Here is a 97,781-nt window from a genome sequence, read left to right as displayed (position 1 = left end):
GGGACCTCCTATTTGTGATTGTTTTGTGGTGATTACAATCTTACATAAGTGAGGTTTCTTTTTCTAGGGAGTTTCGGAGCTTACACAAGAAATTTTACGCTATGTCCCTTCTTTTTAAGGTTAATAATATTATACACTTTTAAACATAAATGTTAACCGTTTTCACAAAAATTTATTCTTTCAATTTTTGCTTGAATTGTTAAACTAAGTTCAATTCAACTTAATTCAATAAGAAAATACTTTTAGAATTTTTAAATTGAGAAAGTATCCATAGTTTTTGGTCTAAAAAGTATATCATTCCAAATGAGCAAGTTTCTGAAATTTGTATATTAACCTATATTTACCTTATTGAGCACTCTAACTATCGCCATTATTTCTATAATTTTCAAATGATAGTTATAATGAAAAGAAAACAGATGGTTTCAATAATTTCAGTCAATGGCAGATAGTAAAACATTTGAAGCACGTAATCAGGTGTTCTTTCACTCACTAAACATTCTCGTTCCTGAGAATTATTTTCTGAGAAAAATTGATAGCCATATTGATTTTTCGTTCATATATTCTTTAGTTGATGATTACTATTGTTTGGATAATGCACGCCCAAGTATTGACCCGATTACGCTTATCAAAACCTCCATTCTTCAACACCTCTTTTATACTCCAAGTATGCGGCAAACCATTCAAGAAATTCAAATAAATGTTGCCTATCGCTCGTTCTTAGGTCTATCTCTCACTGAATAGTGACACATTTTTGAACTTTAGGAAAGAATTACAAGCAGCGTTTTGAAAGGACAAGTATCGTCAAAAGATCTTTAGCCAAATACTCGTACTGTGTTTGGAGGCAGGACTAATCGACAACAAATCTAGTTTATAGATGTTACACACGTCAAACCTTGTGCAAATCGCCAAAGTATACGAACGAAGAAATGCTGGTGCCAACCATATGATTGGCAGATGAAATGAAGGAAGCTGTTAAAAAAATCGAACGATTCATGTAGAAAGCTACTAAAAAACACAAAAAGTAGTCTCAATGATACGGATACAGGGTTGTTTCATACAGGGGACTATAAAGAAGTCTTTGGCTATAATATTCAAATGGTTTTTGATTGCAATGGGTGGGTTTTAGGTTATAGTTTACACTCAGGAAATACCCACCACACACAATTTTTCTGTTCAATATTTAATAAGATTATTCCTTTTAACTTGAAGTTTTAATTGCGGATAGAGATATAAAACGCCCACCATCGCTCAAATTCTTTAAAAGCAAGCAATCACACCAATGTTCCCCCTTTGCACTGCCAAGACTTAAACCCGAGAATAGAGATATTGTATATGATGAATACTATGACTGTTATTTAGACAAAAACAATGTGGCCTATCATTATACGATTACCTATCGAAAAGGATATCTTGACTACAAGACTTCTAGTCAAGATTAGAAGAAATATCAAAATGAATCAGTTATTACTTGACATATGTGGCAAGAAGCTCTTGAAAGGTGTAAGAATATCAGGTATTCAGAAAGTGCGCGTGCTCTTTATAGAGAATGAAATGAGTCCGTTGAAAGATTATTCGGCACTACTAAAAAACAACATGGTTTTCGATACACATTTAATTGAACGGCCCTTGATGGAATTTAAAGCTGGCCTTACTTTTACGTGTATGAACTAGAAAAAATTGACAAATATACTGGAGATGAGAAGTTTCACTTTTTATATTATATAGCGAACTTTTAATGTAAACTAAGACAAACTGTTCTTTAAGGGCTAGTCAAAGAACGGTTTGTCTTCAATTTGAAGAATCCTTCTGAATATCCAGAAGGATTTTTTTTGCTAGAACTTAAATTAATTCTAAAGCTCTCTCAACATAGTTGGTTATAATGCGATCCACACCCGCATCAATCATCATCTGGATATGATCAGCTTCATTGACTGTGTAAGTGTTAATTTCGACTCCCTGACGATGACATTCTTCAATATCTTCTAAGTCCAAAGTCACAAAAGCAGGATGATAATGACCGACACCATGTTCCTTACAATATTTACCAGGGTTTAATTGACCCGACGCCGTTAAAAAGCCGTATTCAATTTTACTATCCCCTGCTAGGCGCATAAAATCACGCACACTGTGGTGATTAAAAGATGAAATCAAAACACGATCTTCTAATTTAAATTCCCTGATTAATTCTAAAACTTTAGCATTAAGACCCTCATAGCGAAAAATGTTAGTTTTCAACTCGATATTAACTTTAATATCTAGAGGCTGCATCCATTCAAAAAATTCGCGCAAAGTCGGAATTTGAATGTCTCTTGCGGACTTAACTTGTGTTTCTTTGAAGTTAGCATAATAGTTATACTGACGTAATTCAATTAAGGTCATATCTTTTACATAGCCACTACCTGTTGAAGTGCGATCAATCGCTTCATCATGAATGATGACTACCTCTTGGTCTTTAGTTAAATGGACATCTAACTCAATGCCTTCAATCGGAAATTTTGCCGCTTCTTTGAAAGCTAACATGGTGTTTTCAGGATATATTCCAGAATAACCGCGATGTGCAATAATTTTTACCATTATTTATCAAAATCCTCTCCCACTATTCGATTGAGTATCGACGCTTCTGTTTTCTGATCAAACAACATGATTTTATTCAAGTCCAACTGAACTTGAACTTCTTCGCCAATTTTAACAGGACGTGCCGGTGAAAAACGAGCCACCAACTCCCGACTAGAAGTAGGTTGATCAAAATAAACAAAAGTGTCAGAGCCTACTTGCTCAACATTTTTAGCGATAACATTCAAACCTGAGGTGTTTAAACCCTCGGCCTTATGGTGCATGTCCTCCGGGCGAATGCCAATATAAACTTCCTGGTCTTCTACTTCAACAAGCAACTGATCTTTAACTTCTTCAGCGAGCTCAAACGATTGATCAGCAATTTTAAGGTTTACTTTCCCATCTTTAATGACTAATCTACCATTGAACATATTAATCATGGGTGACCCAATAAATTCAGCAACAAACTTATTACATGGATTATAATACAAATTGGCCGGTGTGTCATATTGTTCGATACTTCCAGCATTCATCACAGCTATTCGCGTTCCCATTGTCATGGCTTCTGTTTGGTCATGGGTAACATAAACAAAGGTCGTTCCTAATTCACGATGCAACTGGGTAATTTCAGACCGCATCGATACCCGTAATTTAGCGTCTAAGTTGGATAGAGGCTCATCTAATAGAAAAACCTTAGGATTTCGCACCATAGCTCGACCTAAAGCCACTCTTTGACGTTGTCCCCCTGATAAAGCGCCTGGTTTCTTGTCAAGTAGTTCCGTTAACTGAAGCGCTTTAGCAACTTGCTCTACGCGTAATTGACGATCCTTTTTACTGATTCCATTCATCTTCATTGAAAATCCCATATTATCACGAACATTCATATGTGGATAAAGCGCGTAAGATTGGAAAACCATGGCAATGTCACGATCTTTTGGCTGTAAGTTATTAACCCTTAAATCACCAATCCAGAGTTCTCCTTCTGAAATACTCTCTAAACCAGCAATCATACGTAAAGTTGTTGACTTGCCACAGCCAGAAGGACCTACTAATACGATGAACTCTTTATCTTCAATTTCCAAATCAATATTTTTGACTGCTTTAAAGCCATCATCATAGATTTTAGCAACTTTTCTTAAACTTAATTTCGCCATAAATATTCTCTCCTTATCCTTTCACTGCTCCGGCCGTAAGTCCCTTTACCATATTCCTTGATCCAACAATAAAAATAAGCAGACTTGGAACCATACAGATCATAACCCCTGCTACCATTAAAACCAGTGACTGTGAATCCACCGAATTCAGCATGCTAATACCTATCTGAACGGTACGATTCTGATCATTATTTGTCACTAGTAAAGGCCACATATACATATTCCATCCCGATAAGAATGATTGAACAGACATAGCTCCTAAGGTTGGTTTAATCAAAGGCATCAAAATGGTTAAAACAAATCTGAAATCTGTACAACCATCTACCTTAGCAGCTTCATACACTTCATAAGGAAAGCTCTGCAAGGCTTGAACGCATAAGAAGATATTAAAGGCTGAAATAATAAAGGGTATGATTAACACGTAGAGGGAATCATTCCAACCCCAAGATGAAATCATTAAGAATTGCGAAATAATAACGGCTTCGCCTGGAATCATCATTGTCGATAGGATCAATGCATATAACAGCCCTTTACCTTTGAAGTTCAAAAAGCGAAAGGCGAAAGCAGCTAAGACAGAAGTTATTAACTGACTAAGAGTGATGGCTACTGCAACAATCATTGAATTTCTTATATAAATTCCTATCGGTGCTATTTTAAAAACATCAAGAAAGTTAGTTAATGTAGGATTTTTAGGAAACCAAACACTTTCTGGATCGTATAACTCTCCAGAAGGTTTAACGGACATCATTAGCCCGTACAATAAAGGCGAAAGAACAATCAGTAACATAACTATATTTAAAAGCAATCGTACAATACTCCATACAGTGATTGATTCGCGTCTTTTTTTAATTTTATTGTCCTTATTTTCTTTAATAAGTTCTGCCATTATGCACTCTCCTTTCCACGGATTTTAAACATGATAATGGTCAAGATCATAACGATTAAAAATAAAACAACTGACTCGGCTGAAGCATAGCCATAGCGATAATTCATAAAGGCATTTCGATAAATATCATAAACAATCACATTCGTTGCTTGACCTGGACCACCCTTGGTTAAAATATTTATCTGTCCAAACCCTTGGAAAGCGTTAATAACGTTGGTTACAACCACGAAAAAAAGGGTTGGCTTCAATGATGGAATGGTTATATAAATAAATTTCTTAATCCCGTTTGCCCCATCAATCGAAGCTGATTCATAAAGAGAATCGTCAATGCTGGCTAAGCCAGATGAGAAATACAAAAAATTCATCCCTGAATTCAACCAGCCGGTCAAAATACCCACAACTAATAAGGCACTGCTTGGTTGAGAGAGATAATTAATATAAGTTCCCAAAATCCGGTTCACAATCCCAACCGTTGGATTTAACATCACTTGAAAAATCATGGCCATTCCAGCAGACGCAATTGCCATTGGCATAGCGTATGAAGTTGAAAAAATTTTAATTCCTGGGAATGTTTTTTGACATAAAAGTGCTGTAATAAAGCCTAATACAACGCCTACAAAAACAACTATAACAACAAATTTAAAAGATACTAAAACACTGTTCCAAAAGCTTTCACTTGCAAAAAGTTCTGTATAATTCCCCAAACCAAGATATTCTGCATTTTGTCCTAAATTATTGGTCAAAAATAAACTCCGATAAATGGTCTGAAAAAATGGCCAGAACATAAATATAGATAAGATTGTCATCGCTGGGAGTAAATAGCCATATCCTTTTACTTTTTCCCAAGTACTTCTCTTTGGCTCGATGATTACAATTTCTTCCATCTTTCCACCTCTTCCCATCAAAAACCTTCCACATAAAAAATCGAGAGAACACCAATAATGAAGCTCCCTCGATTATCTATACATTTAATTCATTAAATTATTGGTTGGCTTGATTGTAGTTTTCAATCGCTTTATTGATTTGATCTGCCATAGCTTGTGCAGCTGATTTAGGATCTGTTTCACCATTAATAACTTTTTCAAGTTCATTTTCAAAAACTTGACGTGCTTCTTGAGCAACACCTGCTAAAGCCCCTTGATCATCTGCGGTCGAATCATGCAGCTGATCAATCGCTGTTTGGAATTGCGGGAATGCTTCTAAATTGTCTTTAAAGTTTTGCTCCTCGTGGGCCGCTAGGTTAACTGGGAAATATCCTGTATCAACATTCCATTGTGCTTGTGAGGCAGGAGATACTAAGAATTGAATAAAGTCCCAAGCTGCATCTTTTTTAGCCTCATCATCTGATTCAATCATCCAAAGAGAAGCGCCTCCAATGGATACGCCACCCTTATCTTCTGAGTCGATACCAGGATAATAAGCCGTACCAATTTCAAAACGCCCATCTACTTCAGTTAACAATTGACGTAAACTTGCAGTGGAACCAAAAGTAATAGCTGATTGCCCTGCAATAAATTCTGGATGTCCACCCTCACGACCTACGTTAGGCATAACACCTGCATCCACACCTTTTTTCCACATGGTTAAAATCTTTTCCATACCTCCATTTTCAATAAAGGCCACTGATTCAGGTGCTCCATCGCGTCCGTTAGCATGGTCAAAGATTTCTTTTTCCATTTTGTTAAACCATTGATCAATCCACCAACCATAGATTCCGATAGATGCTGGCATAGCGGCACCAGCTTCTTGTAATTTGGGTCCAATTTCAATTAAGTCTTCTAAGGTTGTTGGAACTTCTACGCCAGCTTTATCAAAAATATCTTTATTATAGTACATTAAAGGGGTCGAATTATTAAAAGGCATCGAGTGTAATCGATCCTCAATAGTGAAATAAGCCAATAAATTAGGCTCCAATAAATCTAAATCAAAATCTGTCTTATCTACATAATCTTGAATTGGAACCGTTAAACCTGAATCAATCATAAAGGTTGTTCCAACTTCAAATACTTGAACCACATCTGCACCCACTTCTGATCCTGAAGCAGAAGAACGTAATTTGGTTAATGTTTCGTCATAAGACCCTTGATACTGTGCATCAACTTCCACCGCATCTTGAGATTCATTATATTGATCTACTAGTTTTTGTAAAGCTTCTCCAACAGAGCCACCCATTCCATGCCAGAATGATAATTTAACTGGCTCTGCAGCTTGAACAGTTTGACTTAAAGGTAATACACTCGCTACTGACATTGAAGCTGATAGTAATCCCACCATCAATTTCTTAATTACTTTTTTCATGGTGCTTCCTCCTTTGTTATCGATCCTTTTAAAGTGACCGTTGACAAAAATATAGCATGCTAGTATTAACTTTAAGTAAATTCATTGTAAATATTTTGTAAATTTACATGCAATTTTTTTCAGAAAATAAAAAAACACCTTTATAAGGTGGAAAATTACATTAAATCAAAAACGATTTTCAAGGCGCCTATAATACTAAATATACTAAAGGTAATTTCCCCCCATGCACCCTTGTAGGTATGTCGCTTAGTTTCTTATGCAAAATACCCCTACAAACATTCGATATATCTTTATATTGATTAGCAAATTAATAAGTATTAATTTATGTATACTTAATATCATCAACCTTTTCAACAAGTTTAAACTATATAATAATCTATTTTTTAATCAACATTAACTATATTATTAGCTTGTCTCTTAAAAGTAAAAAAACACTCACCATGGTATGTAATCTCAATTATATAATCTTCTAGGAGTACTCTCTTTTAGATATAGATCCCCTCAGAAGCTTATAAAATAGACGATCAAGACAAAAAGTCGCATGAGTCACTTTCACACATTTACAACAATGTGACAGCGCTTAGATTATGTGTTGTTATGATAGCTTTTGATGACCTCATAAAAATATTCAAGAATATAAGAAGTTATCTTTTTGCTACCCTTTAAGTTTGAAAAATACTGTAAAAGCCTATCTAATAAGGAAATTAGACAAAATAAAATAGGCACATGACTTCATCACTTATAGCTGCTACCTTCCGGTCCTGACTCGGTTCGTGAATCCATCATTGCCTTTTTATAGTATAGCATGAATGGCTCCTTTTGTAAAATTCATGTTTTAGAGCTAAGGTTCATCTCTTGCCTGTGTATAAAGTTGTGCATAAGTCGTCTTTTGCACAACTTTTCTGTGGATATCCTCCTATTTCGCCTTGTCTTTCTTCTTTGCTTTTTTCTTCTGTCGCAGTTGTCTAAAGAAATTAGACATCATCTGGCTACATTCTTCTTTTAAAACCCCCTCAATAACTTCCACTTGATGATTAAAGCGTTCCTCTTGTAATAAATTCATTAAGCTGCCACTGCAACCCCCTTTAGGATCTCTGGTAGCAAAAATTACTTGTTCAAGTCTCGCTAACACAGATGCTCCAGCACACATTGGACAAGGTTCTAAAGTTACATACAATTTAGCCCCTTGAAGCCGCCATGCTTGTAGCCTTTCATTAGCTTGATTTATCGCTAATATTTCAGCGTGACCTGTAGCTTGGTGCTGACTTTCTCTAACATTAAAGCCTCTTCCAATTATTTCATCATTGTATACAACGACAGCTCCAATCGGCACCTCACCAATTGCTTCAGCTTTTTTTGCTTCCTTAATTGCTTCAAGCATCCATTTTTTATGCTGGACCTGTTGATTTGAATCCAACTCTTTAAATAATAAATTCTCCATTCACTGACTCCTATTTAAATAAAAGTATTTCAAATTAAAAAGCAACCTCCATCTATAGGTTGCTTTTGACTATATATCTGTAATTATTAAAACAGATTATGCATTTTTTCACCAGCATCATCAGCTAGTTCTTTAGCACGGTTAATAATCTGAATAAAACCTTCACTCATTTGAGACTGAGTGGCCTTAGTCTTATTAGCAATACCTACTAAAGTATTTACTTCTTCATCAGAAAGGTCATTTACGATATTCACTAAATGATCGGAGCCTTTTAATTGATGCTTAACATAAGCTTTGACTTTCTCACGGTTAATCATGCCTCTTACACGTTCATTAGCATCATCATCTAAATATGCATAAAGAATAACGCCTGTAACGGCTGCAACAATTGCTGTACCAGCGATGATATTGGTCAATCTGTTCTTTTTATTCAACATAATATATTCCACCTCTTTATTAATTTCTTTTTACTTCATATAAACCTTATCACTAAACGTATAAAATAGATAGTAAAATGCTTTCAGCTTTTGATAGACTATCAATTATTATAATCAAAAAATAGTAGCTGAATAAGCTAGGCTTACTCGGCTACTATTCTAGATAAGATCATCGATTTTTCCAGCTATTTTGATCGGTTGTTAATCCGAATGGATCCTGAGCGACCACCAATTGTTATTTTATCTCCTAAAGCAATATCTCCATTCAAGAGCATCTCACTTAATTCATCTTCAATTTGTTTTTGAATAGCTCGGCGGATTGGACGCGCTCCATATTCTGGATCAAATCCTGCTTCCGCTATAATATCGATTGCTGTATCAGTTATACGCGCATTAATTTCTAATTCATCTAATCGTTTAACAATCTCATTGGTTTGAAGTTTAACAATTTCTTTAATATGTTCTTTATCCAATGAGTGAAAGACAATCGTTTCGTCGATACGGTTTAAAAATTCTGGACGGAAAGCACGTTTTAACTCTTCTAAGATACGCTTTTCCATCGCTTTAAAGTCATCAGCAAAGCTAACCGCACTGAAGCCAACTGACTTCTCGTCGCGAAGAGCAGTAGCACCGATATTAGATGTCATGATAATAATTGTATTTCTAAAGTCGACCCGACGACCCTTACCATCTGTTAAATGACCGTCATCAAAAACCTGTAATAAGATATTAAAGACATCTGGATGCGCCTTCTCAATTTCATCTAGTAGAATCACTGAATATGGTTTTTGGCGAACTTTTTCAGTTAATTGTCCAGACTCGTCATAACCGACATATCCTGGAGGAGAACCGACTAAACGAGAAACGGCGTGTTTTTCCATATACTCAGACATATCAACACGAATCATATTATCTTGTGAACCAAACATGGAGTTAGCTAAGGTTTTGGCTAATTCTGTTTTTCCAACACCAGTCGGTCCTAAGAATAAGAAGGAGCCAATTGGTCTTTGTGGACTCTTCAAGCCTGAACGAGCACGCCGAATAGCACGCGCTACTGAAGAAACGGCTGAATCTTGTCCTATTACGCGTTCATGCAACTCAGCTTCTAAATGAACTAAACGTTTAGCTTCCGCTACATCCATTTGATAGATTGGCACACCTGTTGCCAGTGCTGTTACTTCAGCTACATGTTCAGCGGTTACTTTTGGATAACTTAATTCTTTTTGTTCATTTTTTTTCTTGGCTTTTTTGTTAGCCTTCTCAATAACTTTTTCTAAATCTTGCTCTTCTTTTCGAATATCGGCAGCTAATTCAAAATTGCGGTCGAGAATGGCTTGTTCTTTACGATTCGCTAGGTTTTTTTGTTGCAATTCTAGCTCTGCTAAATTATCAGTTTGCTTGCCTTCTTCGATTCTTACTTTAGCCGATGCTTCATCGATTAAATCAACCGCCTTATCAGGTAACTTACGCTCATTCATATAGCGTGAGGACAATTTGACTGCCGCTTCAATCGCTTCATCACTTATCTCCACATGATGATGCTGTTCATATTTAGACCTTAGTCCAGTTATAATTTGAATAGACTCAGCTTGAGAAGGCTCTTCAATCACAATTTTAGAAAAACGACGTTCTAAGGCAGAGTCTTTTTCAATATGCTTTTGATATTCATCGAAGGTTGTAGCTCCCACTGTTTGAATTTCTCCCCTTGCTAAAGCCGGTTTAAGAATGTTGGCAGCATCAATTGCTCCTTCGGCTCCTCCAGCTCCAATAAGTGTGTGGAGTTCATCTATAAAAAGAATTACTTTACCATCTTGAGATATTTCTTCGATTATCTTCTTCATTCGTTCTTCAAATTCGCCTCGATATTTAGTCCCAGCAACTAAAGCAGCTGTATCTAACATCATTAGACGTTTCTCAGCAATTTCACTTGGTACTTTCCCTGTCACCATTGCTTGAGCCAACCCTTCAGCAATCGCTGTTTTTCCAACGCCCGGTTCTCCTACAAGAACAGGGTTGTTTTTCGTTCTGCGAGAAATAATTTGAATCATACGACGAATTTCTTTTTCGCGACCGATAACCGGATCTAATTTACCTTCGCGTGCCAATTGTGTTAGATCTCTTGAAACTCCATCCAAAGTAGCAGTATTAGATTGAGTATTCGTGTTTTGTTGACGTCGCCCTCTTTTACTTTGACTATCTGAACGCTTCTGCTGATTAATTCCAATTTCCTCGAATATTCCTTTACGTAATTCTGCCAGATTAATTCCTATATTTTTCAATAATACCGTAGCGAGTATTTCTTCTTTCAGTAAGCCTAAAAGTAAATGCTCTGTCCCTACTTTTGGAGCGCCAAGACGTTTAGCATCACTAGAGGCATTCATTATTACTTTTTTGGCGCGTGGGGAATAAGGAATGACCACTTCACCACGTCTACCTGCTTTTAAGCTTTTTCCATGAATCATTTCTAATTCATCTACAAGCACAGCATATTCTGCCCCATAATCTCTTAAGACTTTACCGGCAATTCCATTTTCTTCACGAGCTAATCCTAACAAAATATGTTCCGTACCAACTGCTTGATGGTGGAAAACATAGGCATGCTCGGCTGCAAACATCATAGCCTGGCGTGCACTTTCTGTAAATAATTCTTCAAACATTTATTTCACCTCTATTTAATAATCCTCGACTGAGAGCTAACTAGTTAATTCATAGCGTAATTGATGGAGAAAAGTTTTTAACAACATGGCTCGAGCCACTTGATCTTGATTTGAAATCGCATGAAGGACAGATTTTTCAATCACTGATAAAATAAGTCTTCCTTCCCTTTGTGTGATTATTTCTCTTTCAATCAACGTTTCAATAATATTCACACCATTTCGATATGAAATTTGATTGCCAATTAATTCTAACATTGAAGCAACTTCATCTGCATCCGAGGTCAATTGAGTTTTTAAAATACGGATATAACCGCCGCCCCCTCGTTTACTTTCAACCAGATAACCATGCTCTTGAGTAAATCGTGTATTAATAACATAGTTGATCTGTGAAGGGACACAGTCAAATTGATCAGCAATATCGCTGCGCTTTATCTCTACATGTTCTGCGTTTTGCAAGAAGGATTTAAGATAAGCTTCAATTATATCGGACATATTTTTTCTGGACAAATTCAACCCTCCTTCAAGCTAATTTTGTTTAACATTGACTTTCTTTGACCATTATACACAATCTTTTTATTTTTGAAAAGCTATTTGTTTGGACTTGTTTCTTAATCACGATTAAGTAGTCATAGGTATAATTTCATTCAATGTTTGTGTTTTTAAGATTGAAATTTTGTTTTTTAGCAAGTATACTAAACTACAGAACTTAATAAACACAATATATTGGGCTTTATTTTATCTTTATATCCTATATATTGTGTTTCTTGCTATGTTTGTTAGAATATTCAAAATGTATCGAAGATCTTAATAGAGAGGCTGAACTGATTATGGAAACGAATACTTTAATTCCAAAGACTGTCGAATGGAACCGTCAAGATCTTAATGAGGCTATCAAACATTTCCCTCAAGTAACTCCTGTTACATCGGAAATGAAAATCACTCACTCTGGTGTCTCACGAATGGTTATGTTAGACAGGTATTCTTTTAAAGACACCGCTAAGAAAACTCTAAAAGCTGGCGATTTAGTAGTCTTAACTGTAAAGCCTGATCCATCCTATCCTGCAAGAGGTATTGGTATTGTGCAAGAACTTGATTGGGAAAAAGGTCAAGCTCTTGTTTTATTAGAAGAAGAATACCGTGGTAATCTTGAAAACGAAAAAGAGCGCCTTAGTGGCTTAATCTTGCGAAGCATTGACAGTTTAGATAAGCCTTTAGAAATATATTATGAACAAATCGCCCACCGTAATGCAGTCGGTTTAGCTGAAATTGAAAGTACAAAAGAAAAACAAGAAAGCTCTTTTGAAGCTTTTTATAATCAGCTTTCTAATTTAAACTTTGTCCCGGCTGGTCGTGTCCTATATGGAGCAGGCTCACAAACGGATGTTACTTATTTTAATTGCTACGTTATGCCGTTTGTCCCTGATTCTCGCGAGGGAATCGCTGAACACCGCAAAGAAGTAATGGAAATCATGTCGCGCGGTGGCGGTGTAGGAACTAACGGCTCCACTCTAAGACCTCGAAATACTCTGGCAAGAGGAGTAAACGGTAAGTCCTCGGGTTCTGTTTCTTGGTTAAACGATATTGCTCAATTAACTCACCTTGTTGAGCAAGGTGGCTCGCGCCGGGGTGCACAAATGATTATGTTAGCAGATTGGCATCCAGATATTATTGAATTTATCATTTCTAAAATGCAAAACCCCCGCGTTCTACGTTATTTAATTGAACAAACAGAAGATGAATTAATTCAAAAGCTAGCACAGGAAAAACTTAAATTTGTTCCACTCACTCCTAATGACCAAGTAATGCATGAAACAATTGCTTCCTATCAAAATAAAGAGGATTTTGGTGGCTTTAATGTAGATATCATTGAGCATTCTAGAGCTGTTTTACGTGATAAGGGTGCTTATGAAGTCCACAATGAAGACTTTTTAACAGGAGCAAATATCTCAGTAACTATCACTTCGGAATTTATGGAAGCGGTAGAGCAAAACCTAGATTGGGACTTACGTTTCCCTGATGTCGAACATTATAATAAAGAAGAAATGCATGCTTATAATACTCAATGGCATCAAGTAGGAGATGTACGTGATTGGGAAGAGATGGGTTATGCAGTCAGAACATACCGAAGTATTCCCGCTCGTGAACTATGGAAATTGATTAATATTTGTGCCACCTATTCAGCAGAGCCTGGTATTTTCTTTATTGATAATGCTAATAAGGATACCAATGCTAAAGCCTATGGCCAAAAAGTCGTAGCCACTAACCCTTGTGGTGAGCAACCTTTAGCTCCATATTCTGTATGTAATTTAGCAGCTATAAACTTAGCAAATATGGCTAATAAAGATGAACACACGGTTAATTTTGAAAAATTGAAAGAAACGGTTCGTGTTGGTGTGCGTATGCAAGATAACGTTATCGATGCTACCCCTTATTTCTTAGCAGCCAATCGTCATCAAGCTTTAGGAGAGCGCCGAATCGGTTTAGGTGTTATGGGGCTAGCTGACTTATTGATCTATACTAATCAACGTTATGGTTCTGCTTCAGGTAATCAATTGATTGATAAAGTCTTCCAAACGATTGCGATCACTGCTTATGAAACTTCGATTGAATTAGCCAAAGAAAAGGGAAGTTTCCCCTTCCTAATAGGTTCAACCGATGAAGAAACGAAACAATTGCGTCAAAACTTTATTTCAACAGGTTATATGCAGAAATTACCTAAGCACATTCATCAGGGTATTTTAGAACATGGCATTAGAAACTCTCACTTACTAACAGTCGCTCCTACTGGATCAACCGGTACGATGGTTGGAGTAGCTACGGGTCTTGAGCCTTATTTTGCCTTTAAATATTATCGCTCTGGACGTTTAGGTAAGTTTATTGAAGTAAACGCTGGAATTGTTCAAGAATATTTAGAGCGTCATCCAGAAGCAGATGCTGATCACTTACCAGAAACTTTTGTTTCAGCCATGGAATTAAAGCCAGAAGAACACGTCGATGTTCAAACAACTATCCAGCGATGGGTAGACTCATCCATCTCTAAAACAGTGAATGCCCCCAAAGGTTATACTGTTCAACAAGTCGAAGAAATATATGAACGTTTATACAGTGGGGGAGCTAAAGGCGGAACCGTTTATGTTGATGGTTCAAGAGATTCTCAAGTTCTTACTCTCAAAGCAGAGGAAAATGAAAAAGATCAAAATATTGCTCTTTTTGAGGTTGAAGATCAAGAAATACGTGTTGTCGATGAAGTTGAAGAATTGCGTCAGTTAGTTGATTTAGCTGAGAAAGATCATTATACCCAAAGCGGTCATACTGATGATGTGGTCTACGGTTCAGAAGTAGGAGATACTTGTCCAATTTGTCGTAAAGGAATCGTTGAAGATATTGGGGGTTGTAACACTTGTACAAATTGTAATGCTCAGTTACGATGTGGTCTCTAAGTATTTAAATTTGCTTGCACAAATGTAATCTCTAATTGATAAACCTTATCTTAATCTTGAGATAAGGTTTATCAATTTCTCTTTTAATCGACCCCCCAATCTTATTTTGTGAGTTTTTCACTTATCTATGTTATATTAAAGAAAAATTAAAAAGGAGCGGCTTATGAAAAATAAACTATTCAAATTTATAACGATTTCTATCGCAGTTACTGGTCTTCTCATAGGAAATCTTGCGCCGATATCAGCTCAAGAAATAGATCCCAATGTCGAACAAAAATTATCTATTATGTCGATTGGAGAACTAGCAACTCTAGACGCTATGCTTTATAATGATACCCCATCTTCAGATATGATCGGACAAATTTTTGAAGGACTTTACCGTGTTTCAACTGGTAGTGAAGTCGAATTGGGGCAAGCTGAAAATGTCGATATCTCTGAAGACGGTTTAACCTATACTTTCACCTTAAGAGATGGTTTAACTTGGTCTAATGGTGACCCTGTTACAGCTAACGATTATGTCTTTACTTATCAAAGATTAGTCGATCCGAATAACGCCAATACCTCTTCTTCTGTTGAAGTGTTTAAAAACGCTAGCAAAGTTCGTAATGGTGAAGCTGAACTTTCTGATTTAGGAGTGACTGCTCCTGATGAGAAAACTTTGGTAATTGAGTTAGAATATCCAGCTCCATATCTACCAAAATTACTCACAGGTTCTCGTTTTATGCCAGTTAACCAAAAGGTTGTTGAAGAAAAAGGTCAAGCTTATGGAACAAGCGCAGACAGTATTGCTATGAATGGTCCTTTCCTCATTGAAGGATGGGAAGGAACCAGTTTAGAATGGAAATTGATTAAAAACCCAAATTACTGGGATGCTGAAAAGGTCTTTTTAGAAGAAGTCCTAGTGTCTGTTGTTAAGGAAACAGGAACCGGAGCTGACTTATTTGACGCCGGCGAACTAGACTATACTATCTTGAATGATCAATTTGTAGGACAATACAATGGCGCTGATTTCTTCAACCAGATTCCTAAAGCAACTGTCGGACACCTACAGTTCAATGCCACCAAAGAACCAACCAATAATATTGCTTTGCGTAGGGCCATTATTCAAGCGATTGATAAAGACACTTATACCCAGTCAGTCATTCAAGATGGGTCAACTTCTTTAAACGGTTTCGTTCCTTCAGGATTTGATGTAAATGATGAAGGCGTGGATTACCGTGAAGAAGCGGGTGAAATGCTTACATTCGATATTGAGGCAGCTCAAAAAGATTGGGAAACAGCTCAAAAAGAATTAGGACAAGATAATATTGAGTTACAATTACTAATTTCTGACTCAGATTTAGCTAGTCGTACAGCTGAGTATATTCAAGCTCAATTAATGCAAAATCTTCCCGGATTAACGATTACAATTCGTTCTGTCCCTCTACAAAATCGTTTAGAATTACAAAGATCACTTGATTTCGATATCTTCTATGGAACTTGGGCTCCAGACTATCAAGATGCGATCAACTTTGTAGAACAAATGGAATCAGACGGAGGCATCAACTTTGGTCAATACTCCAATGAGAAAGTGGATCAATTAATTGATCAAGCCAGAAACGAGTTTGCCAATGACCCAGAAAAACGTCGACAAGCTCTTATTGAAGCAGAAAAGATTGCCGTCGCTGATGAAGCTTCTCAGTCTTCATTCTATCAAGCATCTACTACCTACTTATTGGATACTAGCGTAAAAGGCTTCGAAGTTTTACCATTTGGTCGAACAATCAATTTAAGAACTGCTTATCGAACTGCAGAGTAAATCTATAATAAATGAAACTCTAAACTTTCTTTATTAAAATAATTAGGCTACCTAGCAGTGGAAGATCCACTACCAGGTAGCCTAATTTTCGGTATTTATCATCCTTTCAATAGATACCAACCTGCTCAACTTCCGTTAGGAATCTCTTTTTTAAGAATAGCTAATATTATCTAACATACCATGTGATTGAATCACAAGCATCTCTCTTGGCTCAAGTTTTACCACAAATAATGCCTGCTTCCCTTCAGTTTCAGCTTTAGGATATTCTCCTTCTTGCTAAAGTATTACGTTCAAAGTCGTCAAAGGTCACTAACTTATCCGATTGTTTAATAGCTTCTACTCAACGAATTCTAGCTATCGGATATCTGTTCTATCTAAATCTTTGAGACAAATCGCTTTCTTAATATCACCCATGTGTCACTCCCTTAAAATTAATCATTCTTTAATTATTTATGGTTCGAATAACAAATTTATTTAGTTTAAAAGCTTTAATTATTATTGGACTTTATCCATTTATCAAGTATTATACAAGCTAGATCATTAAACAGCCATGTAGTATTATTAGCTAGAACTATTAATAGTCTGCCAATATTCTACTAAAGCTTTAAATTTTAATGGCTTTCCATTATAAATTTTTGACTCTATCAGCTCATGAAGTGGATAATTCTTACTTAATTGTATTAAAATAAAAGATAATATAAGCAATAATGGCATGATTGACACAAAAGGGTTTATACTGTTTAACTTTAAAATACGAAAGGTGGATAACCATGAATTCCTACACAAAATTTATAATCCGGCGTGTTTTTTATATGTTAATTACGCTTTGGATTATTATTTCCGTTACCTTTTTCCTCTTACAGTTCTTACCTGGTTCCCCTTTTGCCAATCAAGATCTTTTAACCGAGACCCAACTTCAACTTTTAAATGAAAAATATGGTCTCAACCAACCTTTACTTGTTCGCTATTTTTCCTACTTAGCAAATATATTAAAAGGGGATTTAGGGGTGTCCTTTCAATATAATAACTTACCTGTTACTAAAATTATTTTAGATCGAGCCGGCCCCTCTATGATTTTAGGAGCTCAAGCCATGGGTTTTGGTGTGGTAATTGGAACTATCTTAGGAATGATTGCAGCTGTTAAACAAAACACTTGGATCGATACCTTCACCTCCGTTTTTGCTATTGGCGGAAGATCTGTTCCCAACTTTGTTTATGCTGTGGTCCTTCAATTTCTGTTTGCTGTTTGGCTAGATTGGCTACCAATTGCTTTCTGGCGTGACGGCTATGCCTCAACTATTCTTCCAAGTCTTGCTTTAGCCATTTCACCTATGGCAGAGTCTGCGCGTTTCGTTCGAACTGAGATGATTGAAGTGCTTCACTCTGACTATATTGAATTAGCAACCGCTAAAGGCTTTTCAAAATTTTATATAGTTACTAAGCATGCGCTGCGTAATGCGATCATACCTCTATTAACAATAGTAGGACCCATGACAGCAGCTGCCATGACCGGCTCACTGGTAATTGAACAAATTTTTTCAATTCCTGGAATTGGTGAGCAGTTTACCAAGTCAATTTTAGTGAATGACTACCCAACCATTATGGGAATTACAATTATGTATTCTGTCTTATTAGTTGTTATTATTTTAATCGTCGATATTCTATACGGCTTTATAGATCCTAGAATGCGACAAGTTGAAGGAGGTGGCTAGATGCCAATCGAAAATTCTTTAAATACGGCGAATAATGCTTCAACAAAACACACAGCGGATATAGATCCAAAGCTCTTTCAACCGAAAATTTCTATCCAAAGTGAAGACAACGAAAAAATTGAAGCCCCTTCACTGAACTTTCTACAAGATTCATGGCGGAGATTAAAAAAGAATAAAGGTGCTATGATTTCACTCTTTTTCGTTATTTTAATTCTACTTCTTGCTATTTTAGCCCCATGGATTGCACCCGCTTCACCGTTCCAACAAAATCCAGCTCAAGCAAACCTCCCTCCTAAAATACCAGGTTTAGAAGATTTTTCATGGTTTAGTGGTAAAAGTGTCAACCGAGGTGGTGCTTTGACTGATGCCTATCAAAATGCCAATGTGGCTGAGGGAACCTACTACTATCTTGGAACAGATGGTTTAGGTCGTGACCTCCTCTCACGTATTTTATATGGAACTCGAATTTCACTTTTAGTCGCATTTATTGCTGTTCTAATCAATGTCATTATCGGTGTAACCTATGGCATGATATCTGGTTGGCTAGGCGGTAAGGTAGATACACTGATGCAAAGAATACTGGAAATTATTTCAGGTGTTCCCAATTTAGTAATCGTTGTTCTGATGCTTTTAGTATTGCAGCCCGGTTTACTATCTATTATTATTACGATTGCTCTCACCTCTTGGATATCAATGTCCCGGGTGGTAAGAGCGCAAACACTTCGTTTAAAACAACAAGAATATGTCTTAGCTGCTAAGGTATTAGGCCAATCGACTGGCAAGATTCTATTAAAACATATCCTTCCCAATATGTTAGGAATTATTATTGTCCAAATGATGTTTGCTATACCATCTGCCATCTTCTTTGAAGCTTTTTTAAGTTTCATCGGGATTGGAATCCCTGCACCCAACGCTTCCTTAGGAACTTTATTGAGTGAAGGTTACAAGACTTTTCGCTTTTTACCCCATTTAATGTGGTATCCAGCAGCTGTTATCTCATTAATCATGTTGTCCTTTAACTTATTAGCAGATGGACTGCGTGATGCTTTTGATCCCAAAATGAAAGAGTAGGTGACTTCATGAATAAGGCTATCATTCAAATTAAAGACTTAAATATTTCCTTCAAAACCTTTGCTGGCCAATTAAAAGCTATTCGTGGAATCAACTTATCCTTGTATGCCGGTGAAACATTAGCAATTGTTGGCGAATCAGGCTCAGGTAAATCAGTAACCACACGTGCATTGATGGGGCTTCTAGCTAAAAATGCGACCATTGAAGCAGGCGAAGTGATATTTGAAAAACGAGACCTTTTAAAATTATCTAAAAAAGAAATGGAAGCTATACGTGGTAGCAAAATTGCCATGATTTTTCAAGATCCAATGACCGCCCTCAATCCTACCCTAACCATCGGAAGACAAATTACTGAAGTTTTAATTCGTAAACGCGGTTTTAATCACTCACAAGCGCGTAAAGAAGCCATTAACCTTTTGGATTTATGTGGAATTGTTCAATCAGAGAAAAGAATTAATCAGTATCCACATCAATTTTCAGGTGGTCAAAGACAGAGGATTGTGATAGCGATTGCTTTAGCGGGAGATCCTGAAGTGCTTATTGCCGATGAGCCCACAACTGCTTTAGATGTAACCATTCAAGCACAAATCATTGAATTACTTAAAAAAATTCAACAAGAAAAGAATATGACCATTATCTTTATCACTCATGATTTGGGTGTGGTTGCCAATGTAGCAGACCGAATTGCCGTTATGTATGCGGGTAAAATCGTTGAAATAGGGACAGTGGATGATATTTACTACCATCCTCAACATCCCTATACCTGGGGACTTTTGACAGCTATGCCAACCATTTCCAAACAAGATCAATTATATGCTATCCCCGGTAGCCCACCTGACCTTTTAAATCCTCCTAAAGGAGATGCTTTCGCCTATCGGTCAGAATATGCTTTGGCTATCGATTTTGAGGAGGAACCGCCCATGTTTGAAGTCAATCCTGGACATTATGCAGCCACTTGGTTACTCCACCCAATGGCTCCAAAAATGACCCCGCCAACTGCTATCTTAGAAAGATATCAACGTTGTCGAGAAAAGCAGTCACAGACCGATAAGAGTGGAATGGAGGAGCATTATGAATAAGCATGCACCTATTCTACAAGTTAAGCACTTGAAACAATACTACCACCAAGGAACTGATAAGGAAGTCAAAGCGGTAGACGATGTTTCCTTTGAAATCTTTCCTGGAGAAACTTTTGGGTTAGTTGGAGAATCAGGTTCTGGTAAATCAACGATTGGCAAAGCAATTGTTAACCTCTATCAACCGACCAGTGGTGAAATTATCTTTCAAGACAAAGCTTTATCGAGTAGCTACAACAAAAAGGAACGTTTGAAATTCCATAAAGAAATTCAGATGATTTTCCAAGACCCTTATGCTTCTTTAAATCCTCGTATGAAGGTTCGTGATATTATTGCTGAAGGCATTGATATTCATGGACTCGCACAATCAAAAGAGGAAAGAGACGAAAAAGTCAATCGACTCTTAGAAGATGTAGGGCTCAATATTGATCACGCTGGTCGCTATCCTCATGAATTTTCTGGCGGTCAACGTCAACGTATTGGGATAGCACGAGCTTTAGCAGTTGAACCAAAATTCATTGTCGCCGATGAACCGATATCAGCTTTAGATGTTTCCATTCAAGCTCAAGTGGTCAATTTATTACAAGAACTAAAAGAATCAAGAGGACTAACCTATCTCTTTATTGCCCATGATTTATCCATGGTTAAATATGTCAGTGATCGCATTGCCATTATGAACCGTGGTCGGATTTTAGAGTTAGCCGAAGCTGAGGAATTGTATACAAACCCTTTACATGCCTATACCCAGTCCTTACTCTCAGCAATTCCTTTACCAGATCCTGATTACGAACGTCAACGTCAACGTATTCATTATCAGGTTGATCCAGAAAAGTTGGCTGAAGAGATCCTTAAAGAAGTCAAACCTAATCACTGGCTTGCTCAATAAACTAAACAAAAATCACCATTGAATAAGTTTATTCAATGGTGATTTTACTTTTAACTCTTTAATAGTTGACAAACAGCTTGGCTACTGCTGTTAAATTTTCCTCTGTATGAGTTAGTAGGTCTTGCAAGGAGCTTGGCCCAGGCGTAATACTCAAAATCGCATCAAAGCCTAACTGATATAAGATTTCAATATCATTTCTGACAGAACCACATAATGCGATCACTTTCGACCGGAAAGCTACTTGTTTAGCTAATTGCATGACTCCAAAAGGGGGTTACCGTATTGCGTTTGAAAGTCAATCTGACCCTCTCCTGTAAAACAAATATCGACATCTTGTAAAGCTGTCTTCAAATTGACTGTTTCTATAACAATATCGATGCCTCTTTTATGTTTTGCAGAAGTAAATGCTAATAATCCTGCCCCTAACCCACCAGCAGCCCCAGAACCAGCAATATGAGCCACTTCACGATTCAAGTCACGATAAATAAGGCGTGAGAAATGTTCAAGATTCGCATCAAGCTTTTCAATCATTTCTGGACTTGCCCCTTTTTGCGGACCGACTACAGCCGAAGCTCCTTGCGGACCACACAGCGGATTATTGGCATCACAGGCAACCTTGAAGATAGCATGCTCTAGACCAGGATGAATAGTCTGACAATCAATCCTATCCAAATGCGATAAGCCTTGGTTGCCGAAAGGAATCTCTTGGCCTTCTATGTCTAATAAACGATAGCCTAAGGCTTGAGCCATACCGGCTCCCCCGTCATTCGTAGCAGACCCTCCAATCCCTAAAATAAATGAGCGAACTCCTCGATCTAGACATGCCTTAATGACTTGACCTGTTCCATAGGTTGATGTTAATAAAGGATTACGATCTTCTTTTTCAATAAGATGAATGCCTGATGCACTGGCCATTTCAATTACGGCTGTTTTGCCATCTCCTAAAATACCATACCGGGCTTGAATTTTTTCTCCTAAAGGTCCCCGCACTTCGACTGTATAATAAACTCCCTGACTCGCATCAATCAAGGCTTCAGTGGTACCTTCACCTCCATCTGCCATCGGAAGCTGAAGAATTTCTGCTTGAGGAAAGACTTGTTGCACACCTTTTTTTATAGTCTGGCAAGCATGTTTTGCCGAAACCGCTTCTTTAAAAGAATCACAGGCCATCACAATTTTCATTAATTTTACTAACCTCCTAAAACGCCATAGATACTGGTTGAAACAATAGTTAAAACGAAACCTACTAATGATTCATATGGAATTAGTTTTAGACATTCTTTAAAATCGGCTGATACGGATCCTCCTGTCGCGTGGAAGAATGAACCATGAGGTAAATGGTCTAATACTGTCGCCCCTGCGTGTAACATAGCAGCTCCACTGATAGGAGAAACACCTGACGAGAGAATAGTTGGTGAAAAAACAGCTGAGCCAACTGCCGATCCTGAAGTAGTCGAAGCGGTCGCCGCACTCATAAAAATTCCTGCTAAAGGTGCTAAAAGATAGGCAGGTAAACCTAAAGAGTCTAGACTATTAGTAAGGACATCTCCTAAAGTAGAATTGGTAATCACTCCTGCGATTAAACCTGTTCCTAAAAGGATAATAGCCACATTAATCATCTTACTTAAACCATATTGAGTATATTCTTGTAAGTGCTTAACATGTCCCACCATTATCAAGCCAAAAAGACCTCCCAGAGGAAGAGCCAACATAGGATCAATCATTATATTAAACAAGGGGCGTAAAGATAGTAAAACAATCGCTAAAATAGGTCCTGACAAGGCTTTCCATAAATAAGGTAAATTTTCTGCTGTTTGATCGTCTCTTGAAGTTCCTGTTTGTTCAATTTGACTGCCTTTATTAATTAATCGTTTGGCTAGCCAAGCTGTAAACATCACCCCAATCAAGGCTGGAATAAGACCAGCTAACATGACTTGAGTTAAGGAAACACCAAAACCATCGGAAACAGCAATAGAGTTAGGATTTGGTGAAATAATATTACCTGATTTGCCGCCACCAATCATAGCCATCAAAAGTGCAGTCCGTGAATAACCCAATTCTTTACCAATCTCTAAAGCGATAGGCGCAACTGTTATGACAGATATATCAATAAAAACCCCCACAAAAGTTAAAATCATAGTAGCAAGTGCGATCGCTAATAAAGCTTTTTCGCTTCCCAAACCCTTAATAATAGCATGGGCAATGGCAGCTGCCGAACCTGTCTTAATTAAAACACCTGCAAGGATTCCAGCTGCTAGTATCCTTAAGATAGAGGTAATCATGCCTTGCGCACCATTTGTCATGAGACTGATGGTTTCACTTAGATTCGCTCCTCCTAATAATCCTCCGAATAAAGCGCCGATAAATAAAGCATAAAAAACTGGAAACTTTTTAAAGATTAATAAGATAGCCAATAATAGACCTAACAAAGCGCCGATAGCCGTTACTGTTACTACTTCCATTTCCCCACTCCTAATTGATTATTGAATGGCTTCATTATATTGTTTCTTAATATCTTTGCCAATCTTATTAGCCAATCAGTGACTATATAAAAAGACAGCTTCAAAAGAGAAGCTATCTTTTTCTAATGATTTAATAAATGGATTTAAAAAGTTGATAAAGTTCTACATTGGCTGTGTCTTTAAAATGATGAACCGCTAAATTGTCAGGTCCTTCCATGGTAATCAAAACTCTTGGGATTCCTTGATCTTCAACAAATAAATAAAAATGTCGTTCCGCTCTAGGATTATCTTGATCACGAATATCAGTCATTGCCATTAAGACATTGATTTCATCATTAATAAGCTGTTCAGCTTGATAATGAGCCTTTCGTTCCTGACCATCTAAGTGAATTACCATTGACTTTAAAGGAAGATCCCCACCTAAGAAGTCTATAGGCGTCTCTGGAGTGACAAACTCATATTTTTGACCCATTTTTGCTTGCCAGTCTCTGACCGCTGTCATCAATGCTTGTTTTTGCTTTGATGACCCATTTAATGATTGCTCTTTTGCTTCAGTCGATAATGACTGGACTTGATAATTGGGGTAATAATTATTAATCACTCGACCATATACTTGTGACCAATCGTAAGCTACTAAAGGATGTAGCTCAGGACTAGCCAAGTGACCCTCTGTGATTTTACCAGAAGGAATATGGAAATAATAAGGAGTCGTTCCCCCAATATCTTGTACAAATGCTCCGTTGGTGATGGTATACATTTCATATTGTTCACTCGGATACTCTAACTCTTCAGGAATAGTAAACATCTCGTCACCAAAACCAAAACTATAGGCTTCTGGTGCATAGCTAGAAGCTAGACTGATGCGAATTAATTGGTCGAGATGTTGATCATCAAGTGCTAAATATTTCACAATGTTTTTTGCAAAATCAGTCCCCTCTAATAGAAAATAGCCCGGTAGGTTCTGATTGATACCGGCTTGATAAGATTCCATAATCGCACTGACTATGAAAAGACGTAATTGATTCAAAGCTTTTTGATCTGCTGAACTTAATTCAGCTAACAACATCTTTTCTAGACCAAAAGAATGTGAAAATATTTCTCTTAAATTGCCAATATGATTCGCGTCTTCTTCAACACTTTGATATTCAATAAGATTCTCATAATAATCATTGTAAAGCTTTGGAATGATCCAATGATAGGAGGTATCAAAATTAGCCGGCCCCATTTGCTGTAAACTAGCAATAGTATATTGGGGAGCATCTAATGAATAGGATTGTACCGTTTCTTGCCACAGTTCCATTGCTTGTCGAACTTCTTGAATATCTACTGCTTCTTCGGCAAAGACTAAATTCTCACCTTGAGCAAAGTAACTTTGATGAGGAGAATGAACCATCCCCATACCACTGAAGCCAGTCACCATCATCAGGCCAAGTCGTAAAATTTTCTTCATTGCTAACACCCTTTCCCTTATTTTTTATTCATAACGATTGAACACTTTTAGTTGATAACAACTTGGTAAGTAGCATTAGCTTTCATTAACTTATGCATGGGACAGCGTTCAAGAGCAACTTCTACGATAGAATCAGCTAAATCTGCTTGAACATGGGGCATAGAGATTTGAACTTTAACCACAAATTGATAGCCGGGATTATCTTGGTGTAGTTCGACCAAGACAGATACTTGAGTCTGGTGTTTAATCCCTCGACGAATTTCTTCTGCTTCTATGGTGGCATTTAGACAAGTTGCTATGGCCATTCCCAGAAGCTGCTCCGGATTACTACCTTCTATTTCACTTAATGGACTGGAAACCTTAACTTCAAAACCTGCTGGATCTTCAACAAAGGTTTTGCCTTGAATACCGTCTCGATTAACTACTTTAGTTTGATAAAGCGTTTTTCCTTCCATCATTTGCAAAAAACCTCCTGTACTCTTTCTGATACTATTGTATAAGCTTTTTTTAGAATATGCTATCTATGTCTCACTAAAAACTAAATCTTTCGCTTTCATTACTTGATAGCTCACACTCTATTTTTTTATAATCATCGAAATAGCTTGCTCTAGTCGTTGATTCTGCTTTTCTGAATCTTTATCACCAGTAGTTAAACATTCTTTTAAATTTTCAACCATGATTATGCCCATAATACGATCCACACTCGAACGAATAGCAGTTAGTTGGGTTACTATATCCATACAGTCTCTGTCCTCTTCTAACATCTTTTGGACCCCTCTTAATTGACCTTCTGCTCGTTTTAAACGATTAAGTAGGTTTTTCTTATTATTATCTTTATGCATGATAAACTCCTCTTATGTATTTGTTCTTAAATTTTAAAACTTGACAAATCTTTTGCATTGATGTTTAATATACCCTACCGGGTATGTTAAGTATATAATTTATTGGCTTAAACTACCACTTATTTATAAAAAATCACTTTTATATGTCAAACAGAAAGGAAGATACCATGTTCCCAACGATTTCCATTGAAGAACTTTATCAAAAATCTCAGGAAAAATCGCTTAATATTATTGATGTTCGAGGTGAAGCTGAATTCCAAGAAGGACATATCCCTGGATCTAAAAACATCCCCTTGAATCAGCTCCCAAATGAATATACATCTCTTAATCAAGATAAAGAATACTATTTAGTATGCCACTCGGGTGGACGTTCTAAAAGGGCTAGCCAATTCTTATCTAAAATGGATTATCAAGTGACTAATGTTGCACCTGGAGCACCTTCTTGGCCTGGTGAACTAACCACCGACTAAGCAGAAATTATTAAATTATAAAAGCCATCAGATCTAATAAGGCACGGACCCCGAATAGTGAGACAAACATAAAAACACCTCCGTTAAATTCGTATGAAATGAATTTAATGGAGGTGTTTGATTAGGGTTAATCACCTAGCTTATTCTGCAAAAACAAAATGGAAATGTATTGAATTGAAACGTCATCAAGCAGCGATGGATGTCCTAAAAAAACACAAAGAGTTGAAGAGGAGTGGGTACCAAAAGTGGTCGTCGAAACAGTTGAAAGTTTAAAAGCGCATGATTCGGTGAGTTTAATCCTCTCCTGCTTAGGGATCCGCTCGATCTACTTATTATCGTTGGAAAGTTCGTATAAATGCTAACCTAGAAAATGAAGGGAAAATTAAAATTGGACAATTATGTAAGAAACAGCCTTTCACCTATGGTTACCGTAAAATCACCCATTTAATCAACTTAGAAACAGAAAAAACTGTTAATCATAAGCGAGTTCAACAAATATTAGGATAGGTGTCACCGGTTCAATACCGACAACAAGCAGCCTAACAGAGGTATTTTTTATTCTGTCCCATTTATGGGGTACAGTGCCACAACAGATCATGATGGCTTTTTGTGCTAATTATTTGACTGAAGTATCCTCATGTTCTAACCAAAGCGGCGCAAAATAATCAATAAAGATAGCGCCTAATGGAGCTGTTATTAAAATAGATACAGTGGCGGCTATTAAAATTAAAGAACCACTAGCAATACCAGCCATTAATGGGAGTCCACCGAGGGAAGCTTGAACCGTAGCTTTTGGTAAATAAGCTCCCATAATAAAATAACGCTCTTTCTTTGCAAATGGTGTCTTTAAAATGGATAAAGCAACCCCCAACATACGGAAAATAAGACCTATTACAATAATGATTACTATCGGCCAGCCCGCTTCTAAGGCTAAACTCGGATTGACAATCACTCCTAGGAAGACAAAGAGGAAAATTTCAGCAAACTGCCAAATTTTTTGATACGAGGCTGTTAAAGTGACAGCCCTTTGCGGCGCTTTCTTTTGCACAATTAGGAAAATCACTAAAACAGCAAGCACACCTGAATAAGGCAGGATGTCAGTTAATAAGCTCTCTAAACCAAGAACTAAAAAAGAAATAGCTAAAGAGACAATTAAAGCTTGTTGCCCTTCCCACTGATAGCGGTTTAAGAAATAACTTAAGCTATGCCCCACTAAAAACCCCAAAAATATTCCTGTGACTACTGAAATAGGTGCAGATAATACCGTTGATGCTGAAACACCTTGACCTTGAGCTAATTGCATAAAGGCTGCAAATAATACAAAAATTAAAATATCATCTGCTGTCCCGCCTGCTAAAATCATTTGAGGAATGGCCTGTTTAGTTCCTAATCCTCGGTCAATTAACCCCACCATTCTCGGTACTAATACCGCAGGTGATACAGCCGCCAGTACACTAGCTAATAAAAATGAATCAACATAAGATATGTTTAAAAGATAAGGTCCAATCAAACCAATAGCTAAAATTTCACAAATTGCAGGTAAAAAACACATTAAAATAGCTGGTCTTCCTACTTTAATTAAATCCGAAAATTTTAAAGTTAGTCCAGCTCTAATCAAAATAATCATCAAAGCAATTTGACGAATTTCTCCCGCCAAATGTGTTAATTCACTAGATAATAAATTGAAAACATTTGGACCTAAACAAATACCTAATACCAAATAGGCTAACAGTTTTGGTAAGTTAATTTTTTCGAATAGTTTTCCAAACAACCACCCCAATATCAAGACAAGCCCTAAACTCCACAACATTGCTTCTCCTCCTTTAAAATACAAAAACTTCTGTATGCCAAAAAAGCATACAGAAGTCATCAGCTAATTAGCGGTTTATCTACCTTGCTGAAGGTAAATAGGAAGTACTTCATTTCCTTTAAATCTTAGTTTACCCTATTCTATTTTGTTAGGCAAGCTAAACTTTTAAGAAAAGCAATAATTTTAAAAGGGTAATTTTATTTGCCAAATTCCTAGTTCGTGCTATAATTTTTATAGTATCGTTTTACGATGGATACTGGTTCGTTCATTTCGATCAGTAGGGTTTATCTGATGCCTATATCGTCGATAAAGAGCCTAGTTGAAACCTGATGTGGGGTCTGCAAAGGCTAAAAAGATTACTAGAAGCTCAGAGTTTTACCAAAAGAAAAATTAGCAAACAAAAAAAGCATCCATACCATCTTAAGATTGCCGTACGAGGTTAGCCTACGACACAAGCAGTCTTTTTTTTGTGTCCTAATGAGACTTCGTGTAATAAAAATTAGGAGTGTAAATATGCTTAAGCGCTTTTTGAGTCGCTTTTTATTAAGTAAAAAAGAAATATTGGTTATTGCATTAGGAGCCTTTATCATGGCTTTTGGCTTGGTGAACATTCATATACCCGCTAAAATTACAGAAGGGGGTGTCATTGGTTTAGTTCTCTTCTGCTATCATTTCTTTGGCTGGGAGCCATCTAAATTAAGTTTTTTAGCAGATATTACTTGCTACCTTATTGGCTTATCCTTATTAGGTAAAGATTTTATTCGCCGTGCCATTCACGCATCCTTTCTATTTGCTGTTTTCTATCGCCTTTGTCTTTGGATGGGACCTGTTCTTCCAAGCCTTTATGATAGGCCTTTATTAGCTGCTATCTTAGGAGGCGTTGCAATCGGCGTAGGATGTGGTTTATGTATCAGTCAAGGTTGTGCCGCAGGGGGCGATGATGCTTTGGCAATGGTTATTTCTGAGAGGGCCTACGTATCAATTACAAAAGCCTATTTGTTAACAGATGGCGTGGTTTTATTACTTTCACTGCTATATATTGCTCCACAACACCTGATCTTTTCTTTTATTACCACTTTAGTTTCATCAACAATTATTGGTCAATTCGAACTACATTTTCCTAGCTTTGAATTACCAAAAGCTTCATCCGTTGCTAAAGCCCAATAAAGGAGTGTGCCTATGACTTTAATTATTTTCTCCCCCAGTAAAGAGATGGATACGATAGTCGGTAATGATTTAATTCCTCAATCAGATCCCGTCCAAGCCATTATTAAAGAGCTTGTCTTAAAAGATACGACTGAGTTAGAAAAACTCTTTAAATGCTCAGCTGAGCTTGCTCAAGATATCTATCATCGTTATCAAGTCATTAATGAAAAAACAGCTCGTCCCGCTTATCAAGTCTATCAAGGTCTAGCCTTTCGGCAAATCGAATGGGATAAAATTGACTTGAACTATGCCATTGACCATCTGAAAATTCTGTCTGCTTTATATGGGCCAATCTCTCCCATTCAACCAATCAATCCCTACCGTTTAGACTTTAATACCTCGCTAAAAATCAAAAATCAAAGCTTAAAAAGCTTGTGGAAACCTCTTTACAATAATGTGTTCGAAGAACAAACCGTCATTAATCTCGCTTCTAATGAGTTTGCTTCTTTACTAGACCCTAAAAAAATGCAACTCATCCAGATTAACTTCTATAAAGATATAGAATTAGGTAAAAAGGCACCTTCAGCCACCAGTAAAAAATTGAGAGGAGCTCTACTCAACTATTTACTACAAACAAAATCTTTAGATTTAAATACCTTTAAAGCATTTAAGGCCTTTGAATATAGCTATGCCAATGGTGATTTCGAAAACAAAGAAATTAACTACTGTCTCAATTAGTAAAATATTCAAAATCTAAAACCCTCTTAAAACAACATGATAAGGTGTTTAAGAGGGTTCTTATTTAAATCAATTTCATTTATCTGCTGGAAACTCTACAGATTTTACCTACATTTTAAACTATATTCTATAAAATCTTAGTTAAGAATAAATTTTGATTAAAATATCGTATTAATTATCTCCAGTAGATAGATAAAAAATTTCTTCAAATTTCTTATCGAGTGCTAAACATAGTAAATAGGCCAATTTTGCAGTTGGGTTATACTGACCTGTTTCTATTGAGGAAATAGTATTTCGAGATACTCCAACCATTTTTGCCAATTCTTCTTGGGTTAGTTTTAATTCTTTTCGTAAACCTTTTAGATTATTCTTTAGTTTTAACTTTTCATCCATAATAAAGATCCTTTAAAAAAAACACTATTGCAACTAATCCCACTGTAAACAATAGGATAAACAAAAATAAATATTTTATTTCTTTCCTTGCAAAGTATTTATATAATTCTCCTACCCCAATTGAAAGACACAGCATGGCAAGAATATCCAAAAAAGGGAGATTCTGCGATTCTTTAATAGCGGAAATAAATGCAGCGATACCAATTAATGCCCTCGAAATCCAAACGCTCGATTTATCATTAACAAAAATCTCTCCCTCATCTTTTTTTTCCTTTTGAGCCAGCTTTAAAAAATCATCTTTTTCCAAGTTTATCTCCCCTTTGCCATGTTTACTTTTCTTAAATTGTATATTTGCAAAGTTAACTTGTCAAGATAAAAATTTATTATCTTCAATAATTACGAAAAAACTATGAATTGATTGGCTCAAACATCTCCTTCGCATAAATCCTCTGACTTAGAAAGCTTTTATGAGAATAAAGCTTTTAACTACGCTTATATGAAAGGTAATTTCCAAAAGAAACAAATCAACTATTGCTTAATGAAATAAAATCATTATAAAAATCCCTTCTAACTACCTATTACAGAGGTGTTTTAGAAGGGATATTAATTTAAATCAATTTCATCTGTTCTTCAGGAAATTCTACCGACTTTGCAAATTTAATATCATTGTATAAGTGACATGCCACAAAGTGACCCGGTTCAACTTCTCTGAGTTCAACTGGAGTTGTCTTACAAATCTCCATACAGTGTTTACATCTACCAGCAAAACGACAACCCTCTGGAGGGTTCACCGGACTTGGTACATCTCCTTCTAAGAAAATCCGCTCTCGTTTAACTCCAACTTTTGGAATCGGAATAGCTGAAAGTAAAGCTCTCGTATAAGGATGTAATGGATTTTCAAAAATCCGATCATAAGTACCTAATTCCACGATCTGACCAAGATACATAACAGCAATCCGGTCAGAAATATGCCGAACAACTGATAAGTCATGTGAAATAAAGAGATAAGTCAGACCAAATTCCTCTTGCAGTTGATCCATCAAGTTTAAGATTTGAGCCTGAATGGAAACATCCAAGGCAGAAACCGGTTCATCTAAAACAAGAAACTTCGGTTGAAGAATAAGTGCCCTAGCAATACCAATTCTTTGACGCCGTCCGCCATCTAATTCATGTGGGAATGAACCTGCTAACCGTCTAGCTAGACCTACCGTCTCCATCATTTTATACACTTTTTGCTCTAATTCAGCCTGGTTTCTTGTCAATTTATTAACACGTAAGGGCTCAGCTATTAAGTCAAAAGTGGACATCCTTGGATTAAGAGAAGAGTAAGGGTCTTGAAAAACTATTTGCATCTCTTGACGCATCAAGCGCATTTCTTTCAAGCCCTTGTATTCCATAATGTTCTTACCTTCAAGGTAAATCTCACCGGCCGTTGGTTCATGTAAACGAATAATGGCACGTCCTGCCGTAGACTTTCCACAACCAGACTCACCCACTAGACCCAAAGTCTCACCTTTTTTAATATCAAAACTAATATTATCAACCGCTTTTAAATCACCGGCTTTAGTGGGGAAATATTTTTTAAGATTACGCACACTAATCAATGCTTCTTGATTATTGTTAGTCAAGGTTTTCTCCCCCTTCCTGGTTATATAAATGACAAGCTACATAGTGACCAGGTTTTACTTCACGATATTCTGGAAATTTATACTTACAAATTTCCATGCAATGTTTACATCTTGGATGGAAGCGACAGCCTGACGGTAAATCCGAAGGGTCCGGTGTTGAGCCAGAAATGACTTTTAATTTATCCACATCTTCATCGGCACTTGGAATGGAATCAAACAAACCTCGCGTATAAGGATGCAGTGGTTCTTCATATAAACTCTCAACAGAAGCATGTTCCACAATCGTACCAGCATAAATAACCGATACATAGTCGCAAATTTCAGCGACTACACCTAAATCGTGAGTGATTAAAATCATTGATGTATCGTATTTATCTTTTAAATCTTTCATTAATTCTAGTACTTGTGCTTGAATGGTTACATCGAGAGCCGTTGTCGGTTCATCGGCAATAATTAATTCCGGATTACATGCAAGAGCCATCGCAATAACCACCCGCTGCTTCATACCACCAGAGAATTGATGTGGATAGTCATTCAATCTTTCTTTACGGATTCCAACTAACTCTAACATTTCTTCTGCTTTTGCAACGGTTTCTTCTTTAGTAAGATCTTGATGGAGTTCGATAACTTCCTTAATTTGATCTCCAACGGTCATTATCGGATTTAATGAAGTCATTGGATCTTGGAAAATCATCGAAATTTTATTGCCTCGGATATTGAACATATCCTTTTCTTTAACATTCATTAAGTCTTGATCTTCAAGTAAGATTTCACCTGAGGTAATCTTACCAGGAGGATCTTGAATTAATTGCATAATAGCTAAAGCCGTTGTTGTTTTTCCTGCACCAGTTTCTCCAACTAACCCCAAGGTCTCTTTCTTACCGATTGACAGATTCAAATTATTAACTGCGTATACAGTTCCTGAATCTGTCTCATATTGTACACTAACATTTCGTAAGTCTAATAATTCCACCATAATCTTTCCCCCTAGCGCTTCAGCTTAGGATCGAGTGCATCACGCAGACCATCCCCTAAGACATTTAATGCAAAAATCGTTGTAACAATAGCCAGTCCTGGGAAGAGGGTCATATGTACAGCATCTCGAATGTAAGAACGACCACCTGATAACATAGCTCCCCACTCTGGTGTTGGTGGCTCTAATCCTAAACCGATAAAACTTAAACCAGCAGCATTAATAATTGCATAGGCAACCCCGAGGGTCGCTTGAACAATAATCGGTGCCATACAGTTTGGAATGATATGTTTTAAGATAATTCTAAAATCACTCGAACCATTTGCTTTAGCTGCTTCCACAAATTCCATATCACGAATAGAAAGCACAGAGGAGCGTACTAAACGCGCATAACCGGGAATAGCTGCAATCCCTACAGCAATCATAAGGTTTGCCAATCCGGGCCCTAAAGCTGCCATAATAGCAATCGCTAATAGAATATCTGGTATCGATTGTAGAATATCAATAAAGCGCATAAGCATATTATCTACTCGACCACCATAATAACCTGTCACTGCTCCAATCGCTACACCAATAATCAGTGAAATCGATACCGAAATAAATCCAACTTTTAGGGAAATTCTTGATCCATAAATAACCCTAGAAAAAATATCACGACCCAAATCATCTGTTCCAAATAGATGTTCTGAACTTGGTGGTGCAAATTGATTTTGTAGGTTTTGTTCAGCAAAACCATAAGGAGCAATCTGATCTGCAAAAATAGCCACTAATACCAAAAGTCCAATAATAAAGAGACCCACCATTGCCAATTTATTACGTTTCATACGAATCCAAATGTCTTGCAGACCACGGAAGCGACCACGCTTATGTTCTTGCTCTTTCAGATAATGGTCCTTTACAACTGAATGCTCTTCTTCCATTCCGCTAACTATCGGATTACGGTCTAATTCAGCTACTTCATCTTTTTCAGAGTTTAATTTAGGATTTTCCATGTTGATACCCCCTTACACATATTTTGTCTTAATTCGTGGGTCAACATAGGTATATAGGATATCCACAATTAAGTTAACAATACTAAAGGTTACCGCCACAAAGAGAACACATCCCAGAACCATCGGCATATCACGCATCTTGATGGAGTCAACCATCAAACGACCAATACCAGGAATTGAGAAGATTACCTCTGTCATTAAGGCTCCCCCCATAAGCTGACCAAACTGAGTACCGACAATTGTAATGATTGGAATCAAGGCGTTTCCAAGCGCATGCTTCCAAACGACAACATTTTGCCGCTGACCCTTGGCTTTTGCTGTTTGAATATAGTCTTGTCGAATAACTTCCAGCATTGAAGATCGAGTCATCCGCGTAATAACCGAAACGGACTGGGATCCCAAGGCAACAGCAGGAAGAACCATCTGAGATGGCATTGAAAATCCTGATGATGGGAACCAGCCTAGTCTAACAGAGAATAACATAATAAGTAAAAGTCCTAACCAGAATACTGGCATTGAAATACCAATTAAAGCAAAAACCATAGCGATATTATCAAAAATAGAATACTGTTTAATCGCACAGATAATTCCAATTGGAATACCTAATAGAACAGCAAAAGAAATGGAAAGAAATGCTAATTTTATTGTAGCACCTGCTCGGTTAAAAATCTCAGCTGCAACTGAAGACTTAGTAATATAGGAAGTTCCTAAATCTAATTTAGTAAATACATTCTTAATGTAACGACCAAATTGTACTAAGAACGGATCTTCTAATCCCATTTCTAGTCTTAAAGCCTTAACTGCTGCCTCAGAAGCAGAAGGTCCTAAAGCATTTCGTGCAGGATCTCCTGGAGTGATATAAAGCAAAGCAAATACAATAAAAGAGACGCCTAAAATGACAGGAATTAAATACAGTAGCCTTTTTAATATATATTTTAGCATGTTTTAACGCACCCTCTTCTTTAGATAGAGGAGATGTTTCCATCTCCTCTAGAATACAATGAACTATTTTTCTCCCTTAGTTACCGGCGCTAATTGATACCATCCAAATGGAGAAAGTTTAATATTTTTAACATCTTTTTGAGCACCCACTGTCAATTCTTTATTGTGCTCTGGAATCCAAGCTGTGATATCCATTAAATGTTCTTGTGCTTGACGGTAAAGGTCTGCACGCTCCTCATCATCTTGAGAGAAACGGGCTTCTTCTAACATCTTATCTAACTCATCATCTTCAAGATAGATGTAGTTACCACCTTCACCTTTAGCTGAAGAGTGGAAGCATGGATATAAGAAAGTATCTGGGTCTGGAGAATCTGCTGTCCATGCAATTTCAAACATATCGTGTTTACCATTCTTAATTAACTCGTTAAATGCTGACCATTCTAATACGTTTATTGAAACATCAATACCTACTTCTGATAATTGTTCCTTCATAGCAGTTGCCATATCAATCCGGTCTTTGTTTTCATTAGTTGAAATAGAAGTTTCAAAGCCATCTGGGAAACCAGCTTCTTCTAGTAATTCTTTCGCTTTTTCAACGTCGCGTGCACGTGGCTCATATTCATCAGAGATAGAATAAGCTAACGTAGGTGACATTACACCTGTAGCTGTTTGACCTAATCCTTTAAATACAGCTTTAACGATCGAATCAATGTCAATTGCATAAGAAATCGCTTCACGAACTTTTGGATCATTAAATGGTTCTTTAGCAATATTAAATCCTAAATAAGTTGTCCCATAGTCAAAAGATTTCAATAATTGTAATTTATCATTGTTTTCAACCTTCTCAAGATCAATTGCTGAGATGTCATAAGCAATATCTACCCCACCAGATTCCAACTCAATCACACGGTTACTTGGTTCAGGGATTACACGGAAAATTAAATTCTTGTATTCTGTTTTTTCCCCATGGTAATCATCAAAACGTTCCATTTCAACAGAATCTGCCTTGGTCCACTTAACAAATTTCACAGCGTTAGTTCCTACAGGATTACGTGCGTAATCATTACCTGCTTCGTTTACTGCTTTTTCATTTACGATATATGCACCAGGGTGGCATAAAGCAGCTAAAATACCAGAAAACGGCTCAGTTTGTTTAAATTCTACTGTATAGTCATCAGTAGCTTTTACAGAGTCAATATCGATTGTTTCGAATAAGTGCTTCACGTTTGGTGCTTCAATCGCACGTTTTAGAGAAAAAACAACGTCAGATGCCTTTAATTCTTCTCCATTATGGAATTTGATTCCTTGTTTTAATTTAAAAACGTATGTTGTTTCATCAGGTTGATCAAAACTTTCAGCCAAGCTAGGTTCTGCCTTACCCTCATCATTGATTTTAACTAATCCCTCATATATTTGAGTCATAACATGACTGGACTGGTTATCATTGGTGGCAATCGGATCGAGTGAAATTGCATCCCCAGATACAGCAACTGTTAAAGTTTCTCCACTTCCTCCACCAGAACAGCCTACTAATAAAAATACGCCCATTAACAATAACGTAAATAATCCTAATTTTCTTTTCATCATAATTGCTCCTTTATTTATTTGAAAAATCAACTCTCTTAAAAGTGAAATTTTTCACAAAGACCAGATAACAATAACTTACCCATTATCCTCCTTCCATAAATATTCATTCCGTTGCAAGCGGATTCATATTTTCAGTCTACCTTTTACCTGTTTGTTTGTCAACGCTTTCTTTATTGACATACAGCTATCTTTTAAAATTTTTATTTTGCTCTAAAATATAATATGAGTAACTATCAAAAAATTTATTGATTTATTTAGTGAAATTTTTTAGTTAATTTTTGGTTAATATTTTATTTATATTGTGAATAAATAAATATGAACGACCTTTATTTTTTTGTTGAGCATATTATTCATTTAAATAGTTTCTTTTCTTTGATTTTCTTCACAATCTTTATTGGATAAGAACGACTTTATTTCAATGAATTAAGTAATTATAGATTGTGCATTCTCTAGATCAAAAAATTCAATAAAAAAATACTGGATCTAAGTCCAGCATTTTTTTATCACTTTATTGAAATGTTAATTTGAAAATAAATTATTAAAAATTTTATTAGGCAAATGCTTTAATTTCTTTAGATAGTAAAATCTAAGCTTTGGGAACGGTCGACAAAAATAACACTGACTAAAGTTCCAAGGACGAGAGTTGGAATCCATGCAAAGCCAATTTTTACTAGGGGCATATCTACAAGCCACTTCCACTCGATGACTTTAGCGTTCAATAGAACAGAAAAAAAGCTAACTAATAAGACGAACAGTAGAGGTAATAAAAATTGCATTCTGTTAAGTGGTCGCACTTTATGTAAGATGACAAGGAAAATAAGAGACATAGTGACAGGATAAATTATCTCTAAAACAGGACCACTAGTCGCTATAATTTGATCCAATCCTTGATTGGCCATTAACCATGACACAGCAGTCATTATGATAACATGATTTTGATAGGAAATCTTAGGGTATAGATCATGAAAAAACTGACTAATTGCTGCTACTAGGCCACAAGCGGTGGTTAAACAAGCTAAAAAGACAATAATTCCTAACAAAGCAACACCGGATTGCCCCATAGCATTATTTGCTATAGTCTGTAATAGAAAAGTTCCAAGATTTTGACCTTCAGGCAGAGCCTCTGTTAGACTAATATGATTACCAACCCATGCTAGACCAAAGTAGAAAAGTCCCAATAAGCTTGCTGCAATTAATGAAGCCTTGCTTCCTTCTTTTAATAGTGTTTTTTGATCAAAGACACCTTTTGTTTCAAAAGCACTTTTAACAACAATAGCAAAGGCTAATGTGGCAAGTGTGTCCATAGTAGCATAACCCTTAACAAAACCTTCAGCCAAAGGATTGTTTTGATATGCTATTTTCATCGGAGCAGAAGGTTCATTTGTTCGATAAAGGAAATAGGATCTTACTAGAAAAATGACTAAGGAAATTAACAAAGCTGGCGTCAGCCACTTGCCAATCGCATCAACTATCGAATTCTTATTTAATGAAATCCACAAAACAAGGCCAAAAAAGACGAAGGTAAATAGGGCTAAAGTAATCCCATTAGCGTTAGATATATATGGAAGAGCGGACATCTCATAAGTAGTTGTGGCCGTCCGCGGAATAGCAAACAAGGGCCCTATGATTAAATAGTTACAAGTTAATAAAACAATCGCAAAGACAGAGTTAATTTTACTCAAAGCATTAAAATAACCGCCTTTTAAACTTGAGCCAACAATCATCGACAATAATGGCAAACCGACGCCGGTAATGATGAAACCTAAAATAGCTGGTAATAAACTCTGACCAGCTTCGTGGCCGAGAGCAACTGGAAAGATTAAGTTGCCTGCTCCAAAAAACATGGCAAATAACATAAAACCAATAGCTAATAGATCTTTCTTCTTCATACTAATCCCTCCAGAAAATAAAGTAGGTTTATTTTATTAAAATTGCATGAGGATTTCAAGAGGAATTTCTAATAAAAATTAAGTAAACGAATTCATTTATACAATCAAAAAAGCTGGCCATTAGCCAGCTTTTACTTTTTCTATTATTCTGCTTCTTCTGAAGAATCATCTTGATCATCAGATGCTTCTTCATTCTGATCGTCTTCATCGTCTTCATTGTCTTTAGAATCAAAAGCTGGTTCTAAGTGTCCTTCTTCCGCTAATTTATCGACAAATTCACGTACTTCAGGAGATGAGAAAGCTTTTTGTAATGCCTTAGCTGCTTCACTATCTTTATTTCCTTCACGAACTGAAAGAATAATAGCAAAAGTATTTTCATCATCTTTTTCTAAGAACAAAGCATCTTCAGGTTTTAAATCAATTGAAGCAATATAAGTTGGGTAGTTGAAAACTAATTCAACGCCATCCTCATAAGCACCTGTTAAGTTTAATAAGTCAACACTTGTAAACTCGAAGTTATAAGGATTTTCAGTAATGTCATCTACTGTCGGGAAAAGACCTGCTTCATCATCTAATTCAATTAAGTCATTTTGTTCAAGGACGAATAATGCACGTGCCTCATTTGTTGGATCTGAAGGAATAGCCACTTCTGCGCCCTCTTCGATATCTTCCATTGACTCATAAACAGGTGAATAGAACCCAACAACAGCGTTATATACTGGTTGAATGGCTACTAAATCTGCTTCACGCTCTTCATTGAACATTTCCATAAATGGAAGGTGTTGTGCAAAACTTCCAAAAGCTTCATCATTAAACACTGCTTCATTGTATTGAATATTATCAGAAACCTCTACTAATTCAATAGAGTAAGGCTCTTCAATTACATCCGCTGCAATTTCAACGATATCAGTCATCGGTGGCATATGAGAAGCAATCTTTAATACATTATCTTCTTGTGCCGAAACGGATAGTAGACCGCTTAAAGCTAGTGACACTGATGCAAAAGTAACAAAGCTCTTAAATAAATTTTTATTAAACATCTAATTCCTCCTATTATCTCTTATCTAACTTACGCGCAATTTTTAAACCTAACCATTGTAGAATTTGAACAATGATTATGATTAGAATAATCGCAAAATACATGATATCCGTTTCATACCTCTGGTAACCATATCGGATAGCAAAATCTCCTATCCCACCGCCGCCAACTACCCCCATAATGGTCGAATAAGATAGAAAGGATACAAAAGCAGTGGTAAATCCAATAATTAAAGATGACCGTGCTTCAACAAATAGAAATTGAGTGACTAACTCCCAAGTATTCGCTCCAAGGGAATCAGCTAATTCCACCACGCCTTTAGGAATGTCATGCAAAGACTGTTCCACGAAGCGAGCATAAAGGGCAATGGCAATCAACATCATCGGAAAGGATGCTGCAATCGGATCGCCAGTTGCTCGCCCATAAACCATTCGAATAAGGGGTTGCATTGCGACAACAAGTAACAAAAAAGGAAAAGAACGAACAATATTTACAAATAGGTTTAAGCTAGAATTCAAAAAATAATCCTTTCTTGCTTTACCCATTCGCTGACCCGGACTAGTCAAAAATAAAAGAGTACCTAAAGGAAGACCTAACAAAATAGCTGCTGCTGAGGAGAAAAAAAGCATAATACTTGTTTCTTGAAGACTTTCCCATAATTTTGGCCAATATTCAATGACACGCACTATTATTTCTTCCAACATCTTAGCTTAGGACCTCCTTCACTTTATCATAATAACTTCCTACTAGTTCTTGGTCACGGTCGGTCAAATTATCAACTATATCTATTAAACCACCTTTTTCCATAATTGCCACTCTGTCGCAAAGTTGCCTTACAAAACCCAATTCATGGGTCACCACTATAATTGTCATGTCGAATTGTTGATGTGCTGCTTTTAATATTTGAACAATTTCATTCGTTCGCATGACATCCAAAGCAGAGGTCGGCTCATCACAAAGCAAAATTTTTGGTTTAGTAATTAACGCTCTTGCAATACCAACTCTTTGTTTTTGCCCCCCCGACAACTGACCAGGATATTGATCTTTTTTATCAGCTAGACCAACAAAATCAAGAACAGAATCAAGAGACAGGGCATTTGAATATTTAAACAATTTAAGGGGTAAGGTGATATTTTCACCAACTGTTTTATTATTCAATAAATTAAAATGCTGAAAAATCATACCTACAGACTTACGATGGAGTCGCAGTTCTTCCTTGCTGAGTTGCAATAGATCTTGTCCATCAATTAATACCTTTCCTTTATCTGGTTTTTCTAAAAGATTAATAAACCTTAAAAGAGTCGATTTTCCAGCACCACTTTCTCCTACCAAACCAAAAATTTCCTTATTTTGGATCGTTAGGGAAACACCATCAACCGCTTTAACTTGTTTATTATTCAAATAGTAATGTTTAGCAACATCAAATAATTCGATCACAAACAATCACCACCTTTCTGCCACAAGTCATAAGAGCATTATAACATAACTTTTTGATATTTCACATTAAATGAAGATTAAAAGGTATTGTGAAAATATAAATTGAAACGTTAGTATAAATGATTTTATTTAACTTTTTATTGTGATTGGTTTAAATTTAATTTAAAAATGTGCACAAAAAAAGTAGTGGAGAAATATTCACTACTTTAAATATAAACTTATTATCTATATAGCTTACGATCGAATAAACGAGGGGCTGCTTGATAGACTAGGATTAGAATGATTGCCGAAGCAAAAGATGTTAATAAGGCACTCGCTCCATTCATGATAAATGAGAAGACTAAGGGTGACATCCCTTCAGGTGCATAAGATCCCCAATAAATATAGCCAGCGACAAAGTGCCAGAAGAAACGTGCAAATGTTCCAATGAAAGTTGCTAAAATTAAAGGCCAAGCTTTATTTTCAGACTGATAAAAACGCTCAGACATTAAGCCCGCAAAACCACCAAAAGCAAAAGCAAGGAGGTATTCAATTAATACCTGACTAACGCTTAAAAAATATACATTCCCTAGGGGGAAATGTAGCAAACCCCATAGAAAGCCGCAAAACAGCCCCCATTTAAATCCTCGTTTTAAGGATAAAATTGTCAATGGTACCATGCCTAAAGAAATCGTTAATGAAGCACCGAAATTTGTCGGTAATAAAGACAGGACCACTGCGATAGCAGCAAAAATAGCTGCTTCTACTAGAAGTAAAACATTTTTATTCTTTCCCATAAAAAAACTCCTTACATTTTTGCAAAGTAAAGAGAAAAGGCATAAAGTCCCTATTTCAAAGTAATTCCTACGCACGTTTGACCGTGATCAGGTTCAAGGGTCTGGAACAAGTCCACTCTCAGCTTCAAGGCTCCCCTTTACTTTACGATTATTTAACTGACATTATTTTAGCATTCAAATGTTTGCTTGTAAATTAATTCTTTTCAATTTTCATTTTAAAAAAGCTAATATTTCTTGACCGTTTTTGAAATATAAATTGATGATTGCTTCTAATAATCTATCACTTAGCGTCTTAAATCGATTCGCTCACTGATAAAATAGATAATTATTCCTCCAGCCAATAGAGATAAGCCTTCACTAACCATCATACTTACAAGTCGGGTTATAAAAGTTTCCCAAGGAGCTCCTAAAAAAACAACTAACAAGGCAATATTAACCATCGATATAGTCATGGATAGGCCAATAATTAAATATTTGAAAAACAGCGACTTATTAATTTCATCTTTCTTACTATCAATTAAAGGAAATAGTTTTTCAATGATAGAGCAAGCTAAATGTAAAAAAATAAAGCTAGTGAGCGAGCCAATGATCATATCCCAAATACCGTAAGAAAAATAATTGACAATAAAAACGCCTAAAGTAACTCCTAAAATATAACGTTTATTATAAAGGGCTAAAAAATTCAATCCCTCACTGATACGAATTCCCAATCCAAAGGAAAGAGGGGAAATTATCAAAGTCAACACAATGTAGCAAGCAGCAACTAATGCTATTCGCATTAAATCATTAGTAGTATATTTTTTTTTCATATTAGTCTCCTTTATAGAGCAGGCTCTAGTAATTACTATGACCAAAGGACTGAGGGCGGCTTGATCCACCGAAGAATCATAGTGTTCATAAAGAACAGACCGTAGTATATCATAAGTAGATTGCACAAGTAAAGACTCAGATTCCTAATAAAAAAGCCAAGAATCGGTCTATTTTCGACTAATTCTTGGATAAATTATTAGTAGTTTCTATTCAGCGATAATATCTCTTAACTTATCTTTTGCTCGTCTCAAAGCATTTTTGACTCGATTTTTATCAATGCCTAAATACTCAGCAATTTCTCTTGGTTTCATTGATAAATCACTATAACAGAAGATAATCTGTCTTTCAAAAAGACTTAGCTTAGCAAGATAACGTTCTTTTTCTTCATTGACAATAACTTGTAATTCGGGAGTAGTTGCTAATTGATAGTCATAGCTTAAGCTCTTATGACTAATACTATCACCAATTTCAAGCTGATCGCGTTCAGCGTCCATTCCAAAGCGAATGGTCTGAGCTTCTTTGGAATTGCGACGGAGTAAATTAATCAGGTAATTATACAATGATCTTTGAAAATAAGGGGCAAAATAACCACCATAAGCAGGATCATAATGTTGAATTACCCGATACATCAGGATAACTCCTTCTTGAATAATGTCTTCTGGTTCATAGCCATCCACTGGCATTTGATAAGCAAATTTTTTTAAGAGGGGAATAAAACGTTCAACTAGTAACATAAATGAAAACTCATCAGCGATATTTTCTTTCAAGCGCATAATCAACATTTCATTGGTCAAATGGTCAAACTCGTTCATTTCATCTCTCCATTATTCATTCTTGTCATCATCTAAGCGAAATCTTAGATCATCTAATAGCTTCAATTGGTCAAGCTTCCAAGGGCTCCGCCGCCTGATTAACTGTGAATAGTGGTCTTCAACTGTTTGTCGAACTTGTCTTTTATTAAATTGTAACTGCATATAAAGCTCATTAGCAGACATTCGCATGGCACCTTTTTGAAAAATTAGCCATTGCTCTGCCATATCGCTTGTCGCAACTACCACACGATTAAGAGGAGAAATCCAATGAGCTACTTCTCTTTCAATATAGGAATCAGCTGTTTCCCCTTCTTGTGTAAAAACAACTTCGACTTGATAGTGTTCATAAATTTGTGTTATTCCGGGAACAAATTGTGCATCAAAGACAACGATAATTTTGAGGTCTCGGTATTTTCGATATTCTGAAAGCTCAAATAATAATTGATCGCGCGCTTGATTTAACTGGTCCATTTTTTTAAGTTGGGTAAGTTCTGGCCATGCACCAATCATGTTATAACCGTCAACAAATAAAATTTCCTGACGTTTATATCGCATGATAATCCCTACTTTCCAATACGGTGGCGTGCTACTTCATACATCAAGACTGCACTTGCAACAGATGCATTCAGACTTTGCACATGCCCAACCATCGGAATAGTAACGATTCCATCTGCTGATTTTTTTACAAGTTCAGAAACCCCTTGACCTTCATTACCAATTACTAATGCAATTGGTCCATGTGAATCCCACTGACGCATATCTTCTCCAGCCATATCCGTCGCAAAGATCCATATTCCCTTTTCTTTTAACTGATCCATAACCTGTTTAATGTTAGCTACTCGGATCACTGGAACATGTTCAATGGCTCCAGTAGATATTTTTGCAACTACATTGGTTAATCCAACTGAACGTCTTTTAGGGATAATCACCCCATGAACGCCTGTAGCGTCTGCCGTTCTTAGAATAGAGCCCAAGTTATGTGGATCGACAATCCCATCTAAAATAAGAATAAAAGGATCCTCTCCTCTTGAAGCTGCTAACTGAAGAGCATCTTCTAGTTCAGCGTAATCAAAAGGAGGAATAGTTAGAACAACACCTTGATGATTTTCACCATCAACCATTTCATCTAGCTTCGACTTTGGCACTTCCTGGAATACAATTCCTTTAATTTTAGCCATTTTTATTATACTAGATATTACTTCTCCTGCAATCCCTATTTGAATAAATAATTTATTAACTTGCTTTTTTGTTTCTAAATAAGCTTGAACAGCATGTTTACCGTAGATCGATTCACTATTTTCAAAAGCTTTTGAGTCTACCAAAGGCTCTTTGAAAGAATTTATATTGGAGCGTTTTTTCTTATGAAAATCCGCTGTATGATTTTTCTTTCTCATTATTAGGCTCCTTCTTCATTAATATATTGAATCGCTAGTTGAATTAAATGATAGCAACGCTCTTCTTGTCCACTTAATTTAAGCCAACCCAATAATGCCTCAAATCCGCTTGCTTGACGGTAATCACCGATCGAAGCATTTTTAGCTTTTGTATTGGCCTTATGATTGCGCCCACGTTTATAGATTTGAATTTCTTCAGCTGTTAAGAAATCGTCTTGCTGAATCCAATGATGCATCACTTTCGCTTGCCCCTTAGCCGAAACATATTTGATGGCGGCTTTGTGCAATTTATTGGGATGCGTTTTTCCTAATTCAATCACATGCTTGCGTATCTCTACTTCAAAAACAGCATCTCCTACATAGGCTAAGGCTGCGCCATTTAGCAAAGAATACTTATCTGGTGTATTTTCATTTGTCACTTTTATCCTCTTTTCCACCTTGTTCCTTGCGGAGTATCATCTAATAAAATATTTTGCTCTTTCAACCAATCACGAATTTCATCCGCTCTTTGAAAGTTTTTCTCTTTACGCGATTGATTTCTTTCCTCAATTAAATTTTCAATTTCGCTATCAAGGACTTCTGTCGAATTTAATTCCAAACCGAAGATCCCTAAAAGTTGATACATCAATTGATTGATTTCTTTTAACAATTGAAGCGCCACAGCTTCTTGATCAAGATAGCGATGAATTTGCTTGCTCATTTCAAAAATAGCTGATAAAGCATTAGCCGTATTGAAGTCATCTTCCATCGCTTGATTAAAAGCATCCACGCCTTCTTTGATTGCTTCTCTTACTTCCTGTTCTCTATCAAGACTAGCTTGTCCACTTCCTAAATGATCCATTCGATAGGCTAAGCGATCCATCAGTTCTTTCAAACGTTCAACTTCACGACTTGCAGTAGCGATGGCATTAGCATCATAACGGATAGGACGACGGTATTGCACACTGGCTAAAAGATAGCGTATAACCATTGGATCGTATTCTTTAATAATATCCCTTAGAAGCACAAAATTACCTAATGATTTCGACATTTTCTCTCCATTGGATCCCATAGTTACAAACCCATTATGTAACCAATATTTAGCAAAGGGATGAGAATAATCAGAATGGGCTTCGGACTGAGCGATTTCATTTTCATGATGAGGAAACTGTAAGTCTTGACCACCCCCATGAATATCAATCGTTTCTCCCAAGTATTTCGTAGCCATTACCGAGCACTCAATATGCCATCCGGGTCTACCTTTACTCCATGGCGATTCCCAAGAAACCGCACTTTTTCCAGCTGCCTTCCATAAAGCAAAATCAATCGCATTTTCCTTTTTTTCACTCTCTTCATCAGTAATTCGTTGACTAGCGCCATCACGCAAATCGCTGATAGACTGGTCCGATAATTGGCCATACTTCTCAAATTTAGCTGTCCGATAATAGACGTCTCCTTGGCTTTCATAAGCATAGCCCTTATCGATTAAAACTTTAATAAAATCAATGATTTCTGGGATATTTTCCATAACACGCGGGTTATTGCTGGCGGGCTTAACATTAATCGCACGCATATCTTCTTTATAGGCAGCAATATACTTATCAGAAAGCTCTTTGGCTGTTAATCCTTCCTTTTCAGCTGCCTTAATAATTTTATCATCCACATCAGTAAAGTTACTGACAAAATTCACTTCATAGCCGCGATACTCTAAATAACGACGAATAGTATCAAAAGCAACAGCAGAACGTGCATTACCAATATGAATATAGTTATATACTGTTGGCCCACAAAGATAAAAGCTCACTTTTCCTTCTTCTAGGGGAATAAAGTTTTCCTTTTGACGTGTTAAGGTATTAAATAATTGAATAGCCATCTTATGAACCCTCTTTCTATCATTAAACTTGAGGCTTATTATATCATTACTAGCACTTACTTTCGAATAAATATATTGGCATTTAATGAGTCCATAAAGAATTAAAAAAGCCGGAAATATTTCCGGCCAATAATTTATTGCACTTTTATGAGAAAATCATTTCAACAAGCTCTTCTGCTTCAACATTTCCTAAATATTTTTTAAGATCCATATTTTCTAGGGCCTTTAAAATACTTTGACGTTCAAATTTAACGCCAGTTATAGCATTTTCTACATCTTCAATTTCACCAAGTCCAAAGAAATCACCATAAATTTTGGTATCGGTAATCATGGCATCTTTAATGTTGAAGCGCATATCTACAAAACCGAAAGGGAATTTGTGAGAGGCTTGAATATCAAATTTTGGTGAGTGACCGTAGTTCCAATCCCAATTACCAAAACGCTCTTCACGAATTTGATAAACCTTTTCCCAGTCTTCTTTTGTCAAATGATATTCTTTAACATCTTCGCGTTTTTCAACATTAAAGATTTCTAATAAGACAAGGTCTCTGAATTGCTCAGTAGTTAACTCTTTATACTTATCATCCACATAAGGCTTTAAGTTTGTCACCCGTGAGCGTACTGACTTGACACCTTTAGATTCAAACTTTGCTTTGTTTGGTTTTAATGCATTATTGACTTCGTCTAAATCAGAATCGAATAAAATCGTTCCATGAGCTGTCATACGCCCACGTTTAGCATACATTGCATTACCAGAGAACTTCTTGCCATCTACTAGTAAATCATTTCGGCCTAACAATTCAGCTGAAGTGGCTCCCATCTTATGTAAAGCATCAATGACGGGTTGAGTAAATGCTTTAAAATCTCTAAATGTTCCATCATCATCTTTGATAAAGCAGAATGAGAAGTTTCCTAAATCATGGTAAACGGCTCCCCCACCTGACATACGGCGAACTACTCGAATATTATGTTCATCAACATAAGCTTGATTAATTTCTTCAAAAGTGTTTTGATTACGGCCAATAATAATCGAAGGTTCATTAATGTAGAAAAGTAAAATTGGCTCATCGACTAAGCGATTCTCTACTAAATAAGTTTCCAAAGCAATATTGACACTCGCATCATAGTTATTTTCATTATCTACGAAATACATAAGTAGCCTCCTTCAAATTTGTGCATATTTATTATGACATTCCATTATTTAAAGCTCAAGAAAAAGCTCTCAAACAAAAGTGGAAACCATCGGTTTCCACTTTGTATTCACTAAAGCGATAAAACTTGCTGAATATGGTCTAAGGCTTTTTTCTTGCCTAGTACTTCAATCATATCCGGCAATTCTGGACCATGCATTTGACCAGAAACCGCAATTCGGATTGGCATAAAGAGGGTTTTTCCTTTAATACCAGTTTCCTTTTGAATTTCCTTAGTCAATGGTTTGATATTGCTAGCTACAAAATCTTCATCTGACAAAGCCTGTAATTTGCTTTGCATAGCTTGAACGACTGTTGAAGCACTCTCAGCTTGCATAATTTCTTTTGCTTCCTCACTCAGCTCTAACTTATCATTGAAGAATAAGCTAGATGCTTCAACAATCTCAGCACCATAAGAAATTTGCTCATGGTATAAGCTAACTAGCTTTTTAACCCAGGCTAATTCTTCTGCATTAGGATCAGCACTTACTTTTCCTGCTTTTTGTAAATGAGGTAATGCATAGTCTACCACTGTCTCAAGATCTGCTGCTTTCATGTAAGTGTTGTTAATCCATTCTAATTTCTTCTTATCAAATGAAGCAGGAGAAGTTGATAGACGTTCTGGGTCAAATTGTTCCACTAACTCTTGTGGCGAGAAGATTTCTTCTTCACCTTTTGGTGACCAACCTAATAAGGCAATAAAGTTAAACAAAGCCTCTGGTAAATAACCTAAGTTACGGTATTGCTCAATAAATTGTAGGATTCCACCATCACGTTTAGATAACTTTTTATTAGTTTCGGCATTAATAATTAATGTCATATGACCAAATTCTGGATATTCCCAATCAAAAGCATCATAAATCATCATTTGTTTAGGGGTGTTCGCAATATGGTCATCTCCACGTAAAACATGAGTGATCTTCATCATATGATCATCCACAGTTACAGCAAAGTTATAAGTAGGCATACCGTCTCTCTTTTGAATTACCCAATCGCCTGAAATATTTTTCGATTCAAAGCTTACAGGCCCTTTTACAATATCATCAAATTGATAAGTAACATTTGCTGGTACTCTAAAACGAACAACAGGCTGACGGCCCTCAGCTTCAAAAGTTTCTTGTTCTTCCTTGGTTAAGTGGGCATGTTTTCCCCCATAATGAGGCATTTCTCCACGAGCCTTTTGTTCTTCTCTTTCTGCTTCTAACTCTTCTTCAGTCATATAGCATTTATAAGCCAAGTCACGAGCTAATAAGTCATCAATCAAGGGTTGATAGATATGCAAACGCTCTGATTGTCTGTAAGGACCATATTCACCAGGATTAACCGGGGATTCGTCCCAATCAATACCTAGCCAAGTTAGATTGTCTAATTGGCTTTGTTCACCATGTTCTAGATTACGTTTTGTATCTGTATCTTCTGTCCGAATGATAAACGTTCCATCTTGTGAACGTGCATATAGATAATTAAACAAAGCTGTTCTCGCATTTCCAATGTGTAAATCGCCCGTAGGGCTTGGTGCATAACGCACACGAATTTTATCGCTCATTGTATTTCTCCTTTAATTCCATCTAGTCTACAAAAGCTATTGTACTCCTTCATCTAATGAGATTCAAATGCTCTTAATTTTCAAAAATTTTAGCAAAAATCATTCTACCAGCAGCTGTTTGCAAAGATGAAGTAACTACTACATTTAAATGCTTATTAATATAATTTTGGCCATCCTCAACCACTACCATGGTGCCATCATCAAGATAGGCCACCCCTTGGCGGCGTTCGGTTCCTGCTTTTATAATTTGAACTTGCATTTCCTCACCAGGTAACACTTCTGGTTTTACCGCATTGGCTAACTCATTAATGTTCAAGACAGGAACATTTTGAAATTCTGAAACTTTATTTAAATTGTAATCATTGGTTACCAAGATCGCATTTAAATCTTTAGCTAGCCTTACTAATTTCGCATCAACTTCTTCGATATCCGCATAGTCTCCTTCAAAAAAATCAATATTTATTTTGGAAGACTTTTGTAAAAGGTTTAGAATATCTAACCCACGTCTACCTTTTGCCCTTTTTAAAGAATCAGAAGCATCTGCAATATGTTGCAATTCAGATAAGACAAATTTTGGAACTAATAAACTTCCTTCTATAAAGCCTGTTTGAACCACTTCTGCTATTCTTCCATCAATAATTACACTAGTGTCTAATATCTTCAATCTTTGACCTGCTTTGACTTCGCTTTGTTTAGGTTTTTTATTCAATTCAAAAGAAGCAGATTGTAGTTTTTGGCCAGATTTTGTAAAGAGATGTAAGACTTCATCTCGGCGATTGATCATCATTTGATAACCAATCATTCCCCCTAAAACAGTCAGAACAAGCGGCATTGTACTCGATAAGAAAGGGATATCTAAAGACCCAATCGGCAACGAAAGTAAATAACCGATTAATAATCCTAATAAAATGCCTAAAGCACCGAATAACAGATTTGGCGTTGACTGCTTTTCCAAAATAGATAGTAATTTATGAATTAATTGTTCAAAAAGCGGCGCAAGTAAAATACCTAATAACATAAAAATAAGTCCGAAAATCATACTATTCACAAAAGGATTGATTAATAATTGATGGTATAAGCGAAGACTACGCCAAATTTCTGCTCCTAAAGTATAGCCAAAACTTAAGCCAACAATCATTGATACACTAATCGTCATTTTTTTTATCATTTTTTCACCTCCTTTGTAAGAATTTTCAATTATTTAGGAAAAACGATTAAAATAGCTTGTTTGATCGTTTTAACTGGGATGACTTCAATCGATAGGTCCAGTTGTTTTAGATGCGATTGATTATTATAAGGGATAAAAACACGCTTAAAGCCTAATTTACTTGCTTCCTTAATTCGTTCTTCAATCTGATTGACTCTTCTAATTTCTCCAGTTAGACCAATCTCACCAATAAAGACATCATCTACTCTCACTTCTCGATTCCAATAGCTAGAAGCAATACTTACAGCTATGGCTAAATCAATGGCGGGTTCATCTAAGCGAACCCCTCCAGTCGTTTTAAAAAAAGCATCTTGGTTTTGAACTAAAAGACCACAATGTTTCTCCATGACTGCTAATAAGAGCGATATACGTTGGTACTCTATTCCTGATGCGGTGCGTTTGGCGTTACCAAACACCGTCGGAGTCATTAATGATTGGATTTCAGCTAATACCGTTCGCGTCCCTTCCATGGCAGCAACAACTGTGGATCCGGTAGCACCTTCTATCCTCTCCTCTAAGAATAACTCTGAGGGGTTGGTTACTTCTACTAAACCTGTATCAATCATTTCAAAGACGCCAATCTCATTGGTAGATCCGTATCGGTTTTTTACAGCCCTTAAGATTCTGAAGCGATTATGTTTTTCACCTTCAAAGTATAAAACCGCATCTACCATATGTTCCAACATTCTAGGTCCCGCTATATTGCCTTCTTTAGTTACATGGCCAACTATAAAAATAGCAATTTTATGGTCTTTGGCTATTCGCATCAAAATATTAGTCGCTGCCCGTAACTGAGAAACAGATCCCACTAAGCCTTGATTGTCTGGTGATGCCATCGTTTGAATAGAATCGATGACTACGATTTCAGGATTCACTTCTTGAATTTGAGTCACAATATTACCCAAGTCCGTATCAGATAATAAATAAAAATCTTTACCACTTAATGCCAGTCTTTCAGCTCTGAGTTTAATTTGGGTTAAACTTTCTTCACCAGAAACATAAAGGACCCGCTGTTTCAAATTAGCCAAGCGAATGGATACCTGAAGTAATAAAGTCGATTTCCCAATTCCAGGATCGCCTCCAATTAAAACTAAACCACCTGGAACAATTCCCCCGCCTAATACTCGATCAAACTCTCCCATTTTTGTATTAATTCTTTCTTCAACTTGACTTGGAATTTGATCCAATTGAGTGGCTTTGCCGACCATTGATTGTGATGTATGAGTCAAAGTAGTTGAAGTAGTGGTTGTAGGGACCAATTGTTCTTCCATTTGATTCCAACTGCCACAATTTGGACATTTTCCTAACCACTTAGGTGACTCATAGCCACAAGCTAAACACTCATACATTACCTTATTTTTTGCCATTCAATCACTCCCTTAACCAGATGACCCAAAACCACCCTGTCGATCACTATTAACTACTTGATCGTCATCTACTTGTAGAAATTTAGAAAAAATTCCTTGAGCAATCCTTTCACCCTTATGAATGGTTCGATCCTTCAAGCCATAATTAATAAGTTGAATATATATATGTCCTTCATTTTTTTCATTATTATAATAATCTTGATCAATAATACCAATACCATTAGGTAGGGTTGTTTGGTGCTTATAACTTCCCGACGAGCGATTAACAATCTTCAAATATTCGTTTTCCATCATGTAGGCCTTTAAACCCGTTGGAACTAAAGTAGCCTGCCATAAGTCATCTTCCTTCATGGTTTCCTGACCCTTAATCATTAAAAAGGTATTATGTATTAAATAATAAACAGACTGTTTCCAAAAGGAAGGAAGTACAACCGTTTCGGCAGCTTCAATGTCATAGCCAGCTGAGTACTTGGTTTGCCGTTGAGGAATTCGAATCGCTTTATCCTTATACGAACGGATAACTTCAAAGCCCCGATTTTTCTTTTCCATTTTATTCACATCCTTTCATTCCCATGCTAAATAAGCCGTTTATATGAAAACGCTTAATAATATTATACGTGATTCTTTTAGATATATCTATCTTTAATAGTTTTAAATTTATCTTATTTCACTAGTCCCATATAGCTTTTTCATCAATCCAAACAGATACTGAAGCTTGATTAACTGGGAAAAATCCTTTTCCTTGCTCATCTAATTCTACTTTGCCTGAGTGATTATTTAGATAATCAACATAAATAGCTCCTGCATTCAATTCACCCATACTCATCTCTTTAAAACCTGCCTCACTATTTGTCATCACTACTGCTATCCCGTAGGGATGTTCTTGTGTTCCTAGACAAGTCCAGCCTACGGTATTTCGATGGTCAAAGTAATCCACTTGCTCTCCGTAAGTATGATATTTTCGCAAGTGTAGTAAAGGATCGATTTGCTCTTGATAGGATGGGGACTTCTCTCCATTTTGTACTCCATAATAATCGCCATAAAAGAGAGTAGGAAGTCCTTGCTGACGCAAAAGAATTAAAGCATAGGCATGTTGTATAAACCATTCTTCGACTTGAGACTCAAGAGATTGTCCTAGTTGTGTGTCGTGATTATTAACAAATGTTACACTGACTAATGGATTGTCCTTAACTAAGCTTCCTGCAAAAATTTTACTTAAATCATACTGATTACCCGCTTGACTGGCTTGGTATAAATTCATATGTAAGCCTACATCAAAGAGATCTAACTGATAATTAATCGATTCTAAATAATCTAATTTTTTTTCAAGATCAGGATTCCAATATTCACCAATTAAATAAAAATCATCACCTTGTGTAAAATTAATTTCTTCACAGAGTTCTTTTATATAGTGAGAATCAATATGTTTTAATGCATCGAAGCGTAAACCTTTAACTCCCGTTTCATTCACCATCCATTTTAACCACTGTTTGATATGTTCGTTTACTTCAGGATGAGAAAAATCAATATCAGCAAACATCAGATAATCATAATTACCATAGGTACTATCTACCGATTGATCATCAGCCCAACCTTTTTCGTCGCCTAAAATTAAATAAACACCCTCTTCATTATTAGTCGCATCATAATCAATGCCACTAAAATGGTACCAGTGCCATTCAAAATCTGAGTATTTATTCGCTCTACCTGGAAAATAGAAATGGGTCCAACCTTCAATTTCATAAGGATCAGAAATCATTTCTTGACGGTTTTCAGGATTCACTTTCATCACATGAAATTTTTCTTTACCATCTGCATAAGCCTTATGATTAATCACAAGATCAGCAATTGGTAGAATATCTTTTTGTTTGAGTAATTGAATAGCCTTCAATAAGTCTTCCTTTTTACCATACTTAGTGCGCACATTTCCTGCTTGATCAAACTCGCCCAAATCCCAAAGATCATAGACTCCATATCCCACATCATTAATAGAAGTGGCTTTACAAAAAGGAGGAAGCCAGATATGATCCACACCTATTTCATACAAGTGATCTACATCATTTTGTAAGTTTATCCAATGTTTTCCTTCATTAGGCAGATACCATTCAAAATACTGCATCAATAAGTTATTTTTTTCCACTGTACTCTCTCCTTTATATACTCTTCCATTAAAACACAGGACTTAAAAATAGTCACAAATAAGCTCTTAGAGATTCTCATTTAAAATTTAAATTTACCTAATTGCGATATGATTACAAATTTTTTAGTTTTGTTTTTCGATAGGTTTCCCTTATAATTTATGCTATCATAAACAAGAATTTACGGAGTAATGCTCCATTGAGGAGGAAAACCATGCATTCATTTCAAGACAAAATAAATCGTCTTGCAGCCTTCTTATCCCTTATAACCATCCTATTAAGTCTAAGCTTAACTTTCTACTTAAACCATCTTTCTACAAAAGAAAATACCAGTCCAGAGAAAGTTACAACATCCAATCAAGCACTAATTAAAAAAAAATTACCGAGTGTAAAAAATGAAACCATTAATGAAGAAACAGCTACAGAAGAAGAAAAAATGCTGGCCCTTGAATTAAATAAATATGGTTCCAAAACAGCTTCCATTCAAGATGTTCAAGAATCGATTGCTGATATTATAAGAACAGATTATCAAGGAAATATTATGAGTGCTCAACAAGATATTGTACAAGCCATCAATGAGAACCAGATGAGTATTGAAAGAGAAGGAACCCTCTTTCTCCCTGATCAGCCTTCCTTCGCTAGTAAAAACTCTTATTTACAAATGGATGTTCCATTAATTTTACAAAAGTCACCCCTTTATTCAGACATCGATTATGGCGCTAGTCAACAAGATACTTTAGGTGACAATGGTTGTGCAATCGTATCTTTAGCCATGGTATATTCTTATCTATCCAACCGATTGGTTGAGCCAGAAGAAGTGCTTGAATGGTCCGGTCACGATTATTTTTTCGAAAATGAGGGTACCTCCTGGACTATATTTTCAGATTATGCAACCGATCATGGATTTAATTTTTATAATCATGGTAATAATTTTTACTCTGCTATGGAAGCTGTTCAAAAAGGCCAAGTGGTGATTGCATCTGTCAAACCTGGTTTCTTTACCGATGTAGGTCACATTATCGTAATTCGTGGCTATGAACCTGGCTATGTCTATGTCAATGATCCCAATGATAATCCTGAAAAAATGTATAGTTTCCAGCCCATTAATGAGCAAATTTTGCTAGATGAAGGATTAAACTACTGGTCTTTTTATAATGATTAAATTTAATTTCATAGAAATAAACCGTTAGGAGTTTTCAATCTTTATGAATAATTACAAACTTGCTTCCAAAGGTGCAGTGATTGGAATTACAGTTTATTTATTACTGACAACAATCAAGTTAACTACCGCTTCAATCTTTAAAGCAAATTCTTTACAAGCTGATGGTCTGAATAACTTATCAGACATTATTGCCTCTTCTGCTGTGTGGATTGGATTATATTTAGCAAAGAAGCCTGCTGATCATAACCATAAATTTGGACATGAAAAATACGAAATTATATCCAGTTTCATTGTCTCTTTGCTAATGTTCACAATTGGCTTTCAAGTAATTCTTTCAGGAATGAGTCAACTTTTTTCCAAAGACTATTCACAAACAAGCCAACAAGTTCTTCTTACTACACTTCTTTCAATCGTAATTCTGACTTTAACGAAGTCCTATTTAAAAAAATTAGCCACCCAATCAAATTCTGTCGGTTTAAAAGCTACTGCTAAGGATATGCAAGGTGACTTACTTATTTCAATAGCAACTCTTATCGGAAGTTTATGTGTCAGCTGGGGCTTTCCTATTATCGATACGTTTCTTTCAATTACAGTGGGCATTATTATTATACTGTCTGCCTTTGAAGTCTTTAAAGAATCGACTTTTACTTTATCAGATGGATTTGACCCTGAAACATTATTAATTTATGAAAAATGTATTCTCTCCCACCCTGATGTGATTGCTATTAATTCCATTCGCGCAAGAATGGCTACACAACTGATCTATTTAGATGTTACCATTGCTTTAGATCCGAGTATGTCCGTCTATCAATCACATTGTATTACAGAAGAAATCGAAGCTATCTTACAAGATCAATTTCAAATTAAAGATATTGACATTCATGTTGAACCCTATGAATAAATTAAAGCGGCTGGAACAAAAGGGCTTCTCAGCCGCCTCAAAATTTTCAGCGAGCCTAGATTGGAAAGTGACTTTCCAATCTAGGCTCGCTACTTTGCGTATTTACGTAGATTATTGACCACAAATATCAGCTTGACTTCGATCTTCACCTTATCTTTATCGCAAAGGGAGTGGCGAGTAAAATCTAACTTCGCTTTTTCTTTTACGTTTACAAACGCTTCTCAATCGTAACGAGGGCTTCCAGGAAGGTGTCGGCTTGATCGAAAGACATGGTTTATATTTTTAAAGAAAAAGTCCGATTAACGATTGTCTCGTTGACCGGACTTTCTTTAATTATTCAAGGCTTTTGTCCCAGCCCCTTTATTTTTTGTAAAATTATGCTCGCGTTCTTTCTATTATGACAGCATTTCCTTGTCCGCCACCTATACATAAGGTCGCTAATCCTCTTTCCACATTACGTATCTTCATTTCGTGAATCAGGGTGACAAGAATTCTCGCTCCACTACAGCCAATTGGATGCCCTAAAGCAATAGCTCCTCCATTAACATTAATGATTTCGTCCTTAATTCCTAATTCTCGATTGACTACTAAAGATTGGACTGCGAATGCTTCATTTCCTTCGATTAAATCCATATCTTCAATGGTTAAACCGACATTATTTAAAGCATTTTGAGTAGCTGGAATAGGTCCTGTTCCCATTAAAGAGGGTTCAACGCCTGCTTTACCTATTGAACGAATACTAGCCATTATTTCTAGTCCTAACTCTTTCGCTTTACGCTTAGACATTAGGAGTAAGACAGCAGCACCATCATTAATAGTTGAGGAATTGCCTGCAGTCACAGTCCCATTCTCTTTAAAAACTGGCTTCAATTTTTCTAAGTCGGCAAGAGTTTGTCCCATGCGAATATTTTCATCCTCTTCAAAAACAACTTCTTGACCACGCTTCATTTGGACAATAGGAATAATTTCTTGCTTAAACCGACCAGAAGAATAAGCTTTTTCAGCTTTCTTTTGACTGCTTAACGCAAATTCATCTTGTTCTTCGCGACTGATTTGATATTTTTCAGCCAAGTTTTCAGCGGTTACTCCCATGTGATAACCTTCAAAAGCATCAGTCAAACCATCAAAAACTAAAGTATCCACTACCCTATCATTGCCTAGCTTGGAGCCCCAGCGATGATTGGAAAGAATATGAGGGGCTTGACTCATATTTTCACAACCCCCCGCCACCACAATTTCATTTTCACCTGTCATAATAGACTGGCTAGCTAACATAACAGCTTTCATTCCGGATCCGCAAACTTGATTGATAGTTGTAGCAGGTGTTTTGAAACTAATACCAGATTGAATAGCTATTTGACGAGCAACGTTTTGACCTAAACCTGCGGACAAGACATTTCCCATGAAAACTTCATCAACTAAAGAAGGATCGAGAGTGATATTATCAAGCATCCTTTTGAGTAACTGACTAGTCATTTCCACTGCCGAAACATCTTTCAAACTGCCGCCAAATCTTCCTATAGCTGTTCGATTTGCTGAAACAATCACTACTTCCTCTAAATTCATAAAATCCTCCTAAATTTCTTACTGCGAATAAAATTAGCTAAATAACCTTTGCAACCATGACTTTGACTTAATTGATTCGTTTTGTTCATCATCTTCATCCGAAGAGGATTGAGCTACTTTATCTTCTATTCCCAGATGTTCAATAGTCTCTATTAAATGATTATTCTTCTTTTCTGTCAAGAGCATTAGCTGCTGTTGCTGGTCGACTAATTGCAGTAAATCATTAATTTGTTTATTTTTTTCTTTTAGTTCATTAATAAGAACATTTCTTTCTTTTTCATCCTTCAACCATTTTTCTTTCAGTTGTTCTTTGACAGTCTTTTCAATATAAGTTCTAATGGCTTGTTGCTGTTTTTTTAGATCCGTATCATCTGACATCAGATTTTTTTTTATAGTATTTGAAGAGCCTTTTTCTTTTACTTCTTCGTTTTCACTTGACTTTTCGTTTTTTGAGTCACGTTCATTTTCAAGGACAATTGAGATTTGCTTCGCCAGTTCAGGATCATAAGAAAAATCACGCTTGAGTTCTGTCAAATGATCTAGAGATTCAGTATTTTCCTCACCTGGTTTATCTTTTATACTTTCTTCATAATTCTGACTTTTTTCTTTTGTCACTTCATTTTTATTTTCGGCTTTGGCTTTGACTGTTTCTTCTATTTGAGTGTCAAATGTATCTGTCATAAAAGATTTTAATAGCTTTTGCTGTTCTTTTGTAAAAACCAATCTGTTTTCTTCATTATACACTTTCTCCTCATTAGGAATCTTTTTTGCATGATAATAGATCAATTGTCGAGTAACTTCTAATTCATCAGCAAATTCCTGGGCTGTTAAATATTCTTCCATATTATCTCCTCGTATTCTATCTTTCAAATCACTACTCTTTGTCAAATAACAAAAGAACCTTTTACTATATTATACAGTAAAAGGTTCTTTTTGATAGGATAAACTTGAAAATTTATTATACTCTTTTTTAAAAAGTAGTTTGACAGTATCTCTTGCACCTGCTCTATTTTTAGCAATAATTACTTCTACCGTATTATCTGGTAAATCGTCCTTGTGTCCTTCGTCTGCATCACCATTTTGCTGGTGATAATCCTCACGGTAAAGAAAAGCGACAATATCTGCATCTTGTTCAATTGAACCCGACTCGCGAATATCACTTAAAATAGGTCGCTTATTTTGCCTTTGTTCCAGACCACGAGAAAGTTGTGATAAGGCAATTACTGGAACCGATAATTCCTTAGAAAGTTTCTTTAACTGACGCGAAATTTCTGAGACTTCTTGTTGGCGGTTTTCTCTTCCATTTCCATCAATAAGTTGTAAATAGTCAATGACGATTAAACCTAAATCAGGATTTTCTTGTTTTAGACGACGACACTTAGCCCTAATTTCTGAAACACGTATACCAGCTGAGTCATCAATATAAATAGGAGCTTCTCTTAATATATCAGTTGCTACCGTGAAACTTTTCCATTCATCATCCGTCAATTGCCCTGTTCGTAGATTCGATGCATGTATACTTCCTTCTGCACAAATCATCCGATATACCATGTCTAATGCACCCATCTCTAAGGAGAAAATTACAACTGGAACCTTAGATTTAGTTGCGACATTCTGTGCTATATTTAAGGCAAATGCTGTTTTACCAACAGAAGGTCTAGCGGCAATAATAACTAACTGATCGGGTTGAAAACCACTAGTTAATTTGTCCAGCTCATGATAACCAGTAGGAAGACCAACAACATCGCGTTTTTCCTCTGCTAATTTTACGATATTATCAAAAGCCTCGGCTATCAATTGCCTCATCATTTGAGGTCTATTACTCTGAGAGCCTTCTCCTATTGATAAAATTAACTTTTCACTTTGATCGATGATCTCTTCTATTGCATGTTCTTCATCATAAGCAACTTGAGAAATTTTCGATGATGCATGAATGAGTTGTCGCAATATAGATTTTTCTTTAACAATTCTGGCATAATTTTCAATATTAGCAGTGGTCGGAGTGAAACCTGTTAGTTCAACAATATATTCATAGCCTCCGACATTTTCTAATTGATCCAAAGCATCTAATTGATTCTTTAACATCAAATGGTCTAAGGTATTGTCGCGATCAAAAACTCTCTCCATAGCTGCAAAAATTTGCTGATGGGCTACTTTATAAAAGTCCTGCTCTTGTAAAAGTGTTTGAACAGTTGCTAATTTCTTTGGATCTAATAAAAGACCACCTAAGACAGATCTTTCTGCTTCAATATTTTGAGGTGCTTGCATCTGATTCATTTGCGAAATATCCATCGTCTCACCTCTTTATATTTTATCTAAACTGCTTCGACTTTTACACGAATAGTTGCTATTACTTCGGTGTGCAATTTAACCGGAACATTGTGGAAACCTAAGGATGAAAGGTTATTTTCTAACTCAATTTTACGTTTATCTACTTCTATGTCGTATTGTTTCTTTAATTCTTGTGCTATTTGTTTAGAAGGGATGGTTCCAAATAAACGACCATCTTCACCTGATTTAGCTGAAATGATAACGATGGTTTCTTCTTTTTCAATTTGTACTTTTAAATCTTTTGCCTCTTGCAATGCTTCCGCTTCCAACTTTGCTTGAGCTTTCTTTTGTGCTTTGAATTCACTCATTGCTTTAGCATCAGCTACTTTTGCTAAACCATTTTTAATTAAGTAATTATTAGCATAACCATCTGAAACATTTATAATCTGACCCTTTTTACCTTGCTTACGAACATCTTCTAACAAAATGACTTTCATTTTTAGTCCTCCTTAACATTAATTACCTTAATTAATTGTTCTTCTACTTCTTGGATTGTTTGGTCTTTTATCTGTGTTGCTGCGTTAGATAAATGACCTCCACCTCCAAGCTTTTCCATAATAACTTGGACATTTATTTTACCCAAGCTTCTAGCTGAAATACCTATTTCGTTCTCATGGCGTTTATAAATAACAAATGAAGCTTCAATTTGATCAATTCCTAACAAATCATCAGCTGTTTGAGAAGCTAAGACATTGTCCACTACTATATCTTCATCCGTTACTGTTACCGCAAAGACCTTATCGATTATTTCAGTATTCTCAATCAAGCGATTTTTAATTTTAATGCTTTCTAAACTTTCTTTTAACAGATGCTTAATTTTTATATTATCTGCACCCATAGACTTTAAATATGCCGCTGCTTCAAAAGTTCTCGACCCGGTCCTTAAAGAAAATTGATTGGTATCAATAATTATACCAGCTAGCATAACTGTTGCAAGCATTTCATCAATTGCATTTTCCTTTTCATCCATCACACTAAAGTATTCCGTGAGTAATTCGACCGCTGATGAAGCCGAAGGTTCTAAATAACTTAGCACACAATTTTTGGGGAATTCTTCTGCCTGGCGATGGTGATCAATGATAACAATATCGTAGTCAAAAAAGATAGACTCAGCTTGTGAAATCATCGCTCGATGATGGTCTACCAAAATTAGTAGAGTTTTTTCATTTAAGTAGTTATCTAAATCTGCTTCTTCAATGAAAACTTCTTCATCAGACTTCTCGAAGTACTCATTATTAATAATCCCTTTTATATCTTGGTTGAGTTCATCTCTATCAATCAGAATTTTGGCTTGGCGATCAAAAGATTTTACAATTTGTCTGACAGCTAAGGCTGAACCAATTGAATCTAAGTCTGGTGACTGATGTCCACTAATTAAAATTCGATCATAAGTCAATACCGTACTTTTAAGCGCCTGGAAAAACATTTTACTGCGTATATCCGAACGGTTTTCTGTAAAACTAGTCTTTGCGCCATAGAACCTTGCTTTTCCTTCTATTTCACGAATGACAACTTGGTCTCCGCCACGACCTAGTGCTAAGTCTAGGTTGGATTTAACCTGCTTGGAAACTTCAATTATATTTTGTTGAGTATTTCGACTATAAGAAAAAGCGAGAGAAAGCGATATAGGAATTTTTCGACTGGTATAATACTCTTTAATAGCTTCAATGGATTCAAACTTTTCTTTTTCGAGTTCATTTAAAGAACTCTCATTCAACAAAAGTAGAAACTGATCTTCATCAGTTTGCTTTAAGTAAATTTGATAATGATCTGCCCAGCGATTAAGACGACTGATTAAATCAGATTCAAATTTTGCACTTGCTTCATCATCCATCGCATAAATGAGATCATCAAAATCATCTAATAATAAAGATCCCATTACTAGAATGGATTCACCGATTACTTTTTGAATTTCGATATCTTGTGTAATGTCATAAAGATAAAGTGCTTTATATTCATGATGATGTAAGGCTCGGTAATAACCATTAGTTAAAGACACTTCTTGCCATTGACTCATATTACTTTGTCCAAGAATTTGTGTCAATTTCCCATCCACTTTTTCAATTTTTTCACCAATAATATCCTGTTCAAAAATCTTCTTAATAGCTGGGTTAGTCCACGTTACTCTTTCTTCTTGATCATAGAGTATTACTCCTATTGGAGCATTATATAGGGCATATTCTTGCGCTAAAGAAGCATTTTCTGACATATGACTCGCCATCTTCGTTAAATCCTTAATAAAACCTTTAATATTAAAGGTAAAAAATAGAATGATGATACTAAGGAAAATTAGTAATAATACACCTATACGCCACTCTAATTTAAAGGCTACTCCAATTAAAACTATATAAATTAATAAAATAGAATAAATCTGCCAAGAAATTTGAAGCGAATGGAAGTAATCAAAAAATTCTTTTAGTTTTATTTTTTTAAACACAGTACACCTCGTAGTATTAATATCACTTATTTTATCATATTTAAGTGAAATGTTCTATCTACTAATTAATTACTTAATGTTTCACGTGAAACAAAAAAACCACCCAAAGGGTGGTCAAATATTATTCTTGAACGGTAAATGGTAATAAAGCCATGATCCGTGCGCGTTTAATTGCATTAGTCAATGTACGTTGATGCTTTGCGCAAGTACCTGTTACACGACGAGGTAAAATTTTGCCTTTTTCTGAAATAAATCTTTTTAAAAGATCTGTATCTTTGTAATCAATATAATCGATATGATTAGCGCAGAAATGACAAACTTTTTTTCTACGTCTTCCTCCACGACGTTGTGCCATGCATTTTCCTCCTCTACATTATTCTAAAATGGTAGATCATCTTCAGAAATATCCACCTTCTGACTGTCACCAAATGGATTACTATTTTGACTGAAGTCTTGATTAAAACTAAAATCATTACTATTCGTTTGATTTGGTTGAGCTTTAAACTGATTCGTTTGATTTGGTTGTTTGTATGATTGATTACCATCGGAAACTGGACGTTGTTCAGTCACTGATTTTGGTTCTAATAAGTGAAAGTTACTTACAACAACTTCAGTAACATATACTCTCTGTCCTTGTTGATTATCATAACTTCTTGTTTGGATACGACCTTCGACTCCAATTTGAGAACCTTTACGGGTAAAGTTAGCTAAATTCTCAGCAGCTTTACGCCAAATCACACAATTAATAAAATCTGCTTCACGCTCACCTTGTTGATTGGTAAAACTGCGATTTACAGCTAGTGTAAAACTTCCAACTGGAGTTCCTGAAGAAGTATAGCGTAAATCAATTTCCTTGGTTAAACGCCCAACTAATTGTACGGTATTCATAATTTTCCTCCTACAAGTGTTTCACGTGAAACATAGTGATTATTCTTCTACTTTTGTAATCATATGGCGTAAGATATCACGGTTGATTCGTGCTAGACGATCGAACTCGTTGATCCCTTTAGCATCATCAGCGGTTAAAGTAATTAAGTGGTAAACACCTTCACGATAATCGTTGATCTCGTATGCTAAACGTTTCTTAGCCCAGTCTTTTGATTCGACAACTTCTGATCCTTGATCGACTAAGATTTGATCGAAACGAGCAATTAATTCTTTCTTTGCTTCGTCGGTCATATCTGGACGAATAATATAAAGGATTTCATATTTAGTTGGTTGACTCATGACTGCACCTCCTTTTGGTCTAATGGCTCCATAGAGCAAGGAGTTAAGCTATTAAGCTATTAACTCACATTTAATAATTTTATCACTCTATTTTTAAGAAATCAATCTAATTTTTCTATTCCTCTGAATTTTCTATTGAATTATCAGATTCCGACATATCTTCTTCTGTATTTTCTTCATTTTTTTCAATGACAACAATTTTATCAACGATAGAATCATCATCTAATCGAATAACCTTAACTCCCAAGGTATCTCTTGAAGCGGTTGAAATCGAATCGATATGAACACGAATGACGACTCCTTCATTGGTCATGATTAGTAAATCTTCATCACCATCAACAGTGACTAAACCAGCTAATTTACCACTCTTTTGAGAGATATTAGATGTTTTTACACCTTTACCGCCTCGGTTTTTAATAGCATATTGGTTAGATTCAGTTCGCTTACTGTAACCATTTTCTGTCACTACAAGAACTTGCTTATCATCATCTAAAATAGCAGCACCAATAACATAATCTCCTGAACGGAGTCTCATACCTCTGACACCTGAGGCTGTCCGACCCATATCACGGACATCATTTTCATTAAAGCTAACGGCATAACCATTATTAGAACCAATGATAATATTTTTTTGTCCATCAGTAATTAATACATTCACTAACTGATCATTTTCTCTTAATTTAATAGCAATTAAACCATTGGTACGAATGTTATAGTATTCACTTACTAAAGTACGCTTAACGGTCCCATTTTTAGTAACAAACAAGAGATGAGTGTCTTCATCATCAGCTTCTCTACGAATATTAACTATATCTCTTACATACTCTTCTTTATCTAAGTTTAAGAGGTTAATAATAGGTAAGCCCTTCGAAGTTCTTCCATATTGAGGCATATCGTAACCCTTAGCGCGATAAACCTTACCAAAATTAGTGAAAAAGAGGAGGGTATCATGGGTGGAGGCAGAAACTAAGCTTTGAATGGAATCCTCGTCACTCACTCCCATTCCTTTAACCCCTCTACCACCTCGATTTTGAACACGGAACTCATCTTCAGTCATACGCTTAATATAACCAGAAGTGGTTAAAGCAATCAAAATATCTTCCTCATCAATTAAATCTTCATCTTCAAGAGACTGAATTTCACCCAATTTGATTTCAGTTCTTCTTGGATCATTATATTTCTTAAGTATTTCTCTTAATTCATCATGAATAATTTCATAAATTCTTTCTTGAGAAGAAAGTATTTCAGTCAAGCGAACAATCAATTCTTGTAAATCTTTTAGCTCGGCATCGATTTTTTCTCGTTCTAATCCAGTTAAGCGAACCAATCGCATATCTAAAATAGATTGTGCTTGAATTTGCGAAAATTCAAAACGATTAATCAATTCTTGCTTAGCTGTTTCTGAATCGTGGGAAGAACGAATAATAGCAATAATCTCATCAATGACATCTAAGGCTTTTTGTAGACCTTGTAAGATGTGAGCCCGATCTTCTGCTTTTCCTTTTTCAAATTTAGTCCGTCGCGTAATCACTTCAACTTGATGGGCTAAATATTTTTCAAGAATTTCTTTTAAATTTAGTATTTTAGGAACTCCGAAATCAATCGCTAGCATATTAATACCAAAGTTAGTCTGTAAAGGAGTATGTTTATATAAGTTATTTAGAATAACATGAGCAGAAGCGTCTCGACGTGCTTCAACTACAATCCGCATACCTTCACGACCAGACTCATCAGCAATATAGGAGATACCATCAATTCGCTTATCACGACCCAATTCAGCAATTCTTTCAACTAATTTAGCTTTATTTACACCATAAGGTAATTCTTTAATAATAATTCGCTCACGGTCTTGATTATTACCAAAGTATTCAATTTCAACTTTACCGCGAATTGTGATTTTTCCTTTACCTGTCCGATAAGCTTGGCGAATACCTGATTTTCCAACAATAATTCCACCAGTAGGAAAATCAGGACCCGGTAAAGCTTCCATCAATTCATCCACAGTCGCTTCTGGATTACGCATAAGAATTTGTAAAGCGTCAATGACTTCTTCTAAATTATGCGGTGGTATATTAGTTGTCATACCAACTGCAATACCAGAAACTCCATTAACTAAAAGGTTAGGGAAACGACTTGGTAATACAACCGGTTCTTTTTCTTCTTGAGAATAATTTTCTTGGAAATCAATTGTATCTTTATTAATATCTCTTAACATTTCTAGAGTGATTTTAGCCATTCTAGCTTCAGTATACCGCATTGCAGCTGCACCATCACCATCGACTGAACCAAAGTTACCGTGGCCATCAACTAACATTTGGCGGTAGGAGAAGGGTTGCGCCATCCTTACCATGGCTTCATAGATTGCAGAGTCACCGTGAGGGTGATACTTACCCATAACATCCCCAACAATTCTGGCTGACTTCTTATGTGGTTTATCAGGTGTAACACCTAATTCATTCATACCATATAGAATACGACGATGAACAGGTTTTAATCCATCACGAACATCTGGTAGGGCTCTTGCGACAATTACTGACATAGCATAGTCCAAAAATGAATTACGCATTTCATCAGGTAAATTGATTTCTTCAAAAGATTGTTTGCTAACATCAAAATGATCTTCCGTCATGACTAACTCCTTTCAAGGGTAATTCTATACATCCAAGTTACGTACATAGACTGCATTTGTTTCAATAAAGACACGACGGGGTTCTACTTCTTCTCCCATCAACATAGACATCACTGCATCCGCTTCTACTGCATCATCAACAGTCACTCGCTGTATCCGACGATTTTCAGGATTCATCGTTGTTTCCCAAAGTTGATCTTCATTCATTTCTCCAAGACCCTTATACCTTTGTAATGAATACCTAGTATTTGGATTTTCTTTTTCCCATTGGAGTAATTGCTCATGTGTATCTAAATAAATCTCTTTTTTACCAACTTTTAATTTATAGAGTGGCGGAAGTGCAATATAAACATAGCCTGCATCAATCAAAGGACGCATATAGCGGAAAATAAGCGTTAATAATAACGTACGAATATGCGCACCATCGACATCTGCATCGGTCATAATGATTAGTTTATGATAACGGGCTTTGCTCACATCAAATTCTGCTCCAAAACCAGTGCCCATGGCAGTAAATAGCGAGCGAATTTCAATGTTACTCAATATACGCTCCATTGAGGCCTTTTCAACATTTAAGATTTTCCCTCTAATTGGTAAAATAGCCTGATACATTCTTGAACGGCCTTGTTTAGCCGAACCACCTGCTGAATCTCCCTCGACAATAAATAGTTCGCATTTTTCTGCGTCTTTAGAAGAACAATCCGCTAATTTACCAGGTAAGTTTGCGATTTCTAAACCGGATTTACGACGGGTCATCTCCCTAGCTCGCTTGGCAGCCATTCGTGCTTTTGAAGCTAGAATTCCTTTATCTAAAATCAAACGTGCAACTTTAGGATTTTCCAATAAAAATGTTTCAAAATGTTGAGAGAAAAGGCGATCTGTTACAGTTCGTACTTCAGAATTCCCTAATTTTGTCTTAGTTTGACCTTCAAATTGAGGATCTGGATGTTTAACCGAAATAACAGCTGTCAGACCTTCACGAGTATCCTCTCCAGATAAGTTATCATCACCATCTTTAAGTAAGTTATTTTTACGACCATAGTCATTAATAACCCGTGTTAAAGCTGTTTTAAAACCTGATTCATGTGTTCCTCCTTCATAAGTGTGAATATTATTAGCAAAAGACAGTAAATTTAATTGGTAAGCATCTGTATATTGTAGAGCGATTTCAACAGCAATACCATCTTGTTCACCTTCAATATAGATAGGTTCATCAAAAATTAATCCCTTGTCTTCATTAAGATAAGAAACGTATGATTTAATTCCACCATCAAATAAATAACTATCATCAGCTTCGCGATCCATCCGTCGATCTTGTAAAGAAATGCGTAAACCTTTATTTAAGAAAGCTAGCTCATGGATACGCTCATTTAATATTTCGTACTTAAAATCCGTTGTTTCGGTAAAGATTGACGGATCCGGTACAAAATTAACTTTAGTACCTGTTTCCGTTGCTTCTCCAACCACCTTTAACTCAGATACAATAGCTCCTCTTTCAAACTTAATTTGATGAACTTTTCCATTACGTGAAACCTCCACCGATAGTTCGCTTGATAAAGCATTCACAACAGAGGCTCCTACACCATGGAGACCACCTGAAACTTTATAACCGCCACCACCAAACTTGCCACCCGCATGCAAAACGGTGTAAACCGTTTCAACAGCAGGTCTGCCTGTTTTAGACTGAATATCGATCGGGATTCCACGACCATCATCTGTTACCGAAATAGAACCATTCGCTTCTATGACTACTTCAATTTGACTACAATAGCCAGCTAAAGCTTCATCAATAGAATTATCAACAATTTCCCAAACTAAATGATGTAATCCAGTACTCGCAGTAGATCCGATATACATTCCTGGTCGTTTACGGACAGCTTCCAATCCTTCTAATACTTGGATTTGTTCAGCATCATATTGGGGTTGAGTTACATTTTTCTTGTCGTTATTTTCTGCCATTTGTATCCTCCTATTGAACTTTACCTTTACTTATATGTCTTATTGAAGAATTTTTTAGCTCTTGAATATGAATATTTTCAATACTAGCTGTGGTTAAAATTGTTTGAACTTTCCCTTCGATTTTACTCATCAAAATAAATTGACGATGATCATCTAACTCGGACAGAACATCATCTAATAAAAGAACTGGATAATCTTGATCAATTGTATAAAATAAATCCAATTCAGCTAACTTTAAACTAAGAACAACTGTTCGTTGTTGGCCTTGTGAGGCAAATTGCTGAGCTGAATTTCCATTAATATTAAAAATTAAATCGTCTCGATGAGGTCCATATATGGTAGCTCCTTGATGGATTTCCCTTTGAATAGACAATTTGAACAATTCACTCATTTGATCTTTAATTAAATCAATCTTCTCATAATCAAGTTTAGAAGAGGAAGACTTATAGACCATTGATAAGCTATCTCTTTCATTAGAAAGTTCATAATGAATCGGGTGAGCCATTGCTTCTAAATCTTTAACAAATTGCAAACGATATTTAATTACTTGGCTTCCTGCATCAATTAGCTGATCAGTTAAGATGTCTAAATAAACTGGATCATAAGTATGTTTTTCACGCGCTTGCTTTAAATAAGCATTTCTTTGTTTAAGTAAGCGATGATATTCTAATAAATTTTGTAGGTAGATGGGATGGGTTTGACCGAGTTCTGTATCTAAAAACTTTCTTCTTAGACTTGGAGAACCCTTAACTAATTGCATGTCTTCAGGAGAAAAGAGGATAACATTTAATTTACCTATAAATTGAGAAAGTCTCTTTTGATCGAGGTGATTGTATTTAGCAATCTTACCCTTATCATTTAATATGATTTCTAAAGGAAATTGAGAGTTTTTAGTGGTTATTTGGCCGACTATCTTTGCATAATCTTCTTCCCAACTAATCATTTCTTGATCATGATTGGTTCGATGACTTTTAGCCAAAGACAACAAAAAAATGGCCTCAAGGATGTTAGTTTTTCCTTGGGCATTTTCACCAGCTAAAATAGTTAGACCGTCATGAAAATCAATCGAAAGCTCTTTATAGTTCCTAAAATTGGTTAAATTTAATTCTTTTATTTTCATAAGCTATCTTATTGATCTACGACATCTACTATTAATTCATCCTGAACAAACTCCACACGGTCTCCAGGATATAATTTTTTTCCTCGTCGATTTTCTGATTCGCCATTTAAATAGACAGTAAATTCACCTAAGTACCATTTAGCCATTCCACCACTGGATATTAAATCTACTATTTTTAATAATTGGCCGAGTGTTACATGGTCACTATCTATTTTGACTTTTTTATGTTCCATTTGGCCACCTCATTAGTAATTTATTAGATTCATTATACTACTAAATAGCTTAAATCTCAAATTTTTGGCGAAAAAATGCCATTTTAAATAAATTTGACCTTCAGAGTATAAAAAGCTTATTTAAGTTAAATTAGGCTTAAATGCTAAATAATGGCAAAAAATAAGCAGGTCGTTTATTAGACCCGCTAAAAAGTTTTAATGTGTACGAACTGGTGTTAATAATTGCAGTAAATCATTGTGGGGTAATTCACTCTTTACACTTGGTGTTATAAGCATTGGACGAACTGCTGAATTAAATTGAATGGTAATTTCTATATCGCCAAAAGATCTTAAAGCTTCTTTCATATAGTCAGGGTTGAATGAAATCTGAAGCTCTTCACCATTTGAGGAAACAAATTGAATTTCTTCTGCCACATTCCCTATTTCATTTCCTTTTACAAATAACTCGATATGGTCTGTTTGAATATCTAATTGGACAATATTATTTTTTCCTTCATGTGACATTAAAGAGGCCCGTTCAATTGCTTGCAGAAAATCAGCCGCATTTAAGACGATTTCTGTTTCAGATGAATTAGGAATTAACCGATCAGTAGCAGGGTAATTACCCTCCAGTAAGCGTGAATAAATTGTTATATTTTCGAAAGTAAAAATAATTTGTTGATTCGATATAGTCATCATTAAATCAGCATTATCAGGAACTATTCTAGCCAATTCAATCATTGTTTTTTTAGGAACAGTGATTGCTTCTAAATGATGCGAATTCTCAGTTAATTTTAAAGGAATTTCTCTTTGGCTTAAACGATGGCTATCTGTTGCCACTCCCACTAAGTAATCTTTTTCTAGCATTAAGTGAAGTCCTGTTAAAATTGGACGTGATTCTTGATTAGAAGCTGCAAAAATAGTCTGATGAATCATATTTTTAAAAGTAAGTGTTGGAAGTTGAATTTGATGATCTAGGTCAATAATAGGCAAACGAGGATACTCATTTCCATCAATACCAACAATTTGGAATTTTGCATTACCAGATTGAATAGTTGCTTTAAATTGATCATCTACACTCACTATTACCTCATCTTGTGGTAATTTTTTAATAATTTCATTTAATAAACGTGCAGGTAATACAATTTGGCCTGTTTCTTCAATTTGTAAATTAGCTAAGGGTTCATCAACTGCAATATGACTTTCGATAGATATATCAGCATCGCTACCTATTAAAGTCATTCCATTACTATCTAAAGATAATTTAATTCCATATAGAATGTTAATGGTTGTTTTAGAAGGAATAGCTCTTTGAACATTATTTATTTGTTGAGTAAAAGCAGATCGGTTAATTGTAAATTTCATAATTTTCTCCTTTATAAATAATTATTATATATCTAAGTAATAATAGTAGGGCTTGTTGATAGAGTGTATAAGTGATAAAGAGTTCTACAAACTAGGCTTTAGCATTGTTGATGACTATGTGTAAAGATGATTTTTTATAGTAGACTTATCCACATTCTTTATTCTAGCATCTGTTTGATTGTTGCAATTTCATGTTTGAGGGTAGTATTACTTTTAAGATCTTCAGAGATTTTTTCATAAGCATGGATAACCGTCGTATGGTTTTTATTACCGAAAGCTTCACCAATTTTAGGAAAAGATAGTTCTGTTAATTCACGTGTAAGATACATAGCAATTTGACGAGCAGTAACGATTTCTTTGTTCCTTTTCTTTCCTTTAATTTGTTCAGTGGATATTTTATAAAATTGACTACAAGTAGAAATGATAGATTCGGCATCAATTACCTTTTCTTTTTGCTCTCCAAAAATAGAAGAGAGAGCTTCTGCGGCTAAATGACTTGTAATTTCTTTGCCCTCTATAGCTGCATAGGCAAAAACTCTCATTAAAGCTCCTTCTAATTCACGTATGTTTGTATCTACATTATTAGCAATATATGTGAGAGTTTCAGAATCAATATCCAATCGATTATTTGCAGCCTTTTTTCTAAGGATAGCGATACGAGTTTCCAAATCAGGAGGGGTAATGTCGGTTGATAATCCCCATTTGAATCGTGAAATAAGCCTTTCCTCGAGATTATCAATATTATTTGGTAAACGGTCTGAAGTTAAAATAATTTGTTTATTATTATTATAAAGTTCGTTAAAGGTATGGAAAAATTCTTCTTGAGTGGCATCTTTTTTCGATAAAAATTGAATATCATCGATCAATAAGACATCTATTTCACGATACATTTCCCTAAATTTTTTTTGAGAACCGTTTTGAATACTGGTAATAAAATCATTAACAAAAGATTCACTGGTTGCATATTTAATTTTAGTAGAAGGGTTTTTACGTAGGATATCGTTACCTATAGCTTGCATTAAATGAGTTTTTCCTAAACCTACACCACCATAAATTAAAAAGGGATTGTAAGTTTTTCCTGGACCATCACTCACTGCCAAGGCAGCTCCTGCAGCCATTTTATTATCTTCACCAATCACAAAGTTTTCAAAGGTATAAGAAGGATTTAATTTTGAGTCAGAAAAGCTTGGAAGACTATCTGTCTCTCCTTGCTTATCAATCGATTTCGAAAGCATGGGTTCATTTTGATTGCTTTGATAAATTATAAATTGAGGTTCATATTCAATACCATATCGTTCACGACTATATTGCAATATATAGTTTACCAAATGATTTTCCCAATATTTTTTAGTCATCGGATTAGGAACTGCAATCGTAATTGATTGATTACCAATTCGAGTAGGGATTGAAGGTTCAACCCAGGATCGATAGGAAGAAGTGGACAGGATTTCTTTTAAATAATCTTGAACTCCTTGCCAAAAAAGATCTTTTTCATCCATTCATTTCACCTCGAATAAGTTAATATAGTTAAGATTATTGTATCATATTTAGAGTTTTCCACAAGTTGAGAATGTGTAAAAAGCTCTATCCACATACTCACATTTAAGTTATCCACATGTGAATTAAATGTGTGGATAAAAAAGTAGTTAAGTAAACATTAAGTAGATTTGTGCAAAAGAAAAAAATAACAATTCCTATGCCATCAACTTCCTTAAAGGTTTAAATAATGTTTTCAACAGAGTTTGTGGATAAAACAATATTTATTAACAAGCTTAGAAAATGTGGATAATTTTATCCTCTAGTTTGTTAAAAGAAGTTTATTTTTTTAGGGTTTGTTTAAAAACTGTGGATAAGTTGTTGACAATTGTTAAGATTTTACATCGATTGAGATATTTAATAGAATATTAAAAAACACTTGACTTTAAAGGAGTTATTCTTATAAACTATTCTAGTATTGTTTATATTTAGCAACAAGGAGGTGTATTGCATGACTAAGAGAACATACCAACCTAAAAAACGTCAACGTAGTAAAGAACACGGTTTTCGTAAACGCATGTCAACAAAAAATGGACGTCGTGTATTAAGCAAGCGCCGCTTAAAAGGACGCAAAAAGTTAACTGCATAATTTTGAGGCTTCCAAGTGAGGCCTTTTTTTTATAAAATAAAGAGAGAGATTCCAATTATTCTTATTTTTGATATAATATTATGAGGACTCTAAAACATCGGAGTGATAGTCTAATGAAAAAAGAATATCGAGTAAAAAGTGATAAGGATTTTCAAAGAGTCTTTCATCAAGGAAACTCTACAGCAAACCGTCAACTGGTTATTTATACCTATTCAAAACCAGGTCAAAAACATTTTCGTGTCGGTTTGTCAGTAAGTAAAAAGTTAGGTAATGCAGTTTTTAGAAATCAAATAAAACGCTATTTAAGACAAGCCTTGCATGAGGTGGAAGATATGGTTATTCCTGAAGTTGATTTTCTATTGATTGCTCGTAAGGATATTTGTGATAAGGATTTAAAGCAAATAAAGAAATCGATTATTCACGTTATGAAGAAAGCTAAAATTATCCAACCATTATTTAAACTAGAAAAATCTGGAGGTCGTAATGAGCAATAAAAAAGTAAATAAAATTTTAAAACTTTCACTGCTATTAGCTATTGTAGTGGTATTATCTGCTTGTGCAAATATTAATGAACCGATTACTAACGATTCATCAAATCTTTTGGATCAATTTGTTCTCTATCCCTTCTCTCAATTTATTGTTTGGCTAAGTGGTTTAATGGGTCATAATTTTGGTTTAGGTATTATTAGTTTAACCCTTTTAATTCGTCTTTTGCTAACCCCTTTGACATTAATGCAGATGAAATCTCAAAATAAAATAATGGAGTTACAACCGGAAATTGAAGCCATTAAAGCTAAGTACCCTCATAAAGATCGTCACTCAATGGAATTACTTCAAGCTGAGCAACAAGAATTGTTTGATGAAAAAGGAGTTAATCAATTCGCAGGTTGCTTACCAACTTTAATTCAATTACCAATTTTGATGGCCTTGTATCAAGTGATTTCGCGAACAGAGCTTATAAGACAAGGACAGTTTCTTTGGGTTGATTTAGGACAACCAGACCCTTACTTTATTTTCCCTCTTTTAGCGGCTCTATTCACATTTTTATCTACTTACCTAAGTAGTAAAGCAAATCCTCAACAAAATGTTTCAATGAAAATTATGATGATAACTATGCCAATTATGATTTTCTCTATATCTTTTGCTTTACCTAGTGCAGTTTCACTTTATTGGTTTATATCGAATTTAATTACTGTAATTATTATTTTAATTTTTAACAATCCATATAAAATGATTAAAGAACGCCAAGAACGCATTGCTCATGAAAAAGAAAAAGAGCGTCAATTGCGTAAGGCCTTGAAAAAAGTTAAAAGTCGTAAATAAATTAAAAGGAGTGATGATATGTTAGATCATAATATGACTGTTAGGGCTGAAAATGTCGAATTAGCTATTGAAAAAGGGTTAAAACAATTGCGAATTAGTCGAGAAGAAGCCGATATCCGTATTATAAGTGAAGGAAAAAAAGGTTTCTTTGGCTTCGGTAAGCAAGAAGCAGTAGTTCATATTGAAGCTAAGACTGATCTATCATTAAAAGAATTAACCAATCAATTAGAAAAAAAAGTTGGAATGGAACATAAGGATAAAACAGGTCAAAAACATAAAGAAACAGTAAATAAAACTAAAGATTATATCCGTCAAAATAATCAAAAACATAGTGAGCCTGTTAAAGAAGAGGTTCACGATCAAAGAAAAACTGACAATGTTGTTTTAGAAAAAGAATCTTCCATTGAAAAACAAGCAGAAGATAAAAAATCTGAAACAGTCGAGCCAAAAGTGAGTGAAAAAGTTTCAAATGAAAACCAAACGTCTGAAACAGAGGTTGCACAAAGTGAATCTACAATAGAAGAAGAGTATCAAGCGGCTTGCCATTACCTCGAAGAAGTTATTCGTTTATATGGTGCAGAATCGCACATTGAATACGAATTAAGAGGTAATCAGTTAGTTTTTAATATCGAAACAGACAAATCAGGTTTAGTCATTGGTAAACATGGAAAAATTATCAATTCCTTACAGACTTTAGTTCAGGTTTTATTGCATAGACGTGATCGTAAACGAATCTCAGTTTTATTAAATGTTGGGGATTACCGTGACCGTCGTTTAAATGTGCTTGAACAAATGGCAGAAAGAACTGCTGAGCAAGTTTTAACTACCAAACAAACAGTCATCCTAGATCCGTTACCTGCTTATGAACGCAAACAAATTCATGCTTATCTTGGACAATATGAGCATATTGCAACCCACTCTGAAGGTAAAGATCCTAATCGATATTTAGTGGTAGATTACGTCCCATAATATTAATTACGTCCCTAAGCTCTGCTTAGGGATTTTTTCTCTCAAACCTTTTTTATAAATGTTTAGTCATAATTGAAAATTATCATGAATAAATCAATGGACTTATTTTTAAAACGAAGCATTAGTAAAATTATATTAGAAGGTTATAAAAATTATGATATAATATAGCTTGTTTTAGGAGGTGACGGATTTGAGTCTGTCTGGCAGAAAGATATTTTGGCTTTTGTTAATTGTTATTACTTTATCAGCTTGTAAACAAGAACCTATGATTAAATTGAGTAAAGAAAACCAAATGAAGATAGAGAAGAAACAAGCAGAAAATAAAGAAACACAGCTAGATCAAATAAATAATAAGAAAGCCAATACATCCGACCAAGTAGTTATTGATCCTAACTCGTGGATTAAAGAAGGAGAAGATGTAAACTATAATTTAGAAAATTTTCTTCCTTATAATGCTAATCAAGTAAAAATCCTTTCCAATGGTAAAACTAGCTATGTTGAATATATGGATCAAACAAGCCAACAGATGCAAGTGAGAGAGACGCTAGCTGATGAAAAAACCATTGAACTCTATCGTTGGAATACTGAAGTGATTGAACTATACGGAAAATTTGAAAAAGAGCATCGATTTACTAATTATTTAAAAAACTCAATAGAAGCTAATCAATTAGAAAAAGGTCTAATCATTTTACAATCTCCTTTAAAAGTAGGAACTGAATGGTTATATGACGGTAACATTCCTTCAAAAATCGTCGGCTTATATAAAGAAGTGAATATCGGTGATCAAATCTATCAAGAAGTGATTGAAGTTGTGACTCAATTTGAAGAGGGCGAAAGACATCAGCTATTTGCTGCTAATAAAGGGATTATTGCTCAATGGCAAGAAAATAAAGAGGAATATTATCTCGCAGAATCGATTACAGATAATGTAATGTTAGTAAGCAAAATGGATTGGTACATGCCTCAATCTTCAACAGAAGAACCTTTTATTCAAAAAGAGACAGTTAACTTTGCCTGGCAAACAAACGATACCCTAGCAACAGCTTTTCAGCGCTTTTATTACGATAACCAATGGATTACTCCCGAAATACAAGTGGTTGATATTTATGAGTCCAATGGAATAGCCCATCTCAATTTTTCAAGTGGTGTCGTTGCTAGTTTAAACCGACATCCAGCAGGTGAAAAAGCGGTAGCAATTGCCATGATGGTGAATATTGCTGACTATTACTCTGTTAATCAAGTGAGTTTAGAAGTATTTGGGAATGGTATGCTACTCAATGCCATTTCTTATCCTCCTAATGGAATTCATCAAATAGATCCCAAATGGGTCAAGCAAGAAGATAGTAGTAATACACAAACGCCTTTGAGTAGTGAAGAATTAACCTTAGAATAAGTGAAGATCACCATTCTTAATTAGAGGAATGGTGTTTTTATTAAGGCAAATGTTTTGGAGAGCTTATGTTAAAAAAAAGCTAGACACTCTCTTTTAAATATAATTTAGCTAAACAGTTTCACACCTATCTTGCAAGAAGAATAACGATTTGATACAATTACTACGATAAATAGACAGGCAGTCAAAGTGCTTTCGAATGACCTAAAAAACTTAGGTATCTTTCGTTGAGCACTTTTTTTATGATTAAAGGGGGTATTAAGTATGTATATTTTAGACACAATTGCAGCTATCTCAACCGCAATTGGCGAGGGAGCTATTGGAATAGTACGTATGAGTGGTCCGGATGCTTTGCCAATAATAAAAAAAATATTTAAAGGCAAAGACTTGAGTCAGGTTGAAAGTCATACCATCCATTATGGTCATATAGTAGATAAGGATCAAAAAGTCTTAGATGAAGTAATGGTCACTATCTTAAAAGGACCAAAAACCTATACACGTGAAGACATAGTAGAAATCAATTGTCATGGTGGTATCGTAGCTATGCAGCGAATCCTGGAAAGTTGTTTATTAGAAGGTGCGCGCATGGCTGAACCAGGTGAATTTACAAAGCGCGCCTTTCTAAATGGTCGCATTGATTTGTCACAAGCAGAAGCTTTGATGGATTTAATTCAAGCTAAAACAGGTAAAGCTATGGACGCTTCTCTAAACCAATTAAAAGGAACCCTATCTCAGCAAATTAGACAATTGCGCCAAGAAATGCTTGAAAGTTTAGCTCAAATTGAAGTAACGATTGATTATCCGGAATATGATGATGTTGAAGAGATGTCTAGTCAAACTCTTATAGAAACAGCACAATATGTAAAAAATAAAATAAATCAAATTTTGAAAAAAGCTCAAAATAGCCGTCTTTTCCGTGAAGGAATACGAACAGCTATTATAGGTAAACCAAATGTTGGTAAGTCGAGTTTACTAAATTACTTAACTGGATTTGACAAAGCAATCGTGACTGATATCGCTGGAACAACTCGAGATACTATTGAAGAATACATCAATGTCAAAGGAGTCCCCCTACATTTAATCGATACAGCAGGCATTCGCCAAACTGATGAATTGGTAGAGCAAATTGGTGTGGCTAAAAGTCGTAAAATTATGGAAGAATCTGATTTAGTTATTTTGATTTTAAATCAATCTGAAGTTTTGACAGAAATTGACAAAGAACTATTATCTTTGACAAAGGATCAAAAGCGAATCATTTTATTAAATAAAACCGATTTGCCGAGTCAAATTGATTTTACAAAGTTGACAAATGTAGTAAATAAAGAGGAAATCATCCCAATTTCAATCTTAAAAGATCAAGGATTAAATCTACTAGAAGAAAGAATTGAAAATTTGTTTTATACGGGAAATTTAGAGTCGAATGATATTAATTATTTACTTAATTCACGTCATACTAATTTACTAAAGCAAGCAATTCAAGCGCTTGACGAAGTTGTGAATGCTTGTCAAGCAGACGTACCTGTTGATTTGGTACAAATAGATTTTACTAGAGCCTGGGATCTTTTGGGCGAAATAACAGGTGATAGCGTACAAGATGAATTATTAGATAAGTTATTTAGTCAATTCTGTTTAGGAAAGTAGGAAAGCTATAATGCAACAATTATCTACAATTTGTTATCTGGATAATGGAAAACAGTTATTATTGCTCCACCGTAATAAAAGAGAAAATGATATCCATAAAGGAAAATGGGTTAGCGTCGGTGGAAAATTTGAAGCAGGAGAAAGTCCTCAAGAGTGTGCAATTCGTGAAATTTATGAAGAAACGGGTCTAAGGGCCAAAAGCTTAATCCCCTTAGGTTTCATAACTTTTCCAGATTTTACCCATGATGATAGAGATTGGTATTCTTTTGTCTATAGAGTGACAGATTTTGAAGGAGACCTATTAAAGGACTGTGACGAAGGGACTTTAGAGTGGGTGGATTATGACGATATCTTGGACAAACCAATTTGGGAAGGGGATTATCTCTTTTTACAATGGGTCTTAGAAAACAAACCTTATTTTTGGGCTAAATTTGCTTATGATAAAAAGGGTGACTTAATCGACCATCAGGTTGAATTTATGAAAAACAGAGGTGAAATATAATGCAAACATATGAAGCTGGTCAATATGATGTAATTGTTGTAGGAGCCGGGCATGCAGGTTCGGAAGCAGCTTTAGCTTCAGCTCGACTAGGTGCTCAAACACTTTTAATTACGATGAATCTAGAAATGGTAGCCTTTATGCCATGTAATCCATCAATTGGTGGACCTGCTAAGGGGGTCGTTGTACGTGAAATTGATGCACTGGGTGGAGAAATGGGACGTAATATAGATAGGACTTATATCCAAATGCGTCTTTTAAACACCGGTAAAGGACCAGCAGTTCAAGCACTCAGAGCTCAAGCTGATAAGCAACATTACTCCAATACAATGAAGCAAGTCTTAGAAGAAACAGATAATTTAGACCTCAAACAAGGACTTGTTGAAAGACTTTTAATTGAAGAAAATCAATGTCGCGGTATTATTACCAATTCGGGGGCTATTTATCGTGCTAAATCTGTAGTTCTAACGGCAGGTACTTCTTCACGAGGAAAAATTATTATTGGAGATTTAGCCTATTCTTCCGGTCCTAATAACACCCTACCTTCTGTTAAACTGTCTGAACATTTAATGGAATTAGGGATTGAATTAACTCGTTTTAAAACTGGAACACCTCCACGAGTGCATTATGACTCAGTCCATTTTGACAAAACAGAAGAACAGCCTGGCGATATTAAAGCGAATCATTTTTCTTATTTGACAGATGATAAAGATTATTTGCAAGATCAAATATCTTGTTGGTTGACACATACCAATGGTCAAACGCATAATATAATTAGAAATAATTTGCATAAAGCACCTATGTTTTCGGGAATAGTTGAAGGAGTAGGGGCTAGGTATTGCCCATCAATAGAAGACAAAATAGTTCGTTTTAGTGACAAACCACGCCATCAAGTGTTTATCGAACCTGAAGGTCGTAATACTAAAGAAATGTATGTCCAAGGCTTGTCAACTTCTTTACCAGAAGATGTCCAACTAGAGATGCTCCATTCAGTAGAAGGTTTAGAAGAAGCAAAATTGATGCGAGCAGGGTATGCTATTGAATATGATGTAGTGGTACCCCATCAATTAACGCTATCCTTAGAAGTGCGAGATTTACCTGGCTTATTCACTGCCGGTCAAATGAATGGAACGAGTGGTTATGAAGAAGCAGCAGGACAAGGAATTGTTGCAGGAATCAATGCTTGCCATAAGGCTTTTGACAAAGACCCTTTTATTATAACGCGTTCAGAAGGTTACATTGGTGTTATGATTGATGACCTTGTAACAAAAGGAACGACTGAACCTTATCGTTTGCTAACTTCTCGGGCTGAATACCGTTTATTACTACGTCATGATAATGCAGATTTCCGTTTGACAGAAAAAGCCTATAAAATTGGATTAGTGGATGAAGCACGTTATCAGCATTTTAAAACGAAAGAAGCTGCTGTAAAAGCAGAACTTGATCGCTTAGCGTCTATTCGTATTAAGCCAAGTACAGAGGGTTTAACAGAGTATTTTGAAAGAATCAATTCAACGCCACTTAAAGATGGAATTTTAGCTAGTGAACTTTTAAAAAGACCGGAAATTAAATATTTTGAATTGATTAAAGCTTTACCTATTTTAATGACTGAAGTTAATCGACAAGTAGGAGAACAAGTTGAAATTCAAATCAAATATGCAGGCTACATTAATAAAGCTAACCATAAGGTCGATCGTGTTAAAGCTATGGAAGAAAAAATAATTCCTGAAAACCTAGATTACGATGCAGTGGATAGCTTAGCAACTGAAGCAAGAGAAAGATTAAAATTAATTCGACCTTCTAACATTGGACAGGCTAGTCGAATTTCAGGTGTCAATCCGGCTGATATTGCCATTCTTTCAATCTATATTCAACAGGGTAAAATTGCAAAAATTGAATCTCATCAATAATCAACTAAAAATCACCAAAAAGATAAAGATCTTCTTCTCAATTAGCAAGCTAATTAAGAAGGGATCTTTTTAAAATGAAAAAAGCAGATACTATAAATTTAAGTAATTTAATTATCTTTCGAAATTTATTGAAGGATAGATGTTGCTATTGAGTAGTTATTTTAGTAAAGTAAAGTTGCTGTGAAACATTGTTTCACAATTACCAAAATGAGAGGGATTATATGGAAGAAAATCAGTTTAAAAAGAAATTGCAAGATCAAGGATTATCAATTAGTCCCGATCAACTGATACAGTTTTCCACTTATTATCAGTGGTTAATTGAATGGAATCAAAAAGTTAATCTGACAGCTATTACTGATAAAGAAGGAGTTTATCTTAAACACTTCTATGATTCTTTAATGCCGCTGTGGCATTTACCTTTAGCGAACTATTATTTGAAGATGTGTGATGTAGGAGCGGGAGCAGGTTTTCCAAGCTTACCAATCAAAATTATTCATCCTGAAATTGAACTGACGATTATCGATTCTTTAAATAAACGTATTCAGTTTTTAAAAGATTTAAGTTCCAATTTAAAACTTGAACAAATAGAGTTTCTCCATGGCAGGGCTGAAGATGTGGGCCAAGATTCAAATTATCGTGGACAATTTGATTTAGTGACTGCTCGGGCAGTAGCTCCTTTAAATGTTTTAGCTGAGTACTGTCTTCCTTTACTAAAAAAAGGTGGAAAATTTATAGTTTTAAAAGGCAGCCATGAACAAACAAATACGGAATTAAAAGAAGCTGAAAAGGCGATTAAAACATTAGGAGCAAAGTTAGAACAAGTGGTGCAAACTTATCTGCCTGAAGATGAAGGTGAGAGAACACTATTATTAATAGAAAAAACATTAGATACTCCCAATAAATACCCGCGTAAAGCAGGTAAGCCAAGCAAACAGCCTATAAAATAAAAGGAGGAAGCATATGGGAAAAATGATTGCAATCGGCAACCAAAAAGGCGGAGTTGGTAAAACAACGACAACTGTTAATTTGGGTGCAGCATTAGCCTTTATGGGGAAAAAGGTACTGGTTATTGACTCCGATTCTCAAGGAAATGCTACTTCCGGTTTAGGAATTGAAAGAGGCGATGTGACTTATAGCTTATATGAAGTGCTGGTCGATCGAGTACCTATTCAGGATAGTATCTTAACCACTTCTAGAGAAAATCTAGATATTATCCCATCAACTATTTCTTTAGCAGCTGCTGAAATTGAATTAGTAAATTTTAAAGACCGCGAATTTCGCTTAAAAGAAGCTGTAGAATCAATAAAGCAAGATTATGATTATCTTTTAGTAGATTGTCCACCGTCCTTAGGGCAATTATCTATTAATGCCTTTACAGCATCTGATACAATTTTGATTCCGGTTCAAGCAGAATATTATGCCTTAGAAGGTTTAAGTCAATTATTAAATACAATCCGCTTAGTTCAAAAGTCATTAAATCCTCAATTCAGAATTGAAGGAGTATTAATAACTATGCTAGATGCGCGCACGAACTTGGGCTATGAAGTAGTTGATGAAGTACGTAAATACTTCCAAGAGAAAGTATATGATACGGTAATTTCACGAAACATTCGTTTGTCAGAGGCTCCATCTTATGGTTTGTCAGTAATTGATTATGACCCAAAATCTAGAGGAGCCATCATGTATAAAGAATTGGCAGAGGAAGTGATCAATAATGGCCAATAAACCAAAAAAAGGTGGACTAGGTCGTGGAATGGAAGCTCTCTTTAGTTCAGCTTATGAAGAAGTACCTAACGATCACGAAATGGTCACCGAAATTAAATTAGAAGATATTCGTCCAAATCCCTACCAACCTAGAAAACACTTTGATCTCAATGCTTTGAATGAGTTAGCGGAATCGATTCGTCAAACGGGTGTTTTCCAACCTATTATTATTAGAAAATCCTCTATTAAAGGATATGAAATTATTGCAGGAGAGCGTAGGGTACGTGCTTCTAAATTGGCAGGCAAAACAACCATTCCAGCAATTGTTAGAGAACTTGATGAAGAAGCAATGATTGAGATTGCTGTAATAGAGAACTTGCAAAGAGAAGATTTGAGTCCTTTAGAAGAAGCAGAAGCATATGATATGCTAATGGAACGTTTAAAATTAACGCAAGCAGAAGTTGCTGAACGTATTGGGAAAAGTCGCCCTTATATAGCCAATTATATTCGTTTACTTCAATTGCCAGATCCAATTAAACAGTTAGTAAATGAAGAAAAACTATCCATGGGCCAAGCACGCACCATTTTAGGGTTAAAAGATAAGAGTCAGATGGAGAATTTAGCTAAAAAAGTTGTTAAAGAACAGCTTACAGTGCGTCAGTTAGAAGAAGTAGTACAAAAATATAATCAATCATTACCAAAAATGACGAAAAAGGGACGAACCGAAAATAAATCACCACTTTGGTTAGCAATTGAAAATCAAATGGAAGAAAAGTTTGGGACACCCGCTAAAATTGTTTCAAAAGGAAACAAGGGAAAAATTGAATTAGAATTCGTCAACGATTCAGATTTGACAAGAATTCTAGACTTACTTAACATTCAAGTTTAAATAGTGACAAATAGGAGGGTCAAAATGGATCCAAAAGCTTACGATAAGTTCGATATAGTAGAAATGAAAAAGCCACATGCTTGTCAAACTAATCGCTGGCAAATTATACGAATGGGTATGGATATTCGTATACGTTGTGAAAATTGTCAGCATATTGTTACCATGACACGCCGTGACTTTGAAAAGAAGATGAAAAAAATTCTTAAAAAACATCAAGAAGTAAACCTTTAGAAAGAGAGTGAAATTATGGCATTAACAGCAGGAATTGTGGGACTACCAAATGTGGGCAAATCAACTTTATTTAATGCAATTACTAAAGCTGGAGTGGAAGCGGCAAATTATCCTTTCGCTACTATTGATCCTAACGTAGGGGTTGTGGAAGTCCCTGATGAACGTTTGACAGAGATTACTCGCCTTGTCAAACCAAAAAAAACCATCCCGACTACAATAGAATTCACCGATATCGCAGGGATAGTAAAAGGAGCGAGTAAAGGGGAAGGGCTGGGTAATAAATTCTTAGCCAATATCCGCCAAGTAGATGCCATTTGTCACGTTGTGCGTTGTTTTGAAGACTCTAATATTACTCACGTTTCAGGTAAAGTTGATCCGATTGAAGATATTGAAACCATTAACTTAGAGCTGATTTTGGCAGATTTAGAAACAATTGAAAAACGAATTACTAAAGTTGAAAAGTTAGCACGTACTAAAGATAAAGAGGCTGTTGCTGAGCATGAAGTACTTTTAAAATTAAAAGAGGCTTTGGAACACAACCAATTAGCTAATAGTGTGGAGTTTTACGATGAACAATTACCTTACGTCAATAACTTGTTCTTGTTAACACGTAAGAAAATGCTTTATGTTGCCAATATAGGTGAAGAAGAAGTTAGCAATCCAGAAGGAAACCCGTTCTTAGCAAAAGTTCGTGAATTAGCTGACCAGCAAGGCGCAGAAGTTGTTCCTGTTTCCGCTCGTTTAGAAGAAGAGATTGCAGAACTAGATGATGAAGAAAAGACCAGTTTCTTAGAAGATTACGGTTTAAAAACTTCAGGTCTTGACCGCTTAATTCAATCAGTTTATAAATTGCTTGGTTTGGGAACTTATTTTACAGCCGGTGAAAAAGAAGTTCGAGCTTGGACTTTTAAAGTAGGAATGAAGGCACCACAAGCAGCCGGTGTGATTCACTCAGATTTTGAACGCGGATTTATTCGTGCAGAGACCATGGCTTATGATGATTTAGTGAAGTATGGCTCTGAGCAAGCAGTAAAAGAAAAAGGCCTCTATCGCTCAGAAGGTAAGGAGTATATAGTTAAAGATGGAGACATTATGCTCTTTCGCTTTAATGTATAGGAGGAAATTCAATGAAAGATCAGCAAGAAGAAAAAGTTGTAGAAGAAGTCTCAAATAGCCAACCACTTGAAAATCAAGTGGTTGTTGAAAGTCAAGAAAGCTCGATATTAACTGGGGTACCACAAGAAAAGGTGGACCAGTTAACCAAACGCAATCTAAAATTTATGCTAGACATTGATCGCTACTTAAAAGAAGAACAAATATCACAAGCAAATTGTCAAGTAGTTTATTTGGAAATGGTAGATACACTTTTAGAAGGGCAAAAAGATGGTCATACTGCTAAACATATTTATGGAACGCCTAGTGAAACTAGTCAGATTATTATTAGTAAAGCAGTAAAAGAGCATGAAGAAAAAGAGAAGTCACCAGATTGGCAAATTGCTGTCGATGGTGGGTTAATGTTAGGAGCTATTTTCACCCTAATAACGGGTGTATTTGGTTTAAGTGGGAGTTCAAATGTTCAAGAAAATTTCTATATGGGTATCCTAACAGTTATCCTCAATTATGCTATCGGTGGTTATGCGATGATGCGAACAGCAAAAGTCTTACCAGACTTGGATGCTCCTAAAGGGCAAAAGGGTTATGGGCGCTATTTCATGGCATCTACAATTGCAATGATGGCTTGGATTGGTTTAATTATGTTAAGTCAAGCCTTTATACCGCCGGTAATTAACCCAATTTTACCGCCTATGGGCTATATCATACTGGGTGTAATTACTTTGGTCTTACGTTATTACTTAAAGAGAAAGTGGAAAATAGTTGGTGGACTCTTTTAAGGGCATGCTGTTTGATAAAAAGACGAACATTAAATACTTCTCATAATCTAACATCTGCAAAAAACTTGTTTCATTCCCACTAACATGTTAAATTAGTTGGAAATTATCGTCGAATCGCTTGTAGAGAATCAAAAACATATAGGAGGAAAATAATGTCATCTTGGGAAACAAAATTTGCGCGTGAAGGTTACACATTTGATGATGTCTTGTTAGTTCCAGCTCATAGTGAGGTATTACCAAATGATGTCGATTTATCAGTCCAATTAGCCCCTAATTTAAAACTAAATATTCCCATCTTATCAGCCAGTATGGATACCGTAACGGATGGGAACATGGCGATTGCTATAGCCAGACAGGGAGGATTAGGTGTTGTCCATAAGAATATGTCTATTGAAGATCAAGCAAACGAAGTACGAAAAGTAAAACGTTCGGAAAATGGCGTTATCTTGGACCCATTTTATTTAACTCCTGAGAATCTATTGCAAGAAGCAGAAGATTTAATGAGTCATTACCGCATATCAGGTGTTCCAATTGTAAAAAGTGAAGACGATTTGACACTTGTAGGTATTATTACAAATCGTGACATGCGTTTCATTGAAAATTATCAAGATAATATTGGCTCTCACATGACTCATGAGAATCTGGTAACAGCAGCCATTGGCACTTCACTAGAAGAAGCTGAAAAGATTCTTTATAAAAATCGGATTGAAAAATTACCACTAGTAGATGATGAAGGACGTCTTTCAGGTCTAATTACTATAAAAGATATTGAGAAAGTCATTCAATATCCTCAAGCTGCTAAAGATCAACATGGTAGACTATTAGTGGCGGCAGCCATTGGAATAACTAGTGATACATTTGAAAGGGCAGAAGCCTTAATTAAAGAACAAGTTGATGCGATTGTAATTGATACCGCTCACGGGCATTCTGAAGGCGTGATTCGTAAAGTCAAAGAAATCAGAGAGGCTTACCCAGATGTAACCATTATTGCTGGTAACGTAGCAACAGCCGAAGCGACACGCGCTTTATTTGAAATTGGTGTTGATATTGTAAAAGTGGGTATCGGACCTGGTTCAATTTGTACAACTCGTGTAGTAGCCGGAGTAGGAGTTCCTCAACTAACTGCTATCTATGAATGTGCTTCAGCAGCAAAAGAATTTGGTAAGACCATTATTGCTGATGGCGGCATTAAGTATTCAGGTGATATTGTTAAGGCGCTTGCAGCGGGTGGGCATGCGGCTATGCTCGGCTCTATGTTAGCAGGAACAGATGAATCACCAGGTGAAATGGAAATTTATCAAGGTAGAAAATACAAATCTTATCGTGGCATGGGCTCTTTAGCTGCTATGCGTTCAGGATCAAGTGATCGTTACTTCCAATCAAAATCAGAAGCCAACAAAATGGTTCCTGAAGGTATTGAAGGACGTGTTGCATATAAAGGTGCCGTTGAAGATGTTATCTTCCAAATGGTTGGAGGTTTAAGATCTGGTATGGGTTATACCGGTTCAGCTAACCTTAAAGAATTGCGTGAGGAAGCACAATTTGTAAGAATGTCTGGTGCAGGACTGATTGAATCTCACCCACATGACATTAATATCACCAAGGAAGCACCAAACTATTCAAGATAAAGATAAACTAAAGTATCAAAGCCTACTGCAATAGACTTTGATACTTTTTTATTAATTTCTATCATTTTTTACTTAAAAAAGACAAGTAAAATTAAAAGCTGCTAACAATTGAATAACTCTGTATCTAAATTAGGAAAAGCTTATTTTAATAGGAAAGTGAGAACTACCTTTTTTTATTCAGTTGGGTATAATAGAAAAAGCAACTTTTAAATGAGCTTAAAGAGTGAGGAGTGGAGCCTAACATTGCTTATAAACGGTATTAAAAGGATACTTGTCTTAGGATTACTTATGAATAACTTTCTATCAACTGATGGTTATGCTGTGACTACATCGAAAGATTCAAATCCCACTGATGAGGCTTCCTTGCAAGAAATGGATACTCTGCCGGAAGAAAGTATAGCTGAAAATCTGGTAAACGCGATGCCTGTTTTTGAGGAAGTAAAGGGGGCCTATATTGTAGACGGCCTCAATGGGCAAATCCTTTATAAGCATGAAGTGGACCAGCTAGTTGAAGTGGGTTCTTTTAGTCAATTACTTTTATTATATAGGGTGTATCAAGCCATTGATCAAGGTCAGTTGGACAGTGATCAAGAGGTATGGATATCGGACGAGGTTTACGCTTTGAGTCAAGATTATAATTTGCCGAATGTTCCTTTAAGACAAGACTTGTCTTATTCCTTAAAAGATTTAATGGAAGCTGTTAGTTTAAATGCTGCCAGAGGAGCGGCCTTAGCCTTAGCAGAAGAATTAACCGGATCCGAAGCAGAAACACTTAAGCAAATGAAAGAACAGTTAAATGAATGGGGAGAAGAAGATTTTGATTTAATAAATGTGACTGGAGTGAGTGATCGTTATCAAGTGGGTGATTCTGAAAGCATTTATCAAGGGCGAACTAACAAAATGACTGCTCAAACAGTTGCTACCATAGCCTATCATCTGATTAATGAATACCCTGAATGCATGGAAGCTAGTCAGATTTATCAAAAGCTTTTTCAAGAAGATACGAGCGATGAGTTTGAAATGACCAATCCCAATCTGCTAATTGAAAGTGCTAATTCACTTTATGCTATGGAGAATGTTGATGGTTTGACTGCCAGTAAATCAGAAGAAGATGGTTATAATTTAGTTGCAACGACAGAAAAGAATGATTTACGCCTAATAGTAGTGGTATTAGGTGTCAGTGAAAACGAAAAACTTTATCAAGTTAGTAGAGAATTGATTGAAAGGGCCCAAAATATCTTCCGCATTGAAACAGTTATTGAAGAAAATGCATTAGCTACTCACCTAGACTCCATTAAAGTGGAAAATGGCAAAGTTAATAAGTTACAATTAATGTATGGATCAAACTTACAATTAGTGGTACCAATTATTGATACGGCCCCACGACTGGTTTATCAATTTACAGCTAATCAAGAAGTGACCAATTATCACGTTAAAGCGCCTGTTAAAGCAGGCAAGGTTGTAGGGAAAATGCAAGTTGATATAGCTGATTATCGTCTACCTATTCTAAAGTCCGGTAGAGGAAATTATGTGCCAGTAAAAGTAGCAGAAGATATCGAAGAAGCCAATATCTTAGAAAAAACTTGGCGAAATGTTCAAAATACTGGCGAAAATACTTGGAATGCTGTTCGAAAATTCTTTACGGATTTATTTAATTAAATAAGGGAGGTAAAATTATGGAAAATAAAGAAACGGCGATTTTTGCAGGAGGTTGTTTTTGGTGCATGGTTCATCCATTTGATGAAAGAGATGGTGTTATCTCTGTAGCTTCTGGCTATACGGGTGGAGATAGTGTGAATCCTACCTATGAAGAAGTCTGCTCAGGACAAACGGGTCATGCAGAAGTTGTCAAAATCGAATACGATCCTAGTAAAATAAGCTATCAAGAACTTCTAAAAATTTATTGGTCTTCAGTCGATCCGACTGATAAAGATGGACAGTTCGGTGATCGAGGCTCCTCTTACCGACCAGAAATTTTTTATAGTACCCAAGCCCAAAAGGAAGAAGCCGAACAATCGAAAGCAGAACTTGAAGCGTCACAAGTTTTCAAAAAGCCGATTGTTGTGCCAATCAGTCCAGCCCAAACATTTTACCTTGCAGAGGACTATCACCAAGACTTTCACCGCAAAGAACCGGATCATTATCAAAATTTCTACCGTAGTTCCGGGCGTAAAAAATTTGTTGAAGAGGTTAAAGATAAATTGAATTAAGATAGTAAATGCTAAGCTAAGCTTGACATTTAAAAGATTTCTATTTATCATTCTTAATGATTCTAAACAAAAGACGGAGGTGGGAAAATGGCTCAAAAGAAAGCGTCACTAGCTTGTAGTGAATGTGGAAACCGTAATTATCAAATGATACCAACTCAAGCGGGCCAAACCACTCGATTAGAAATTAAGAAATTCTGCAAGAATTGTAATAAACACACGATTCATAGAGAAACCAAATAGAAAAGAGGAATATAATGAGTTACATTAAAGGCATTGCCCAAGAAATGAAAAAAGTAACTTGGCCTACAGCTAAGCAAGTAAATAAATTTACTTGGACCGTAATTATGATGATTATTTTCTTTGGATTATACTTTGCTTTAACAGATTTTGTATTTGGCAATTTCATCGACTGGTTAATTAGTCTAGGCGCATAATCATAAAAATATTTATTATTTGCTTAAGCATGTTATAATAGAATACAAATAAAACCTACACCCTTGTAGGTTTTTTATTTTACAAGAAATTAATTAAAGGAGATTTAACTATGGAATCTAATAAGGAATGGTACGTTTTGCATACTTATTCTGGTTATGAGAATAAAGTAAAAGAGAATATTATGATGCGAGCAGAAAGTATGAATATGGAAGACTTTATCTTCAATGTGGTAGTACCTGAAGAAGAGGTAACCGAAATGCAAGATGGAGAGAAGAAAACAAAGATTCAAAAGACCTTCCCAGGTTATGTGTTAGTTGAAATGGTGATGTCTGATGAGTCTTGGTTTATTGTTCGTAATACGCCAGGCGTGACTGGATTTGTAGGCTCACATGGCGCTGGATCTAAGCCGGCACCTCTTTTACCTGAGGAAATGGAAGCGATCTTGGGGGATAAGCCTGCTCAGAAAGTTCAATTAGAAGTTGAAGTGGGCGATTTAGTTGAAATTATCGATGGCGCTTTCTCAGGAATGACTGGAGAAATCGAAGAAATCAGTGAAGAAAATCAAAAACTTAAAGTAGTTATTGAAATGTTTGGTCGTGAAACAGTAGCCGAATTGGACTTTATGCAAGTGCGCAAAGACAATCTTTAATTAGGTGGTTTCATGAAACAAAAGACTGACCACCACATCCTCTATTTTCGTTTAGCCATGGTGATGTATCTCTTGGTTTTGTGCTTACAGTTGGTTTTTGATGCCAGTTTTATCGAATCCATCAGCTTGAACCAAGTCTTAGAGGAAGTTCCTCATGTTTTGCTTCCTGTAGAATTCACTTTTTATCTCTGGCCAATCATTATTCTATGGGAAGCGTTTGGTTTATTTGCGGGACAACGGAGACAGGCTTTTACAACTTTTGATCAGAGTTATTCACTGTTAGTGGCTCCCAAATTAGTTGAATTATCTTTTTACCATACAGTCTATCTTTTGATATGGTCGCAACAATTATATTTATTTACCTTCATCCTTATGGTGCTCTATTTGAGACGGATTATTTCTTTTATGAAATTAATTTCATATAAAAGCTCCCTGAACGAACCAAGTTGGCTATTAAAGCTTCCCATTGGTCTTCATACCGGTTGGTTGATCAGTATGACGGCCCATATTTTTTATAGCTATTTAGTGAGTAAAGGATTAAACAGTCATAATGGGTGGATGATAGCACTTGCTTGCCTTTTAATTCTTGCTATTGCAGCCGGAAGTAGTTACTTGTATGCACGTTATGGTAACCAGGCAATTATGCCGGCTGTTTTAATCTTTCAATTAGGGCTACTCTATCATCATTATCCTCGTTCATCCTTTGGATTAAGACATAACTTCTTTTATCTTGTGATTGCGGTTGTATTTATTCTGACCTTAGCCGTATACATACGTTACTTGCGTTATCAAATAAAGCAAAAGACTTTTTAGATTTTTATAGGAGGAAAACTATGAACTGGCCTTTCAATCAATCGATGCAGTTGACGCAGAAACAAGCAGGCAAAAAACCATTTAGGGTTATTGCTTTTACTGCGCTTATAAATCTTGTTAGTTTACTATTTGCTTCACTTATTTCAGTTTTTTTAATTGGTCCATTAATCTATATGAAATTTGGTGATTCCTTTTTAACCGAAGATGTAGGTCAAGCACTGTTAAACGAGCCATTAATGGTTTATTTAGAACTATTTTTAACGATTATTACTATTATTACAACGGTCCTTTTGGCTAAATGGTTGCAAGGACGCAGACTTAACTCCTTTGGCTTTTATAAAGATAATTTCCTAAAAAAATATGGGATGGGCGTCGTAATTGCTGCCGCCTTAATGTTCTTTATTTTTTTAGTTAATCTTTTGATGGGGACGATCTCTGTCCAAATGAACCCTCACGCCGATGGAGTGGCGTTTATCCTCTTATTAGTCGGCTTTATGATCCAAGGAATGTCTGAAGAAATCCTCTTGAGAGGTTACTTGATGAATGGCTTGGCAGCCGCTTGGGGAGTTCCTCTTGCCATTTTGATAAACTCCATCTTCTTTAGTTTGTTGCATTATGGCAATCCAGGAGTTACAGTTTTAGCCTTAGTTAACATTGCCTTAGCCGGTATTTTCTTTTCCTTATTATTCTATATTACTGATAATATGTGGTTAACAGGAGCTGCTCATTCCTTTTGGAATTTTATAATGGGTGTGGTCTTTGGGGTCCAAGTGAGTGGATTGGTATTACCGGGTACACTATTACTAACTAAATCCAAAGCTGAGGCCAGTTTGATCAATGGTGGAGACTTTGGATTTGAGGGGGGTCTTGTGGTTACGGTTATTTTAGTAGCTGCTTGTATTTACTTAATCAATAAATGTCCGAAACAAGAAAAAGCTATTTAAAAACTTCTTGCAATCTCATAAGCCTTCCGTTATAATATTGCAATGCATGTATTCAAACCATGCATTGGGTGGGAGGAGCAAGTTTAAAAAAGATAAAAGCTCCAATTACCACATCACGAAAATTGACATAAGGAGGAATATTCGTGGCTAAAAAAGTTGTCACTCAAGTAAAATTACAAATCCCTGCAGGTCAAGCGAGCCCAGCTCCACCAGTAGGACCAGCGTTAGGTCAAGCCGGCGTTAATATCATGTCCTTTACGAAGGAATTTAACGCACGTACTCAAGATCAACAAGGAATGATTATTCCAGTTGTTATTGATGTCTATGAAGACCGTTCATTTACCTTTATTACTAAAACACCACCAGCTCCAATCCTATTGAAAAAAGCTGTTGGCTTGAAAAAGGCTTCAGGTGAACCTAACAAGAACAAAGTCGGAAAGGTTACACGTGATCAAGTCCGTGAAATCGCAGAAATTAAAATGGCAGACTTAAATGCAGCCGATGTAGAAGCTGCTATGCGTATGGTTGAAGGAACTGCCCGTTCAATGGGGATTACAGTCGAAGACTAAGCGCCAAGGTAGCTTCTCGCCCCGTTTCTATCGGGTGTGGGAGGGAAACCCCGAATAACCACAAATATAGGAGGAAAAACAAATGGCTAAGAAAAGCAAAAACTATGTAGCGGCAAGAGAAAAAGTTGACCGTACAAAGAAATATGATGTAACAGAAGCAGTCGCATTAGCAAAAGAAATTGATTTTGCAAAATTTGATGCCTCTGTTGAAGTATCTTACAATTTAAATATCGATGTTAAAAAAGCAGACCAACAAATTCGTGGCGCAATGGTGCTACCACATGGAACAGGTAAAACACAAACAGTGGTAGTTATTGCAAAAGGTGAAAAAGCCGCTGAAGCAGAAGCTGCTGGAGCAGACTTTGTTGGTGAAGAAGATCTAATTAATAAAATCAACGGTGGTTGGTTAGATTTCGACGTAATGGTAGCTACCCCAGATATGATGGGACAAGTTGGACGTTTGGGTCGTGTCTTAGGACCTAAAGGCTTAATGCCAAACCCTAAAACAGGTACCGTTACAATGGACGTAACCAAAGCCGTTAACGATATCAAGGCTGGACAAGTAACTTACCGTGCAGATAAAGCAGGTATCGTGAATGTTCCAATTGGTAAAGTATCTTTTGAAGATGAAAAATTAGTGGAAAACTTCAAAGCACTTCATGAGCAAATTATGCGTGTGAAGCCAGCTACAGCTAAAGGAACTTATATTACTAATTTAGCTTTAGCAACCACTTTCGGACCCGGAATCAAGATTAACGTCGAAAGTTTATAATTTCATATTGACAAATAATTTGTTTATCACTATGATAAATAAGTATTTTAAACGACCTAAGACAGTAAGTGGCTAAGCCTTAATTTCTTACCGAGGAAGTTCCCGTTAAACAGGAAGCTATCTCTATGTCTAGGTGACATAGAGATTTTTAATTTTAAAAAATCTCTATACCTATTTGATGGAGGTGAAAGAAGAAACATGGTTAAAGAAGCAGTATTAAATGCAAAGGCTCAAGAAATTGAAAAAATTGCTGAAGATATGAAAAACTCTGCAACAATCGTTGTAGTGGATTATCTTGGCTTAACGGTTGAAGAAGTAACAGACTACCGTAAACAATTACGTGATGCAGGCGTTCAAATGAAGGTTGTGAAAAACACAATGCTTCGTCGTGCGGCTGAAAAAGCAGGAATCGAAGTTCCTCAAGATTTATTCAAGGGTCCTTCAGCGATTGTCTTCTCAGATGACGTCGTAAATCCAGCGAAAATTTCAGCAAACTTTGCTAAAGACAATGAAACTCTTGAAATTCGTGGCGGAATTGTTGAAGGTCAAGCAGCTACTAAAGAAATGATTGAACAAGTAGCGAAAATGCCTGGTCGCGAAGAATTACTTTCAATGTTACTATCTGTATTGCAAGCGCCAATGCGCAATGTGGCATCTGTCCTTTCTCAAGCAAACCCAGCACAACAAATGGTTTACGCTTTGAACGGAATTATCGACAAAAAAGGTGCTGCCTAAATCGATCGCTCGTCGCATAAGTACAATATAAACTAAAAAAATATTTGGAGGAAACCAAAATGGCATTAAATATTGAACAAATTATTGAAGATATCAAATCAGCAACAGTTGTAGAATTAAACGAATTAGTAGAAGCAATTGAAGAAGAATTTGGCGTATCTGCTGCGGCTCCTGTAGCTGTTGCAGCTGGACCTGCTGCTGGCGGTGGCGAAGCTGCTGCAGAGCAAACTGAATTTGACGTAGTATTAAATTCAGCTGGCGACGCTAAAATTAAAGTAATCAAAGTGGTTCGTGAAGCTACTGGCTTGGGCTTGAAAGAAGCTAAAGAATTAGTAGACAACGCTCCTAAAGCAATCAAAGAAGGCATTTCTAAAGAAGACGCTGAAGAATTGAAAGCTAAAATTGAAGAAGTTGGTGGATCTGTAGAAGTTAAATAATTTCTCTATCCCATCTATATTAACCTGGTCAGATCTTCTGATCAGGTTTTTCCCTTTTTAAAGATAAATTTAAAAAGTTGGGCTATAATGGAAGAGAAAGATTGAGGAGGGAAGAAAATGGTCAAGTTATTAATTGCAGATGATGACAAAGCAATTTTAGATTTATTACATATTTATATGCGTAATGAGGGATATGAGTGTATATTAGCTAATAACGGAGAAGAAGCTTTAGAAATAATTAACTTACATCCTGAATTAGATATCGCTCTTTTAGATATTATGATGCCTAAAATGACGGGGATGGAAGTATTAGAAGCCATGCGTCATAAAAATGTAGATATTCCAGTTATTTTTATTTCAGCTAATCAGACTCAAACCGATAAAATTTCTGGCTTGCTTGCAGGAGCCGATGATTATGTTACTAAACCCTTTGAACCTTTAGAGGTAGTCGCTAGAGTCAAGAGTATCTTAAGACGTCAAGGTGTGAATGCTCATTCTTTAGCGCAAAAAGACAGTAAAGACTTTATTAATCTAGGAGCAGTCACAATCGATACTAAAGGACATCAAGTGATGACTGCTGAAGGAAAAGAAATTAAAGTAACAGGTCTGGAATTTGAAATTTTACAGTTACTTGCCGAGCAAAGGGGGAAAGTTTGGTCTGCTGATGAAATTCTTAATAGTGTTTGGAAGGATAATTCCTCTGCTTCTACTAAAACGGTAATGGTCCATGTAAGTAACCTCAGAAATAAAATAGAAGAAGCAACTGGCGGCGAGAAAGTTATTCAAACCGTGTGGGGAGTGGGCTATAAGATTGATAAATAAGAATGAAGAAAAAAAGGCTGGACTAACTCCTTCTTTTAAAAGTTTTAAACTAAATAAAAGCGACCGCATTGAAATGACGATAAATCTGTTTATAGTAGCTGGTACCGTTTCCTTTATTTATCTTGTGCTAATGTTTGGCTATCAACAACTCTTAAATTTTTTAACACTCAATTTGGGATGGACCATTAAAACAAATTTGAAAGATAACATTATCGCATATACACTCTATAATAAAAGTAATCAAATATTAATTGGTCTTTATCTTGCTACTTTATTTATTACAGTGACTTTTAGATATATTCATGAAAGAAATCGGATTACTTTAAGGTATATTCGTAAATATATTTCCGCCATGGCTAAAGGCAAGTATGATCTGAGAATTCCCAATGAGGGAATTGGAGACTATGTCACTTTGGCTCAGGATGTGAACACCCTGATGGACTCTATTAATCAAGCTTTTAAGGAAAGAGACGAGACCGAGAAAACAAAAGATGAATTAATGAATAATATAGGTCATGATATCCGAACGCCACTTACCTCAATACTTGGGTATTTAAGACTGATTCAAGACAGCTCAGATTTAACTCAAGAAGAACTGGCCTCTTATATAAAAACAGTGCATAGTAAAGCTAAAAGTATGCAAGTCTTAATCAATGATCTGTTTGAATATACCTCCACCCAACAAACGACTGCAAAAGTTAATAAACAAGCTATAGCTATGCAAGCTTTTACAGAACAGGTGCTTGCTGACTTTAATTTGCAAGCCAAGCAAGCAGGGATTGAAATGTTCTGTCAAGTCACACCGAGTGACTTGGTATTAGAAATTGATCCTGAAAAAATGGTAAGAGTATTTAACAACTTTATAACCAACACTTTTAAATACGGAGAAGGTGCCACTTATCAAAAAATATTAGTGACAGAAATGACTGATCAAGAGTATAAAAAATATACTCGCTATCAAAAAAACAGACTGGATACGATTAAAACAGAAAAATGGGTGGTTATCGAGTTTCGAAATAATGGCACCTTATTGAATGAGGAAGATTTGGAACGAGTATTTGAACGATCCTATCGAGCTGACAGCTCACGGACCTCTCAAAAACCGGGATCAGGCTTAGGGTTAGCGATTGTACGCAATATGGTTGCCCTTCATCAAGGGGTAGCTTATGGAATTGTGGAAGATCAAGACCTTGTCTTTCGGGTCGAAATTCCAATCTTAAGGGAAGATTTATATTAAAGAATCAAACATTACAATACTTGTAATGTTTGAAACCGAATTGTATCTTTAAAAACTTTAGATTTACTTGCTATTCTTTAAGAGAAAGTTATAATTATTCATGTCGGAAGAAAGTTAAATGCTTATTCAAACTTAAGTATTAACAAAACTCTAAAGAATTCCTAAAGTTTTTAAATTTTATCTTTAAAAAGCCTTGAAAATTATTTAGAAGTTTGTTAATATTAAAAGTAAGGAATGCAAAAAGCTTTCCAGCCGTCGCTAGAAAAATAAAAAATAAAAAACAAAAAAGAAAGAGGTATAATAAATGAAAAAATTATTATTAACTTCAGTTGCAGCATTAACTGTTGCAGCAGCAGGAATGCCAGTAGTAACATCAGTAAACGCACAAACTCAAAATAATCCAGTTGAAGCACAAGAGCAGAAAACTACTTATAAATTAGAAGTAAAAACAGCAGATACAAATATTACTTCAGAATACAAAGCAGAAAGTATGCAAGCAGCTGAGCAACATTTCCACGATTATGTGGCAGGTCAAGGATTAAAAGACTTAGAATGGTCATATGATTTTGATACAATGACATTCATGGCAACAGATGAAAAAGCACCAGAATTATATACTTACAAATTAATAGTAAAAACAGCTGATACTAATATTACATCAGAATATAAAGCAGAAAGTATGCAAGTAGCTGACCAACATTTCCACGATTATGTGGCAGGTCAAGGATTAAAAGACTTAGAATGGTCAT

The 97,781-nt window shown here is 35.8% G+C and carries 96 protein-coding genes, 1 other RNA gene, 2 riboswitches and 1 other annotated feature; of the genes, 42 read left to right on the top strand and 55 right to left on the bottom strand.

What is annotated here, in order from left to right; all coding sequences use genetic code 11:
- Positions 1-438: 438 nt before the first annotated feature.
- Positions 439-741 (top strand): transposase, encoded by a 303-nt coding sequence (locus ACQV2S_RS04525; RefSeq protein ID WP_428875054.1) that lies wholly within the window; start codon positions 439-441, stop codon positions 739-741.
- Positions 742-1,839: 1,098 nt separating this feature from the next.
- Here ACQV2S_RS04525 and ACQV2S_RS04520 read toward each other — a convergent pair.
- The 10 genes from ACQV2S_RS04520 to ACQV2S_RS04475 form a co-directional block, all read right to left on the bottom strand.
- On the bottom strand, positions 1,840-2,574 hold the full coding sequence (locus tag ACQV2S_RS04520) for a glycerophosphodiester phosphodiesterase (RefSeq protein WP_428873103.1): 735 nt from the start codon (positions 2,572-2,574) through the stop codon (positions 1,840-1,842).
- Positions 2,574-3,707 carry an ABC transporter ATP-binding protein gene (locus tag ACQV2S_RS04515; RefSeq protein WP_428885082.1) on the bottom strand — a complete coding sequence of 378 codons (1,134 nt, stop codon included), beginning with the start codon at positions 3,705-3,707 and terminating at the stop codon, positions 2,574-2,576. Before ACQV2S_RS04515 ends, ACQV2S_RS04520 begins: the two co-directional genes overlap by 1 nt.
- 13 nt (positions 3,708-3,720) lie before the next feature.
- Positions 3,721-4,593: a carbohydrate ABC transporter permease gene (locus ACQV2S_RS04510; RefSeq protein WP_428873101.1), complete on the bottom strand. Its 873-nt coding sequence runs from the start codon at positions 4,591-4,593 to the stop codon at positions 3,721-3,723.
- The gene (locus ACQV2S_RS04505; RefSeq protein WP_428885081.1) at positions 4,593-5,477 is read right to left on the bottom strand and encodes a carbohydrate ABC transporter permease; all 885 of its coding nucleotides are present in this window, start codon (positions 5,475-5,477) and stop codon (positions 4,593-4,595) included. Before ACQV2S_RS04505 ends, ACQV2S_RS04510 begins: the two co-directional genes overlap by 1 nt.
- A 97-nt stretch (positions 5,478-5,574) precedes the next feature.
- Complete coding sequence (locus ACQV2S_RS04500; protein ID WP_428885080.1) at positions 5,575-6,891, bottom strand: ABC transporter substrate-binding protein; 1,317 nt, start codon at positions 6,889-6,891, stop codon at positions 5,575-5,577.
- Positions 6,892-7,599: 708 nt separating this feature from the next.
- Positions 7,600-7,690, bottom strand: an RNA gene (ffs, locus tag ACQV2S_RS04495) — signal recognition particle sRNA small type.
- Positions 7,691-7,807: 117 nt separating this feature from the next.
- Entirely contained in the window at positions 7,808-8,332 is a 525-nt protein-coding gene (tadA, locus tag ACQV2S_RS04490; protein ID WP_428873098.1) for a tRNA adenosine(34) deaminase TadA, read from the bottom strand.
- A gap of 86 nt (positions 8,333-8,418) precedes the next feature.
- Entirely contained in the window at positions 8,419-8,769 is a 351-nt protein-coding gene (locus ACQV2S_RS04485) for a hypothetical protein (RefSeq protein ID WP_258437020.1), read from the bottom strand.
- A gap of 185 nt (positions 8,770-8,954) precedes the next feature.
- Complete coding sequence (locus tag ACQV2S_RS04480) at positions 8,955-11,426, bottom strand: ATP-dependent Clp protease ATP-binding subunit (protein ID WP_428873097.1); 2,472 nt, start codon at positions 11,424-11,426, stop codon at positions 8,955-8,957.
- A gap of 36 nt (positions 11,427-11,462) precedes the next feature.
- On the bottom strand, positions 11,463-11,933 hold the full coding sequence (locus tag ACQV2S_RS04475) for a CtsR family transcriptional regulator (protein ID WP_428873096.1): 471 nt from the start codon (positions 11,931-11,933) through the stop codon (positions 11,463-11,465).
- Between the two features lie 320 nt (positions 11,934-12,253).
- Between ACQV2S_RS04475 and ACQV2S_RS04470 the strand changes: the two genes are divergently transcribed.
- The 6 genes from ACQV2S_RS04470 to ACQV2S_RS04445 all read left to right on the top strand — a co-directional run bounded on the left by ACQV2S_RS04470 (position 12,254) and on the right by ACQV2S_RS04445 (position 21,409).
- Positions 12,254-14,866, top strand: coding sequence for a vitamin B12-dependent ribonucleotide reductase (locus ACQV2S_RS04470; RefSeq protein ID WP_428873095.1), 2,613 nt, complete (start codon positions 12,254-12,256; stop codon positions 14,864-14,866).
- A gap of 163 nt (positions 14,867-15,029) precedes the next feature.
- Positions 15,030-16,664, top strand: a complete 1,635-nt coding sequence (locus ACQV2S_RS04465; RefSeq protein ID WP_428873094.1) for a peptide ABC transporter substrate-binding protein — start codon at positions 15,030-15,032, stop codon at positions 16,662-16,664.
- 770 nt (positions 16,665-17,434) lie between these two features.
- Positions 17,435-18,376, top strand: a complete 942-nt coding sequence (locus ACQV2S_RS04460) for an ABC transporter permease (protein WP_428873093.1) — start codon at positions 17,435-17,437, stop codon at positions 18,374-18,376.
- A complete protein-coding gene (opp3C, locus tag ACQV2S_RS04455) occupies positions 18,377-19,447 on the top strand; it encodes an oligopeptide ABC transporter permease (protein WP_428873092.1) in 1,071 nt (356 codons plus the stop codon).
- A gap of 8 nt (positions 19,448-19,455) precedes the next feature.
- Positions 19,456-20,526 (top strand): ABC transporter ATP-binding protein, encoded by a 1,071-nt coding sequence (locus ACQV2S_RS04450; RefSeq protein WP_428873091.1) that lies wholly within the window; start codon positions 19,456-19,458, stop codon positions 20,524-20,526.
- Positions 20,516-21,409, top strand: coding sequence for an ABC transporter ATP-binding protein (locus tag ACQV2S_RS04445; RefSeq protein ID WP_428873162.1), 894 nt, complete (start codon positions 20,516-20,518; stop codon positions 21,407-21,409). The genes ACQV2S_RS04450 and ACQV2S_RS04445 overlap by 11 nt, the downstream gene beginning before the upstream one ends.
- 58 nt (positions 21,410-21,467) lie before the next feature.
- Here ACQV2S_RS04445 and ACQV2S_RS04440 read toward each other — a convergent pair whose 3' ends face one another.
- From ACQV2S_RS04440 to ACQV2S_RS04415, 6 genes are all read right to left on the bottom strand, one after another.
- Entirely contained in the window at positions 21,468-21,668 is a 201-nt protein-coding gene (locus ACQV2S_RS04440; RefSeq protein WP_428873090.1) for a glycerate kinase, read from the bottom strand.
- Entirely contained in the window at positions 21,659-22,591 is a 933-nt protein-coding gene (locus ACQV2S_RS04435; RefSeq protein ID WP_428885079.1) for a glycerate kinase, read from the bottom strand. Before ACQV2S_RS04435 ends, ACQV2S_RS04440 begins: the two co-directional genes overlap by 10 nt.
- Positions 22,592-22,599: 8 nt before the next feature.
- Complete coding sequence (locus tag ACQV2S_RS04430; RefSeq protein WP_428873088.1) at positions 22,600-23,871, bottom strand: GntP family permease; 1,272 nt, start codon at positions 23,869-23,871, stop codon at positions 22,600-22,602.
- Between the two features lie 130 nt (positions 23,872-24,001).
- The gene (locus ACQV2S_RS04425) at positions 24,002-25,321 is read right to left on the bottom strand and encodes a DUF4767 domain-containing protein (protein ID WP_428873087.1); all 1,320 of its coding nucleotides are present in this window, start codon (positions 25,319-25,321) and stop codon (positions 24,002-24,004) included.
- Between the two features lie 47 nt (positions 25,322-25,368).
- Entirely contained in the window at positions 25,369-25,779 is a 411-nt protein-coding gene (locus ACQV2S_RS04420; protein ID WP_428873086.1) for an OsmC family protein, read from the bottom strand.
- Between the two features lie 117 nt (positions 25,780-25,896).
- Positions 25,897-26,163 carry a metal-sensitive transcriptional regulator gene (locus ACQV2S_RS04415; RefSeq protein ID WP_428873085.1) on the bottom strand — a complete coding sequence of 89 codons (267 nt, stop codon included), beginning with the start codon at positions 26,161-26,163 and terminating at the stop codon, positions 25,897-25,899.
- A gap of 167 nt (positions 26,164-26,330) precedes the next feature.
- Between ACQV2S_RS04415 and ACQV2S_RS04410 the strand changes: the two genes are divergently transcribed.
- Both ACQV2S_RS04410 and ACQV2S_RS04405 read left to right on the top strand, forming a co-directional pair.
- Positions 26,331-26,633 carry a rhodanese-like domain-containing protein gene (locus tag ACQV2S_RS04410; RefSeq protein ID WP_428885078.1) on the top strand — a complete coding sequence of 101 codons (303 nt, stop codon included), beginning with the start codon at positions 26,331-26,333 and terminating at the stop codon, positions 26,631-26,633.
- 351 nt (positions 26,634-26,984) lie between these two features.
- A complete protein-coding gene (locus tag ACQV2S_RS04405) occupies positions 26,985-27,140 on the top strand; it encodes a transposase (RefSeq protein ID WP_428885083.1) in 156 nt (51 codons plus the stop codon).
- Positions 27,141-27,249: 109 nt separating this feature from the next.
- Here the strand turns inward: ACQV2S_RS04405 and ACQV2S_RS04400 are convergent, their stop codons facing one another.
- Positions 27,250-28,443 carry a cation:proton antiporter gene (locus ACQV2S_RS04400; RefSeq protein ID WP_428873083.1) on the bottom strand — a complete coding sequence of 398 codons (1,194 nt, stop codon included), beginning with the start codon at positions 28,441-28,443 and terminating at the stop codon, positions 27,250-27,252.
- 43 nt (positions 28,444-28,486) lie between these two features.
- A riboswitch (Fluoride riboswitch) is annotated at positions 28,487-28,569 on the bottom strand.
- 387 nt (positions 28,570-28,956) lie between these two features.
- On the opposite strand from ACQV2S_RS04400, the gene ACQV2S_RS04395 reads away from it, so the two are divergent.
- On the top strand, positions 28,957-29,610 hold the full coding sequence (locus tag ACQV2S_RS04395; RefSeq protein ID WP_428873082.1) for a YitT family protein: 654 nt from the start codon (positions 28,957-28,959) through the stop codon (positions 29,608-29,610).
- A 12-nt stretch (positions 29,611-29,622) separates the two neighbouring features.
- Positions 29,623-30,327, top strand: coding sequence for a YaaA family protein (locus ACQV2S_RS04390; protein ID WP_428885077.1), 705 nt, complete (start codon positions 29,623-29,625; stop codon positions 30,325-30,327).
- Between the two features lie 171 nt (positions 30,328-30,498).
- On the opposite strand, the gene ACQV2S_RS04385 is transcribed toward ACQV2S_RS04390, so the two are convergent.
- The 24 genes from ACQV2S_RS04385 to ACQV2S_RS04270 form a co-directional block, all read right to left on the bottom strand.
- Entirely contained in the window at positions 30,499-30,720 is a 222-nt protein-coding gene (locus ACQV2S_RS04385; protein ID WP_090289833.1) for a helix-turn-helix transcriptional regulator, read from the bottom strand.
- Positions 30,713-31,027, bottom strand: a complete 315-nt coding sequence (locus ACQV2S_RS04380) for a DUF6442 family protein (RefSeq protein ID WP_428873080.1) — start codon at positions 31,025-31,027, stop codon at positions 30,713-30,715. The genes ACQV2S_RS04385 and ACQV2S_RS04380 overlap by 8 nt, the downstream gene beginning before the upstream one ends.
- A gap of 301 nt (positions 31,028-31,328) precedes the next feature.
- Positions 31,329-32,348 carry an ABC transporter ATP-binding protein gene (locus tag ACQV2S_RS04375; protein ID WP_428873079.1) on the bottom strand — a complete coding sequence of 340 codons (1,020 nt, stop codon included), beginning with the start codon at positions 32,346-32,348 and terminating at the stop codon, positions 31,329-31,331.
- On the bottom strand, positions 32,341-33,324 hold the full coding sequence (locus ACQV2S_RS04370) for an ABC transporter ATP-binding protein (protein ID WP_428873078.1): 984 nt from the start codon (positions 33,322-33,324) through the stop codon (positions 32,341-32,343). The genes ACQV2S_RS04375 and ACQV2S_RS04370 overlap by 8 nt, the downstream gene beginning before the upstream one ends.
- A gap of 11 nt (positions 33,325-33,335) precedes the next feature.
- Positions 33,336-34,313: a nickel transporter permease gene (gene nikC / locus ACQV2S_RS04365; protein WP_428875066.1), complete on the bottom strand. Its 978-nt coding sequence runs from the start codon at positions 34,311-34,313 to the stop codon at positions 33,336-33,338.
- 12 nt (positions 34,314-34,325) lie between these two features.
- Positions 34,326-35,255: an ABC transporter permease gene (locus ACQV2S_RS04360; RefSeq protein ID WP_428873076.1), complete on the bottom strand. Its 930-nt coding sequence runs from the start codon at positions 35,253-35,255 to the stop codon at positions 34,326-34,328.
- A gap of 63 nt (positions 35,256-35,318) precedes the next feature.
- Entirely contained in the window at positions 35,319-36,839 is a 1,521-nt protein-coding gene (locus ACQV2S_RS04355) for an ABC transporter substrate-binding protein (RefSeq protein ID WP_428873075.1), read from the bottom strand.
- 575 nt (positions 36,840-37,414) lie between these two features.
- Positions 37,415-38,731: a branched-chain amino acid transport system II carrier protein gene (gene brnQ, locus ACQV2S_RS04350; RefSeq protein ID WP_428885076.1), complete on the bottom strand. Its 1,317-nt coding sequence runs from the start codon at positions 38,729-38,731 to the stop codon at positions 37,415-37,417.
- A gap of 143 nt (positions 38,732-38,874) precedes the next feature.
- Positions 38,875-39,771: a MetQ/NlpA family ABC transporter substrate-binding protein gene (locus ACQV2S_RS04345; protein ID WP_428873073.1), complete on the bottom strand. Its 897-nt coding sequence runs from the start codon at positions 39,769-39,771 to the stop codon at positions 38,875-38,877.
- A 13-nt stretch (positions 39,772-39,784) separates the two neighbouring features.
- Positions 39,785-40,474, bottom strand: coding sequence for a methionine ABC transporter permease (locus ACQV2S_RS04340; RefSeq protein ID WP_428873072.1), 690 nt, complete (start codon positions 40,472-40,474; stop codon positions 39,785-39,787).
- A gap of 1 nt (position 40,475) precedes the next feature.
- Positions 40,476-41,207, bottom strand: a complete 732-nt coding sequence (locus tag ACQV2S_RS04335) for a methionine ABC transporter ATP-binding protein (RefSeq protein ID WP_428873071.1) — start codon at positions 41,205-41,207, stop codon at positions 40,476-40,478.
- A 221-nt stretch (positions 41,208-41,428) separates the two neighbouring features.
- Positions 41,429-41,983 (bottom strand): energy-coupled thiamine transporter ThiT, encoded by a 555-nt coding sequence (thiT, locus tag ACQV2S_RS04330; protein ID WP_428876228.1) that lies wholly within the window; start codon positions 41,981-41,983, stop codon positions 41,429-41,431.
- 47 nt (positions 41,984-42,030) lie between these two features.
- A riboswitch (TPP riboswitch) is annotated at positions 42,031-42,130 on the bottom strand.
- 137 nt (positions 42,131-42,267) lie between these two features.
- A complete protein-coding gene (locus tag ACQV2S_RS04325) occupies positions 42,268-42,792 on the bottom strand; it encodes a QueT transporter family protein (RefSeq protein WP_428885075.1) in 525 nt (174 codons plus the stop codon).
- Between the two features lie 207 nt (positions 42,793-42,999).
- A complete protein-coding gene (locus tag ACQV2S_RS04320) occupies positions 43,000-43,605 on the bottom strand; it encodes a sigma-70 family RNA polymerase sigma factor (RefSeq protein WP_428873068.1) in 606 nt (201 codons plus the stop codon).
- A gap of 12 nt (positions 43,606-43,617) precedes the next feature.
- A complete protein-coding gene (locus ACQV2S_RS04315) occupies positions 43,618-44,160 on the bottom strand; it encodes an NYN domain-containing protein (RefSeq protein WP_428873067.1) in 543 nt (180 codons plus the stop codon).
- An 8-nt stretch (positions 44,161-44,168) separates the two neighbouring features.
- A complete protein-coding gene (gene rlmB, locus ACQV2S_RS04310) occupies positions 44,169-44,999 on the bottom strand; it encodes a 23S rRNA (guanosine(2251)-2'-O)-methyltransferase RlmB (protein WP_428873066.1) in 831 nt (276 codons plus the stop codon).
- 2 nt (positions 45,000-45,001) lie between these two features.
- On the bottom strand, positions 45,002-45,418 hold the full coding sequence (locus tag ACQV2S_RS04305) for a Mini-ribonuclease 3 (protein ID WP_428873065.1): 417 nt from the start codon (positions 45,416-45,418) through the stop codon (positions 45,002-45,004).
- Between the two features lie 2 nt (positions 45,419-45,420).
- Positions 45,421-46,851, bottom strand: a complete 1,431-nt coding sequence (gene cysS / locus ACQV2S_RS04300) for a cysteine--tRNA ligase (RefSeq protein ID WP_428885074.1) — start codon at positions 46,849-46,851, stop codon at positions 45,421-45,423.
- 145 nt (positions 46,852-46,996) lie between these two features.
- Positions 46,997-48,004 (bottom strand): lipoate--protein ligase, encoded by a 1,008-nt coding sequence (locus ACQV2S_RS04295; RefSeq protein WP_428873063.1) that lies wholly within the window; start codon positions 48,002-48,004, stop codon positions 46,997-46,999.
- A 110-nt stretch (positions 48,005-48,114) separates the two neighbouring features.
- The gene (gltX, locus tag ACQV2S_RS04290) at positions 48,115-49,587 is read right to left on the bottom strand and encodes a glutamate--tRNA ligase (protein ID WP_428873062.1); all 1,473 of its coding nucleotides are present in this window, start codon (positions 49,585-49,587) and stop codon (positions 48,115-48,117) included.
- Between the two features lie 73 nt (positions 49,588-49,660).
- Positions 49,661-50,755 (bottom strand): PIN/TRAM domain-containing protein, encoded by a 1,095-nt coding sequence (locus ACQV2S_RS04285; protein ID WP_428873061.1) that lies wholly within the window; start codon positions 50,753-50,755, stop codon positions 49,661-49,663.
- A gap of 29 nt (positions 50,756-50,784) precedes the next feature.
- Positions 50,785-52,161, bottom strand: coding sequence for a DNA repair protein RadA (gene radA, locus ACQV2S_RS04280; protein ID WP_428885073.1), 1,377 nt, complete (start codon positions 52,159-52,161; stop codon positions 50,785-50,787).
- Between the two features lie 12 nt (positions 52,162-52,173).
- On the bottom strand, positions 52,174-52,710 hold the full coding sequence (locus tag ACQV2S_RS04275; protein ID WP_428873059.1) for a dUTP diphosphatase: 537 nt from the start codon (positions 52,708-52,710) through the stop codon (positions 52,174-52,176).
- Between the two features lie 121 nt (positions 52,711-52,831).
- Positions 52,832-54,301, bottom strand: a complete 1,470-nt coding sequence (locus ACQV2S_RS04270; protein ID WP_428873058.1) for an alpha-amylase — start codon at positions 54,299-54,301, stop codon at positions 52,832-52,834.
- Positions 54,302-54,513: 212 nt separating this feature from the next.
- On the opposite strand from ACQV2S_RS04270, the gene ACQV2S_RS04265 reads away from it, so the two are divergent.
- On the top strand, positions 54,514-55,461 hold the full coding sequence (locus tag ACQV2S_RS04265) for a C39 family peptidase (RefSeq protein ID WP_428876222.1): 948 nt from the start codon (positions 54,514-54,516) through the stop codon (positions 55,459-55,461).
- A 43-nt stretch (positions 55,462-55,504) separates the two neighbouring features.
- Positions 55,505-56,362 carry a cation diffusion facilitator family transporter gene (locus ACQV2S_RS04260; protein ID WP_428885072.1) on the top strand — a complete coding sequence of 286 codons (858 nt, stop codon included), beginning with the start codon at positions 55,505-55,507 and terminating at the stop codon, positions 56,360-56,362.
- Positions 56,363-56,737: 375 nt separating this feature from the next.
- Here ACQV2S_RS04260 and ACQV2S_RS04255 read toward each other — a convergent pair whose 3' ends face one another.
- From ACQV2S_RS04255 to dnaA, 14 genes are all read right to left on the bottom strand, one after another.
- On the bottom strand, positions 56,738-57,928 hold the full coding sequence (locus tag ACQV2S_RS04255) for an acetyl-CoA C-acetyltransferase (protein ID WP_428875071.1): 1,191 nt from the start codon (positions 57,926-57,928) through the stop codon (positions 56,738-56,740).
- A 33-nt stretch (positions 57,929-57,961) separates the two neighbouring features.
- A complete protein-coding gene (locus ACQV2S_RS04250) occupies positions 57,962-58,771 on the bottom strand; it encodes a hypothetical protein (protein ID WP_428885071.1) in 810 nt (269 codons plus the stop codon).
- Between the two features lie 69 nt (positions 58,772-58,840).
- Positions 58,841-60,220, bottom strand: a complete 1,380-nt coding sequence (gene dnaB, locus ACQV2S_RS04245) for a replicative DNA helicase (protein ID WP_428876220.1) — start codon at positions 60,218-60,220, stop codon at positions 58,841-58,843.
- A gap of 23 nt (positions 60,221-60,243) precedes the next feature.
- Entirely contained in the window at positions 60,244-60,696 is a 453-nt protein-coding gene (rplI, locus tag ACQV2S_RS04240; RefSeq protein ID WP_428873052.1) for a 50S ribosomal protein L9, read from the bottom strand.
- 2 nt (positions 60,697-60,698) lie between these two features.
- Complete coding sequence (locus tag ACQV2S_RS04235; protein ID WP_428873051.1) at positions 60,699-62,696, bottom strand: DHH family phosphoesterase; 1,998 nt, start codon at positions 62,694-62,696, stop codon at positions 60,699-60,701.
- Positions 62,697-62,817: 121 nt separating this feature from the next.
- On the bottom strand, positions 62,818-63,051 hold the full coding sequence (gene rpsR, locus ACQV2S_RS04230) for a 30S ribosomal protein S18 (protein WP_428873050.1): 234 nt from the start codon (positions 63,049-63,051) through the stop codon (positions 62,818-62,820).
- A 23-nt stretch (positions 63,052-63,074) separates the two neighbouring features.
- Positions 63,075-63,587 (bottom strand): single-stranded DNA-binding protein, encoded by a 513-nt coding sequence (gene ssb / locus ACQV2S_RS04225; RefSeq protein WP_428873160.1) that lies wholly within the window; start codon positions 63,585-63,587, stop codon positions 63,075-63,077.
- A gap of 36 nt (positions 63,588-63,623) precedes the next feature.
- Entirely contained in the window at positions 63,624-63,923 is a 300-nt protein-coding gene (gene rpsF, locus ACQV2S_RS04220; RefSeq protein WP_428875074.1) for a 30S ribosomal protein S6, read from the bottom strand.
- A gap of 115 nt (positions 63,924-64,038) precedes the next feature.
- Positions 64,039-66,552 (bottom strand): DNA gyrase subunit A, encoded by a 2,514-nt coding sequence (gene gyrA / locus ACQV2S_RS04215; RefSeq protein ID WP_428885070.1) that lies wholly within the window; start codon positions 66,550-66,552, stop codon positions 64,039-64,041.
- A gap of 24 nt (positions 66,553-66,576) precedes the next feature.
- A complete protein-coding gene (gyrB, locus tag ACQV2S_RS04210; protein ID WP_428885069.1) occupies positions 66,577-68,511 on the bottom strand; it encodes a DNA topoisomerase (ATP-hydrolyzing) subunit B in 1,935 nt (644 codons plus the stop codon).
- A 10-nt stretch (positions 68,512-68,521) separates the two neighbouring features.
- Positions 68,522-69,631, bottom strand: coding sequence for a DNA replication/repair protein RecF (gene recF, locus ACQV2S_RS04205; protein WP_428873046.1), 1,110 nt, complete (start codon positions 69,629-69,631; stop codon positions 68,522-68,524).
- A gap of 8 nt (positions 69,632-69,639) precedes the next feature.
- On the bottom strand, positions 69,640-69,864 hold the full coding sequence (gene yaaA, locus ACQV2S_RS04200) for a S4 domain-containing protein YaaA (protein WP_428873045.1): 225 nt from the start codon (positions 69,862-69,864) through the stop codon (positions 69,640-69,642).
- Positions 69,865-70,059: 195 nt separating this feature from the next.
- A complete protein-coding gene (dnaN, locus tag ACQV2S_RS04195; protein WP_428875076.1) occupies positions 70,060-71,208 on the bottom strand; it encodes a DNA polymerase III subunit beta in 1,149 nt (382 codons plus the stop codon).
- 158 nt (positions 71,209-71,366) lie between these two features.
- Complete coding sequence (gene dnaA, locus ACQV2S_RS04190; protein ID WP_428885068.1) at positions 71,367-72,707, bottom strand: chromosomal replication initiator protein DnaA; 1,341 nt, start codon at positions 72,705-72,707, stop codon at positions 71,367-71,369.
- Between the two features lie 488 nt (positions 72,708-73,195).
- Here dnaA and rpmH point away from each other — a divergent pair, with 488 nt between their 5' ends.
- The 29 genes from rpmH to ACQV2S_RS04045 form a co-directional block, all read left to right on the top strand.
- A complete protein-coding gene (rpmH, locus tag ACQV2S_RS04185) occupies positions 73,196-73,333 on the top strand; it encodes a 50S ribosomal protein L34 (protein WP_258436956.1) in 138 nt (45 codons plus the stop codon).
- Positions 73,334-73,446: 113 nt separating this feature from the next.
- A complete protein-coding gene (gene rnpA / locus ACQV2S_RS04180) occupies positions 73,447-73,827 on the top strand; it encodes a ribonuclease P protein component (RefSeq protein WP_428873042.1) in 381 nt (126 codons plus the stop codon).
- Entirely contained in the window at positions 73,817-74,656 is an 840-nt protein-coding gene (yidC, locus tag ACQV2S_RS04175) for a membrane protein insertase YidC (protein ID WP_428875077.1), read from the top strand. Before rnpA ends, yidC begins: the two co-directional genes overlap by 11 nt.
- An 18-nt stretch (positions 74,657-74,674) precedes the next feature.
- On the top strand, positions 74,675-75,625 hold the full coding sequence (jag, locus tag ACQV2S_RS04170) for an RNA-binding cell elongation regulator Jag/EloR (protein WP_428875078.1): 951 nt from the start codon (positions 74,675-74,677) through the stop codon (positions 75,623-75,625).
- Between the two features lie 190 nt (positions 75,626-75,815).
- Positions 75,816-77,018 (top strand): hypothetical protein, encoded by a 1,203-nt coding sequence (locus ACQV2S_RS04165; RefSeq protein WP_428885067.1) that lies wholly within the window; start codon positions 75,816-75,818, stop codon positions 77,016-77,018.
- A 261-nt stretch (positions 77,019-77,279) separates the two neighbouring features.
- A complete protein-coding gene (mnmE, locus tag ACQV2S_RS04160; protein ID WP_428885066.1) occupies positions 77,280-78,656 on the top strand; it encodes a tRNA uridine-5-carboxymethylaminomethyl(34) synthesis GTPase MnmE in 1,377 nt (458 codons plus the stop codon).
- Positions 78,657-78,666: 10 nt separating this feature from the next.
- Entirely contained in the window at positions 78,667-79,158 is a 492-nt protein-coding gene (locus ACQV2S_RS04155; protein ID WP_428885065.1) for an NUDIX hydrolase, read from the top strand.
- Complete coding sequence (gene mnmG / locus ACQV2S_RS04150) at positions 79,158-81,065, top strand: tRNA uridine-5-carboxymethylaminomethyl(34) synthesis enzyme MnmG (protein WP_428881930.1); 1,908 nt, start codon at positions 79,158-79,160, stop codon at positions 81,063-81,065. The genes ACQV2S_RS04155 and mnmG overlap by 1 nt, the downstream gene beginning before the upstream one ends.
- Positions 81,066-81,286: 221 nt before the next feature.
- Entirely contained in the window at positions 81,287-82,012 is a 726-nt protein-coding gene (gene rsmG, locus ACQV2S_RS04145; RefSeq protein ID WP_428885064.1) for a 16S rRNA (guanine(527)-N(7))-methyltransferase RsmG, read from the top strand.
- Between the two features lie 13 nt (positions 82,013-82,025).
- Positions 82,026-82,790, top strand: coding sequence for a ParA family protein (locus tag ACQV2S_RS04140; protein ID WP_428873033.1), 765 nt, complete (start codon positions 82,026-82,028; stop codon positions 82,788-82,790).
- Positions 82,780-83,658 (top strand): ParB/RepB/Spo0J family partition protein, encoded by an 879-nt coding sequence (locus ACQV2S_RS04135; protein ID WP_428873031.1) that lies wholly within the window; start codon positions 82,780-82,782, stop codon positions 83,656-83,658. Before ACQV2S_RS04140 ends, ACQV2S_RS04135 begins: the two co-directional genes overlap by 11 nt.
- Positions 83,659-83,682: 24 nt before the next feature.
- Positions 83,683-83,889, top strand: a complete 207-nt coding sequence (locus ACQV2S_RS04130; RefSeq protein ID WP_428873029.1) for a DUF951 domain-containing protein — start codon at positions 83,683-83,685, stop codon at positions 83,887-83,889.
- A gap of 15 nt (positions 83,890-83,904) precedes the next feature.
- The gene (gene ychF, locus ACQV2S_RS04125; protein WP_428873027.1) at positions 83,905-85,005 is read left to right on the top strand and encodes a redox-regulated ATPase YchF; all 1,101 of its coding nucleotides are present in this window, start codon (positions 83,905-83,907) and stop codon (positions 85,003-85,005) included.
- Between the two features lie 11 nt (positions 85,006-85,016).
- Positions 85,017-85,781: a DUF1129 domain-containing protein gene (locus tag ACQV2S_RS04120; protein ID WP_428885063.1), complete on the top strand. Its 765-nt coding sequence runs from the start codon at positions 85,017-85,019 to the stop codon at positions 85,779-85,781.
- Positions 85,782-85,933: 152 nt separating this feature from the next.
- Positions 85,934-87,409 (top strand): IMP dehydrogenase, encoded by a 1,476-nt coding sequence (guaB, locus tag ACQV2S_RS04115; protein ID WP_428875083.1) that lies wholly within the window; start codon positions 85,934-85,936, stop codon positions 87,407-87,409.
- Positions 87,410-87,697: 288 nt separating this feature from the next.
- Positions 87,698-89,068, top strand: a complete 1,371-nt coding sequence (locus ACQV2S_RS04110; RefSeq protein ID WP_428875084.1) for a D-alanyl-D-alanine carboxypeptidase — start codon at positions 87,698-87,700, stop codon at positions 89,066-89,068.
- A 17-nt stretch (positions 89,069-89,085) separates the two neighbouring features.
- Positions 89,086-89,619 (top strand): peptide-methionine (S)-S-oxide reductase MsrA, encoded by a 534-nt coding sequence (msrA, locus tag ACQV2S_RS04105; protein ID WP_428885062.1) that lies wholly within the window; start codon positions 89,086-89,088, stop codon positions 89,617-89,619.
- A gap of 87 nt (positions 89,620-89,706) precedes the next feature.
- On the top strand, positions 89,707-89,859 hold the full coding sequence (gene rpmG, locus ACQV2S_RS04100) for a 50S ribosomal protein L33 (protein ID WP_258436941.1): 153 nt from the start codon (positions 89,707-89,709) through the stop codon (positions 89,857-89,859).
- A 14-nt stretch (positions 89,860-89,873) separates the two neighbouring features.
- Positions 89,874-90,053, top strand: coding sequence for a preprotein translocase subunit SecE (secE, locus tag ACQV2S_RS04095; protein WP_090289890.1), 180 nt, complete (start codon positions 89,874-89,876; stop codon positions 90,051-90,053).
- Between the two features lie 110 nt (positions 90,054-90,163).
- Positions 90,164-90,703 (top strand): transcription termination/antitermination protein NusG, encoded by a 540-nt coding sequence (gene nusG / locus ACQV2S_RS04090; protein WP_428873018.1) that lies wholly within the window; start codon positions 90,164-90,166, stop codon positions 90,701-90,703.
- 12 nt (positions 90,704-90,715) lie between these two features.
- Entirely contained in the window at positions 90,716-91,516 is an 801-nt protein-coding gene (locus ACQV2S_RS04085; protein WP_428876486.1) for a hypothetical protein, read from the top strand.
- Between the two features lie 20 nt (positions 91,517-91,536).
- The gene (locus tag ACQV2S_RS04080; RefSeq protein ID WP_428885061.1) at positions 91,537-92,460 is read left to right on the top strand and encodes a lysostaphin resistance A-like protein; all 924 of its coding nucleotides are present in this window, start codon (positions 91,537-91,539) and stop codon (positions 92,458-92,460) included.
- Between the two features lie 143 nt (positions 92,461-92,603).
- Positions 92,604-93,029, top strand: coding sequence for a 50S ribosomal protein L11 (rplK, locus tag ACQV2S_RS04075; RefSeq protein WP_428874537.1), 426 nt, complete (start codon positions 92,604-92,606; stop codon positions 93,027-93,029).
- A gap of 82 nt (positions 93,030-93,111) precedes the next feature.
- Positions 93,112-93,801: a 50S ribosomal protein L1 gene (rplA, locus tag ACQV2S_RS04070; protein WP_428874538.1), complete on the top strand. Its 690-nt coding sequence runs from the start codon at positions 93,112-93,114 to the stop codon at positions 93,799-93,801.
- Positions 93,802-93,838: 37 nt separating this feature from the next.
- Positions 93,839-93,961 (top strand) — a sequence feature (ribosomal protein L10 leader region).
- A 38-nt stretch (positions 93,962-93,999) separates the two neighbouring features.
- Positions 94,000-94,536: a 50S ribosomal protein L10 gene (gene rplJ, locus ACQV2S_RS04065; RefSeq protein ID WP_428874539.1), complete on the top strand. Its 537-nt coding sequence runs from the start codon at positions 94,000-94,002 to the stop codon at positions 94,534-94,536.
- Positions 94,537-94,595: 59 nt separating this feature from the next.
- Complete coding sequence (gene rplL / locus ACQV2S_RS04060) at positions 94,596-94,973, top strand: 50S ribosomal protein L7/L12 (RefSeq protein WP_428874540.1); 378 nt, start codon at positions 94,596-94,598, stop codon at positions 94,971-94,973.
- 117 nt (positions 94,974-95,090) lie between these two features.
- On the top strand, positions 95,091-95,795 hold the full coding sequence (locus tag ACQV2S_RS04055) for a response regulator transcription factor (RefSeq protein WP_428885060.1): 705 nt from the start codon (positions 95,091-95,093) through the stop codon (positions 95,793-95,795).
- Positions 95,785-97,032, top strand: a complete 1,248-nt coding sequence (locus ACQV2S_RS04050; RefSeq protein ID WP_428885059.1) for a sensor histidine kinase — start codon at positions 95,785-95,787, stop codon at positions 97,030-97,032. The genes ACQV2S_RS04055 and ACQV2S_RS04050 overlap by 11 nt, the downstream gene beginning before the upstream one ends.
- A gap of 304 nt (positions 97,033-97,336) precedes the next feature.
- Positions 97,337-97,781, top strand: a 445-nt coding sequence (locus ACQV2S_RS04045) for a hypothetical protein (RefSeq protein WP_428885058.1), incomplete at its 3' end; no start/stop codon positions are given.

The organism is Facklamia sp. P13064, assembly GCF_050409425.1.
Lineage (GTDB): Bacteria > Bacillota > Bacilli > Lactobacillales > Aerococcaceae > Facklamia.
This window is presented reverse-complemented; position numbering and strand designations above follow the sequence as displayed.

What these genes read in the sequence shown, in the direction of transcription:
- ACQV2S_RS04425 (WP_428873087.1), bottom strand. Translation starts at nt 25,321, where the DNA reads ATGAAGAAAATTTTACGACTTGGCCTGATGATGGTGACTGGCTTCAGT.
- ACQV2S_RS04110 (WP_428875084.1), top strand. Translation starts at nt 87,698, where the DNA reads ATGAATAACTTTCTATCAACTGATGGTTATGCTGTGACTACATCGAAA.
- yaaA (WP_428873045.1), bottom strand. Translation starts at nt 69,864, where the DNA reads ATGGAACATAAAAAAGTCAAAATAGATAGTGACCATGTAACACTCGGC.
- ACQV2S_RS04370 (WP_428873078.1), bottom strand. Translation starts at nt 33,324, where the DNA reads ATGGTGGAATTATTAGACTTACGAAATGTTAGTGTACAATATGAGACA.
- mnmG (WP_428881930.1), top strand. Translation starts at nt 79,158, where the DNA reads ATGCAAACATATGAAGCTGGTCAATATGATGTAATTGTTGTAGGAGCC.
- ACQV2S_RS04120 (WP_428885063.1), top strand. Translation starts at nt 85,017, where the DNA reads ATGAAAGATCAGCAAGAAGAAAAAGTTGTAGAAGAAGTCTCAAATAGC.
- secE (WP_090289890.1), top strand. Translation starts at nt 89,874, where the DNA reads ATGAGTTACATTAAAGGCATTGCCCAAGAAATGAAAAAAGTAACTTGG.
- dnaB (WP_428876220.1), bottom strand. Translation starts at nt 60,220, where the DNA reads ATGGATATTTCGCAAATGAATCAGATGCAAGCACCTCAAAATATTGAA.
- ACQV2S_RS04320 (WP_428873068.1), bottom strand. Translation starts at nt 43,605, where the DNA reads ATGAACGAGTTTGACCATTTGACCAATGAAATGTTGATTATGCGCTTG.
- ACQV2S_RS04255 (WP_428875071.1), bottom strand. Translation starts at nt 57,928, where the DNA reads ATGAATTTAGAGGAAGTAGTGATTGTTTCAGCAAATCGAACAGCTATA.
- ACQV2S_RS04265 (WP_428876222.1), top strand. Translation starts at nt 54,514, where the DNA reads ATGCATTCATTTCAAGACAAAATAAATCGTCTTGCAGCCTTCTTATCC.
- ACQV2S_RS04275 (WP_428873059.1), bottom strand. Translation starts at nt 52,710, where the DNA reads ATGGAAAAGAAAAATCGGGGCTTTGAAGTTATCCGTTCGTATAAGGAT.
- rplL (WP_428874540.1), top strand. Translation starts at nt 94,596, where the DNA reads ATGGCATTAAATATTGAACAAATTATTGAAGATATCAAATCAGCAACA.
- rnpA (WP_428873042.1), top strand. Translation starts at nt 73,447, where the DNA reads ATGAAAAAAGAATATCGAGTAAAAAGTGATAAGGATTTTCAAAGAGTC.
- ACQV2S_RS04480 (WP_428873097.1), bottom strand. Translation starts at nt 11,426, where the DNA reads ATGTTTGAAGAATTATTTACAGAAAGTGCACGCCAGGCTATGATGTTT.
- rpsR (WP_428873050.1), bottom strand. Translation starts at nt 63,051, where the DNA reads ATGGCACAACGTCGTGGAGGAAGACGTAGAAAAAAAGTTTGTCATTTC.
- ACQV2S_RS04345 (WP_428873073.1), bottom strand. Translation starts at nt 39,771, where the DNA reads ATGTTTAATAAAAATTTATTTAAGAGCTTTGTTACTTTTGCATCAGTG.
- ACQV2S_RS04410 (WP_428885078.1), top strand. Translation starts at nt 26,331, where the DNA reads ATGTTCCCAACGATTTCCATTGAAGAACTTTATCAAAAATCTCAGGAA.
- ACQV2S_RS04295 (WP_428873063.1), bottom strand. Translation starts at nt 48,004, where the DNA reads ATGTATTTCGTAGATAATGAAAATAACTATGATGCGAGTGTCAATATT.
- ACQV2S_RS04500 (WP_428885080.1), bottom strand. Translation starts at nt 6,891, where the DNA reads ATGAAAAAAGTAATTAAGAAATTGATGGTGGGATTACTATCAGCTTCA.
- jag (WP_428875078.1), top strand. Translation starts at nt 74,675, where the DNA reads ATGTTAGATCATAATATGACTGTTAGGGCTGAAAATGTCGAATTAGCT.
- ACQV2S_RS04130 (WP_428873029.1), top strand. Translation starts at nt 83,683, where the DNA reads ATGGATCCAAAAGCTTACGATAAGTTCGATATAGTAGAAATGAAAAAG.
- gltX (WP_428873062.1), bottom strand. Translation starts at nt 49,587, where the DNA reads ATGAGCGATAAAATTCGTGTGCGTTATGCACCAAGCCCTACGGGCGAT.
- thiT (WP_428876228.1), bottom strand. Translation starts at nt 41,983, where the DNA reads ATGGGAAAGAATAAAAATGTTTTACTTCTAGTAGAAGCAGCTATTTTT.
- ACQV2S_RS04360 (WP_428873076.1), bottom strand. Translation starts at nt 35,255, where the DNA reads ATGCTAAAATATATATTAAAAAGGCTACTGTATTTAATTCCTGTCATT.
- rlmB (WP_428873066.1), bottom strand. Translation starts at nt 44,999, where the DNA reads ATGAGAAAGAAAAATCATACAGCGGATTTTCATAAGAAAAAACGCTCC.
- ACQV2S_RS04355 (WP_428873075.1), bottom strand. Translation starts at nt 36,839, where the DNA reads ATGAAAAGAAAATTAGGATTATTTACGTTATTGTTAATGGGCGTATTT.
- ACQV2S_RS04520 (WP_428873103.1), bottom strand. Translation starts at nt 2,574, where the DNA reads ATGGTAAAAATTATTGCACATCGCGGTTATTCTGGAATATATCCTGAA.
- dnaA (WP_428885068.1), bottom strand. Translation starts at nt 72,707, where the DNA reads ATGGATGAAAAAGATCTTTTTTGGCAAGGAGTTCAAGATTATTTAAAA.
- cysS (WP_428885074.1), bottom strand. Translation starts at nt 46,851, where the DNA reads ATGGCTATTCAATTATTTAATACCTTAACACGTCAAAAGGAAAACTTT.
- ACQV2S_RS04505 (WP_428885081.1), bottom strand. Translation starts at nt 5,477, where the DNA reads ATGGAAGAAATTGTAATCATCGAGCCAAAGAGAAGTACTTGGGAAAAA.
- brnQ (WP_428885076.1), bottom strand. Translation starts at nt 38,731, where the DNA reads ATGAAGAAGAAAGATCTATTAGCTATTGGTTTTATGTTATTTGCCATG.
- yidC (WP_428875077.1), top strand. Translation starts at nt 73,817, where the DNA reads ATGAGCAATAAAAAAGTAAATAAAATTTTAAAACTTTCACTGCTATTA.
- ACQV2S_RS04515 (WP_428885082.1), bottom strand. Translation starts at nt 3,707, where the DNA reads ATGGCGAAATTAAGTTTAAGAAAAGTTGCTAAAATCTATGATGATGGC.
- ACQV2S_RS04135 (WP_428873031.1), top strand. Translation starts at nt 82,780, where the DNA reads ATGGCCAATAAACCAAAAAAAGGTGGACTAGGTCGTGGAATGGAAGCT.
- ACQV2S_RS04325 (WP_428885075.1), bottom strand. Translation starts at nt 42,792, where the DNA reads ATGAAAAAAAAATATACTACTAATGATTTAATGCGAATAGCATTAGTT.
- ACQV2S_RS04315 (WP_428873067.1), bottom strand. Translation starts at nt 44,160, where the DNA reads ATGCGATATAAACGTCAGGAAATTTTATTTGTTGACGGTTATAACATG.
- tadA (WP_428873098.1), bottom strand. Translation starts at nt 8,332, where the DNA reads ATGGAGAATTTATTATTTAAAGAGTTGGATTCAAATCAACAGGTCCAG.
- rplA (WP_428874538.1), top strand. Translation starts at nt 93,112, where the DNA reads ATGGCTAAGAAAAGCAAAAACTATGTAGCGGCAAGAGAAAAAGTTGAC.
- ACQV2S_RS04285 (WP_428873061.1), bottom strand. Translation starts at nt 50,755, where the DNA reads ATGATAAAAAAAATGACGATTAGTGTATCAATGATTGTTGGCTTAAGT.
- msrA (WP_428885062.1), top strand. Translation starts at nt 89,086, where the DNA reads ATGGAAAATAAAGAAACGGCGATTTTTGCAGGAGGTTGTTTTTGGTGC.
- ACQV2S_RS04420 (WP_428873086.1), bottom strand. Translation starts at nt 25,779, where the DNA reads ATGATGGAAGGAAAAACGCTTTATCAAACTAAAGTAGTTAATCGAGAC.
- rplJ (WP_428874539.1), top strand. Translation starts at nt 94,000, where the DNA reads ATGGTTAAAGAAGCAGTATTAAATGCAAAGGCTCAAGAAATTGAAAAA.
- ACQV2S_RS04055 (WP_428885060.1), top strand. Translation starts at nt 95,091, where the DNA reads ATGGTCAAGTTATTAATTGCAGATGATGACAAAGCAATTTTAGATTTA.
- radA (WP_428885073.1), bottom strand. Translation starts at nt 52,161, where the DNA reads ATGGCAAAAAATAAGGTAATGTATGAGTGTTTAGCTTGTGGCTATGAG.
- ACQV2S_RS04485 (WP_258437020.1), bottom strand. Translation starts at nt 8,769, where the DNA reads ATGTTGAATAAAAAGAACAGATTGACCAATATCATCGCTGGTACAGCA.
- ACQV2S_RS04260 (WP_428885072.1), top strand. Translation starts at nt 55,505, where the DNA reads ATGAATAATTACAAACTTGCTTCCAAAGGTGCAGTGATTGGAATTACA.
- ACQV2S_RS04390 (WP_428885077.1), top strand. Translation starts at nt 29,623, where the DNA reads ATGACTTTAATTATTTTCTCCCCCAGTAAAGAGATGGATACGATAGTC.
- ACQV2S_RS04155 (WP_428885065.1), top strand. Translation starts at nt 78,667, where the DNA reads ATGCAACAATTATCTACAATTTGTTATCTGGATAATGGAAAACAGTTA.
- ychF (WP_428873027.1), top strand. Translation starts at nt 83,905, where the DNA reads ATGGCATTAACAGCAGGAATTGTGGGACTACCAAATGTGGGCAAATCA.
- mnmE (WP_428885066.1), top strand. Translation starts at nt 77,280, where the DNA reads ATGTATATTTTAGACACAATTGCAGCTATCTCAACCGCAATTGGCGAG.
- ACQV2S_RS04400 (WP_428873083.1), bottom strand. Translation starts at nt 28,443, where the DNA reads ATGTTGTGGAGTTTAGGGCTTGTCTTGATATTGGGGTGGTTGTTTGGA.
- guaB (WP_428875083.1), top strand. Translation starts at nt 85,934, where the DNA reads ATGTCATCTTGGGAAACAAAATTTGCGCGTGAAGGTTACACATTTGAT.
- rpmH (WP_258436956.1), top strand. Translation starts at nt 73,196, where the DNA reads ATGACTAAGAGAACATACCAACCTAAAAAACGTCAACGTAGTAAAGAA.
- ACQV2S_RS04450 (WP_428873091.1), top strand. Translation starts at nt 19,456, where the DNA reads ATGAATAAGGCTATCATTCAAATTAAAGACTTAAATATTTCCTTCAAA.
- ACQV2S_RS04395 (WP_428873082.1), top strand. Translation starts at nt 28,957, where the DNA reads ATGCTTAAGCGCTTTTTGAGTCGCTTTTTATTAAGTAAAAAAGAAATA.
- ACQV2S_RS04465 (WP_428873094.1), top strand. Translation starts at nt 15,030, where the DNA reads ATGAAAAATAAACTATTCAAATTTATAACGATTTCTATCGCAGTTACT.
- ACQV2S_RS04440 (WP_428873090.1), bottom strand. Translation starts at nt 21,668, where the DNA reads ATGCAATTAGCTAAACAAGTAGCTTTCCGGTCGAAAGTGATCGCATTA.
- nusG (WP_428873018.1), top strand. Translation starts at nt 90,164, where the DNA reads ATGGAATCTAATAAGGAATGGTACGTTTTGCATACTTATTCTGGTTAT.
- ACQV2S_RS04250 (WP_428885071.1), bottom strand. Translation starts at nt 58,771, where the DNA reads ATGGAAGAATATTTAACAGCCCAGGAATTTGCTGATGAATTAGAAGTT.
- ACQV2S_RS04470 (WP_428873095.1), top strand. Translation starts at nt 12,254, where the DNA reads ATGGAAACGAATACTTTAATTCCAAAGACTGTCGAATGGAACCGTCAA.
- recF (WP_428873046.1), bottom strand. Translation starts at nt 69,631, where the DNA reads ATGAAAATAAAAGAATTAAATTTAACCAATTTTAGGAACTATAAAGAG.
- ACQV2S_RS04080 (WP_428885061.1), top strand. Translation starts at nt 91,537, where the DNA reads ATGAACTGGCCTTTCAATCAATCGATGCAGTTGACGCAGAAACAAGCA.
- rsmG (WP_428885064.1), top strand. Translation starts at nt 81,287, where the DNA reads ATGGAAGAAAATCAGTTTAAAAAGAAATTGCAAGATCAAGGATTATCA.
- gyrA (WP_428885070.1), bottom strand. Translation starts at nt 66,552, where the DNA reads ATGACGGAAGATCATTTTGATGTTAGCAAACAATCTTTTGAAGAAATC.
- ACQV2S_RS04340 (WP_428873072.1), bottom strand. Translation starts at nt 40,474, where the DNA reads ATGTTGGAAGAAATAATAGTGCGTGTCATTGAATATTGGCCAAAATTA.
- ACQV2S_RS04140 (WP_428873033.1), top strand. Translation starts at nt 82,026, where the DNA reads ATGGGAAAAATGATTGCAATCGGCAACCAAAAAGGCGGAGTTGGTAAA.
- ACQV2S_RS04385 (WP_090289833.1), bottom strand. Translation starts at nt 30,720, where the DNA reads ATGGATGAAAAGTTAAAACTAAAGAATAATCTAAAAGGTTTACGAAAA.
- dnaN (WP_428875076.1), bottom strand. Translation starts at nt 71,208, where the DNA reads ATGAAATTTACAATTAACCGATCTGCTTTTACTCAACAAATAAATAAT.
- ACQV2S_RS04525 (WP_428875054.1), top strand. Translation starts at nt 439, where the DNA reads ATGGCAGATAGTAAAACATTTGAAGCACGTAATCAGGTGTTCTTTCAC.
- ACQV2S_RS04510 (WP_428873101.1), bottom strand. Translation starts at nt 4,593, where the DNA reads ATGGCAGAACTTATTAAAGAAAATAAGGACAATAAAATTAAAAAAAGA.
- ACQV2S_RS04085 (WP_428876486.1), top strand. Translation starts at nt 90,716, where the DNA reads ATGAAACAAAAGACTGACCACCACATCCTCTATTTTCGTTTAGCCATG.
- ACQV2S_RS04430 (WP_428873088.1), bottom strand. Translation starts at nt 23,871, where the DNA reads ATGGAAGTAGTAACAGTAACGGCTATCGGCGCTTTGTTAGGTCTATTA.
- ACQV2S_RS04435 (WP_428885079.1), bottom strand. Translation starts at nt 22,591, where the DNA reads ATGAAAATTGTGATGGCCTGTGATTCTTTTAAAGAAGCGGTTTCGGCA.
- rpmG (WP_258436941.1), top strand. Translation starts at nt 89,707, where the DNA reads ATGGCTCAAAAGAAAGCGTCACTAGCTTGTAGTGAATGTGGAAACCGT.
- opp3C (WP_428873092.1), top strand. Translation starts at nt 18,377, where the DNA reads ATGCCAATCGAAAATTCTTTAAATACGGCGAATAATGCTTCAACAAAA.
- rpsF (WP_428875074.1), bottom strand. Translation starts at nt 63,923, where the DNA reads ATGAGTCAACCAACTAAATATGAAATCCTTTATATTATTCGTCCAGAT.
- rplI (WP_428873052.1), bottom strand. Translation starts at nt 60,696, where the DNA reads ATGAAAGTCATTTTGTTAGAAGATGTTCGTAAGCAAGGTAAAAAGGGT.
- nikC (WP_428875066.1), bottom strand. Translation starts at nt 34,313, where the DNA reads ATGGAAAATCCTAAATTAAACTCTGAAAAAGATGAAGTAGCTGAATTA.
- ACQV2S_RS04415 (WP_428873085.1), bottom strand. Translation starts at nt 26,163, where the DNA reads ATGCATAAAGATAATAATAAGAAAAACCTACTTAATCGTTTAAAACGA.
- gyrB (WP_428885069.1), bottom strand. Translation starts at nt 68,511, where the DNA reads ATGGCAGAAAATAACGACAAGAAAAATGTAACTCAACCCCAATATGAT.
- ACQV2S_RS04460 (WP_428873093.1), top strand. Translation starts at nt 17,435, where the DNA reads ATGAATTCCTACACAAAATTTATAATCCGGCGTGTTTTTTATATGTTA.